The sequence below is a fragment of the Fodinibius roseus genome (assembly GCF_900129315.1).
GTDB classification, from domain to species: Bacteria; Bacteroidota; Rhodothermia; order Balneolales; family Balneolaceae; genus Fodinibius; species Fodinibius roseus.
In genome coordinates, this window is the sequence record NZ_FQUS01000005.1 from 1 (window position 1) to 115,343 (window position 115,343).

General features: G+C 49.4%; 82 protein-coding genes (1 of these 82 running past the window's edge). 49 read left to right on the forward strand and 33 right to left on the reverse strand.

What is annotated here, in order from left to right; genetic code table 11:
- Nucleotides 1-215 precede the first annotated feature (215 nt).
- Nucleotides 216-740 (forward strand): phosphoribosyltransferase family protein, encoded by a 525-nt coding sequence (locus BUB16_RS05650; protein WP_084088066.1) that lies wholly within the window; start codon nucleotides 216-218, stop codon nucleotides 738-740.
- A gap of 67 nt (nucleotides 741-807) precedes the next feature.
- Nucleotides 808-1,755, forward strand: coding sequence for a DUF3078 domain-containing protein (locus BUB16_RS05655; protein ID WP_073060605.1), 948 nt, complete (start codon nucleotides 808-810; stop codon nucleotides 1,753-1,755).
- Between the two features lie 220 nt (nucleotides 1,756-1,975).
- Here BUB16_RS05655 and amaB read toward each other — a convergent pair whose 3' ends face one another.
- Entirely contained in the window at nucleotides 1,976-3,505 is a 1,530-nt protein-coding gene (amaB, locus tag BUB16_RS05660; RefSeq protein WP_073060608.1) for an L-piperidine-6-carboxylate dehydrogenase, read from the reverse strand.
- Between the two features lie 113 nt (nucleotides 3,506-3,618).
- Here amaB and BUB16_RS05665 point away from each other — a divergent pair, with 113 nt between their 5' ends.
- The gene (locus tag BUB16_RS05665) at nucleotides 3,619-4,404 is read left to right on the forward strand and encodes a TrmH family RNA methyltransferase (protein ID WP_073060612.1); all 786 of its coding nucleotides are present in this window, start codon (nucleotides 3,619-3,621) and stop codon (nucleotides 4,402-4,404) included.
- Nucleotides 4,405-4,893: 489 nt separating this feature from the next.
- Nucleotides 4,894-6,225, forward strand: coding sequence for a PhoH family protein (locus tag BUB16_RS05670; protein ID WP_073060615.1), 1,332 nt, complete (start codon nucleotides 4,894-4,896; stop codon nucleotides 6,223-6,225).
- An 82-nt stretch (nucleotides 6,226-6,307) separates the two neighbouring features.
- Here the strand turns inward: BUB16_RS05670 and BUB16_RS05675 are convergent, their stop codons facing one another.
- The 3 genes from BUB16_RS05675 to BUB16_RS05685 form a co-directional block, all read right to left on the reverse strand.
- Nucleotides 6,308-7,537 (reverse strand): BaiN/RdsA family NAD(P)/FAD-dependent oxidoreductase, encoded by a 1,230-nt coding sequence (locus tag BUB16_RS05675; protein ID WP_073060618.1) that lies wholly within the window; start codon nucleotides 7,535-7,537, stop codon nucleotides 6,308-6,310.
- A 23-nt stretch (nucleotides 7,538-7,560) separates the two neighbouring features.
- Entirely contained in the window at nucleotides 7,561-8,388 is an 828-nt protein-coding gene (gene murI, locus BUB16_RS05680; RefSeq protein WP_073060621.1) for a glutamate racemase, read from the reverse strand.
- Nucleotides 8,389-8,539: 151 nt separating this feature from the next.
- Nucleotides 8,540-12,676 (reverse strand): lamin tail domain-containing protein, encoded by a 4,137-nt coding sequence (locus BUB16_RS05685; protein WP_073060623.1) that lies wholly within the window; start codon nucleotides 12,674-12,676, stop codon nucleotides 8,540-8,542.
- Nucleotides 12,677-13,090: 414 nt separating this feature from the next.
- On the opposite strand from BUB16_RS05685, the gene BUB16_RS05690 reads away from it, so the two are divergent.
- Nucleotides 13,091-13,492, forward strand: coding sequence for a hypothetical protein (locus tag BUB16_RS05690; protein WP_073060625.1), 402 nt, complete (start codon nucleotides 13,091-13,093; stop codon nucleotides 13,490-13,492).
- Between the two features lie 114 nt (nucleotides 13,493-13,606).
- On the opposite strand, the gene asd is transcribed toward BUB16_RS05690, so the two are convergent.
- Nucleotides 13,607-14,668, reverse strand: coding sequence for an aspartate-semialdehyde dehydrogenase (gene asd / locus BUB16_RS05695; RefSeq protein ID WP_073060626.1), 1,062 nt, complete (start codon nucleotides 14,666-14,668; stop codon nucleotides 13,607-13,609).
- Between the two features lie 173 nt (nucleotides 14,669-14,841).
- Here asd and BUB16_RS05700 point away from each other — a divergent pair, with 173 nt between their 5' ends.
- Together BUB16_RS05700 and BUB16_RS05705 are read left to right on the forward strand one after the other, a co-directional pair.
- Nucleotides 14,842-16,311 (forward strand): glycine--tRNA ligase, encoded by a 1,470-nt coding sequence (locus BUB16_RS05700; protein WP_073060628.1) that lies wholly within the window; start codon nucleotides 14,842-14,844, stop codon nucleotides 16,309-16,311.
- Nucleotides 16,312-16,404: 93 nt separating this feature from the next.
- On the forward strand, nucleotides 16,405-17,304 hold the full coding sequence (locus BUB16_RS05705; RefSeq protein ID WP_139240202.1) for a glutaminyl-peptide cyclotransferase: 900 nt from the start codon (nucleotides 16,405-16,407) through the stop codon (nucleotides 17,302-17,304).
- Nucleotides 17,305-17,358: 54 nt separating this feature from the next.
- Here the strand turns inward: BUB16_RS05705 and BUB16_RS05710 are convergent, their stop codons facing one another.
- The 4 genes from BUB16_RS05710 to BUB16_RS05725 form a co-directional block, all read right to left on the reverse strand.
- Nucleotides 17,359-17,961, reverse strand: a complete 603-nt coding sequence (locus BUB16_RS05710) for a superoxide dismutase family protein (protein ID WP_244545649.1) — start codon at nucleotides 17,959-17,961, stop codon at nucleotides 17,359-17,361.
- Nucleotides 17,962-18,262: 301 nt separating this feature from the next.
- The gene (locus BUB16_RS05715; protein ID WP_073060634.1) at nucleotides 18,263-19,216 is read right to left on the reverse strand and encodes an SPFH domain-containing protein; all 954 of its coding nucleotides are present in this window, start codon (nucleotides 19,214-19,216) and stop codon (nucleotides 18,263-18,265) included.
- Between the two features lie 2 nt (nucleotides 19,217-19,218).
- On the reverse strand, nucleotides 19,219-20,157 hold the full coding sequence (locus tag BUB16_RS05720; protein ID WP_073060636.1) for an SPFH domain-containing protein: 939 nt from the start codon (nucleotides 20,155-20,157) through the stop codon (nucleotides 19,219-19,221).
- Between the two features lie 192 nt (nucleotides 20,158-20,349).
- The gene (locus BUB16_RS05725) at nucleotides 20,350-20,814 is read right to left on the reverse strand and encodes an NfeD family protein (protein ID WP_073060637.1); all 465 of its coding nucleotides are present in this window, start codon (nucleotides 20,812-20,814) and stop codon (nucleotides 20,350-20,352) included.
- Between the two features lie 355 nt (nucleotides 20,815-21,169).
- On the opposite strand from BUB16_RS05725, the gene BUB16_RS05735 reads away from it, so the two are divergent.
- Complete coding sequence (locus tag BUB16_RS05735) at nucleotides 21,170-21,766, forward strand: outer membrane protein (protein WP_073060642.1); 597 nt, start codon at nucleotides 21,170-21,172, stop codon at nucleotides 21,764-21,766.
- Between the two features lie 357 nt (nucleotides 21,767-22,123).
- The gene (locus BUB16_RS05740; protein ID WP_073060644.1) at nucleotides 22,124-23,050 is read left to right on the forward strand and encodes a ferredoxin reductase domain-containing protein; all 927 of its coding nucleotides are present in this window, start codon (nucleotides 22,124-22,126) and stop codon (nucleotides 23,048-23,050) included.
- A 173-nt stretch (nucleotides 23,051-23,223) separates the two neighbouring features.
- Here BUB16_RS05740 and BUB16_RS05745 read toward each other — a convergent pair whose 3' ends face one another.
- On the reverse strand, nucleotides 23,224-23,796 hold the full coding sequence (locus BUB16_RS05745) for a DUF502 domain-containing protein (protein ID WP_073060647.1): 573 nt from the start codon (nucleotides 23,794-23,796) through the stop codon (nucleotides 23,224-23,226).
- Between the two features lie 149 nt (nucleotides 23,797-23,945).
- Between BUB16_RS05745 and alaS the strand changes: the two genes are divergently transcribed.
- The 8 genes from alaS (at nucleotide 23,946) to rfbB (ending at nucleotide 33,386) form a co-directional block, all read left to right on the forward strand.
- Complete coding sequence (gene alaS / locus BUB16_RS05750; protein ID WP_073060650.1) at nucleotides 23,946-26,621, forward strand: alanine--tRNA ligase; 2,676 nt, start codon at nucleotides 23,946-23,948, stop codon at nucleotides 26,619-26,621.
- Between the two features lie 145 nt (nucleotides 26,622-26,766).
- Complete coding sequence (gene pdhA / locus BUB16_RS05755; RefSeq protein WP_084088067.1) at nucleotides 26,767-27,876, forward strand: pyruvate dehydrogenase (acetyl-transferring) E1 component subunit alpha; 1,110 nt, start codon at nucleotides 26,767-26,769, stop codon at nucleotides 27,874-27,876.
- A gap of 205 nt (nucleotides 27,877-28,081) precedes the next feature.
- Complete coding sequence (locus BUB16_RS05760; protein WP_280173644.1) at nucleotides 28,082-29,083, forward strand: pyruvate dehydrogenase complex E1 component subunit beta; 1,002 nt, start codon at nucleotides 28,082-28,084, stop codon at nucleotides 29,081-29,083.
- A 29-nt stretch (nucleotides 29,084-29,112) separates the two neighbouring features.
- Complete coding sequence (locus BUB16_RS05765; protein ID WP_073060656.1) at nucleotides 29,113-30,387, forward strand: pyruvate dehydrogenase complex dihydrolipoamide acetyltransferase; 1,275 nt, start codon at nucleotides 29,113-29,115, stop codon at nucleotides 30,385-30,387.
- Between the two features lie 276 nt (nucleotides 30,388-30,663).
- Nucleotides 30,664-30,801: a hypothetical protein gene (locus tag BUB16_RS21405; RefSeq protein ID WP_170864295.1), complete on the forward strand. Its 138-nt coding sequence runs from the start codon at nucleotides 30,664-30,666 to the stop codon at nucleotides 30,799-30,801.
- Nucleotides 30,798-31,667: a dTDP-4-dehydrorhamnose reductase gene (rfbD, locus tag BUB16_RS05770; protein ID WP_073060659.1), complete on the forward strand. Its 870-nt coding sequence runs from the start codon at nucleotides 30,798-30,800 to the stop codon at nucleotides 31,665-31,667. The genes BUB16_RS21405 and rfbD overlap by 4 nt, the downstream gene beginning before the upstream one ends.
- Before the next feature lie 182 nt (nucleotides 31,668-31,849).
- A complete protein-coding gene (gene rfbC, locus BUB16_RS05775) occupies nucleotides 31,850-32,401 on the forward strand; it encodes a dTDP-4-dehydrorhamnose 3,5-epimerase (RefSeq protein WP_073060662.1) in 552 nt (183 codons plus the stop codon).
- Entirely contained in the window at nucleotides 32,394-33,386 is a 993-nt protein-coding gene (gene rfbB, locus BUB16_RS05780) for a dTDP-glucose 4,6-dehydratase (protein ID WP_073060665.1), read from the forward strand. Before rfbC ends, rfbB begins: the two co-directional genes overlap by 8 nt.
- Before the next feature lie 204 nt (nucleotides 33,387-33,590).
- Here rfbB and BUB16_RS05785 read toward each other — a convergent pair whose 3' ends face one another.
- From BUB16_RS05785 to BUB16_RS05795, 3 genes are all read right to left on the reverse strand, one after another.
- Complete coding sequence (locus BUB16_RS05785; protein WP_073060667.1) at nucleotides 33,591-34,811, reverse strand: acyl-CoA dehydrogenase; 1,221 nt, start codon at nucleotides 34,809-34,811, stop codon at nucleotides 33,591-33,593.
- Nucleotides 34,812-34,885: 74 nt separating this feature from the next.
- Complete coding sequence (locus BUB16_RS05790; RefSeq protein ID WP_073060670.1) at nucleotides 34,886-36,037, reverse strand: acyl-CoA dehydrogenase family protein; 1,152 nt, start codon at nucleotides 36,035-36,037, stop codon at nucleotides 34,886-34,888.
- A 40-nt stretch (nucleotides 36,038-36,077) separates the two neighbouring features.
- On the reverse strand, nucleotides 36,078-38,708 hold the full coding sequence (locus BUB16_RS05795; protein ID WP_073060673.1) for a PQQ-binding-like beta-propeller repeat protein: 2,631 nt from the start codon (nucleotides 38,706-38,708) through the stop codon (nucleotides 36,078-36,080).
- A 587-nt stretch (nucleotides 38,709-39,295) separates the two neighbouring features.
- Here BUB16_RS05795 and BUB16_RS05800 point away from each other — a divergent pair.
- From BUB16_RS05800 to BUB16_RS05835, 8 genes are all read left to right on the forward strand, one after another.
- Nucleotides 39,296-39,883 carry a hypothetical protein gene (locus BUB16_RS05800; RefSeq protein ID WP_073061187.1) on the forward strand — a complete coding sequence of 196 codons (588 nt, stop codon included), beginning with the start codon at nucleotides 39,296-39,298 and terminating at the stop codon, nucleotides 39,881-39,883.
- Between the two features lie 42 nt (nucleotides 39,884-39,925).
- Nucleotides 39,926-41,218: a GTPase HflX gene (gene hflX / locus BUB16_RS05805; RefSeq protein ID WP_073060676.1), complete on the forward strand. Its 1,293-nt coding sequence runs from the start codon at nucleotides 39,926-39,928 to the stop codon at nucleotides 41,216-41,218.
- Between the two features lie 27 nt (nucleotides 41,219-41,245).
- Nucleotides 41,246-41,914, forward strand: coding sequence for a CBS domain-containing protein (locus BUB16_RS05810; RefSeq protein WP_073060679.1), 669 nt, complete (start codon nucleotides 41,246-41,248; stop codon nucleotides 41,912-41,914).
- Nucleotides 41,915-42,193: 279 nt separating this feature from the next.
- A complete protein-coding gene (locus BUB16_RS05815) occupies nucleotides 42,194-42,916 on the forward strand; it encodes a sulfotransferase family 2 domain-containing protein (protein ID WP_084088069.1) in 723 nt (240 codons plus the stop codon).
- 234 nt (nucleotides 42,917-43,150) lie between these two features.
- Nucleotides 43,151-44,221, forward strand: a complete 1,071-nt coding sequence (locus tag BUB16_RS05820) for a Wzz/FepE/Etk N-terminal domain-containing protein (RefSeq protein WP_073060699.1) — start codon at nucleotides 43,151-43,153, stop codon at nucleotides 44,219-44,221.
- Nucleotides 44,222-44,301: 80 nt separating this feature from the next.
- Nucleotides 44,302-45,843 carry a flippase gene (locus tag BUB16_RS05825; protein ID WP_073060702.1) on the forward strand — a complete coding sequence of 514 codons (1,542 nt, stop codon included), beginning with the start codon at nucleotides 44,302-44,304 and terminating at the stop codon, nucleotides 45,841-45,843.
- Between the two features lie 133 nt (nucleotides 45,844-45,976).
- Nucleotides 45,977-46,879, forward strand: a complete 903-nt coding sequence (locus tag BUB16_RS05830) for a glycosyltransferase family 2 protein (protein ID WP_073060706.1) — start codon at nucleotides 45,977-45,979, stop codon at nucleotides 46,877-46,879.
- A gap of 19 nt (nucleotides 46,880-46,898) precedes the next feature.
- Complete coding sequence (locus BUB16_RS05835; protein ID WP_170864296.1) at nucleotides 46,899-48,155, forward strand: O-antigen ligase family protein; 1,257 nt, start codon at nucleotides 46,899-46,901, stop codon at nucleotides 48,153-48,155.
- 151 nt (nucleotides 48,156-48,306) lie between these two features.
- On the opposite strand, the gene BUB16_RS05840 is transcribed toward BUB16_RS05835, so the two are convergent.
- Complete coding sequence (locus BUB16_RS05840; RefSeq protein WP_073060712.1) at nucleotides 48,307-49,944, reverse strand: hypothetical protein; 1,638 nt, start codon at nucleotides 49,942-49,944, stop codon at nucleotides 48,307-48,309.
- A gap of 546 nt (nucleotides 49,945-50,490) precedes the next feature.
- On the opposite strand from BUB16_RS05840, the gene BUB16_RS05845 reads away from it, so the two are divergent.
- Genes BUB16_RS05845 through BUB16_RS05855 form a run of 3 tightly spaced genes read left to right on the forward strand, consistent with a single transcriptional unit; the run spans nucleotide 50,491 to nucleotide 53,755 of the window.
- A complete protein-coding gene (locus BUB16_RS05845; RefSeq protein ID WP_073060715.1) occupies nucleotides 50,491-51,075 on the forward strand; it encodes a D-sedoheptulose-7-phosphate isomerase in 585 nt (194 codons plus the stop codon).
- A gap of 8 nt (nucleotides 51,076-51,083) precedes the next feature.
- Nucleotides 51,084-52,550, forward strand: a complete 1,467-nt coding sequence (gene rfaE1, locus BUB16_RS05850) for a D-glycero-beta-D-manno-heptose-7-phosphate kinase (protein WP_073060718.1) — start codon at nucleotides 51,084-51,086, stop codon at nucleotides 52,548-52,550.
- Nucleotides 52,547-53,755: a glycosyltransferase family 9 protein gene (locus tag BUB16_RS05855; RefSeq protein ID WP_073060722.1), complete on the forward strand. Its 1,209-nt coding sequence runs from the start codon at nucleotides 52,547-52,549 to the stop codon at nucleotides 53,753-53,755. Before rfaE1 ends, BUB16_RS05855 begins: the two co-directional genes overlap by 4 nt.
- Before the next feature lie 185 nt (nucleotides 53,756-53,940).
- On the opposite strand, the gene BUB16_RS05860 is transcribed toward BUB16_RS05855, so the two are convergent.
- From BUB16_RS05860 to BUB16_RS05880, 5 genes are all read right to left on the reverse strand, one after another.
- Nucleotides 53,941-54,684 carry a sulfotransferase gene (locus tag BUB16_RS05860; RefSeq protein WP_073060725.1) on the reverse strand — a complete coding sequence of 248 codons (744 nt, stop codon included), beginning with the start codon at nucleotides 54,682-54,684 and terminating at the stop codon, nucleotides 53,941-53,943.
- 316 nt (nucleotides 54,685-55,000) lie between these two features.
- Nucleotides 55,001-56,281, reverse strand: a complete 1,281-nt coding sequence (locus tag BUB16_RS05865) for a type IX secretion system plug protein (protein WP_073060728.1) — start codon at nucleotides 56,279-56,281, stop codon at nucleotides 55,001-55,003.
- Nucleotides 56,282-56,285: 4 nt separating this feature from the next.
- Nucleotides 56,286-57,122, reverse strand: a complete 837-nt coding sequence (gene dapF / locus BUB16_RS05870; RefSeq protein ID WP_073060730.1) for a diaminopimelate epimerase — start codon at nucleotides 57,120-57,122, stop codon at nucleotides 56,286-56,288.
- 2 nt (nucleotides 57,123-57,124) lie between these two features.
- Nucleotides 57,125-58,342 (reverse strand): DNA polymerase III subunit, encoded by a 1,218-nt coding sequence (locus BUB16_RS05875; RefSeq protein WP_073060733.1) that lies wholly within the window; start codon nucleotides 58,340-58,342, stop codon nucleotides 57,125-57,127.
- Nucleotides 58,343-58,348: 6 nt separating this feature from the next.
- Nucleotides 58,349-59,017, reverse strand: coding sequence for a heme exporter protein CcmB (locus BUB16_RS05880; RefSeq protein WP_073060736.1), 669 nt, complete (start codon nucleotides 59,015-59,017; stop codon nucleotides 58,349-58,351).
- 633 nt (nucleotides 59,018-59,650) lie between these two features.
- Here BUB16_RS05880 and BUB16_RS05885 point away from each other — a divergent pair.
- The 4 genes from BUB16_RS05885 (at nucleotide 59,651) to folD (ending at nucleotide 63,979) form a co-directional block, all read left to right on the forward strand.
- Nucleotides 59,651-60,121 (forward strand): PTS sugar transporter subunit IIA, encoded by a 471-nt coding sequence (locus tag BUB16_RS05885; RefSeq protein WP_073060740.1) that lies wholly within the window; start codon nucleotides 59,651-59,653, stop codon nucleotides 60,119-60,121.
- A 24-nt stretch (nucleotides 60,122-60,145) separates the two neighbouring features.
- Nucleotides 60,146-61,615, forward strand: a complete 1,470-nt coding sequence (gene dacB, locus BUB16_RS05890; RefSeq protein WP_084088073.1) for a D-alanyl-D-alanine carboxypeptidase/D-alanyl-D-alanine endopeptidase — start codon at nucleotides 60,146-60,148, stop codon at nucleotides 61,613-61,615.
- Nucleotides 61,616-61,634: 19 nt separating this feature from the next.
- The gene (locus tag BUB16_RS05895; protein ID WP_073060751.1) at nucleotides 61,635-63,008 is read left to right on the forward strand and encodes a sigma-54-dependent transcriptional regulator; all 1,374 of its coding nucleotides are present in this window, start codon (nucleotides 61,635-61,637) and stop codon (nucleotides 63,006-63,008) included.
- 80 nt (nucleotides 63,009-63,088) lie between these two features.
- A complete protein-coding gene (gene folD / locus BUB16_RS05900; RefSeq protein WP_073060754.1) occupies nucleotides 63,089-63,979 on the forward strand; it encodes a bifunctional methylenetetrahydrofolate dehydrogenase/methenyltetrahydrofolate cyclohydrolase FolD in 891 nt (296 codons plus the stop codon).
- A 42-nt stretch (nucleotides 63,980-64,021) separates the two neighbouring features.
- Here the strand turns inward: folD and BUB16_RS05905 are convergent, their stop codons facing one another.
- Nucleotides 64,022-64,312 carry a hypothetical protein gene (locus tag BUB16_RS05905; protein WP_073060757.1) on the reverse strand — a complete coding sequence of 97 codons (291 nt, stop codon included), beginning with the start codon at nucleotides 64,310-64,312 and terminating at the stop codon, nucleotides 64,022-64,024.
- A 240-nt stretch (nucleotides 64,313-64,552) separates the two neighbouring features.
- Between BUB16_RS05905 and BUB16_RS05910 the strand changes: the two genes are divergently transcribed.
- Both BUB16_RS05910 and guaB read left to right on the forward strand, forming a co-directional pair.
- Nucleotides 64,553-64,882, forward strand: a complete 330-nt coding sequence (locus BUB16_RS05910; RefSeq protein ID WP_073060760.1) for a hypothetical protein — start codon at nucleotides 64,553-64,555, stop codon at nucleotides 64,880-64,882.
- Between the two features lie 405 nt (nucleotides 64,883-65,287).
- A complete protein-coding gene (guaB, locus tag BUB16_RS05915; RefSeq protein WP_073061193.1) occupies nucleotides 65,288-66,766 on the forward strand; it encodes an IMP dehydrogenase in 1,479 nt (492 codons plus the stop codon).
- Nucleotides 66,767-66,918: 152 nt separating this feature from the next.
- Here guaB and BUB16_RS05920 read toward each other — a convergent pair whose 3' ends face one another.
- Both BUB16_RS05920 and BUB16_RS05925 read right to left on the reverse strand, forming a co-directional pair.
- Complete coding sequence (locus BUB16_RS05920; protein ID WP_073060763.1) at nucleotides 66,919-68,001, reverse strand: LptF/LptG family permease; 1,083 nt, start codon at nucleotides 67,999-68,001, stop codon at nucleotides 66,919-66,921.
- On the reverse strand, nucleotides 67,994-69,436 hold the full coding sequence (locus BUB16_RS05925) for an LptF/LptG family permease (RefSeq protein WP_073060766.1): 1,443 nt from the start codon (nucleotides 69,434-69,436) through the stop codon (nucleotides 67,994-67,996). Before BUB16_RS05925 ends, BUB16_RS05920 begins: the two co-directional genes overlap by 8 nt.
- Before the next feature lie 295 nt (nucleotides 69,437-69,731).
- On the opposite strand from BUB16_RS05925, the gene sov reads away from it, so the two are divergent.
- Nucleotides 69,732-76,874 (forward strand): T9SS outer membrane translocon Sov/SprA, encoded by a 7,143-nt coding sequence (gene sov / locus BUB16_RS05930; protein WP_139240203.1) that lies wholly within the window; start codon nucleotides 69,732-69,734, stop codon nucleotides 76,872-76,874.
- A gap of 423 nt (nucleotides 76,875-77,297) precedes the next feature.
- On the opposite strand, the gene lnt is transcribed toward sov, so the two are convergent.
- Both lnt and rsmI read right to left on the reverse strand, forming a co-directional pair.
- Nucleotides 77,298-78,905 (reverse strand): apolipoprotein N-acyltransferase, encoded by a 1,608-nt coding sequence (gene lnt / locus BUB16_RS05935; protein WP_073060769.1) that lies wholly within the window; start codon nucleotides 78,903-78,905, stop codon nucleotides 77,298-77,300.
- Complete coding sequence (rsmI, locus tag BUB16_RS05940; RefSeq protein WP_073060772.1) at nucleotides 78,902-79,585, reverse strand: 16S rRNA (cytidine(1402)-2'-O)-methyltransferase; 684 nt, start codon at nucleotides 79,583-79,585, stop codon at nucleotides 78,902-78,904. Before rsmI ends, lnt begins: the two co-directional genes overlap by 4 nt.
- A gap of 345 nt (nucleotides 79,586-79,930) precedes the next feature.
- On the opposite strand from rsmI, the gene BUB16_RS05945 reads away from it, so the two are divergent.
- From BUB16_RS05945 to dnaJ, 3 genes are all read left to right on the forward strand, one after another.
- Nucleotides 79,931-80,323, forward strand: coding sequence for a VOC family protein (locus BUB16_RS05945; RefSeq protein ID WP_073060775.1), 393 nt, complete (start codon nucleotides 79,931-79,933; stop codon nucleotides 80,321-80,323).
- Nucleotides 80,324-80,508: 185 nt separating this feature from the next.
- Nucleotides 80,509-81,105, forward strand: coding sequence for a nucleotide exchange factor GrpE (locus BUB16_RS05950; protein WP_073060778.1), 597 nt, complete (start codon nucleotides 80,509-80,511; stop codon nucleotides 81,103-81,105).
- A gap of 27 nt (nucleotides 81,106-81,132) precedes the next feature.
- Nucleotides 81,133-82,290, forward strand: coding sequence for a molecular chaperone DnaJ (dnaJ, locus tag BUB16_RS05955; protein ID WP_073060780.1), 1,158 nt, complete (start codon nucleotides 81,133-81,135; stop codon nucleotides 82,288-82,290).
- 4 nt (nucleotides 82,291-82,294) lie between these two features.
- On the opposite strand, the gene BUB16_RS05960 is transcribed toward dnaJ, so the two are convergent.
- The 8 genes from BUB16_RS05960 to BUB16_RS06000 all read right to left on the reverse strand — a co-directional run bounded on the left by BUB16_RS05960 (nucleotide 82,295) and on the right by BUB16_RS06000 (nucleotide 95,352).
- Nucleotides 82,295-83,161: an ATP-grasp domain-containing protein gene (locus BUB16_RS05960; protein WP_073060784.1), complete on the reverse strand. Its 867-nt coding sequence runs from the start codon at nucleotides 83,159-83,161 to the stop codon at nucleotides 82,295-82,297.
- Nucleotides 83,162-83,391: 230 nt separating this feature from the next.
- On the reverse strand, nucleotides 83,392-84,276 hold the full coding sequence (locus BUB16_RS05965; protein WP_073060787.1) for a cation diffusion facilitator family transporter: 885 nt from the start codon (nucleotides 84,274-84,276) through the stop codon (nucleotides 83,392-83,394).
- A 107-nt stretch (nucleotides 84,277-84,383) separates the two neighbouring features.
- A complete protein-coding gene (locus tag BUB16_RS05970; RefSeq protein WP_073060788.1) occupies nucleotides 84,384-85,040 on the reverse strand; it encodes a class I SAM-dependent methyltransferase in 657 nt (218 codons plus the stop codon).
- A gap of 182 nt (nucleotides 85,041-85,222) precedes the next feature.
- Nucleotides 85,223-88,327, reverse strand: a complete 3,105-nt coding sequence (locus tag BUB16_RS05975; protein ID WP_073060790.1) for an efflux RND transporter permease subunit — start codon at nucleotides 88,325-88,327, stop codon at nucleotides 85,223-85,225.
- Nucleotides 88,328-88,585: 258 nt separating this feature from the next.
- Entirely contained in the window at nucleotides 88,586-89,845 is a 1,260-nt protein-coding gene (locus BUB16_RS05980; protein ID WP_073060793.1) for an efflux RND transporter periplasmic adaptor subunit, read from the reverse strand.
- Between the two features lie 28 nt (nucleotides 89,846-89,873).
- Nucleotides 89,874-91,241 carry a TolC family protein gene (locus BUB16_RS05985; protein WP_073060796.1) on the reverse strand — a complete coding sequence of 456 codons (1,368 nt, stop codon included), beginning with the start codon at nucleotides 91,239-91,241 and terminating at the stop codon, nucleotides 89,874-89,876.
- 977 nt (nucleotides 91,242-92,218) lie between these two features.
- On the reverse strand, nucleotides 92,219-94,363 hold the full coding sequence (locus tag BUB16_RS05995) for a carboxypeptidase-like regulatory domain-containing protein (RefSeq protein ID WP_139240204.1): 2,145 nt from the start codon (nucleotides 94,361-94,363) through the stop codon (nucleotides 92,219-92,221).
- Between the two features lie 485 nt (nucleotides 94,364-94,848).
- Nucleotides 94,849-95,352, reverse strand: coding sequence for a Fur family transcriptional regulator (locus BUB16_RS06000; RefSeq protein WP_073060806.1), 504 nt, complete (start codon nucleotides 95,350-95,352; stop codon nucleotides 94,849-94,851).
- Nucleotides 95,353-95,533: 181 nt separating this feature from the next.
- On the opposite strand from BUB16_RS06000, the gene BUB16_RS06005 reads away from it, so the two are divergent.
- Entirely contained in the window at nucleotides 95,534-97,417 is a 1,884-nt protein-coding gene (locus BUB16_RS06005; protein ID WP_073060809.1) for an AMP-dependent synthetase/ligase, read from the forward strand.
- A 36-nt stretch (nucleotides 97,418-97,453) separates the two neighbouring features.
- On the forward strand, nucleotides 97,454-97,948 hold the full coding sequence (locus BUB16_RS06010) for a DUF2214 family protein (RefSeq protein WP_073060812.1): 495 nt from the start codon (nucleotides 97,454-97,456) through the stop codon (nucleotides 97,946-97,948).
- Between the two features lie 87 nt (nucleotides 97,949-98,035).
- Here the strand turns inward: BUB16_RS06010 and BUB16_RS06015 are convergent, their stop codons facing one another.
- Complete coding sequence (locus BUB16_RS06015; RefSeq protein ID WP_244545650.1) at nucleotides 98,036-99,214, reverse strand: cysteine desulfurase family protein; 1,179 nt, start codon at nucleotides 99,212-99,214, stop codon at nucleotides 98,036-98,038.
- A 646-nt stretch (nucleotides 99,215-99,860) separates the two neighbouring features.
- On the opposite strand from BUB16_RS06015, the gene BUB16_RS06020 reads away from it, so the two are divergent.
- From BUB16_RS06020 to BUB16_RS06060, 9 genes are all read left to right on the forward strand, one after another.
- Nucleotides 99,861-101,054, forward strand: a complete 1,194-nt coding sequence (locus BUB16_RS06020; protein WP_139240205.1) for a phosphoglycerate kinase — start codon at nucleotides 99,861-99,863, stop codon at nucleotides 101,052-101,054.
- Between the two features lie 750 nt (nucleotides 101,055-101,804).
- Nucleotides 101,805-105,212, forward strand: coding sequence for a SusC/RagA family TonB-linked outer membrane protein (locus BUB16_RS06025; protein ID WP_211483101.1), 3,408 nt, complete (start codon nucleotides 101,805-101,807; stop codon nucleotides 105,210-105,212).
- A 12-nt stretch (nucleotides 105,213-105,224) separates the two neighbouring features.
- Nucleotides 105,225-106,856, forward strand: coding sequence for a SusD/RagB family nutrient-binding outer membrane lipoprotein (locus BUB16_RS06030; protein WP_073060819.1), 1,632 nt, complete (start codon nucleotides 105,225-105,227; stop codon nucleotides 106,854-106,856).
- A 49-nt stretch (nucleotides 106,857-106,905) separates the two neighbouring features.
- Nucleotides 106,906-108,303 (forward strand): PhoPQ-activated pathogenicity-related family protein, encoded by a 1,398-nt coding sequence (locus tag BUB16_RS06035; RefSeq protein WP_073060822.1) that lies wholly within the window; start codon nucleotides 106,906-106,908, stop codon nucleotides 108,301-108,303.
- 240 nt (nucleotides 108,304-108,543) lie between these two features.
- Nucleotides 108,544-108,780 (forward strand): hypothetical protein, encoded by a 237-nt coding sequence (locus BUB16_RS06040; protein WP_139240206.1) that lies wholly within the window; start codon nucleotides 108,544-108,546, stop codon nucleotides 108,778-108,780.
- A 75-nt stretch (nucleotides 108,781-108,855) separates the two neighbouring features.
- Nucleotides 108,856-111,153 (forward strand): hypothetical protein, encoded by a 2,298-nt coding sequence (locus BUB16_RS06045; RefSeq protein WP_084088074.1) that lies wholly within the window; start codon nucleotides 108,856-108,858, stop codon nucleotides 111,151-111,153.
- 270 nt (nucleotides 111,154-111,423) lie between these two features.
- Entirely contained in the window at nucleotides 111,424-113,607 is a 2,184-nt protein-coding gene (locus tag BUB16_RS06050) for a hypothetical protein (protein WP_073060832.1), read from the forward strand.
- 3 nt (nucleotides 113,608-113,610) lie between these two features.
- Nucleotides 113,611-114,714 (forward strand): acyltransferase family protein, encoded by a 1,104-nt coding sequence (locus tag BUB16_RS06055; RefSeq protein WP_073060836.1) that lies wholly within the window; start codon nucleotides 113,611-113,613, stop codon nucleotides 114,712-114,714.
- A gap of 64 nt (nucleotides 114,715-114,778) precedes the next feature.
- Nucleotides 114,779-115,343: the 5' portion of a polysaccharide deacetylase family protein gene (locus tag BUB16_RS06060; RefSeq protein ID WP_139240207.1), read on the forward strand. 500 nt of this gene lie beyond the right edge of the window; only the first 565 of its 1,065 coding nucleotides appear in the window; the start codon lies at nucleotides 114,779-114,781; its stop codon lies off the right edge, out of view.

Here is a 115,343-nt window from a genome sequence, read left to right on the forward strand (position 1 = left end):
ATCGGTCAAAATGTTGACGATTATAAAAGCATCAGTTCAACATTCAGCCACAAAAAATAAATCAAAGAACAACAAAAGGTTTTTCAAAGCCTCCTTTTAATGAATGTTATCTTGTTGAGAATACAATATATTCCTTTCTTATATTTATAATGTATCAAATGCATTTTTAATTATAAATAGTGATTCCGGATAATTTCAGTTTAAAAAGATATTATATGAGTACCTCAGATAACTTAATACTCATGACGAACGATCGCATCACCCGCTCCCTGAAACGAATGGCCCATGAAATCAATGAGAGGAACAAGTCCGATCACCCTTTCCTGCTCTTTGGGATTAATCAGCGTGGTTTAGCTGTAGCAAAGGAATTGGGCAGGGTTTTGTCAGATATAATGAATGATGAGGTCAAAGTCGTTCCGCTGAATTTAGAGGCAGAAGTATCGGTCGAAGAACAAGGGAGAGAACGGATATACGAAAAGCAGCATTTTATCGTTCTTGTAGATGATGTGATATTTTCTGGACGGACAATGTTCCATGCTCTGACGACCACTGTCAACCGGTTAGAGCCTTCTGAAATACATACAGCCGTACTCATTGATCGCGGCCACCGTAAATATCCGGTAAAAGCAGAATTTTATGGGATGAAACTACCGACCAAGCTCGATGAACATGTAGCGGTGGTGGTAGAGGATGGCAAAGTACAGGAAGTTCAGCTAACTTATGAGCGAGATGTTTCATAGTTATTTTTTTTTATCGTATTTTAAACAGCTAATTGACTCTGACTTAAACAATAACACGTAATTGGAAATGCGCAAATATGTCCCCCTGGTTGTTTTTGCATGGCTGATACTGGCCTTCATAAGCCCCGTATCGGGACAGGAAGCGATCAGGATAAGCGAGCTTCTTAAAGATGACGGTGATATTTCGATTCAGGATATTTCCAGAATAGATGAAACTGTCATTGTTGCCGATACGCTGGATGGCTGGCAGGCCAGCTGGATAGGAGGAGTCAATGGGGCGCAGGCTGCTTATAATAACTGGAGTCAGGGGGGGACAAACACCATTAGTGTCACCGGCTCTACCGTCTTTAATCTCAAATTTCGTAAAGAACGATTTGCCTATGCGCTGGATACCAACCTGCGATACGGCAAAGCGAGAATTGAAGATGAAGGGACCCGAAAGACGGATGACCGGGTAGCTATTAATAACAAGTTCAGTTATCTCTTCAATAATGATAAGTGGAGTGCATTCGCCAACATCAATTTCAGCACGCAGTTTGACAAGGGGTTCGATTACAACGTTCCGGATACGGTTCAGCCCCGGTTGATTTCCAAGATATTTTCGCCGGCTTATTTCACTCAGATTGCAGGTATCGCTTTTACCCCGGCCGACTATTTTTCGTTGCAGGCGGGTATGGCCATGAAAGAGACGATTATAGCCGACACCTCTTTGTCTGAACGTTATGGGTTGGGGCCTGGGGAGCAATTTCGGTTTGAGCCGGGTTATTCAACAGCAATGTTTTTTGAAAGGGAATTGTTCAGCAATGTACGTCTGATCAGTTCGGTAGAAACATTTACCAACCTGCAGCGCAATATATCAAGCACCGATGTCCATTTTTCCAATGAACTTGTCGGCAAGATAAATAATTTTATGAATATGTCTTTCCAGTATGTGACAATATATGACGATGACTACTCCAAAAAGGTACAGGTAAAGCAGGTGTTGTCAGCCGGGATATCCGTAACTATTTTATAGCGGGTTTTGCAAATCCCTTCTTTTAGCCGATGTCTGCGTTACCGTCTGGTAGGAATCCTAACATATGGGATATATATTGGGATTCCACTCGCCATCTCGCCTTGACCTTGAAACGAACTTCCTGGTTTTTCAAAGGACCCTCTTTATAATACAATAGTTCATTATGTGGCCTTCGAATAGATTATTCGTACTATACCGCAAGCATTAAAGCGGGCCTTTTTCAGTCCACATTAAATTCGATACCCTGGGCCAGCGGCAACTCATCACTCCAGTTGATCGTATTGGTTTGTCGGCGCATGTACGCCTTCCATGCATCCGACCCGGATTCACGTCCCCCGCCCGTTTCTTTTTCTCCACCGAAAGCCCCGCCGATTTCGGCCCCGCTCGTGCCAACATTGATATTGGCAATGCCGCAATCGGAGCCCCGTGCACTTAAAAACGTTTCTGCTTCACGCAGGTTCAGGGTAAACATAGAAGAGCTGAGTCCCTGTCTGACATCGTTGTGCAGGGTGATGGCTTCATCAAGGTCCGTGTATTGAATCAAATACAGGATAGGAGCAAACGTTTCTTCCTGTACAATATCCCAGTCATTTTGTGCGGTGACGATAGCCGGACGCACATAATGGCCCTCCGCCAGTTGATTTTTGTCCAATACCTGACCGCCGTAAACAAGCTCTCCGCCTTCTTTTTGCACTTCGTCCAGGGCCTGCTGCATGTTGTCCACGGCCTGTTGATCGATCATGGGACCTACCAGCGTGTCGTTATCCAGCGGGTTTCCGATGGGTATATCCCGGTAGATTTCAACCAGTCGTTCTTTGAGAGTGTCGAAGATTTCTTCATGTATAATCAGTCTTCGCGTCGACGTACAGCGCTGTCCACAGGTCCCCACCGCGCCAAATGCGATCGCGCGGGCGGCCATCTCAAGATCGGTATCCCTCGAGACAATAATGGCATTGTTTCCACCCAGCTCAAGAATTGTCTTACCGAGACGGCCGGCAACGGTCCTGGCCACTTCTCTGCCCATTCGGATGGAACCGGTAGCCGAAATCAGGGGGATCCGTTCATCGCTGCTCATCCATTCACCTACCTCGCGGCCACCGGTAACCAGGTTGAAGATTCCTTCGGGCAGGTTGTTTTGTTTTAACACTTTCGCAATAATATTTTGTACAGCTATGCCGCACAGAGGAGTTTTCTCGGAGCCTTTCCAGATCATAACGTTGCCGGCGACGGCTGCTATCATGGCATTCCAGCTATACACGGCTACCGGAAAATTAAAAGCGGAAATGATGCCGGTGAGCCCCAGCGGATGCCATTGCTCGTACATGCGGTGGCGGGGACGCTCGGACGGCATGGTTTTCCCGTATAGCATCCGTGACTGTCCCACGGCAAAGTCGCAGATATCAATCATTTCCTGGACTTCCCCCAGTCCCTCTTGGTAAATCTTGCCCATTTCGTAGGTAACCAGCCGCCCCAAATATTCTTTATGTTCGCGCAGTTTATCCCCAATTTGGCGTACAATATCCCCGCGTTTGGGCGCTGGTATCATACGCCATTCCTTAAAAGCCTCTTGGGCCGTTCCGATCACCTGTTCATATTCTTCGCGTGTAGTGACCGTGACATCAGCGATTTGAGTATTGTCGATGGGCGTGTAGCTTGCAATCTTTTCTTTTGCACCGGACCCCAGAAACTCCTGTCCCGTGCTCGTTCCCGAGTTCGTACCCTCGATGCCCAGTTTTCTTAAAAAATCCATAAGCTGTCTCTTTTTCTGTTGGCTTTACCTTAAAGATAAGGATACTTTTTGTGTTTTGAAGGCAAAGCTGTTTAATTAATGCCGGAAGCTAACAAAACTGCAAGACAATCTTTATGGACTCTGTGTCGAACCGCCAGCTGACGCTCCTCAGAAAATTAAACCGGAAAAAATATCGCTATGAGAAGCGCCTTTTTTTAATTGAGGGAGCCCGGGCTGTTCGTCAGGTTGCAGCAAATAACAGGATTGGAATCGAAACCTTGTTTTTTGACGAAGCCCGGCAGTACTGGTCAGAGGACGAGTGGAAACAGCTGACCAGGCATATCGACTCCGCCGTGATAGATGAAGAGCATTTTGCAAACGTTTCGGATACGGCTAACCCCCAAGGGGTGCTGGCAATGTGCCGGATGCCCGATGAGCAGCCGGTTACAGAGATGGGAGCCGGGGAAGGGATCATCGTGGCGCTGGATGCCATCCAGGATCCCGGGAATCTGGGCACCATGATTCGTACGGCCTCGTGGTTCGGGGCAGCCGGAATGCTTTGCGGAAAGGGCACGGTCGACCTGTTCCACCCCAAGGTTGTGAGAAGCACCGCTGGTGCGACCGGTACGATTCCGCATATCAATGGAGAACTGTCAAAACTATTGAGCGCTTTTGAAGAGCTGGGTTGGAGCATTATACTGCTTAATAAAAGCAAAAAATCCGTTTCCCTATCAATGATTGATTCCCGCCTGAAGACGATTATTGTGGTCGGGAACGAAGGTCACGGGATCGATAGCCGGTTGATGAGGGATGGACGGCTGCAGGCTGAAATACCTGCGACAGCCCCTCAGCCCGAAGTAGAAAGTTTAAATGCCGCTGTTGCTGCTTCGATTGCGCTGTACCGATTTTCCGGAACGTAAAAGTGCCGAAAACGTATTGCGTGCTATGTATTTAGCGGTTAGAAGTCAGTACCGCCCGCATTACGGAATAGGTGATACTCATGGAATGGAAAACAAAAAGGCAAAAGATATTAATTATATTTAGAAATGGCACATTGAAGGTTTGGGATAGAGAAAAAGTTTCCCATAATCAGTGACAAGTGACCAAATTAATCCTTGACTGGAAAAAAAAACGACACCCTCTGATAGCTGATAGGGCATTTATATTTTAAAATATTTGGTATTGATTCTGACGGAGTGATTGTCTAATGTTGATGTAATGAAAGACTCGGTTTCAGTCATTCTTTTAGAAGTCTTTGCAAAACCGTTCCTTTGGTCAATTTCGGCGTTATCGGTTGGTTGAAATCCTCAGATATGGGCAATATGCTGCGAGGGCAACCTCCCACTGGCCTTGACTTTGAACAGAATACCTGGTTTTCAAAGACTTCATTTAAATAAAATCTACGCTCTATGCCTCCTGCTAAAAAGCATAAGATTTTTGTTCTCGATACGTCCGTTCTCTTATACGATTGTGATGCTGTTAAAAATTTTGAAAAGAATGACGTTGCAATCCCCATCACTGTTTTGGAAGAGATCGATGCGTTTAAGAAGGGGAATGATGTCATAAACCTGCATGCCCGGGAGTTCAGTCGCTATCTCGATAAGATATCGGACAAAAATCTCCTGCAGAAGTGGATTCCGCTTAACGGGGAAACACACGGGAAGCTGCGCGTACTCAACAAGGAGGACAGCAAAGTGGATGCCGCCGAAGTGTTCGGCAGGGAAAAGAATGACCACCGTATTTTGAACGCTGTTCTTAAACTGATGGAGGAGGAGCCCGCCAAGAAAGTGATTTTGGTTTCCAAGGATATCAACCTGCGTATTAAGGCACGGGCATTAAGTATTGATGCCGAGGATTATGAGTCGATCCGGATTAATGATATTGATCACCTTTACCGGGGGAAGAGTACGGTTAATGTTGAAAATCCCGAGGTTATCGACCGGTTCTATGAACAGGGAGAACTGGAGCCGGGGGAGGTGGTCCCGGACGACCCCGCCAGCAATCATTTTTATATTCTAAAAAACCACTCAAATTCGGCCCTGGCTTACTACAATCCTCAAAAGAATATCATCGAACCGGTTCGGAAAAAGAGGGCGTATGGCGTAGCTCCCCGGAATGCCGAGCAAACCTTTGCGCTGCAGGCCATTATGAATCCCGATAACTTACTGGTGACGATCACGGGTGCGGCCGGGACCGGCAAAACGCTGTTGGCTCTGGCGGGTGCGATGGAACAGCGCCGTAATTACCAGCAGATCTACCTCGCGCGGCCGGTTGTACCGCTCAGCAATAATGATATCGGCTATCTGCCCGGTGATATCCAATCGAAAATCGATCCGTACATGCAGCCGCTTTGGGATAATTTATCGTTTATTAAAAATCAGTTTCCAAAGACCAGCCCGGAGCACCAGAAGGTGGAGGAGATGCTTGAAAATGAAAAACTCCGCATTGTGCCCCTGGCCTATATACGGGGACGCAGTCTCTCCAATATTATTTTTATTGTGGATGAGGCCCAGAACCTGACCCCGCACGAGGTGAAAACAATCATCACCCGGGCGGGTGAAAATACCAAGATCATCTTCACGGGCGATATTTACCAGATTGATACGCCCTACCTCGACACCCAGAGTAACGGGCTGTCGTTCCTGGTGGACCGGATGCATGACAATGATCTGTATGCGCATATTAACCTGGAGAAAGGAGAGCGTTCCGAACTGGCCAACCTGGCGAGCAAGTTGCTGTAATAACCATCACCTTTTTAAAATCTCATAGTCAAGGCTAAAAACTTTTACGTTAAGTTAGCTCATATTTTTTGCAAAATGTGAGTTAACCAACATGTAGATGCCGGGCTGCAATCCATGCGGTGGTCCAGGCCGACTGAAAGTTATACCCGCCGGTAATGCCATCAATATTCAGCACTTCGCCGGCAAAATACAGATTGGGACGGATATTACTCTCCATGGTCCCCATATTAATCTCCCTGAGCGGCACGCCGCCGCTGGTTACAAACTCCTCCTTGTAGGTGGTCTTTCCCTGAATCTCGTAGCTTGCTCCGGTAAGTTTTTGCGCCAGATGATGGATCTGGTTGTTGGAAAGTTCAGCCCAGCGCTGCTGTTTGTCAATATCCGAGAGTTCGACAAACCGTTTCCACAGCCGGTTTGGAAGGGCAAAGCGGTCTTGCTTGGTGATCAGTTTTCGGGCGTTATAATCCCGCAGCTCTTTCAGCGTTCCCCGCACTTCTTCTTCGTTTTTGGGAGGCACCCAGTTAACACGAATCGTAAACCGGTACTCCTTGTCGCAGAGGTAGCGGGCCGCCCATGCCGATGTTTTGAGCACGGCCGGACCGCTCAATCCCCAGTGCGTGATGAGGAGAGAGCCTTTATGCTGAAAGGAGGTTCCCTCGATCGCTACGGAAACTTTCTCAAGGGAAATGCCCGCCAGATCTTCGAAGATTTTCCTGCGAAAATTGAAGGTGAACAGCGAGGGAACGGGATCGACAATGGTGTGGCCGAGGTCGCGGATCCAGTCATACATTTGGCTTCGGTTCGAGCCTCCGGTAGCAATAACGGCCGCATCGGCGTTTATGGGTTGTCCACCGCGAAGATTGATGGTATAACGATCCTTTTCAATCGGGATGATTGCATCGACCCGGGCCTTCGTCCGGATTTCCACGCCCCGTCTGCGTGCTTCTTCTTTTAAACAGTTAATAATCGTGGCAGAGTCGTCGGTGACAGGAAACATGCGTCCGTCCTGCTCGGTTTTCAAATCTACGCCGCGGTCGTTAAACCACCGTACCGTATCCCGGGCCTGAAATTGCTCGAAGGCCCAGCGCAGTTCTTTCCCGCCCCTCGGGTACGCCATGGACAGCCTTTCCGGATCGAAACAGTGGTGCGTTACATTGCAGCGGCCACCCCCGGAAATGCGTACTTTTGACAACACCTCACGGCTGCGTTCAAAGAGGATCACGCGGAGATCGGGGAAGAGACGTGCGGCATTTACCGCGGCGAAAAAACCGGCTGCGCCCCCGCCGATTACGGCCAATGTATTATCGCTCATCTGCTACTCCGGTATAACTTAATTTACACTTCAACATATTCGGATTGTACTTTTTGCCCGAAGAAGGTGGCAGCATGATGGTCGAACAATTCGGGAGCATCGGTGGTAAGAAATCTGCGCGTACCGTTTTGTGAGCACTGTTCATCAATTTCAGGGTGACGCTTCAGGTAGTCCTGCAGGCTTGCGGCTACAATGGGACCCTGACTGAGCAGGGAAATGCCCGTATCCAGCATGCTGCGGATTTTAGATATCAACAGAGGGTAATGCGTGCATGCCAGCAGCATCGTATCAATAGTGGCTGATTGCTGCCTTAGCTGGTCCAGGTATTTTTTTACAAAGTAATCGGCTCCCGGATGGTTGTGTTCTCCGTTTTCCACCAGCGGCACCCACATCGGGCAGGCTTGCTGGTAGACGGACAGCCGGGGAAATTGTTGCTTGATTTCGATCTTATAGGAATCCGACTGAATAGTTCCGGTCGTCCCCAGCACCCCTACGTGTCCCGTATCGGAGTGCAGGCCGATGACTTCTGCGGTGGGCCTGATAACCCCCAGGACTCGTTTATGGGGTGCCAGATCGGGTAGGTCCCGCTGCTGAATCGTACGCAGCGCCTTGGCGGAAGCGGTGTTGCAGGCCAGGATGACCAGGTGACATTGCTGTGTAAAAAGGTATTTCACACACTGCAGCGTAAACCGGTAGATGGATTCGAACGACCGGTTTCCATAGGGCGTGCGCGCGCTGTCACCCAGGTAGAGATAATCGTAGGAGGGAAGCCGGCCGGTGATATCTTTCATTACGGTAAGTCCGCCCACCCCGGAATCAAATATACCGATGGGAGCATTTTTTGTTCTCATGCAAGCAAAAGGTCAAATGTAGATAATTATGATATGTATAATAGGCTGAAGGTAGGGAATCGTTCAATAAAAATTAAAAATTACATACGATGAGGTAAGAAGAACCATAGTTCACCATGCAAGGAAAAAACAAAGGATACATCCCCAATCTCTAATTCAGCTTCCGGGCCAGTACCACCGTTTTTTTAAAGGCTTTGTCGCTCCCCGAGGCGCTGTCGTAGGCTTCAAAAACGATAATATAGATCCCGATGCGGTTGCGCCGGCCGTCATCTCTGCGCCCATCCCAGCTGAGGGTCCCTTCGAATCCGGCCGGTTTGCCGTCCGCAAGCTCTTTGATGTGTCGCCCGTAGCGATCAAAAATATTAACCCTCAGCAGGTAGTCGGACTGATCGAGCGTATAGCTGACGACCAGGTTATCTTCGTAGCCATCGCCGTCGGGAGAGAAGGGATTTGGGGAGAAGCTGATACCGGTTTTCTTCGGCTGTTCGGGGTGCTCCTGGTACAGGGAGTTGCCGGCGCCGGGCGTGCCGCCTTTGGGATGTACGCTGGACCCCCAGTTCTCCCCGCTGTTGCTCATTCCCCCGGGTGTGATGCGCTCCAGGGCAATGCCCCGGCTATCCACAAGGTTGGGATTATGCCACGTCTCACTGTAGTGGACATAATCGATCGTGGTCCCGGTGCTGTCGGCGATATAAACGGCATCCTCGGAGGCCAGGCTCAGGCTGCCCCGGTCCACCCGCAGGATGGCTTCCAAACGGGGGGGATCCATATCAAAAAAAGTGGCCACTCTGGATTGGGCGAATGCGGGCGCCGGATCAGCATAAATCAGCACCGTCTCCCGGGGTAACACCCATTGGGCTGTTGTTGTGACCGGCTGCAGTTCCCGGACCCGGCCGTTCTCATCCGGGGCATCGTGCATCAGCAGGCCCTCCAGGGAGAGCGCATAGTCCCGCGTATTATATAACTCCACGTATTCCCCCTGATCCGCCTGCATATCGTTATCGTTAGCGAAGGGGAGGAACATGATCTCATTAATGACGAGATCCCCGGCCTGGAGGGACCGGGCGACCGGAATCTCACTGCTCGGCGTCATATTCCCGCGCACATCCGTGAGGTTTTCAATGGTAATCGTCTGTGCTGCGGAATTTGTTCCCTCAGCGGGAGCCTGCAGGAAAATCTGGTGTCCCCTCGCCGAATCGAAAGAACTGACCGCCAGCGGTGCCCCGTTAAGGATAAACTGCAAATTATCGGTACGGCGAATGAATTCATTGAATTGGATTTTAATCCGGTCATCCCCGGGATTGTTTGCAAAAACGACCCGCGGGGGTACGTCATCTTCTTCAAAGTTCATGTTCCGGATCCCGGCTGAGTGTCCATCGGCAGAAAGGTTCGACTGCCAGTTGGACGGATCACCGGAGGCGGCCAGCGGATCTTTCCGCTCCAGGGAATATCCCTCTGCCTTGCCCATCCAAGACGCCTGGTAGTGCAGTGAATCGATGGTTGAACCCGGCTTATTTTTGAGAACGAGGGCCTCGCCGCTGTTATTCAGGGTGGGGAAAGCGGTCAGCGCTACCGCCATCTCGTACTTTTGGGCAAATGAGGCACTGCCGGTGAGGATGAGATAGCTGTGGGCGCGGAGTCGGGTATCCGGGGGGATGAAACCCGCGTCAATCCCGTCGCTCAGGGACCAGCCGCTCAGGTCAATATTTTTGGCGGATCGGTTGTAAAGTTCGACGAATTCGGCCGTTTCACGGCCTGGGGCCGCCATAATCTCATTTATTACCATATCCCCGGCGCCGGCCTTTTCGAAGCGCAGGTATTCGATTTGGTGGCTTGATGATCCGCCGCTGTTGCCGAATATATCCGGGATGCCGGAGACGGTAAGGGTGTACGTTTCTCCGGAGGTCATGGCGCGGGACAGGAAGAGGGTCACGGTATCGCTTTGCACCGATACCTGCTGCAGGTTTCGATTCGGGGAGATCCTGTAGTTTTGAAAGGCAGAAGCATCGGCCGCCTCCACGTGCTCAGAGAATACCAGCTGCAATTGTGACTCATTCAGCGGTTGGAGTTCCAGCATCTCCGGCGGTGTCTGGTCTTCCGGGATAGTGTTCGGCCGGCCCGGACTTCCACTATCCCGGGGCGCTGGTCCCCAGTTCTCTTTGAAGGTGCCCGCTACCTTGGTCGTTTTACGTTCCAGGGCCCGTTCATTCTCATCGCCGCCCCACTCCGCAGTATATTGCAGGGAGTCCAGCACCATGCCCTCCCGGTTCTTCAATACAATTTCATCGCCACTATTATTGAGAGCGGGGAATGAAGGGCCCAATGCCAGCAGCTGTATATCCGGATCTGTTTTCAGCAGGGTGTTATCCGGTGCGAGAACGGCGTAGCTCTCCGGTGGAAGAAGCCATTCTTCCGAAGCAATGGAGGTCGCTATACCACGATTGTCGCTCAGCGTCCAGTTACTGGGATCGAAGGAGTGGTTTGTGGGATTATAGATCTCGATATACTCCGTCTCGCCGGAGGCAGGATTGTAATTAAACTCGGTGATAAAAATATCGCCCGAGTCCGCCGACGAAATTTCATAATAGGTAAAGGTTGTGTCCCCGGCAGCCATGACATTGCTAAAAATATCCTCGATGTTCGAAATCGCCAGGGTATGGGACTGGGCATTCTGCAGCGGGTCGTCCAGCTCTAATTCCACGCTGTCCGGAGCAGTAACCGTTACGGAGGGAACATTTTTGCCGGAAAGGCCATAGTTTGCCGGATCCGAGGCCGTCGAGAGATCCAGCCGCTCATCAAATCCGAGTTTTATCATCGTACTGGAGAGAATCGTTAATTCTGTGAGCACTGGACCTGTTTCATCGGCCGGCACGTTATTCGGCTCCCCGGGCGTGCCGGACCGCCCGCCCGGCGAGTCGCCCCAGTTCTCCCGGTAGATGCCCGGAGTGGATGCCGAACGCCGCTCCAGGGCCACCCCGCTGCCGCCCCATCCGGGGGTATAGCTAAGCGAATCGGCCACCTCCCCCTCACCGGTAATCAGTTGGATGGTATCACCGCTGTTGTTCAAGGCAGGGTGGTTATGCTCAACATACCGTTGATTTCCAAAAACCGATGCGAGCGTAGCAGTGTCGGAAGAGATCACGAGGAACGCATTTGGCGGTAACACAAGCGTATCGGCCGAAAAGATGGTCCCGTTCGTTTCATCTGTTATTCGCCAGTCCTGCAGGTTTAAGGATTTATTCGATAGATTTTTCACTTCCACAAACTCGGGCAGTTCATCCGGGGGATCGAACATGAATTCATTGATAATGATATCTCCCGGCTCAAAAGGATCAAAAAGAGAAAATGAAATGACAGCATCGGGGTCGATTGTATTCCCGGACTGATCCTCAACGTTGTTTACAGACAGGAGGTATGATCCCCCGGGCAGGGGATCCGGGTAAAAGAGCGTAACGGCATTATCCCGGATAGAAATGCTGTCGGGGGGACCCACCCCGTTGTCGATAGAGAAGTCGGCGACTCCTGCGCCGGCCGGATTGATAGCCCTGGTGAAAAGGACTTCAAACTGCCGGTTTGATTGGATATTGAGTTTTGATACCGTTATGGGAAACTCTGTAATCGTAACATCATCGAAGAAAAACCTGTCCGCACGCGTGGAGGTATACGTCGACCGTATGCCGAAAAAGGAGGTCGAAGCAAAGGTATTGTCCGGAGCCGTACCCCCCTCCGGGTTGAGGGGGCCGTCGTAGCCTTCCCCGACTTCCAGCGACCAAATGCCGCCGGCCTGCCGGGTTGCCCGGACTCTGAAGGAACCGCCGCTGCTGATATCGGTGGTTCCGGACAAGACGGTTTCTGCTTCGACGCCCCCTTCATAGCGGACAATCCGGAATACATCATCCGACCCGTTTTCACCGGCGCGCAGCGCGTAGCCGTTAACGGGACCGGAAAGGTCCGCCCGGTCGCTCAGCAGGAAAATGTCGGCCCGGTTATTGGCGGAAGGAGCAAAATCGAGCCGGAGATACCATTCCCAGCTTCCGTTGACGGCCGTGGAAGGGACGGAAAGACAGGCGGGATCGCTCCCGTCATTTCCCTCCAGCCGGAGCAGGTTGTTTTCTGTCTCTGATGCAATAGTAAACAGAGAATCATCTCCGCTCCAGGCCGGATCGGAGGTGATATTCCCATCCTCAAAATCATCCTTTAAATAGATGGATTGGCTGTGGCTCTCCGTGACAGTTCCGAGAGAAAACAGCAGAACAAGCCACCACAGGGAACGGCTGCTTATGGTCATGTTGTTTTTCTTATCTCTTGATTTTTTGTCTGGTGGTCCCGATAGCCGCGGGATATCGTACTCTCCTGAATTAAAGGGATGAAATAGCTGTCAACCATTCCACCCCGGAAGGATGCCTGGGTACGCTCTTTTTCAATGGTATCAACGTTTGGTTTTCAAATGTTCTGTAAGTAAGACCGTTTCGGAGGTGAATCCTTACAAAATTTTTTCATTTTTTTTATTTATCATGTAGGGAGCTTTGAAACACCGGGAATTTGATCATGATCGATATCAAAGCCTGAGTGCATTCAAAAACCGGAACATATAGGGTATATGTGATGGATGTAAGGATGTTGAATGTGCGAACATGCAGATAGTGGCCAAAAAACGGTTTTGCAAAGCTCTCACGTAATCTGTCTCAAAAACAACCATTGTATGAATACTGGTATTCGCACTGTTCCTTTTGAAATCACAGGTGTATCTCACGGGTTAAAGGAAGTGAAGGGACTTGTTAAGCTGAATGAGGAGGGGTTTGAACTGGAATATACGTTGCAGGACAGTTTTGTAGGGGTCTTCAAATCGGACATGAAGTCGACGATCATCCCGTATGGGAATCTGGAAGAGATTATGTTTGAAAAAGGGTGGTTCAGCGGTAAGATCATCCTGGAGGGGACCTCAATGAATGCCTTCAGCGGGCTGCCGGGCACGGAGCCGGGCAGCCGTACGCTGAAGATAAACCGAAAGCACCGCGATGAGGCCGAAAAGCTGGTTTCACACGCGCGCATGCGACTTTCCGAGTACCGGCTTGACGCGATGGAAGGGGAGGGCGAATTCTGAAATCCCGGTCCGGGGTATGAAATAAGCCATCCAGGATACGAGAAGCCGTGTCCGGAATTCGGGGTCAGGGCCCCGGGATCCAGTATTCGCCACTCACGATTCATTACTCACGACTCATTTACTAAAATACCCCTTTGCCGCTAACAGTTCGCCATTTAGTATGGCTCCGCCTGCCGCACCCCGGATCGTGTTATGGGCCATCGTCACATAGCCCAAATCCATGACGGTTCCCTTGCGAAGGCGTCCCACAGCCGTTTGCATGCCTCCCTCGCGATCGGCATGCAGCCGGGGCTGGGGGTATCGCTCTTCTTCATACAGGCGAACGGGAAGTTCGGGAGAAGAGGGCAAGTCGAGATCTGCAATGGGGTTGTCCCACTCCGTAAAAGCCCTTCTTGCATCTTCAATATCAGACGGCGGATCTAGCAGTTTCACCGAAACCGAGAGCAAGTGTCCCTCTATTGTCGGCACGCGAACGGCCGTCGCCTGGATCGGGAAATTGCTGTATTCGGTCGTGTCTCCATTGATATGACCGAGCAGCTTGTTGGATTCAACTTGAACTTTCGGCTCTTCACCGCTGATATACGGGACAACATTGGCAACGATATCAAGACTGGGAACGCCGGGGTAGCCTGCTCCCGAGACCGACTGCATGGAAGTAACCACCACCGAATCGATGCCAAAAGCATCGGCCAGCGGCTTGAGCGACATGGTCAGGGGCACCGAAACACAGTTGGGATTGGTGACAATCCACCCACTGCCGTTGCTGCTGAAGGTCTGTTTTTTGATCAATTCAGCATGGTCGGGGTTGACCTCGGGAATCAGCAGGGGCACCTGGTCGTGCATGCGGTAGTTTTTGGCGTTGGAGATAACGGGAATGCCGGCCGCGGCAAATTCCTGTTCGATATCGCCGGCCACGGAAGAATCCAGGCCCGAGAACACAAAGTCAATATCCGTGAATTCCGAAGCCCGGCAGTCGGAAACAGTGATGTCTGCTATAGCGGACGGCAACTCGGTTTTTTCGATCCAATGGGCGGCCTGTTTGTATTTCTTGCCGGACGATCGGGTGGAAGCTCCCAGTTTGGTAATGGTAAACCAGGGATGGTTTTCGAGTAAACGAATGAATTTTTGTCCGACAGCGCCGGTGGCGCCGAGTATACCGATTTGATATGAATGCATTTTTTTCGTCAAGTTTGGGTTATTTACTTACTAAGTTTTAGGTACCAGGTATGAGGGCCCGTTACCTGCCAGCGGCCCTGAAAATAAGAATAAAAGGAGAATTAATTAAAGGCGTATTTTTTACTATCTTTGGTCGTCTTTGAATTTTTCAATTACAAACCTACTGAAGCCACATGTCAGTTACTGAACTCGAAAACCTGGATACCATTGTCTCGCTGGCGAAAGCCCGTGGATTTATTTACCAATCATCGGAAATTTACGGCGGACTGGGGGCCGTCTATGACTACGGTCCGCTTGGGACGGAGTTAAAGCGTAATATTCGTGATTTCTGGTGGACAGAGATGACCCGGCGCCATGATAATATCGTGGGACTGGATGCCGCTATCCTGATGCACCCGAAGGTGTGGGAGGCCAGTGGACATGTAGAGGGCTTCAACGACCCGATGATTGATGACAAACAGTCGAACAAGCGGTACCGGGCCGATATGCTGGTAGAGGGACATATTGCCAGGCTGAGAGGCAAAGGCAAAGCAGAGGAAGCCGACGAGCTCCAGCAGCTGCTGGACACGGCCGGTTCCCGGAATGGCTTGTGCGAGGATCTCCACCAGATTATCATGGATCACGAAATCCGGGCTCCTGAGTCGGGCGCCTTCGAGTGGACCGACGTGCGGCAGTTCAATTTGATGTTCAAAACCCAGTTCGGGGCTACCTCGTCCGGGGACGACGGCGATGTGGTGTACCTGCGTCCCGAAACCGCCCAGGGCATCTTCGTGAATTTTAAGAATGTGATGGATACGGCGCGCCAGCAGGTGCCGTTCGGCATCGCCCAGGTGGGGAAGGCGTTTCGCAATGAGGTGGTGGCCCGGCAGTTTATATTCCGCATGCGTGAGTTTGAGCAGATGGAGATGCAGTATTTTGTAGAGCCCGGCACCGATGAGGAGAGCTATGACACCTGGCTAAATAAGCGCCTGGAGTGGCACAAGGCGCTGGGCATTCGCCAGCACAAGCTGCGAATCCACCCGCATCCCGAAGACAAGCTGGCCCACTACGCCGCGGATGCCGCTGATATTCAATATGAATATCCTATCGGGTGGCAAGAAGTGGAGGGCATCCATAACCGGACGGATTTCGACCTTTCCCAGCATCACGAGTATTCCGGCAAGAAGCTGGAATATTATGATCAGAAAAAGCAGAAACGGTATATACCGTATGTGATTGAAACGTCCATCGGGCTGGACCGTACGGTCATGATGGCGCTCTGTGATGCCTATCGCGAGGAAGAAGTGGATGGTGATACCCGAACGGTGCTGAAACTTAATCCGGAGATTGCGCCGACAGAAGTGGGGATTTTCCCGCTCATTAAGAAGGACAAGCTGCAGGACCTGGCCCACAAGATCGAAGAGGATCTGCGCGGGGACTATAAGGTACTATACGACGAATCGGGATCTATCGGTAAGCGCTATCGTCGCCAGGATGAAGCCGGTACGCCCTTTTGCATTACGGTGGATTTCGACGGCGTGGAGTCTGAGGGTGAAGATACGGTAACCATCCGCTATCGCGACGACATGACACAGGACCGCGTGCCGGTGAGCCGCCTCCGCGAGGTGATCAGCGACCAAACAAAAAGCTGGAAACCGGAGTAGGAGTTATGGTGCTATCTTTTCTCAATCAGCTGTTGAGGGCGGCGTCAGAGGAAAAGTCGTTAGTCATCTCCTTAGCAATGCTTTTACCGAGGTATGCAAAAGATAAGAACCATTAAAAAGCGAGTTCGAACCGCTATATCATACAGAGCCAGTACCCTGCGATGGATGGGTGCGGGTATTGCTGGTCCGGTTTCGCTGCTGTTCGTTGCCGCTATTTTTTCAGTTATTCCTCTGTCCTGTGCCGTTTTGATCGGTGAGCGTGGATCTGTTCCCCGGTATGACTGGCGTGTAGTGAACGTGTTTCCCCATGATACGACAGCTTTTACCCAGGGATTAGTTTTTCACGGCGGATGGCTATATGAAAGCACGGGCAGGAGAGGGGAGTCGGAGATCAGGAAAATTCGTCTGGAAACCGGGGAGATCGTTCGCCGGCGAAAGATGGAAGATGAATATTTTGGCGAAGGACTCACCATTTTGAATAATCGTATGATTCAGCTCACCTTGAGTTCGGGCAAGGGGTTCGTTTATGATCAGAAATCATTCGGGCTCCTTAATACGTTTCCGATTGCCGGGGCGGGATGGGGACTGACAGACGACGGCAAACAACTGATTATGAGCGACGGATCCGCCATCCTTCATTTCCTTGATTCCGAAACGTTCCGGAAAGTCCGGCAGATAACCGTTACGGACAGTGGAGAGCCGGTATCAAAATTAAATGAACTGGAGATGATCGGTGGCAAGATATTTGCCAATGTATCAACATCTGATGAGATTTTAATCATTGATCCCGGGAGCGCGGAAGTTACAGGACGCATTGATCTGGAGAGGCTTGTCAGCCGCGTAAAAAAAGAATATGCGGTAAATATCCTTAATGGCATTGCATACGACTCCCTCAACGACCGGGTTTTTATTACCGGGAAGTTGTGGCCGAATATCTATGAGATCAAGTTCCAGGTGCCCCCGGATTCAGCAAAATTAAGGAACCGCAGGTAAGTCTATTACCTGCGGTTCTTATTAAGAAGCAAAAATCGTTATTTACAACGTTTTTTATTCCGTATTGGCAATGCCAATCACGCCGCATCCCAGGCGCGGGCCAGCAGCACCGGTGGGCTGTGACTCGAGGTCATCTTCTCCGGCGTGGATGATGATACCGTGGCCGATGATACTGTTGGGACCATTGAGCGTGATCTTGGAGTCGACATAGTCTTTGGTTGCTACGCCCTCCGCATCGGCCTCGATGTTACCCATATCACCCACGTGCCGGGTATCGGCATCCGGACCGGCGTGCTCCGTTCCTTCCGGGTTATAATGTCCGCCTGCGGACGTCCCGTCAGGTGCGGTACAGTCGCCGTACTGGTGGATATGGAAGCCGTGCTTGCCCTCTTCAATTCCTTCTATTTCGGCCTGAACCTGTACGCCGTCGCCGGTAGCCGTAAAGGTAACGGTACCCGACGCCTCATTTCCTTCGGTAGGATGGATGACGGCTACCGCTTTAGAATAGTCGGTAGCAGCACCTGACATGGTTTGCTCCGCTTCCTGCTGCATTTGCGGTTCAGACTGGGGTTCTTGCTCCGGCGTGTCTTGCTGAGCACAACCAACGGCCAAAAGCATTGCACACAGACTTATGGAAATATTTTTAAATAATGTCATAACTGATAAAAGATTTATTTTTTGATTAAAACTTACTGTTCACAACAAAGGATGAATTTTTGGCATTCCTGCTTAATTGGATAAACAGGATGCTGATGCATAAATACCATCTTTTTTACCCATCAGCAAGTGAGGATGTTCCCTTCGAGCGGCCGCCCATTGATCCGGATATCCGCATACCGATACCAGTGGTAAGAACAAGGTCACTATTCGCCCTTATTCCATATCCCGATAAGGGCATAGCATGATGACTGGACACAGCATGGGTACAAAATGCGCGCCGGGCATATGACAGAATAGATCAGGTTCCTTTTTTGAGATCGCTTTCTACGGGTACAATCGAAATTTTATCCAGGGAAAGGCCACTCATAATGGCATCGTAATTGGTCACGTCTTTGGGTATGATGACATCATTTTTATCACTGGCCAGTTTTGAAAGCTGGCTGATATACTGCTCCGCCAGTCGCATCTGCATGGCTTCTTTGCCTTTATCATGTGAAAGGGCTTCGGCGATCTCTTCAATGGAAACAGCAGTAGCTTCGGCGATGGACTCGATCTCTTCGGCGACTCCTTCGGCTTCGTTAATTTGACGCTGCATCTCACCTTCAGATTTATTAATGATCTCTTCCTTTTCTCCTTCCGCATCATTAATCGTCGACTGCATGATACCCTCAGATTTGGCAATCGTTGCACGCCGGTTGCGTTCCGCCGTCATTTGCCGTTCCATCGCATTTTGAATGGTTTTGGGCGTGTAAATATTTTTGATCTCGTATCGCAGTACCCGGATGCCCCATGCCTTTTCCATCTCACTGAGCACGTTAACCACCTCCTTGTTAATGATGGCCCGGTCCTCAAAGGTATCGTCCAGGTCCATTTTCCCGATAATCGACCGCGTAGTGGTCTGGGCAAGCTGCACGGCGGCAAAACGGTAGTTGGTGATGCCGTAACTGGCATTCACCGGATCAATGACGGCAAGGTAAATGACGCCGTCCACTTCTACCTTCACATTATCCCTGGTGAAGCATTCCTGCGGTTCCACTTCAATGGTTTCCTCCCGCAGGTCCTGCTTGTACTGCACCTTGTCAAAAAACGGTACCAGCGCGTGGAATCCGGGTCCCAGGGTCTTGTGGTAGTTCCCCAGTCGTTCCACAACATAGGCCCGCTGGGTGGGGACCAGCTGAATGGACTGGATAAATTTGAAGAGTACATAGATGCTTAGAAGTCCTAATACGGCCTGGCTTATGAGTTCAATCATGGTTAACCTCTTGTGGGGTTGGTATTGGCAGAAGAGGGCGTATGATCGCTTACCTTGTCAACGCCTTCAAAAAATGTTTTTAAATTAGCGGTTTCAGTGGGCAGCACGGAGACGTTGGAGTGTTCGATAACATGGCCCAGCTGGTTGATAAACTGTTCAATAAGCTGGGTTTTAACGGCGAGGTCTCCGCCCGGTTTGGCGATGGCTTCCGATACGCGTTTGATGCCTTTGGAAGTCGCTCTGGCAATAAGTTCGATCTCCTTGGCCTTCCCCTTGGCTTCGTTAATTCTTTTTTGGCGCCTGGCCTCCGATATCAGGATCGCTTCCTGGCGTTCGCCCTGTGATTCATTGATCTTAAAATCCCGCGTCCCGGTAGAGGTCGTAATTTCGGCCCGTTTGTCCCGCTCAGCTTCCATCTGCTTTTCAAGGGTATTGATGAGATTGTCAGAGGGACGAATGTTGCGGATTTCGTAACGTAATACTTTAATGCCCCAGGGATCGGAAGCTTTATCGATTTCACGGACAATATTTTCATTCATCTGCTCCCGCTCCGAAAAGGTGTCGTCCAGCGTAATCTTACCGATTTCGCTGCGCATGGTGGTCTGGGCCAGGTTGATCGCGGCCAGCTGGTAGTTATGAATGCCATAGCTGGCCTTGTAGGAGTCCATGACCTTGACGTACACCAGGCCGTCCACCTCCACTTCTATGTTATCCTTGGTGATGCAGGTCTGGCTGGGCACATCGATGACCTGCTCGCGCATCTCCTGGCGGTAGGCCGGGCGATCGACAAAAGGGATCAGAAAATGGAGGCCCGGCTTTAAGGTCTCGGTATATTTTCCAAGGCGTTCCTTGATCACTTCTTCGCGCATCTCTACGATAATGAATACTTTGGTGAAGATAAAGACGCCTATGGCGATGATGATGAGTAGGGTCGTCCACATAAGTATTGGGGGTTTAGATGATAATTAACATAAAGAAGGCTTTGGAAAATTGTTCATTTAGCCAACCGCTGCATGTTCGCGCATTCAACATCCTCACATATACCTTGCAGGGGGGATTCACTCAGCCTTTGATATTGACTATAGTTCCCGGTTTTACAAAGCCTTTATAAAATGGGTAACTATTGTATTAGCTTATTCTTCCAGCTCGTCAACGGGCTCCACGATCCAGGTGACATTATCGCGATAGCGTATCTTTGCCTTGGAACCGGCGGGAATTTCCCCTTCAAGGGTTTTGGCCTGCCAGGAGATCCCCTGGAAGCGAATGCGTCCGCTGTTGTCCTGGGCGTTGACCGGTTCAACCACATCCACCACCTCGTCCATGGCTTCAACATCCTCATTCGCTAATTTAAAGCTGCTTTCCCCGCCCCAGTATTTCATAAGCAGGGGACGCATAGCCAATATCAGGGCAACGGAGGTGAAAAGCCAGGCTACCACCGAAGCGGCGGGATCCTCAAGAATCCCAAACCAGCGTAACCCGCCAACCAGCAGTCCGCTGAATCCCAGGAAAAAGGAAACCCCGCCCGGTACGAGCGTTTCGATAATCATGAGCGCGACGCCCCCGATAAAAAATATCATTGTGAGTGTTTCACCATCCATTGGTCGCTTCTTTTATAGTCATTTTGTTCAAATAATAGATAAAATTTTTATCTCTGCAAACATCTAATAATACAAATATCGCCCTGTTGTACGGGTACGCTGATAATAAAAGCAATGGAAATTCAGGTGGTGAAATACACCTAATTAAAACTCTACGTGAAATGCTTTTTATTGTTTCAAAAGAAGGCAGATATCTGCTATTCCATGCTGAATTCAACGTGGGTATGAGCATGTCTTCCGGATACTTGCTTGCCTTTGGAGTGAGAAAAGTTACGGATTATAAAGGGGCATCGGGAACAATTTAAGCTCAAGGGATACTATAAGTGAATGAATCCTAACAAGAATTCAGGCTACTATGAAAAAACTATTACTAATACCATTATTTGCATTTTTATTCACACCATTCGAATCCCATGCTCAAACCAGCTCAGACGACACTATTTCCAATACCCTGGGCATCGGTCCCCGGTTGGGCTATTATAAAGCCGAGGACGCTGAGGAGGGCAGCTTTTACGGCGGAGCCCAGATCCGCGCACGGCTGGGCCGGGTTGTCGGTATTGAGGGCGCAATCGACTATCGCACCGCCCAGGAGTACGATTTGGGCGAATATTCGGTGGACGTCCGCCAGATTCCGGTAACGGCCTCGGCATTGCTCTTTCTGCCGGTCAGCGAGCACTTCCAGCCCTATGGCGTAGCCGGCCTGGGCGCTTATTACGATATGCTTGATTTCAGCGAAGAAGCAGAAAACCTGCCGGGCATTGAAGATGATCATACCGTGGATTTCGGTTACCACCTCGGCTTTGGGTTGGAACTGCCGTTCAACAAGAATACGGCCCTGAATGTTGATTACCGGTATATCTTCCTGGACCCCGGAAGTGATAGTTTCGGAGATGTGGAAGAGGCCGATTTCAGCGGCAATGTATTGACGGTGGGACTCATGTTCTACATGTAGATAGATATCATTTAAATATCATTAACAGGGAAGCTAAAGCGGATGTTGATAATATGGGCCGAAGCAACTGTCGTTTTAACCTACCTGCTTACTTTTTCCATAGCGCGGGAATCCATTCCCGCGCTATCTTTATTTTAATTCATTGTTTAGCGCCTAAAGTTTCAGGGGGGACCCTCGATTGATATTTGGGCGCTCAATTAAAACCTGTCCATCCGGCCTGATAAATTGTGCTGAGGAGAGTCACCGGAGCCAAAGCGGCCAAACAATATGACAATTCGCACTTGTTTCTTTCCGTTAACCTTTACAACTTCATAGGCATTTAAATTAAATCTAAATAACAGTCGCGTGCCTGTAACCATGTCTGAAATAAAGCTTCCAGAAGTAGAGCTTAACATATACACTCCGAGAGAACCCGTTGAAGCGACGATCGTTGAAAATCGGCTCTGTACCAAGGAAAGCAGCCCCAATTTTGTGCGGCATGTCACCTTTGATATTTCGGGGACCGAGCTGGAGGGACATGTACAGGTCGGCCAGTCTATCGGTATCCTGCCGCCGGGGGAAGATGAGAACGGCCGCCCGCACAAACTGCGGCTGTACTCGGTATCTTCCCCCACGGAAGGAGAGGACGGGCAGCCCCACCTTATTTCAACGACGGTGAAGCGAACGATCGAGGAGTTTGATAATAATGAACTCTATCTGGGCGTGTGTTCCAATTACCTGGCCGACCTGCAGCCGGGGGACAAGGTCAGGATGACCGGTCCCAGCGGGCGGCGATTTTTGCTGCCTCAGAATGCGACGGACTTTAACTATGTCATGTTTGCGACCGGGACGGGCATTGCGCCCTACCGGGGCATGATCAAGGAGCTGCTGAAGGCGGGTATTGAAAACGATATTGTGCTTATTTTCGGCTGTCCGTATCGCACGGACCTGCTTTATGCCGATTATTTTGAGCCGCTGGACGAAGAACATCCCAACTTTCATTACCTGCCGCATATCTCCCGTGAGGCACGGCGGGCGGACGGCACAAAAAAATATGTTCAAACCTGCCTGTGGGATGCCGCAGAGCTGCTGGATCCACTGCTCGAACAGGAAAATACGCTGTTATATATTTGCGGGCTCAAGGGGATGGAAGCAGGTATCTACCGGGCGTTGGGAAAGAAGAAGCTGACACAGTACCTGGATATCCGCGAACCTGCAGTGAACAAAAAACCGGAGGACTGGGATGAAAAAGACCTGAAGCGATACGTAAAGCCTTCGGCGCGGACTTTTGTGGAGGTGTATTAGTCATGAGCGAAAAGGGTCGAGCAGAAAAGCAGAAGCCAATAAAAAAATTTCTAAATCAACTCTTGACAGCGTTTTCGAAAATGGACAGCCTCTGATAGCTGATAGCTGATAGCTGATAGCTGATAGCTGATAGCTGATAGCTGATAGCTGATAGCTGATAGCTGATAGCTGGATCATGAAGCTTCTATGTTCGATATTCCGCCGGAAATAACATATTTCATGGCATCGGCAGAGTCGAGTTCTAAAGGACGCACATTCTCGGAAGGGACGAAGTAAAGGTTGCCCGAGAAGTTGTATGAATGCGGGCAATACACCGCAACCCTGCCCGTAATCCCCAGGTCAGACAGGTCTTCCTGCGTGATAAATCCCATCCGTTGTACGGACATACCTCCGAAATCAACCACCACGGGCTTATTAAAGCGTTTTTTATCGCCAACGAATGCTTCCGTCAAGTCCTTGAGGGCGGTGTAAATGATCTTGATAATGGGGACCCGCTTTACCAGGTCCTCAAAATAGGTTACAAGGGGGCGCGTAAACGTGAGCGAAAAAATATAGCCGATCACGGCAATACCCAGGAAGACCGTGATTATTCCCAGTCCCGGTATGTCAACGCTCAGCCACTGAAACAGCAGGTCGTTGAGCACATTGTTTGACCAGACGACGGCTGAATAGATGATATAAGCAGTGGCTCCGAGGGGGAAGACCAACAGCAGGCCACGGAAAAAATTGTTCAAGAGGGGACGCATAAATATGTGGGGTTAATTATGAATGATCTGCGGGATTCTAATGATATATATGGCAACTCCCAAATTTGTAGGTTATTGGGATGAGTTCAATACTATTTTTTACTATTTTCAACGTCTGTAAAATCTGCAATTAAGTAAACATTATTTTCATGTCTCACAAGAGCTCTGCTCAGATACGCCAGGAATTCCTGGATTTCTTCAAGTCCAAACAGCATCTGCCGGTACCCAGTGCTCCGGTGGCCCCGAAAGATGATCCCACGCTGCTGTTTACCAATGCCGGGATGAACCAGTTCAAGCCTATTTTCCTGGGGGAACAACCGGGCTATAAAAAAGAGGGGGAAGTCTGGCGCCGGGTGGTTGACAGCCAGCGCTGTATCCGCGTGAGTGGCAAACACAATGACCTTGAGGAAGTCGGTCGCGATACCTATCACCATACGCTCTTTGAGATGCTGGGCAACTGGTCGTTCGGTGACTATTTTAAGCGTGAGGCCATCCGGTGGGCCTGGGAACTGTTGGTGGATGAGTGGGACCTCGAGCCCGATCGCCTGTATGCCACAGTATTCGGGGGAGATGAGGAAGACGGTCTGCCGGTGGATGAGGAGTCGATAGCACTCTGGAAAGAAGAGACCGGTATAGCGGAAGATCATATTCTGAAGTTTGATAAAACGGATAATTTCTGGGAAATGGGGAGCACCGGGCCCTGCGGACCCTGCTCGGAAGTGCATATCGACTTGCGTCCCGATAAAGAGCGGGACCAAAAACCGGGTGCCGAGCTGGTTAATATGGACGATCCCAAAGTGATGGAGATCTGGAACCTGGTCTTCATCCAGTTCAACCGGCAGTCGGATGGATCGCTGGAGAAGCTGCCGGCCCGGCACGTGGACACCGGCATGGGTTTTGAGCGGATGTGCGCGGTATTACAACAGAAAAGATCGAATTACGATACGGACCTGTTTACCCGGCTGCTGGATAAAATCGGAGCGCTCGCCGAGCTATCCTATGGCAACGATGAGCAGACTGATATTGCGATGCGCGTAATTGCGGATCATATCCGGGCGGTCAGCTTTTCTATTGCCGATGGGGTTTCCCCCGGCAACGACGGCCGGGGCTATGTAGTGCGGCGTATTTTGCGGCGGGCCATTCGTTATGGCTGGGACCGCCTGGAGCTCAAAGAACCTTTTTTCCATAAACTGGTGCCGGTGCTCGCCGAGCAGTTTGCCGATGTATTCCCCGTTCTGATTCAACAGCAGGAGTATGTGATCAATGTCATCCGCTCCGAAGAGCAGAGTTTTCTAAACACGCTGGGACAGGGTATCGAGCTCTTTGAAGAGATGACGAAAGAGAGCGACCGGATTTCCGGAGAGCAGGCATTTAAGCTGCATGATACGTACGGCTTTCCCATCGACTTGACCCAGCTTATGGCGCGGGAACGGGGGGTGGAAGTGGACCGGGAAGGCTTTAAAGAGCGGATGAAACAGCAGAAAGAACGGGCCCGGGCGGCCGGAAAGTTTACGGTGGATCAGTCATCGCAAAAGCAGTGGATTACGGTTCACGATACCGGGGAATTCGAGTTTACCGGTTATGACGAGCTTTTCTCCGACGTCCGGATTAAAGCACTGCGCAAGGGAGAGAATCAGAACGCCATCATCCTGGACCGGTCGCCCTTTTATGCCGAGAGCGGGGGACAGGTGGCCGATACCGGGGTCATAAGCAACGGGGAGGAGCATCTTCGCGTGCTGGATGTTCAACAGTCGCCCGAGGGCTATATCCACAGCGTGGATCAGCTGCCGGATGATCCGGGAGGCAATTGGCAGGCGTTGGTGGACCGGGAGCGCCGTCGCGAAATCCAAAAACATCATACGGCCACTCACCTGGTCCATGCGGCGCTGAAGCTGGTGCTGGGCGATCATATCGCACAGAAAGGCTCGCTGGTGGATGAACGGCACCTGCGGTTTGACTTTTCTCATTTTGAGCAGATTACCACGAAAGAATTGGGACAGATTGAGGAGACGGTCAATGACAAAGTACAGCAAAATATTCCCAAACGGGAGGAACGGCAGGTTCCCATTGATGAAGCCCGGCAGCGGGGAGCTACCATGCTGTTCGGCGAGAAATACGGCGAGAAGGTACGTGTTATAGCCTTCGATCCGGAATACTCCATGGAGCTTTGTGGCGGCACTCACGTAGAAGCTACCGGGGAAATCGGTTATTTCCGGTTGTTAAGTGAATCCTCTGCGGCCGCCGGGGTACGTCGCATTGAGGCGAAAGCCGGAAAGAGCGCGGACCATCATCTGCGTTCGGAGCATGAGCTGGTGAACCGGATACGGGCTGAAATAGGACAAAGCGACCATATCGTCCGTGATATCCGGCAGCTGATAGAAGAACGCAAGTTGCTGGAACGCGAGGTCGAAAAGCTGCAGCATCAGCAGAGTCTGGCCCGCCTGAACGAGCTTTTCGCACACCCGGCGGCACTGGAAAATGGAGTGCAGCTTGTGAGCGGGGAAATTCCCCATGCCGATATGGACCTGCTGAAACAGCTGGGCTATGAAGCACTTGAAAAAGCAAAAGAGGCAACGATTACGGTTTTGGGCGCCCGCGATGAGGATGAAGGCAAAGTCTATATTGCCGCGGCTGTTACGGATGATCTGATCCGCGAAAAGAATCTCAAAGCCGGGGCACTGGTCAGTACCCTGGGACGAATGCTCGGCGGGGGAGGCGGCGGACAACCCAACCTTGCAACAGCGGGGGGACGCAAACCGGAGAAGCTCAACGAACTGTTCGATCAGCTCCCGGCTACTATTTCCAAAGAGTTGGATGAGGCATAATGACCACATCCGACGAATGCCGATAACGTTTTTTAACGTAAACAATCTGTAATATTCAAGAATTTTAAGTATATTTTGAAACTATAAATTTTAAAAATTTTAATGTTAATCGTTGAAGCTACACTTGTTGGCGTAAATAGTTGCTATGGCTGATAAAAAGAAAGAAGAACAAGAAGAAGTACAGTTTACACCCTCTGGGACGGGGATTCGTACCAACGGACAGGTGGTCCGAAGTACGGAATTACCGTCGCCTACGCGGAAAAAACACAAGTCGCTCGGTCTTTCGGAAGAGGACGTCGTGGATATGTTTGAACTGATGTATCTGCAGCGCCGTTTCGAGGAGCGGGCCATGCAGATGTACCAGAAAGGAAAATTCGGGGGATTCCTTCATCTCTATATGGGGCAGGAAGCCATTTCTACGGGTACCGCCTATGCCCTGAATGATGACGATGATATTATTACGGCCTATCGCGATCATGGCTGGGGACTGGTCCGCGGCGTGTCGCCCAAAGCGGGAATGGCCGAACTGTACGGGAAGGTTACCGGCTGCTCGCAAGGCAAGGGGGGATCTATGCACTTCGCCAATGTAAAGGATCATTTTTGGGGAGGGCATGGAATTGTCGGTGGCAGTATTCCGCTGGGTGGAGGTATTGCTTTGGCTAACAAGTATAAGCAGAACGGCCGTGTTACCGCTTCTTTTTTGGGGGATGGGGCCGTGGACCAGGGCGTCTTGCATGAGACCATGAATATGAGTCAGAACTGGAATCTGCCCTGTATCTTTGCAGTGGAGAATAACGGCTATGCGATGGGGACCGCCGTACATCGCCACTCGGTGGGCGAATTGGTGGACCGCGCCAAAGGATTTGATATGAAAAGTGCGGTGATCAACGGGATGGATGTGTTTACCGTCTATGAAAAGATGAAAGAAGTCGCCGAGGATGTCCGGGAGCATTCCAATCCCTGGTTTTTGGAGATCCGTACCTATCGCTACCGGGGACACTCAATGTCGGATCCGATGAAATATCGAACCAAAGATGAGCTCAGGGAATATGAGGAGCTTGACCCGATCGAACGCATTAAAGGCTACCTGCTGGACAACGATATAATTGATGAGGATAAGGTCGAGGATATCCAGGATTCGGTGGAAGATACGGTTATGGAGGCTATCGATTTTGCCGAGGAGAGTGATTTTCCCGACAAGAGTCATTTATATAAAGATGTGTTTGTGGAAGATGACTATCCGTTTCATACGTAATTGAAATTCGGAAGTTCTTTTTTCAGTAACAGCTGATTAGAGGGATTTGAAAAACCGGGAATGTTGATCAATATCAACCCCTGAACGGATTCAAAACTTCCGCATATATTAAGGCACAGGTACGCATGTTGAATGCGCGGAAATACAGGTATTGGCCAAAAGAACGGTTTTACAAAGCTCTTGATTAAATATATCTAAAAAATCTATTACTAAACTTGAAAATATGGCTGAACTACAATTCAGAGAAGCAATACGGGCTGCCATTGATGAAGAGATGCAGCAGGATTCAACTATTTTTGTAATGGGCGAGGAAGTGGCTGAATATGATGGCGCATATAAGGTTACGGAGGGACTCCTTGATAAATACGGTCCCAAACGAATGATTGATACACCTATTTCCGAGCTGGGGTTTGCCGGAATGGGGGTCGGGGCAGCGATGAATGGATTGCGTCCCATCGTGGAGTTCATGACGTTTAATTTTGCGGTGTTAGCGGCAGACCAGATTCTCAATCACGCCTCCAAAATAAGGTATATGACCGGGGGACAGGTTAAAATTCCTATCGTATTTCGGGGTCCGAACGCATCGGCGGGACAGCTGAGTGCGACGCACTCTGTATCCTATGATTCAATGTATGCCCACTTTCCCGGTCTGAAAGTGATTTATACATCTGAGCCGGAGGATGCCAAGGGATTATTGAAATCCGCCATCCGTGATGATAATCCCGTACTGTTTATGGAATCGGAGCAGATGTACGGCTTGAAAGGGGAAGTATCCGATGAGGAGGACTTTACCATTCCGATCGGTAAGGCCAAAGTAAAGCGGGAAGGTAGTGATGTCACCGTGGTTGCCCACGGGAAGATGTATCATGTTGCCAAACAGGCTGCCAGTCAGCTGGAAAAGGAGGACGTGGACATAGAGATTCTCGATCCGCGTACGGTCAAACCCCTGGATATCGAAGCCATTGTGAAGTCAGTCAAAAAGACGAATCGTTGTGTAATCGTGGACGAAGCACATCCGTTTGGCGGACTGGCGGCGGAAGTGGGATATTTGATACAGCGCGAGGCATTTGACTATTTGGATGCCCCTGTGCAACGGGTTACTTTACCGGATACCAGCGCGCCTTTTGCTAAAAATCTTTTTGATGAGTGGCTACCCGGCGCCAATGATGTTATTGAAGCGGTTAATACCGTCACCTATCGCAAGTAATCTAAACGTACAAATTTAATATAGTTACTATGGCAATTAAGGTTGAAATGCCCAAGTTGAGCGATACCATGGAAGAAGGGGTCATCGCCAAGTGGAATGTAGAGGAAGGAGACAATGTGGAATCCGGCGATATCATAGCCGAGGTCGAGACCGACAAGGCTACGATGGAGGTTGAAGTTTTTGACGCCGGGACCATTCTGAAAATACTTGCCAGTGAAGGTGATGCGGTGCCGTTGGGACAGATAATGGCTGTTATTGGCGAAGAAGGGGAAGACATCAGTGATATCCTCAAGGAGGCTGAATCCGGATCTGAAAGTACTTCCGGCGCGGGAAAAGAGGGTACCGACCAGAAGGAGCAGGAAAAGGAAACCCCGGAGAAAGAAAAGGATGACGATTACGATCCTGTTTTTGAGGATTCTGACCAGGGGCAGGGGAAAGCTCCGGCTTCGAAAGATACGGCCGGAAACGGCCGGATCAAGGCATCGCCGCTGGCCCGAAGGATGGCCGAAGAGGAAGGAATTACCCTTGCCAATGTGGAGGGGAGTGGCCCGCAGGGACGGATCATTAAGCGGGATATCGAAAGTTACGAACCTGCCGAAGCGCCGGCTGCGGCAACCGTTTCGCGCGAGGATAAAGAGGTTCGGGTCTCCCAGATGCGCAAAACCATTGCACGCCGGCTTTCAGAAAGCAAGTTCAGCAACCCGCATTATTATGAGACCATATCGGTGGATATGCAAGCGGTGTGGGATGCCCGTAAACAGATTAATGAAGTCAGCGATACAAAGATAAGCTTTAACGATATTGTGGTTAAAGCCTGTGCCGCCGCATTGCGCAAGCATCCGGAAATCAACAGCTCCTGGCACGGAGATAAGATCGTCCAGCACGGCGATGTCAATATTGCAGTGGCGGTAGCCGTTGATGAAGGACTGCTGACACCGGTTATCAATAATACGGATCAAAAAGGGCTGGAACAGCTGCAAATTGAAACCAGAGAGCTGGCTGAAAAAGCGCGGGAACGCAAACTGCAGCCCGAAGAGATGGAGGGCAGTACCTTCACTATCAGTAACCTGGGTATGTTCGGCATCGAAGAATTCACGGCTATTATCAATCCGCCGAATGCCTGTATTCTGGCCGTGGGCGCTATCAAAGAGATACCTGTCGTTGAAGACGGAGAAGTGGTGCCCGGCAAGCGGATGAAGATGACGCTCTCAAGCGATCACCGTATTGTGGACGGAGCCATGGCTGCGCAGTTTCTGAACACCCTCAGGCAGATGCTGGAGAACCCGCTGGGTATCGTGCTGTAGCTTATGATGCATGACAGAATAGCTATAAGAACCCTTTGAAAAACCAGGAACTTCAGTCAATATCAACCTGAACGCATTCAAAACCACCGCCTAAATTCAGGCACAGGTAAGGAATCGGTATGGACGAAAGTGCAGAGATTGGCCAAAAGAACTATTTTCAAAGGTGCTATAAAAGGTTCTGGGTCGTAAGATCCAGTACCTTTTTTTATTTTATATTCCGGAATATTTCATTTGCTTCCGATATTTGACGGGAGCCCGATAAAGGAATGAAGACAAATGAATGTCAACAATCACTATGTTTCGGCGGGACAGTTGTACCGTTCGATGATGGAAGGACGGAAGACCAGCGCCGATACGCAGACATCGTACAAACGAACCCATAAACTTATAGATATCCAGGGAGAGCCTACATGAACATTGTATTGCTGGGAGCAGGGGGACAGCTGGGACGGGAGTGGCAGGTTTTCTTTAAGAAAGGCGAGCACAACCATACCCTGCTTCCCTATACGTCTGCACAACTGGATATTACCCATGAAAGTGAACTTGCTGATGAAATGCGCCAACTGCAGCCCGGGGTGGTCATCAACTGTGCGGCCTATACGGATGTCGACGGAGCCGAGGAGCAGCGGGACCTGGCATGGGAAGTCAATGCGGATGCAGTGGCCCGGCTGGGAGAGCTGAGCGGGGAACTGGGCTTTACACTTGTTCATTACTCTACCGACTATGTATTTCCGGGTGAAGAGGAAGACCGTGAACAGTTTCCCGATGGATATGCGGAAGATCACCCGGCGGACCCGGTAAACTACTATGGACAGACCAAGTGGGAGGGGGAGCAAGCCGTTCGAACATCCTCCGCGCACCACTTGATTCTTCGTATTTCTTGGCTCTGTGGTGTTTTCGGGTCAAATTTTGTAACAACGATGCTTCGGCTGGGCAGCCAGCGCGAGGTGCTGCAGGTAGTGGATGACCAGTGGGGGAGTCCCTCTTTTACAGCCGAGGTGGTACGACATACATGGATGTTGCTCAAAGCAGGGGAAGCAGGCACCTTCCACAGCACCTCGCGTGGACTGATTACCTGGTATGACTTAGCGCAGGCTATTTTTGAAGAAAAGGATATCGATGTTACCGTAAAGCCAGTACCATCCGAAGCTTTTCCCACGGTGGCCGAGCGCCCCCGTTTTTCAAAACTCAATACGCAGAAAATAGAATCGATCCCCGGCTGCACGGTGGAAGAATGGGATGTCGGATTAGCCCGGTTGCTCTATCAATTGCGAACCTAAACTCCTATATTCGCAAACGGAAACAATTTCAGGGGAAACCGATACCATAACCGGGAGACGACTCGTTTCCGGTCCGGTCTGCGGCCCGTGGGTTCAAAGCCGTTTTAACCGTCTTGTAGAAACAGGACGCTATAACTAACCCCGTAGATAATTATGAGGTTCTGCAACAGGAATAAGGAGGAATGGAGATAACAACTACAGACATCCCGGAAGTATTACTGCTGAAACCGGTCGTACATCGCGATAGCCGCGGCTTTTTCCTCGAAACCTATCGCGAAGAACATTTTCGTACTCAGGGGATAGAGGTACATTTTGTGCAGGATAATGTATCAAAATCCCGGCGGGATACGGTGCGGGGACTCCATTACCAGATCGAGCAGCAACAGGATAAACTGCTGACGGTTATGCAGGGTGCTATTTTAGATATAGCCGTTGATCTCCGGCATGCTTCACCGACGTTCGGACAGCATTCGGCTGTGAAACTGACGGAGGATAACAAACACCAGGTTTTTATCCCCAAGGGGTTTGCACACGGTTTTTCCGTACTTTCCGCGGAGGCGCTGGTCTATTATAAATGCAGTGCCTATTATTACCCCGAAGGCGAGCGAGGATTATACTGGAACGATCCGAAGCTGGATATTGATTGGCAGGTAGATGAGCCGGTGGTCTCCGAAAAGGACCAGAATCAGCCGCTGTTACACGAAATTTCTAAAGAAGATCTGTTTTATGAATAAGCGAATTATGGTTACGGGTGGAGCGGGCTTTATAGGTTCCAACCTGCTCTGCTATTTACACGAAAAATATCCCGAGGCTAATTTTCTGAACATCGATAAGCTGAGCTATGCTTCCGACCTGTCGTATTTGAGTTCGATCAAAGATTCCAACCGATATACGTTTAAAAAACTGGATATCGTTGATCGCGACGCCGTGAGGGATATCATCCGTACCTACGAACCGGACGGTGTTTTTCACCTCGCCGCCGAATCGCACGTGGATAACTCTATCAAAGGTCCGGAGCCGTTCATACAGTCGAATATTGTGGGCACCTTTAACCTGATTGAGGAATGCCGACAGTTCTGGCAGCAGTTGGACTCTCACCGGTTTTTACACGTTTCTACCGATGAAGTGTATGGTGAGCTGGGTGATGAGGGTACATTTTCGGAGGAGACGCCGTACGCCCCCAACTCACCGTATTCGGCCTCCAAAGCGGGCAGTGACTTTATTGTCCGGTCTTACTTCCATACGTACGGTATGAATGTGGTGACCACCAACTGCTCGAATAATTTTGGTCCCCACCAGCACGACGAAAAGCTGATCCCCACCGTTATCCGCACCGCTTTGGAAGAGGAGGATATACCGGTATACGGGAAGGGAGAAAATGTGCGTGACTGGCTGTATGTGCAGGATCATTGTGAGGCCCTGGACCTGGCCTACCAGAAGGGCAGGGCAGGAGAGACATATACAATCGGCGGCGATAATGAATGGAAGAATATCGATCTGGTCAAGAAAATATGCGAGATCCTGAATGAGGAGCAGCCTTCCGGTACCTTAAGCGATTACAAGGAGTTGATAACATTTGTGAAGGATCGCCCGGGTCATGATTTCCGCTATGCCATTGACGCCTCGAAGATAAAACGGGAGCTGGGGTGGAGCCGGGAAGATTCCTTTGAGGACCGGCTGCGAGAGACAGTGCAGTGGTATATCCGGCGGTATGGGTAATCTTATCGGCCGATTATATCGATTATATTGATGACAGGTGCCTGTCGGACTTAGCAAAATCTATTGCGAGTCCGTCGGATTTGGCCAGATTCTGAGTTCTTTTTCGTTAAGTAGTCCCCCTATTCGCCTCAAAATGGGAAGCCAATCGTCTGTCTCTCGTTACAATGTTCTATGTTAGACAGGCTTCAAGGGAAAATCTTAATCCTATTCTTCAGGCAGGTCATTCCCGCGGGGCATAAACGCCTGTATACCGGTAATATCCCGGCCCAGTATCAGTCCGTGGATATCATAAGTGCCTTCATAAGTGTTGACCGACTCGAGGTTCATCATGTGGTGGATGACGCGGTAATCGCCGGTAATGCCGTTGGCGCCATGCATATCGCGGGCCGTGCGGGCGATTTCAAGGGCTTTCCCGCAGTTGTTTCGTTTGGCCAGGGATACCATGGAATGGTGCTCGCGCCCTTCATCCCTGAGCTTGCCCAGGCGCCAGGCGAGCAGCTGCATCTGACTGATGTCCGTCAGCATATTTGCCAGCTTGGTTTGGGGCAGCTGGTTGGCCCCGATGGGGTAACCGAACTGGTTGCGGTCCATTACATACTGCCGCGCCTTCCGGTAGCAAAATTCCGCCGCGCCCACCGCTCCCCAGACAATTCCGTAGCGTGCGCTGTTGAGACAAGTAAACGGGCCTTTGAGTCCGGTGATGTCGGGAAAAACATTTTCTTCGGGCACAAACAGATCCTCAAAAACCAGTTCCCCCGTTTCCGATGCCCGAAGCGACATTTTGTATTTTGTTGCCGGTGCGCTGAATCCGTCCATCTCTTTTTCCACGAGAAACCCCCGGATGACACCTTCGTCATCTTCGGTTTCTTTGGCTTTGGCCCAGACCACCGCCACATCGGCGATGGGGGCATTGGTAATCCACATTTTAGCCCCGTTGAGGATCCATCCGTCCCCCGTTTTCACAGCGGTGGTGGTCATGGCTCCCGGATCTGAGCCGTGATCGGGTTCCGTAAGCCCAAAGCATCCAATCAGTCGGCCCGTTGCCAGTTCGGGCAGGAACCTTTTTTTCTGTTCCTCTGTGCCGAACGTTAAAATGGGGAACATCACCAGCGAGGATTGCACGGACATAAAAGAGCGATAGCCGGAATCCACGCGCTCGATCTCCCGGGCAATAAGCCCGTAGGCGGTTTGACTGGCGCCGCTGCCCCCGTACTCGGGATCAATATAGGCCCCTAACAATCCCAGTTCTCCCATCTCCCCGGCAATCTCAGGGTCAAAATATTCTTCCTGGTTGCCTTTTAAAGCCCGGGGTTCCAGCTTGCTCTGGGCGTAGTCGCGGGCGGTCTCCATGATCATGCGATCCTCTTCGTTCAGCTCGGATTCAAACTGAAAGGGATCGTCAATGTTAAAGCTGTTGCGTGACATAAGGAATGGTTTTTGAGCGTAAATTAGTAGGTTGTAAAGTAAGCGGATAGGGGACAAATGTAAATCCCCCGCCTTTATCCCCAGTACTCCTTCTTCAGCTCGCGGGCGATGATCATTCGCTGTACTTCGGAGGTTCCCTCGCCGATAGTCATAAGCTTGGCGTCCCGCAAAAATCGTTCTACATGGTATTCTTTGATGTAGCCGTATCCCCCGTGGATCTGAACGGCCTCGTCGGCTGCCCGTACGGCCAGTTCCGAGGCAAAAAGTTTGCCCATGGAAGCGGCCTGTTTAAAGGGCTTGTCCCGGTCTTTAAGCCAGGCTGCACGATGGACCAAAAAACGGGCCGCGTCAATCTCCGTAGCCATGTCGGCCAGTTTGGTTTCTATGGCCTGGAAATCGCCGATCGGGGAACCGAACTGCTTGCGCTCTCCGGCATAAGTTATGGATTCTTCCAGGGCTCCGCGGGCAATACCTACCGACAGGGCGCCAATGCCGATGCGCCCCCCGTCCAACACTTTCATCGTATCCACAAATCCGTTATTCAATTCGCCCAGCAAGTTTTCTTCCGGCACACGGACATTCTCGAAATAGACTTCCGTCGTATCGCTGGAATTCATACCCAGCTTTTCCATTTTGCCGCCGGATTGAACACCTTCCCATTCACTTTCGACAATAAATGCGCTTATGCCCTTGGTCCCTTTATCCGGATCGGTTTTGGACAGAACGACGAAGATATCTCCCACCGAACCCTGGGTGATAAAAATTTTGGTGCCGTTGAGCATCCAGTGATCCTCCTTTTTTACAGCCGTTGTTTTCAAGCCGGACGCATCACTGCCGGAGCCGGGTTCGGTGAGACACCAGCCGGCGAGTTTTTCACCTCTTGCGAGCGGCGTAAGGTATTTTTCTTTCTGCCGGTCGGTGCCCGCCAGGGCAATATGTCCCGATCCGAGCGAGGTGTGCGAGGCTACAGTCAGGGCCAGGGAGGCATCCCAGCGGGCGATCTCCTCAATGCCGAGACAGTAACTGATGGAATCAATGCCCCCGCCCCCGTATTTTTCAGGATGAACCATTCCCAGAAATCCCTGTTCCGCCAGCATTCGGATGATATCGCGGGGGAATTCTTTTTTTGCGTCGCGTTCTTTAACGCCGGGTGCCACGTGGCGTTCAGTAAAATCTTTGATGCTGTCGCGAATGAGCTGCTGCTCTTCAGAAAGTGTAAAATCCATAGAGAATAGTTGTTAAAGGTTACAGGCTGCGGCATTTTTGTCACTGGCCATAAATGGTCCAGCATTGCATGCCCTCATCGGTTTGAGCAATAAGCTCTGAATAACCATCCTCATCTATATCAGCAACAATGGGATACTGCATACCGGCAGAGGGTACGATATGCAAGCGTTCTCCGTTCGATGATCGCCAGGCATAGAGGCGGGCATAATTAGCCAGCGTCAGGATTTCTTTCTGATCATCACGGTTAAGATCGGTAATCAGGGGGGTAAATGAATCGTCGGCGGGCTGACTCATATTTCGATTTAAAAGAAGTTGTCCGTCCATCGTAAAAACAAAGAATGACCCGTTCGCATCCATCGTTACAATCATCGACTCATCGTAGGTCCGTCCCTCGCTTTGGACACGAAGCGTTTCTATGACCGGACTGCCAACCAGGGAGTTGCTGGAGACATAGATGGCCTCATGATCGGTACTTGAAGAGGGGGATACGTCTAATGAATCCGCAAAAAGCTGATCGGGACCGATAGCATATAGATTCCCATCGGCCGCATTGCCCAGTATTTTTTCTTCATAGAGGATGGGAGACCCCGTTAGCGGGGCATCCACAAAAATAGGAAAGCCCGCCTGGGAAGTCCCGTCAGATCGCCAGGCATGGGTCGCATTCTCGGAAAAAGCCATCACCGTTTTACTTCGCCGAAATTCCCCGACCGTGGGTTTGCCGGAAATCCGGGTATTGGTTGTTACCGGCCAGCCATCGATGTTTTGTCCCCTTTCATTCAGGGCGTGCAGTTCCCGGTTGTCGGTGGCAACGAGTGCGTTCGGGAGGCCGTCTCCGTCAATGTCACTGACCAGGAGGGGGGTAGTGATCGCTTCATCAAGGGTAAAGGGAAACTGAGGCAGGAGTTCTCCCTGTTCATTCCACCCATAGATTTTGTCTCCCGCAGCCAATAAAATAACGTTCTGGTCCGTCCCGTACCAGTCATAGACAACTGGTGATCCGACCGGCTGGTCGCCATCGGTTTCTACTTCAAAAACAGTAGAACCGTCCGCCGCCAGGGCATGGACCACGCCGGCATTTGTGGCAAAGATGATTTCCTGCCGGCTGCTTCCCCCAATATTTGCGAGGGCCGGGGGACCGGAGAGATCGTTTAGCAGGGATAAATGCCAGTTTTCAATATAAGGATCTGTGCGTCCCTCGGTCCGGTGTGTGTTGAGCTGAAACTGAAGATGTTCTTTATTTTCATCCAAAGCGGTATGAGCCGTTAGGAAATCAAATCTTGAAAGCAGGGTATTGGCATAACTTTCAGGATATAGAAACGATTGAATAAAACTTCCAAAATCACTATTGGTAACAAGCAGGCTGCTTACCTGTTCGGGAAGTCCGGCTTTAACATCCCGGAAGGAGCGCTCATAATACATGGTTCTCCTCCGCTCGCTATCGGATTCGATAATTTCGGCAAGTCCCCTCCGTTGGGAGAGGGCTGCAACATCATTGGTGATTTTTAAGTAAAAGCTGGAAAAAGAAGACAGCGGACTCCCGATAAGTTGGGCCAACCCTCTGCTTTGGATAATATAGGTTTCCTCTTGCAGTTCAATAGATTGCCCGTTAACCAGCTGGTCCAGTTCTTTTTTAAAGGCCTGGGGATTCGCCAGTTTTCGAAGAAAAAGATGCTCGCCCGTAGCGAGAAAACCAGATTCGGCATAGGTGACGAGTGCGAATTCCTTGTCCAAATGCTGACTTATGGCCGTATACCGATCCTGCTGATCGATCAACATGGAATCCACGCGGGTGGTATCTGACAGCGACGGGGGTAGCTCCGCCGGAGGTGTTTTTCGAAAAAGTCCGAATGCTGCGGCACTGGACGAGATATAGCGGTCAAGGGTGATCGGCGCGTTTTCACTTGAAACAGCTTCTACAAGCACACTCTTTTCTTCGTTATTAAGAGGAATGGTGCCTGAAAACCGGAATTCCCGATTTTGTCCCTCGCCTTCCCCGGAAAGGGATAATAAGGCCGGTTCGGTCCCCGTGAAAGCATCTTTAATAGCCGGATGGTAGGTAACCTGTGCAAGCTGCCGCAGGGCCTGATCCAGCGAAGGAGTATTCATCATAATATGTCCGGCTTCCAGCTGTAGGTTATCAATATTAGCCCGGGGTCCCTCTCCGGTGTATGCACGGATTGCTTCTTCAACTGCCAGGCTTGATTCCGAGATGATGAGCATATCAGAAAGCTGCGCGGCAAAAAGATTGCGATTCTGAAGTTGTAATTTTTGAATTTCCGTATCCCGGAAGAAATACTCGTTTTGGGCAAATTCCTGGTAATACTGCTTTTCCAGGAGGTCAAGATATTCCGGAGGTGCGTCTGCCATCCAGATGGCCTGCAGCTTATTACCGGTTCCCGGATACAGGATGATCCCATGTAACGCAGCCGATGTCCCGGCCGTTGAATCCACTTCCGACAGCAGTTGTATGGCAGAAGAGGTAATGTCATCAAGAAAAAGAGCCTGCTGCGAGTCAAGAATCGCGCGCAGGGTAGTCTCTTCCCCGGGAATAATAACAAAGGGAGCATCTTGAGGAATGGCCTGGGTCCACGGATCATTACTCACGGAGGAGCAGGAGACAGATGTAATAATGCCAAGCAGAAGAAGTGCTGAATATTTCAGTTTATTCATGAAAAGAAATAAGGTTCTCAGAAGAGTTTATTACTATGGATAAATATAAATTTAGAAGGCTTTGCAAAACCGCTTTTTGACCCATTTTTGTATGTTCGCGCATTCAATATTCTCACATATACCTTATGTGGGGTGGTTTTGAGTGCACTCAGAGGTTGATATTGACTAAAATTCCTGGTTTTTCAAAGTCTTCGTTTAATGACTTATAACAAAGCTGTTCAAAAAAAAGTATATGTCGCCCTCAAAAGTAACAATTATGTAAGATAAATGGACGTCCAAATCCTGGATGCCCAATAATACCATTCATTCTTACAAATTTGAAATACAGAGGTTCCGGACGGTAACAAGAGGGGCTTGTATCGGAGAGCAGCTCCCTGATCTGCTTGGCAAAAAACCCGCTGTACGTTCAGGTTCTCTTCACCCTTAAAAACAGGTTCAGAAATTATATAATGGATTGCGATTTGGCACGTTAAAAAAGAAAAGTAAAAAATAATGATCAGACTGGCTTATTTGTACAACATTGCTTTATTTAAATAAGAACCGTTGATTGATGCGCGGCTATGATCGCTGAATCTATACTTGAAGATATGGCTGGGACAGATTTTAATATTTTCTATTGGTTGATCTTAGGAACCTTTACCCTTGCGGCAGTGTTTTGGGCTACAGCCACCCTGCTCAATGTTGTTCGGCTGCGGAATGTTCGACTGAGCTGGAAGACGGGAAAAGTAAAAGGATATCCGCTTTTTTCAACGCTCTTTTTGCTGGCTACGCTGACGGTGGGTGGCCTGGCCGTTTATCGCGGGGTATCGGCTGAGATTATCGCTTCAGCTCTTTATATATGGCTGGGAGTGAGCTGGTTCGGAACCAGTTATTTTGCAAGTAAACGTTTTATTACCGATTACGGTATCGTTAAAAATGTCAACGAGCCGTCCCAGACGGTAGCCTGGCATCAGATACGCGATTTTGTGGAAAAAGAGAAGGAGGAGCATATTCACTATATTTTTATCTACAGCGCCGATATCTACGACGATTATTCTGATTTAATCCGCCTCGAGCTGGAAGTACCGCACAAGCAGCAGCGGGCGTTTCAGAATTTGATTGCCCATAAACTCGGCCATCGAATTCGTTGTTATGTAAAAGACGACGATACCATAAATGTAGAACAGTTTAATTGATCGCAGCCTTAAATAAATCATAACTTATAGAGTAACAGTCATTTGTTTGAAGAGATACAAAATTCTGATATTGTTCAGGAGCGGGCGCTGCTGGTAGGGATCTACGGTCCCGAGACGCCCCGTATCCAGGCAGAAGAGTATTTGGATGAACTTGAAATGCTTACCCGCACTGCCGGCGGGATAACAATAGACAAGGTGTTGCAGAACCGCATGCATCCTGATCCCTCAACGTATATAGGATCCGGGAAGCTTCGTGAACTGAAACAGATGGTGAGCGAGCACAAGATTGACACCCTCATTTTTGATGATGATCTTTCTCCTACGCAGATTCGCAATATTGAAGATGCGACGAAAGCGAAGTTGTTGGATCGCAGCGGACTTATCCTTGATATTTTTGCATCCCGCGCCCAGACAGCTGCAGCGAAGACACAGGTAGAGCTGGCACAGCTGCAGTACCTGCTACCGCGATTAACACGCTTCTGGACTCACCTCTCACGCCAGCAGGGGGGCATCGGCACGCGGGGGCCCGGGGAAACCCAAATTGAGACCGACCGCCGGCTGATTGACAAACGGATTGCCAATCTCAAGGATAAGCTTGAGAAACTTGACCGGCAGCGGACAACCCAGCGCAAGGGCCGTTCCGAGAATGTGAGGATTTCCCTGGTTGGCTATACCAATGCCGGTAAATCAACACTGATGAATGCGTTGACGGATACCGAGGTACTGGCCGAGGATCGCCTGTTTGCCACCCTGGATTCGACTGTCCGCCGGTGTGAAATTGCGAACTACGATGTTCTTTTGTCCGACACTGTCGGATTTATCCGAAAGTTGCCGCATGACCTGATAGAAAGTTTTAAATCCACGCTGGATGAGGTGCGTGAGGCCGATATCCTGCTTCACGTGGTAGATGCCTCTGCACTGATGCTCGATGATTATATCCAGGTGGTCAACGACACGCTCGAGGATATGAATGCTACCGGGAATAAGAAGATACAGCTGGTGTTTAACAAGATAGATATCCTTGAACCCCGGCAGATCGTTGAGCTGAAGAAGCAGTTTCCCGAGGCCGTATTTGTTTCCGCTGAACGAAATATCGGACTCTTGAAGCTGGAGAAGCAGATTAGAAGTCTTATTGAAGAAGATTTTGTGACGGAAACCATGCGTATCCCTGCGGCAAAATATGAAGGAGTCGCTTTTTTACACCGCGAAGCTAACATTTTGGAAAAAAAATACGTAGGATCTGATGTGAAGCTGACCTTCAGTATCGCCGAACCCGATTTAATGCGGTTGAAAGCGTTACTGGATGATATTGATACGGCTGAATCAGTTGTGTGAGTAAACAATCATGTAAATTGCAGACCGATGCTTGTAAAGAAAAATATCATAAGGTCGAACTTCAATCCGCTGAAGGGGACAGACACCGTTGATGCGGTTAAGAAACGGATGGAAGAGGAAAACATCTCTACGCTGCCCGTCACTGACAGCACGACCCATGCGCTGATCGGACAGGTTACCCGGGATGCATTGGAGGAAGCAGATCCGACAGACTCTGTTGCGGAGATCGATCTTGACGAACCGGTGAAAGTCTACCGGGAACAACACATCTTTGAAGCCGCCCGGCTCATGCTGCAGTATGAGCAGGAAATGTTACCGGTGGTTGATGAAGAGTGGACGCTGTTGGGCATTATTGAAAAGAAACAAGTGCTGGAAAAGATCCCTCAGATGCTTAACGTGACGGAACCGGGATCTGTTATTTCGGTCATGCTCGACCGACGGGATTTATCGATTACCGAAGTTGTGAATATTATGGAAACCGAGGGGGCCAAGATCCTGGGTATGACAGTTGAAAAATCACAGCAACCGGGAGAATCTTTTGAAATATCATTCAAGCTTGACCTTGAAGATGTGAGTCGCGTGGCCGCAGCACTTCGCCGGTATGATTATGTAGTCTCTACCAGCTCTGAAAACGAGGTTTTCAACCAGGATCTCGAAACCCGGGCCGATGAGCTGCTCAAGTTCATCGATATGTGAACATATGGTCATGAGATAGTTTTATTTCCCATCGGATCGTTTGTCTTCCGAAGCAGACTGCCCCCGGGCATAAGGTCGAAACAGAAGGGTTATTAACCCATCCAACGCTGAATTTGTTATCCTGACAGGCAAACCCACCGTGCGATTCCCTCCATCTCTGCCATAAGTGTAAAGATAAAATCCTTTTATACGGTTTTATTCTCTTGAATTAAAGGCTTATTATCCTCCAAATTACGAAAAGTTAACTTTCTAAACTTTAGATCGGGAGTAAATGTTATAATGCTCATATCATTGCATATGCCCAAGTGCGGGGGGACAAGTTTCAAAGAATTGCTTAAGAGACATTTTAAATGGCGGTTTTCTAAAGATTATGATTATCCTATTCACTGGTCGCCCGACAAGCGAAGAAAAGAAGCTATTGAGTCACGAGAAAGGATAAAAAGGAGATACCGGTATTTCTATAGATATCGTTTTACCGAATGCATACACGGTCATTTTCTGCCCTATAAGTACGATTATTTTTACGGCAGGGATGGAATTACGTTCATAACCTGGCTCCGGGACCCGGTAGAGCGACTGGTTTCACATTATTATTTTTGGTTGCGCACCTACGAGACAGCTAAACCAAAGCCGTTGCACAGAAGAGTTGTTGAAGAAGATTGGACCCTTCAGGAGTTCGCTTTTTCTGAGGAACTAAAGAATGTATACTCCGAATTTTTATGGAATTTTCCTGCCCGGCAATTCGACTTTATCGGAATAACGGAACACTATGAAGAAGATGTACGTTATTTTGCCAATCATTATTTGGGATTAAAGGATGTTTCTGTCCCCCAAAAAAACATCAGTCCCCGGAAATCAAAGCCTCTCATTACAGATGAGGGTCTCATAAAAGAACTCAAATCTTTTCATGCACGTGACTATGAGCTCTATGACTATGCCCTTGAAGCCAGGCGGGAAAGGATAAGGTCAAATGAGAGCCAGCAAACGACCGATCATAAATAACCGGCACCCGCGGAATAAGAATAATCTTTTCAGGCACCTTAAAAATCCGTATAATTTGTGGCTGTAAACATGATATTTGTATAAATAAAAAAAGAGGAAAGACTGAGCAAGGAGAACAGACATAGCGATTCGGAATCTTCCGGAGACTCGCCGACACAAGAGCAGCTTTCCGCTAAAGAGTATCGACTTATTCCGGTAGACGAGGAGGGACAAAAGGGAGATAATGCGGTTAATTTGATTGAGCTGTTTCGTTTATTGCGCAATCAGCGCCGGCTCATAGCTAAGATAACGGGCGGGTTTCTTATTCTCGGACTTGCCATAGCACTTTTCAGCCCGGTTGAATATACCTCTGAAGCTTTATTAATGCCTGAGATGAAAAGCAGTGAAAGTTCGGCCGGCGACATGCTGGAAAATTATGGCGGCCTACTGGGGCTGGGCAGTATGGGATCAATGGATTTATCGAAAGAGGGAACTATTGCCCCGGAGGTATATCCTAAAATCGTACAGAGCCTCGGCTTTCAGCATAAACTGCTTAACCAGGATATTTATTTTTCAAAGCTGGATACCACTGTCAACGGTTATAACTATTTCGAGGATATCCGCAACTTGTCGCTCTTTGAAATACTGCTCGAATATACGCTCGGGCTCCCAAGCAAAATCCGCTCTCCCGAACCGCCTGCCCCTCTGCCCGACTGGCTTCGCAAAGAGTTTGACGAGGCCGCCGTTGTTGAGTTAGCAGATGATGAACTTGAAATCATTGGGGCCATGCAGGAACGGATATCCATTGAACTGGAGGGTGAAACCGGGGTACTGACCGTCAAGGCAACGATGCCCGATGCTATTGCTGCCGCCCAGGTAAATGGCACGGTCATCAACATGCTGAAAGAATTTGTTAAATCCTACAGTACACAGAAAGCTAAAGAAGATCTGGTTTTTGCCGAAACACAGCACAAGCAGGCGCGCGATCGTCTTGAGGAAGTCCAGGGAGAACTGGCATCCTTTCTGGATCAAAACGTGAATCTGGCTACGGCTAAATCCCAGGCGCGTGAACAACGCCTGCAGGCAGAATTCGATTTAGCCTACAATATGTATAATAATGTGTCGCAGCAGCTGATGGAAGCCAAAATGAAAGTACAGGAACAAACGCCCGTATTCAAAGCGCTGCAAGCGGCGAATGTACCGACCCAAAAAAGTAAACCGCAGCGCATTCTGATCCTCATCCTGTCGTTTTTTGCAGGACTTATCGCCTCTTTCTTTTATATCACCGGCCGGAATATCTATGATAACGTCAGCCGGCAACTTTAACTACTTTTTGTCCTAAAATCCGTTTGTCGTATCCCCATCGGTTGCCTATTCAAAAATCATGCTTTAATTGTTGAATATAGATGAAGCCATCGTCCAGTTCTTCTACAGAGGAAAAGGGTATATTAGCACAAAATACGCTGGTCAATGTGATGGGGCGGGGTATCCCGCTGCTCTTTGCTGTTATTGCCATACCGTTTGTTATCGATGGGCTGGGAACCGAACGTTTCGGCGTACTTACGATCGTCTGGATCGTAATCGGTTATTTCGGTCTTTTCGACATGGGACTGGGACGGGCCACCACAAAATTTGTGGCGGACGAAGAAGCCCGGGGCGGGGAACAGCTATCGCCCATTATTTTTACTTCTGTTTTTCTATTGATCGGCTTTGGGATCGTAGCCGGACTCCTGATTGTCGCTGCCACCCCGTACCTGGTCAACGGCCTTCTGAATATCCCCGCTGAGCTGACCGGAGAAACCCGGAAAGCATTTTATATCCTCAGTGCGTCCATTCCCCTGGTACTGGGGTCGGTAGGGGGACGGGGTGTCCTGGAGGCCCAGCAGCGCTTCACCCTGGTCAACACGGTAAAAATACCGGCGAGCACGCTCAATTATGTCGGTCCGTTACTCATACTTCCCTTCAGCAATCAGCTACATCACGTGGTGCTGTTGCTGGTAGTCGGTCGCGGGGCCTCATTTGTCATTTACCTCTATTACAGCTGCCGGGATCAGCAGTTTTTGAAGCCATCCGAATACCCCTTTTTCCGGTGGACCAAAAAACTGTTGGGTTTTGGAGCGTGGCTGACCATCAGCAATTTCATCAGTCCTATAATGATTTATATGGATCGCTTCATACTGGGGGCCATCCTAACCATGAGTGCAGTGGCATACTACACCACCCCCTATGAGATGGTAAGTCGTCTCGGCCTCATTTCCGGCGGATTTATGGGAGTGATGTTTCCGGCTTTCAGCGTCTATTCCCTGAAGGATGAGGAGAAGCTTATCGCCCTGCAACAAAAATCAATCCGCTATTTGTTTTTGGTCCTGCTGCCACTGGTTACTTTCTTGATTTTTTCTGCTGAACCGCTGCTCTACTACTGGCTGGGCAACGAATTTGCCGAAAACAGTACCCTCGTTCTGCAAATACTGGCGGCGGGCATGCTGATCAACTGTATGTCGATGGTACCGTCCACGCTTATACAGGCTGTAGGCCGGCCTGATATCCGGGCGAAGCTCCACATGGCCGAGCTGCCGGTATACTTGGTTATGATTTGGGTCTTTGCGCAATACATGGGCGTTGTCGGCGTAGCGCTGGCCTGGCTGCTGCGTGTTGTCATTGACGGCGGATTTCTGCTGTTTTTCTGTAATCGACTGGTGCCGTTTATGAACCGGAATAGAGCCACGCTTTATCGTCAGTTTCTTCTGTATACTGCTGTTTTTACATTCCTTGCCGCACTATTTTACTTCATCGAAGGACGGATTACGGTACTGGCACTCGGCGGCTTCTCTGCTTTGCTCAGTTTGTATCTTATTTGGTCGCGAACGCTTAAACAAGACGAGCGGGAGCAGGTTATCGGGCTGTACCGGGGGATGAAGAAAAAGATTGCATCTAAAGCCGGCAGATAGGTTAATGTTCATATGAATACATCGCTTCATCACGATAACATATTGGTCATTACATGAAAAAAGTTCTTTGTGTATCTTGGTAGCTTCATATAATGGATATCTTTGCCAACGACTTCAGCTAAAAAGTGTGAGTATGACTACAGCAGCAGTACCAAAAGTTTTTATTATCTTAGTCAACTGGAATGGTTGGAAAGATACGACCGAATGCCTCCGATCGCTGGAGGAGCTTGATTATGCCAACTATTCCGTTATCGTTGTGGACAACGGGTCCACCGACCGATCGGTAGAGGAGATCGAGCGACGATACCCCGATATTACACTTCTGAAAAACGATGAAAACCGTGGGTTCGCAGGAGGAAATAACACGGGGATTGAATATGCACTTGACCGGGATACCGATTATGCTTGGCTGCTTAATAACGATACGGTGGTCGACCGGCAGGCCCTTTCGCACCTGGTTGACCGGATGGAAGAAAATCCGGGGATAGGTATCTGTGGATCCAGACTTATTTACTATCACCAGCGTGATACGACTCAAGCGTGGGGCGGGGGAAGATTTAATAAATGGATAGGAACGATCCGGAGTTTTGGCCAGAACAAACCGGTGGATTTAAAACCCAACCGGCAGGCAGTAGAGAAGAAACTGGATTACGTGGTAGGCGCCTCAATGCTGGTCTCAAGGAGGTTTATCGACAGGGTAGGGTTGTTGAGCGAAGAGTATTTTCTGTACTACGAAGAAATAGACTGGGCGATGCGCGGGGAGGGGCAGTTCAGCCTGGGTTTTGCCCCCGGCAGCATGGTCTATCACAAGGAGGGTGCTTCGACCGGGGGACAGCAGATGCAGCAGGCAGTGAGGAGCAAGCAATCCGATTATTATCAGCTGAAGAATCGGCTCAAGTTTACCTATAAGTTTTTTCCGGCCTATTTGCCCGGCGTTTATTTATCCGTTATTTATGCCATGATAAACAGGATGAGGCGTGGCCAGTGGAACAGGATACCGATGATCGCAAAACTGATGTTCACCTTTAATACATAGCCCGGAAGGACCTGTTACTGTGGACCTGCAAAAGAAATTTGTGTTGGGACTCTCACTCGTATCGTTGTACGGTACGGTAACGAACTTCGTTTATCTGAGTCCGTTGCTAACCCTTTTGGTGCCCCTGGGCCTTTATGCCGTGAACAAGGATGAGCTGGCACGACCTGTTGCCTGGCTGTACGGCTTCCTGCTTCTCTTTTTGGTCAGCGTCGTCTTATATCACCCGCTTTCGCTCGTCGAGTTCGGTTTTTACCGGCGCGACGGCAACTTTATCATCTCCTATGCGCCCCTGCTTATTCTGCCGCTGTTTAGCTATGAATTTGAGCTGCGACAATATTTCCGGAAGTTCTACCGGTTCAGTGTTATACTGTATGGATTGTTATTCGTGTATCACCTTTTGACAACTAACTTCTTGGGAAGCATCCATGAAATAGTTTTCAGCGGATTGTTTTATGCGCAAAACGCTGTAGGGGGATTTTTATCCATTTTGGGAGCACTGGGCTTTGCCTACTGGTATCACCGGCGGAGTAAAAAGGAGCTGTTTTGTTTTTTACTTGTTGCGATCATTCTTGTTGCGACCTATTCCCGCGGATCCATCCTGGGCTTGGCATTGGGTATCGCCGGTTGGTACTGTACCGTCACGGGTCGGACCAAGACACTTATTGGTCTTCTGATTATTCCGGTTCTCTTTACGGCTGGTAGCCTGATGATCGGTTACCCGTATTACACCGACCGGTTGGTCACGCAGGATGAAGTCACCAAGGAGATTGACAGTGATGTAGGGCAAAAGAATGCGAATGTTATGATCAGGGTGTTTTATACCTTTCCCAGGGCTTGGTATATGTTTTTGGAGTCGCCCATCCTGGGCAGTGGCGTGGGATCTTATGACGACAGGCCGTACGATCTACAAGAGATTGTTCCATATCTGACCTATAATGCCCAGCCCCAAAAAGCGCATACTGATGCGCATGCTCATCACTCGTATCTCCATATCCTTGCGGAACAGGGGGTAGTGGGACTGACCCTGTTTTTGACGTTTTGGGTATCGCTTTTTTTATACCTCAAGCGGATTAAAACCCAGCCGGTGATCCGCGATTACCTGCTGATTGTTTTTTTTACCGTCACCTTTTCCTCATTTACCGCGCATCGCATTACTACACCTTCACAGATGCTGCCGTTTACCATTTCGCTTGGCCTGTTTATTATGCATAGGGAAGCTTACAAACGGGTTAAAATCAGGGTGCTAAGTGGAGAAGAATCCGACGAGACTCTGTAGGAGGGACGGCCAGCTATAGTGTAGATGGTTTGTCTCTTGTACAAATTATTGGACGTAAGCGGGAAAGAGATCTCCCTAAAATAATTGCTGTTGCTACTACTAACAAAGTCAAGTACTTATAAAAGGCCCGCTTTAACTGGCTTCGAAAGATTCATTGCATTGACGGGTTCATATCACTAAATGGTTGGCCATTTTGCCAATCATTCCAATCAATTACGAAGCTTACACTGCTACCAGAAGCTCCATCTTTTTGTGTGAGAGTAATAGTAGCATCTACAATATTAATTTCCGCTGTAATTTGGGCACTTGAATCATTGTTAATCGCACTTCTCATTTCATAAAGCATCGAATTATAAGGCTCCCCATTGCTATATTGTACGTTTGTAGTATGCGAATCATAGTATACACCAACAGTGGTATTTGAAGTTGGACTATTTATAACCGCCGTTATGGCTGATTTCAAGTCTCCATTTGTTTGATGTATCCATTCCCAATCGGTACCATTACCTTCCATATATTGGGCACCGTTTGTGAGTGTATTCCAGTTTTCATAAACAGTCCCATTTACTACACCAGCATCATGGGTTCTTAAATTAGCATCAAATGTATTATTTTGTATTGTATATTCGGTAGCTGGTTGTTCATTTTCCCCCGTACCATACCAGGTTATATTATAACCGCTTACAGTGTCTTCAAAGGTACAATTTTTAACAAGGCTATAACCGTTTCCACCAAATTGTATTCCTCCACCATGAAATATAGTTGTGTTGTTGTGAACTCCATTTTTTTGAAAAGTACAATTATGAAGTTCAAACCTATTATTTAATCCTTGACTCCATGCAGCCCAAGGCCTAACATTAGATCCTTTTTGATTGCAACGATCTATAGTACAATTATAAGCTTTTATATCTAATACACCGCCATTTTCGGGTGTTTCTGTTTGCCCTATTCCTCCTGCTGTTTTACGAAAAGTACAACTATGTAGTTCAGAACTTGCTTCATCAGAACCTTCTTGCCAAAAACCAGCACCAACCCTATTATTTTCTGAATTATTAGGGGTAAAAGTACCCACAGCAAGACAATCAATATATTTTATATTTGTTGCATTATCTGTACCAAAAAGGGTTATTGGGGAGCTTTTATTAGTAGTTGCACTTTCTGCATAAGATTTACAATTTCTAAAGGTTACGTTATAAGAATGTCCTCCGGCTAAGAATTGAGCCTTACCTGTTACTCTAACTCTTTGCCCATATACTTTACAGTTTTTAAATTCTATGTCATGGGGTGGGTTGTTACTTTCATTTGGTCCTGCTATAAGACTAACTGTAGCTGCATCATCTACCCTTATATTTTCTATCAGTCCGTTTTTTGCTCTATTAACTACCCAAATTCCACCACCGATATCAGCTTCTTTTCCATCAACTTTTAAATCATGTATGTGGAAGTTATCAGCATTTGAAACCTTCATCCAAGCTGCGCCTCCTCCCCAATCCCAATCAACGCAAGGGGGGGATGGTCTTCCAGAAACAGATTTAAATCTAATAGTTGCTGTTCCAGTTTTATTAGGATTAGTACGTAATTCAATATTATCTTTAGTTTGAAAGTACATCATATTGAATTCATAAATACCGGGGTCAAGCTGGATAATATCTCCATTATTTAGAGAATTTCTAAACTCACATATAAATTTATATGAATTGTTTATTGCTCTACTTTCTCCACCGGTTGTCCCTTCAACAATTCCCCAACCGCCATTGGATACGGAATCTGATATTGTTATTGTAGCCATAGCATTTCCTCTTTTAACTTGATGTCGACGAGTAACTACTCAATTAGCTCTCTTCGTAAGCAATAGCAGTTCAGGATGTATTACTACTGCTAAATCCCTAGATTCTATATGTTTTTGTAACCACTCGCCTGTTATTGGTTTAGTATGCTCTTAAACAAATAAACGTAAAGATTCTTGTTATCACTATCAAGAACGCTATATATTTCTTTATCATATGAATATTATATTTCTGTGATTAGGCCTTTATGTCCAAACACCCGTTTTACCAACATTCTATGGAGGGTTGTTTGTAGTAATTCAAGTCTCCCTTAACAAAGGAGTCCGGCTTTATCAACGCGGAGAATTGTGTTTGCCCGGGATTAAGTTTTGCCATTCGGACGGAATAACCCATCTTGATGTTGAGATAACAGGTTGATTAGGGTTTTTAGAATTTTCTATATTCATATGTAGCGATTTCCTTTGATGGTAATAAAAGTTTTACTTTACTATGGAAATCGGAAATTATATACTGTTTAAGATTTTACAATCTATAGCAAGACGAAAATCATGGAGAAAAAGAGTTTGAGTTTTGAAATAACGTCATTGATTCACAACCATGAAGCTACAGTAAAGCAATTATACAGCTTAGTTGATGGTCTTGCAGAAGCTTCAGAGCGCATCTCATCCTGCATAAAGGATGGCGGCAAAATTTTCTGGATGGGAAATGGTGGAAGCGCCTCGGCGTGTCAACATCTGGCAGCAGAGTTTGTGGGACGATTTCAACAGGACCGGGCAGCTCTGCCCTCTATCGCATTGACCACCGATACGTCAATTTTAACAGCTATTTCCAATGACTATGGATTTGAGTCGGTCTTTTCCAGACAAATTGAAGCTTTATGCACGGACCGGGATATTGTAATCGGTCTATCGACCTCCGGGAAGAGTCGGAATATTATCGAAGGAATTAAAAAAGCTAATGAGATGGGAGCACTCACGATAGGGCTAACCGGTCAGGAGTCCAGTCCTTTGGCTCAAATCGCAACCCGTTGTTTAAATATGCCCTCTCAAAATACAGCACGCATCCAGGAAATGCATTTGTTATGCTGCCATATTATTTGTGAGATAGTGGAAAATACCATATTTGATGATTAATTTAGTTTATGTGCAAAGAACTTAAAAATATCGTTTTGCAAGAGTTTACTGACCAGCACATAGTTGTAATCGGAGACCTGATGCTTGACAAGTATTTGATGGGAAGTGTACGCAGGATTTCTCCCGAAGCACCGGTTCCTGTGATGCGACTAAGAGAGGAAAAACTTCTGCTCGGGGGATCGGGAAATGTCGCTTTAAACCTTAAGCGCCTGGGTGTTTCCGTTTCACTAATTGGTTTGGTAGGAACCGATCACAATAGTTCGATTATTAAGGATCTGTTAGAGGAACAACAGATATCCTCTGATCATCTGATTTCTTCCTCAGCAAAACCAACGATTACCAAGACCCGAATCGTAGGCGAAAAACAACAGATTGCACGGATTGACCAGGAAGAACCAAGCCCCGTTAGCAGTGATGTGCAATCACTTCTTATAGAGAAGGTAGCCTCTCTTATTGCTTCCAGATCTGTTGATGCTATTATCATATCAGATTACGCAAAAGGATTAATTACGGATGAGGTTTGTCGATCTATCATCCGAACTGCAAAAGAAAAAAACATTCCCGTCATCGTTGATCCCAAAGGAAAGAATTTTACAAAGTATGAGAATGCTACTGTGCTGATGCCCAATGAAACTGAGTTATCAATCGCGAGCCGTGATAACTGGCAAACGGAAGAAGATTTTACGAAGATAGCAACACAGATGTATAAAGCATTACACGTCGGTTATCTTGCAGTTACGCGCGGACCTAAGGGAATAAGCCTGATTTCTGAAAATAAAAATCGTGACATTCCGACAACAGTCCGGGAGGTTTATGATGTTTCCGGAGCCGGTGATACTGCGGCTGCAGTATTGACTATAGGATTTGTTGCAGGCCTGCCCATTGACAAGGCGATTGAATTAGCAAATATAGCTGCCGGATATGTCGTAAGCAGGTGGGGGACCTATGCGGTATCGTATGCTGAATTGAGCGATGCCATTCAACGTTACGGACAGGAAAATACAAAAAGGTTCACTCTTCCTGAACTTGAGAGTCGTGTCGCAGAGTGGAAGAATCACAACCAAACCATCGTGTTTACAAACGGCTGTTTTGATATCCTGCACCGGGGACACATCCATCTTCTTAGAGAAGCCAAAAAGGAAGGTGACAAGCTTATCGTGGCACTCAATACGGATAAATCTGTTCAACAACTGAAAGGGAAAAACAGACCTTTGAACAACTTAAAAGACCGGGTATCAGTATTGGAGGCTCTCTCCGTCGTTGATGCGATTATTGCCTTTGAAGAACAGACTCCCTTGCGGTTGATCAAACAAATAAGGCCCGATGTGTTGGTCAAGGGTGCTGATTACAGAGAAGAGGAGATCGTCGGTGCCCGGGTCGTCACAACAGGAGGCGGCAAAGTCGTGAGGGTACCACTGGTAGAGGGAAAGAGCACGACCGGATTAATAGAACAGATAGAAAGATCACAGCAATGATTAATTTATTTCAAGAACGAGGGAATGCTTTTCTACGTCTGCTCGATCGGTATATGGGCATTCCTCTTGTGCTGCTCCTGAGCCTCTTCCGAAAGAAAAAGGATTTTGGCAGGAGGCCACAACGCCCCCAAAGCATTGTGTTTTTTAAGATGAGTGGCATCGGAGATTCGATTCTTACCCTTCCTTTTATTCAAAAATTGCGTAACACTTATCAGGATATTGAAATTACGGTGGTCTGCGGCAAAAACAATCAGGTCGTTTATCAAAAATTGTTGGATAAAAAGTATGTATCAAAGGTTATCAGTCTGGATCTCAGCCGGTTTATCTATGATTGGAACTATTTGAGAAAAAAGATTAAAGAGCTCAGAGGATTACGTTACGATTATTGTGTTGATTTTGAACCATGGTCCAGAATAAGTGCGTTTTTGTCGTTTCTTATGAAGGGAAATTATAAGATTGGATTTCGAACAGAGCGACAGTACAAGCATATGCTTTTCGATCATTATGAAGTCCATCAGGACACAAAGCATGAATTCGAGAATTATAAAATGCTTACCTCAGCCATTATCGATCAGGTGCAGGGAGTTCCGACCTATCCGGTGGCGGCACAAGATTCCTTTTATTTTAAAGATTTTATGGACAAGCATGATATTCAGGAGTATATAATCTTCCATCCGTGGGCTTCCGGATATAAAAATACGCTAAAAGAACTCGATAAAGGAGCGATAACCTATATCTGTAATAATTTGGCTGCTAAAGGGTATACGATTATTTTTACAGGTGGTCCTGCAGATAAGGATAAATCTGAAGCTCTTACCTCATATATCGATCGTTCTTATTCTATCGCTGGAAAAACGCATTTAAACGAAACAGCTGTTTTTCTGAAGAATGCGGATTGTGTCATAACGGTAAATACGGGAGTATTACATTTAGCGGCTGCTGTAGGTGCAAACCTGGTATCTATTAATGGCCCCACAGATATCAACCGCTGGGGTCCCCTGTGTGAACAGGCAATTAATATTAAAAGCAGTTTGCACTGTTCTCCTTGTCTCGATCTCGGGTTTGAATATAAATGTAAAGAGCATAACGTCCCTGAAGGATATTGCATGAAAAAAATAGATCTGGATGAAGTCGTAAACACAGCAGTACGTATAATTCGGGGCAGTGAGCCTGCAGACACTCAAAAAGGCTTGGAAAAACCATAACATTGGTCATTCTGAGCTTGTCGATCTGCGCAAGTAGCTCTTCGAGGACCTCCCCGACTTGCGCGTGGGCCAGCCCTTGCCCGTACAGGGCACTGACCATCCGGTCCGTCTCCTCTTGCTGGGCATGTAGCAGCGCTAAGACCTTGGGATAAAATCCCTCCATTGCGATCTCGCGAGTTGGGTATCTAAGTCTCAGTACTATATTTTTTTATAAAACCAAGCATATCATCTATATAGTTATTTGAATTCTCTACCAGTTTTTCTAACTCTATATAATATATATCATCGAATAGTTCTGTATATGTTTTTTTATATTTTTTAATCAGATCAATACATTTGGTATGGTAATATTCAGGCCCTCTCTCTCGCATTATTTTATCATAACCGCATAATTTAGGCCCAAAAGGGTAATGCCCCTTGCGCCAGTGATTAAATTTAAGAAAAGAGTATTTGGTAAAATTAAAAACTTGAGTGGGATGAATTTGCTCGTGTAGCAGCAGCGTATTTCGGGGATATTGTTTTTGTTCTAAATTATATTTATCCGGTTGTGATTTGTATAAAAACTTACTTGGTATAAATCCATTATTTTTTCGAGTTGCCTTTAAATTGGATTGCAAGCAAGCTTGTTCATTTCTCTCGATAAATAATATTTTAGCCTCTGGTAATACATATTTTACTAACTCTGGCCTAAAAAGGTTTGGAGGGGATTTTTCGATGATAATTTTGTTGTGATGGCCTAGTTTTCGTGTGACAAAATTTTTTAATTTGTCATTTCTAACAGGCTTAACTTGATCATATATATTAAACCTGTCGATATTTTTCCACAAGAGATGAGGTTCATTAAATTGTCTACATTCAATGTTATTATAGATTAAATTGGATAAATAAGTGGTTCCGGATCTCGAATAACCAATAACACAGAATATCATTTTTTACTATGGGTAATTTAAAAACAACCTTACTGTAGGTTTTGCAAAACCGTTCTTTTGGTCAATTGCCGTATGTTTATATGTATTCAACATCCTCACAAATGCTTTCTATGCTGTGGTGTTGAATTCGCCCCGTGGTTGATCTTGATTAAAGTTCCTGGTTCAAAAAAACTCTCTTGCTAATGTGAACATATTTATTCGGTGAACATTAATCAAAACAATCTTTTATCTGAGATAATAGAATACCTTTTATACTCAGAACCCAAACGGGAACTCAGATTTCTTTTCCCAGCATATAAATTTCCTACAATGTTAACTACCGGTAGGACACCTGTTCCGTATTAAGCAGGCGATCGAATTGCTGATCTGGGTCTTTAAAATAGACAAAGCTCAAATACTGCTGCCGGACAGGCCGAAAACTTTGTTCGAGAGAAAGGTTGTCAATGGTGTTTTGGGTCACCCGAACGTACTTATAGGCGTATGTTCCCTGTTTAATAAGTGCTTCTGCCTTCCACAGACCTTCAGAGGCATCAAAACGCATCTTATTGGCGTTCGAGATCATCCAGTTATTGAAATCGCCCACAATATGGAGCTCGTCAGAAGGGGACACCGATCGGCCGGCCTCCAATGAAAAACGGACGCGGGCATACCGGCCGCTTCGGTCATCGACCAGTGCACCAATATGTTGTGTGGGCGAAAAGGGCGGATTGAGATCCATATCCAGGTTTTGGACGTCCCTGCGCAGGATAAGGGTAGGGGGACGGGTACCCGGCTGGTATTCTGTGATCCGGCGTCCGTCGGCGTCAAAGGCCCGGATATCCAGCAGTCGAAACGCCTCATCCGCGAGAAAAGCGGCCTCCCGGTCCAGGCGGCCGGTTATGTGCCCCGGTTCGGCCGTGCTCAGGAAATCCGCCGCCCGCATACGTCCCCAAAACTGGTTCTGCACGTACGAGAGGGACAAATCAAATTGGGGAAATTCCACAAACCCGGGATAGCGAAAGGAACTGAGTAGCTGGTGCAAGGGACGGCTGTCCTGTCGTTGGGCAAACAGCGTTTCAATGCGCGTTTCCAGGTATCCCTCATCTTCGGTCACAAAGAAAGGCATGGAAAAAAGAAGCCGGTCACCCTGATATTCATACACTTCAAGCAGATAATTGCCGCTTACTTTCGGTTTCAGCTTGTCATTAGGGAAGGGGTACTCCACGTGCCGGTAGGATGGATCCCGGGTAAGGCTCTGCTCTGATTGTTGAATATGGGTATACGAAAAGCCCTCGAGATACGCAGAGGCGGGAATAGTACTCTGCATCCAGTTCCGGTTGCGATGGGTGACTTGCACCCGGTACTGCCGGCTTTGCGGACTCAGGTCATCGAAGGAAAGGATCAGTTGTTCATCGGTGCCGAGCGTTACGACAGGCGGTCTCCCGGGTCTTTCCCGGGGATGAAGTTGCAGGCTCCGAATATTCTGCGGCGGACTTTGCTGTACCGCTAAGGCAAAAGGTTCCTGATAACCTTCTTCCTGCTGCTGGTCAGCAGTAGCGGTATCGGTTGATTCCGGTACCTTGCAGCCGGCAAATGTGGCAAGTAAAAGGAATGGCAATATGCTACATAAAATAGGTGCCTTCAAAGACAAAATGAGCAGGTCCTTCCAGTTTAAGATTAGCGTAGGTTTGTGTGCGCCGGTCAAAGGAGAAGTAAACCAGCAGGGTTCCTCCCTCTGTTTTGACCTGAAAAGGCTGTTCGGCATCCGGCCGGTTTTCCAGTTCATGCCACACCAGGGCAGCGGCGATGGCGCCGGTCCCGCAGGCCAGCGTGAGGTCTTCGACCCCGCGTTCATAGGTCTGAAGGCGGACTTCGTTATCGCCGGTTCCGCAAATAAAGTTGACGTTGGTACCTTCCGGCTGAAAAGCCGGGTGATAGCGTAGTTTTTCTCCTTCCTGGCGCAGCAGATCTTCCTGCTGAAGCCGCTCCGCATCTACGGGGGTGACGATATGTTCGGTTCCGGTATGGAGTTGCCAGATTTTTTTGCCGTCAAGATTCACGTGCCTGACCTCCGTTTCAACCGGGAATGAAATCCGTACGGTATTCGAGTCCATCACGCTGGCTTTGTACAGCTTGTCGTGGACCGTAAACGTATGATTCTTGTCAAAACCGAGGTTCCGGGCGAAAAGCGCCAGGCACCGGGCGCCGTTCCCGCACATGCCCGCATCGCTGCCGTCCGGGTTGCGGTAAAACATGGTGTAGTTGGCCTCCCCGTGTTCGGCGGGAAACAGGGCAAGCAGTCCGTCGGAACCAATGCCGAATTTTCGGTCACACAGCTTGGGAGCGAGCCGCACCAATTCCTCTTTGGAGAACAGCCGTTCGAGGTTGTTGATAACCACGAAGTCGTTCCCGGTCCCCTGCATCTTGGTAAAAGTGATCGTTGTTCTGTGGGTATCCATAGTTAATCCGAAAAAGCGGGTAAATGTTTATAGGATTCGTCAGATGCTATTTCAAGATCGAGGTCGCGCATCAGGTTTGCAAAGCGCAAAGCCAGGACCGTAAAAACAATTTTGCCCTGCACGTATTGATAAATCATCGGCTTACACTTGTTCACTTCTTCAATCATCGACTGCAGACGGGCCTCATGAAGCGTGTCGCAAAATTTCCGGATAACATCCAGCTGGTCGGCATTGGTAATGAGCGCTTTGTTTTCCGTCGCGCGATACACCAGCAGGTCCCGCAGAAAGACCTCCAGCACGTTTAGTATCGCAATCTGTCCCTCTATATTTTCGCGGCTCTGCCAATCCTGGGCCATCCGGGTGATTTCAACGGCATCCTGGATATAGGAAGCACGCAGGTAATCCACGATTTCCCTGCGGAGGCTTTTGAGCTGGTCGACCTCATAGAAGCGCGTCAGCGCATAATTGCCCCCGGATACGCGTGCCAGGTAGCTCGCATCCTCCCGGGAGAGTCCGTCGTAGTCGATCAGGGCCTGTTCGATCTCTTTTGTTTTTAAAGCAGACAGCGGAATATGCTGGCAACGTGACAGGATCGTGGGCAGCAGGGCTTCGGTATGGCTGGTGGTCAGCAGGAACATAAGATTTTTCGAAGGCTCTTCGAGGAGCTTCAAAAAGGCGTTGGCCGCCTCTTTGCGCATATGTTCAATATCAGTCAGTACAATAATGTTTTTCCGACCCTCATTGGGCTTTAACCGGGCGGCCCGCCGGATATGCTCCCGGAAATAATCAATGGGATAGAATGCCTGCAGGTTCTTGGAACTTGCGTCGTCCGTGAGAGAGGGACGCAGACTGAAGTCCACGATTTCGTAGGGATCCTCGCGCAGCATCTCCAGACGGGGACGCAGTTCCATCTCTACATCGTTCTTGCGAACGGCGCTGGTGGGTACGGGTAAAAAGACATGAATATCCGGGTGGGTAAACCAGGACGATTTTTTGGAGAAGGCCTGGTCCCCCAGCCCGGTGAGGTTGTCAATGCCGTTGATAAGCTCAGCAAAAGCCAGGGCGAAAGCTTTTTTACCGGTGCCGGGAGAGCCTGAGAACAGGTAGGCGTGGCTGATGCGCTCCGATTTCAGGATACGCTTGATCTGCTCGCGCGCAAACTGCTGCCCGACCAGCCGCCGGTCTCCGAAATCAAATGTCAGATGGTTGAGTTCGCTCATAATAGGTTATTCTTCCCAAATGTAATCAAAAAGTAAGATGCCGGCTGTGATGGTCGTGCCCGTATAGCCTACAAGCGCCCAAAAATCGTTGAGATAGTGCTGAGAGAAATCCTCAATGAGCGCCACCTTGGTAAGCTGAACCAAAATAAGGATAAGCGGGAACAAGAGGGGAATGCTCAGGACCGAGAAAATAGCTCCTTTCCGGTCCGCCTGCGAGACGATGGCGCCCAGCATGGTAGCGACGCCGGAAAGACCTGCCGTGCCCACGGTCAAAACCAACAAAAAGGCGCTGTTGTCGGCAATAGATATTCCCAATAAAAAAATATAGGTGATAAAGGTCACACAGTTTACCGACAAAGTAAAGAGATAGTTGAAGCACAGTTTACCCAGGAAAACATCAATGGCGCGACTGTGAAGGCGCAAAAGATCGAACGTTCGCTTGTCTGTTTCCATTACAAATGAACGGGAAAGACTTGAAAGGGCCGCAAAGAGAATGATGATCCATACCAGGGCGCTTTGGGCGCTTTTCGGAAGCCGCTCAGCGTTCAGTGCAAACAGAACAAGCAATAAAGAGGCGCCTACGAATGCCAGGACGGTATTGATAGCGTAGCGCGACCGGAGTTCGATCTGCAGGTCCTTGCTCAGTATGGCGGTTATTCCCTGTAATAAATTCATCAGCAAAGTTTACAAAAAAGTAGTGAAGCATTAACCCGAATTATGTAGACGAGCCCGTTGCAAAACCGTTAATTCGCCCAATCTCTGCATGTTCGCGATTTCAACATCCCCATATCGTTAACATATAGACTGCGGTTTTGAAATCGCTCAGGGTTGGTATTGAACAAGAACCGTGTTTTCAAAGCCCTCTGCAAATAACTGTTTAGCATGACTGCAAGTTTCTAAATATCAATGTTTTCAGTGTATGTTACAATAGGAGCAAAAGATTGCGTGCTGCAGCGGCTGCAACCCCTTCCGTGGGTTCCGGAACCCCCTTTCGGTCTGCGTCATCCGGAGCAGTTCTCATCCGGTTCATACCCTTTGGATCAACCTGCAAAATGACGCCTCACCCATGGCAAAGCCAAAGCATTCGGGAGTGAGAAATGTGGGTTAACAATAATTAGTTAAAGGTAAAAAAGAGCCGGCTGAAAAACGATCATTTTTCTCCATGCTTTCTATACCGGGCTGATAAGTTCTTAAAACATCCATTCAAAAAATATTATAAGATTAGCGGGGTAATGGACTTGTATCGGAAGTAAAACGATGAGTATATTTGAGCAACAGATGAAATGAATAAATTTTAGTCTTTTTCGCATGAATATTTTCAGCTTATTAGAAACCCAAACCGTTTTGCCAAACCTGGAAGCTAACAATAAAGCTGAAATACTGGAGAAATTGGTATTGTCTCTTCAAGGGCAGGTTTCGGAAGAGGAGGCCCAAAAAATCCTGGAAGCGGTCAAGGAGCGAGAAAATATCATGTCCACCGGGGTGGGAAAAGGATTAGCCATACCACATGCCAAAACAGCTGTTATTGAACAGACCTATGCTGCTTTTGCCGTGCTTAAAGAACCTGTGGAATACAATGCGGTTGACAATCAACCTGTTTCGATGGTTTTTTTGCTGGTAGGTCCGCAGTCGAGCAACAGTATGCATATCAAGATGTTGAGCCGTATTTCGCGACTAATGAATGACAGCAGTTTTCGGAATCGACTGAAGGAATGCACAACCGCAGAAGAAATTATCGAACAATTTAAGAAAGAAGAGCATGTGTCTTTCAGTGGATGACTAATTCCAATAAATCACAGTTGTATGGTTGGAAAAAATACGATTTGTACAGGATGGGCTGTTTTGGTTTTGTTCGCGGCCACTGGGGGTGAGGTAAAGGCTCAAAACGCTGTCTTTTCACCTGAAGTTATTCAGACGATCGAAAACAGTCGTGTCTACGATGCTTTTTGGTCGGTCATTGTCCGCGATAGCACGGGCAAAATTCTTGAAGGCTATAATTTTGATAAGATTGTACGTCCCGCTTCCAACCTGAAGCTGTTGACGTCCGCCATGGTGTTGAAGGAGCTGGGGCCCGATTTTCGGTATTCCACGAAAATGTACGGCCTGGGTTCACAGTCCGGTAACTCATGGCAAGGTGATATCATTATTCGGGGAAGCGGCGATCCGTCCATTAGCGGCACATTTTATAACAAGGACCGTTTCCATGTATTTGAAAAGTTTTACCGGGCGCTTGATTCCCTGGGCATCCGGAAGGTACAGGGATCGCTTATCGGCAACGATTCGTATTTCGATCAGCGGGTTTACCCGGAAGGTTGGAGCTGGGATGACCTCACATTTTATTACGGGGTGGAAATTAATGCCTTGTCGTTCAATGAAAATGCAGTCGATCTGCGTGTATATGCCAATAACAGTATAGGAGAAAAACCCCATATTGAATGGTTTCCTTTCGATACCGATTACGTGGAATTTGTTAATAAGCAGGTCATCACCCCGGCCTATTCAGAATATGACGAGTCGTATCGGCGAATTATGGGTACGAACACCATTTTATTGCGCAGCACGCTGCCGCAGAATTATGTTGAGAAAGAGTCGCTGTCCATTATGGACGCACCCCGTTTTTTTGTGGATACCTTTGAAAAGTACCTGTCCCAGGGAAACATAACGTTTAGCAGGCCATTTTCCATTGAAAGTCATACACGGAATTGGGAAAGTAGCCGTTACACGATCCTGGAAGAGCATCAGTCGGTTCCACTTAGGCAGCTGTTACAGGAGGTTAATAAAGAGAGCAATAATTTCTATGCTGAGATGTTGCTTAAAACGGCTGCGGCCGAGCACTATAAAACGGAGGGAAGTACCGAACTCGGTATAAGTCTGATTGAAACTTTTGCTATGGATATGGGTATGGACATAGAGGACTTGGAGATAAGCGACGGATCGGGTTTGGCATCTTCAACTCTTATGACGAGTGAAGACCTGAGCAGGATGCTGGTAAAAATGCGTTCTGCCCCTCACTTTGAGGTGTATAAAAACAGTTTGTCGATTGCCGGGAGAGACGGTACGCTCGAACACCGGTTTCGAAACTCACCAGTCGCAGGGAAACTACACGGTAAAACAGGGTATATTTCGGGCGTTCGAGCTTTGAGCGGATATTTGGAGTCGGCATCGGGACAGCCGCTTGTTGTCAGTATAATAACGAATAATTATACCGAGTCAACCTCTTACGTTGATTCAGTGCAGGAAGAAATTATTCAACAAATTTATTATAAATATTAACATTTATTAACGAAAACGCATGCCGAACAAGCCCCCTACAATACTGGTAACGGATGACGAGGAAAGCATTCGCAATTCGCTCCGGGATATCCTTGAGTTTGAGGGGTATCGTGTACTTGAAGCTGAAGATGGTGAACAGGTGTTTCGAATTTTGTCGGATGATACCGTTGATCTTATGCTCCTGGATATTAAAATGAAAGGGATGGATGGGATGGAGGTACTTTCTAAACTGAAAGAGAATAATTTCCATTTTCCGGTCATAATGATTTCAGGGCACGGGAACATTGAAATTGCGGTGGAAGCCACCAAAAAGGGGGCTTTTGATTTTATCCAGAAGCCACCTGACTTGAACCGGTTGCTGGTAAGTGTACGAAATGCCCTGGATCAACATCGACTGTCGGAAGAAAATGAAACCATACGATCGCGGCTGCCCGGGGTACCCGAAATTATAGGGGAAAGCCGGGCTATTGAAAAGATCAAGGAAACCATCGATAAAGTTGCCCAGACGAACTCAAGAGTTATGGTGACCGGCGAAAATGGAACGGGAAAGGAACTGGTAGCCCGCTGGATCCATGAAAAAAGTCAGCGCAGCAATGAAGAATTCGTAGAAGTCAACTGTGCTGCCATTCCTGCAGACCTGCTTGAAAGTGAGCTTTTTGGTCATGAGAAGGGCGCTTTTACCGGTGCCAGCAGTCAGCGTATCGGTAAATTCGAACAAGCTGACGGGGGTACGCTTTTCCTGGATGAGGTGGGAGATATGAGTCCCAATGCGCAAGCAAAAGTTCTGCGGGCCCTGCAGGAAAATGCCATCATTCGCGTTGGCGGGACCGAGAAAATAACGGTGGATGTCCGTGTGATCGCGGCAACGAACAAAGATCTGCTGGAAGAGATCGATACAGGCGGTTTCAGAGAAGATCTCTATCACCGTCTGAATGTGATTCCCATTCATGTTCCGCCGCTTCGGCAACGACGTGAAGACATCCCTGCGCTGGCCCGGCGCTGGCTCGAACATCTGGCAGAAAAGGACATTACATTTGCCGGTATTTCGTTTAGTGATGACGCACTGGAGGCGTTAAAAGAACAACAGTGGTCGGGTAATGTGCGGGAGCTTCAAAATGCGGTAGAACGACTGGGACTGCTTGCCGGGGGTACGACGATCTCAGGGAAGGAAGTCGATAGTCTAACGCTCACGGGTTCCCGGAAACCAGAGGGAACCGACAGCCTGCTCGAAAGTATTGATACCTTTCAGGGTTTTAAAGAAGCGTCAGAACGATTATTTTTGCTGCGAAAACTGAATGAAAATGATTGGAATATCTCCCAGACGGCCGAGGCGATCGATATCCAGCGAAGCCACATGTACAATAAAATGAAAAAGTACGATATTGAACGGTAAATACGGGATGTCAATAACCGGTGCCCGGGGTTCATTCAGTTTGACTACTCATTTCATTACTCATAACACAAGACCATAAGATGTCCGCTAAAATTATTGACGGTAAGAAAGTAGCAGCAATAACAAGAGATGAAGTTCGTGAAGATGTGGAAGATTGGCTCGAAGCGGGACACCGTCCCCCTTTTCTGCAGGTAATACTGGTGGGCAATGATCCCGCTTCAAATGTATATGTGGGAGCTAAGACCCGTGCCTGCAAAGAAGTAGGTATTGAAACCGATACCCGGCAACTGCCTGATACGGTTTCTGCCAAAGAGCTGAAAAAGACCATACAGTATTATAATGAGAACAGCGAGGTGGATGGAATCCTGGTACAGCTTCCCCTGCCGTCCCACCTTTCTTCGCACGACGTAATAGAGGCTATTGACCACCGCAAGGACATCGATGGTTTTCATCCCATGAATGTAGGCCGGCTTACCGTGGGGCAACCCAGCTTTCGTTCCTGCACGCCCGCGGGTATCTTTGAACTGTTTAAATATTACAGCATTCCCACCAAGGGGAAACACGCCGTTGTGGTGGGAGCGAGCGATATTGTCGGGAGACCGATCTCCGTTATGCTTTCCAAAGAGGATGCAGGAGGAAAGGCAACTACGACTGTTTGCCACAAGTACACCAAAGACCTGACGGCTCATACCATCTCCGCCGATATACTGGTGGTAGCCGCAGGTCAACCTAATTTAATCAGGGGGGAGATGGTGAAAGAAGGGGTTGTGGTGATTGATGTAGGCATTAACCGCGTAGCCGACGAGACCCGGAAAAAGGGGTACAGCCTCGTTGGCGACTGTCATTTCGAAAGCGTAAAAGAAAAGGCAAGCTGGATCACGCCGGTCCCCGGCGGCGTGGGTCCCATGACCGTAGCTATGCTGATGAAGAATACGCTGCTGGCCGCCAAAAAATCGATTTACCCGGAGTAATCCTCCCCGCGGGAGGCGCTAAGATTCCGCTGGATATCCTTTTTACAGGCACTGTTCCGGATCGTCGGGATCCAGGTGGCAGCTGTCGGACTGCAGGCTGCGTCCCAGTCGAACCTCATGGTGTAGCTCTTCCAGAAAGTCTTCAATTTCTGCCGGCGACGACCACGTCTGGTGGCCATCGTCGAGTAGGGGCAACTTATTTTCGTTCACTTCTTCAGGCAGGGAGTCGTTTAGGGCGATCCGGATGACCTTATGCGCAATAACCATATCCCTGAGTTTTTGCTCTACGCGATCCGTAAATTGATCAGACGTACCTTTATAAAATGTCAGCATGATTAGCAGTCGGCTGTTCTTTAATGTACACCCTGGCAACACTGCTGGGGCTTCGGAGGTTCCATGATTATCGAATCCACTCTTGAATAAGGTCGCTGCATGCCGTGGAAGGTACGATTCTTTTCCTTCCCTCCCCCTGATGCGGGAAGGCAGGATTTTTTTTTAAAGAGGGGTGACATACTGCTGTCAGTCTGCTTGGTTACATTTATAATGAAGATTAATTAAACAAAGAGACCAGTTATGAATGCAGCAGTTAATATTTCCGACCAGCAGGTTACCGCAAACATGGAGCCGGTGCTTCGCAAAGTGCTCAAAGAAGCAGAGCAGGAGCATCAGGAATTGCAACAGATGTTTAAGCTGATGGGCTGGGGAGACCTGCCGGATGCGCTTAAAATTGAAATTAAAGATGATGTGTCGGCGCTGGTCGATGAGCTGCAGGGACAGTATTCCAGCTGTGATCCCGCGGTCGCCCGTCGCCGGCAGCGGGTCGTCCACTGGGTCGACAGTTATAAAGATGACTTGTGTTCTCTGCAGACGGCTGTGGAGGCGCTGAGGGTTCGCAGTTTGTAAGATTTACTTCAGGTTATATACAGAGGCTGCCCCACGCGAGCTGGCTGATGCCGCTCTTTAGTGTAAAACCACTAATTTTAAATTTAATAATTATTGTTTTTCACGTAGAATCTTTGAAGACCAGGAATTTTGGTCAATATCAAGGCCGGAGGGAGGTTGGGATCGCAGCATGTAGCCATACGTGTGGATTTGAACCACCCGGTAACGCCGCCATGGGGTAAAAGAGCGGTTTTGCAAAGACCTCTATTCGTAAGCTATTAATAAGGGAGAGGCTCTTGGGCAGCCTAAGCATGTGGGTGACCTTGACTATTAACAAATTTTTTAGGAAATCTGTTAAGCAGGTCGCCCACATTTTTTTTATCTTTGCCCAAACCTGAATCCAAATACTGGCAGACCTACTCTATCATGCAATCTTCCTCTCCTTTTGATCGGATTACGCGGCAGGGCCTGACTTATGATGACGTGCTTCTGGTACCGGGCTACTCGAAAACACTGCCCCGTGACGCCAATACGAGCATAGACCTTACCGACGACCTGACCCTCAATGTGCCTATTATCAGCGCAGCGATGGATACTGTTTCTGAGTATCGACTGGCTATTGCGTTGGCCCGGGAGGGGGGGATTGCGATGCTGCACAAGAATATGTCGATTCAGGACCAGGCGGATCAGGTACGCATGGTAAAGCGCAGCGAGAGCGGTATGATTGTAGACCCTGTTACACTGGGCCAGAATTCGACGGTAAGGAAAGCGCGGTCACTGATGAAAAAGCATAAAATCGGCGGTATTCCTATTGTTGAGGACGATAATACGCTTATCGGCATCGTCACCAACCGGGACCTGCGCTTCGAGCACTACGTTGATAAAAAGCTGAGTACGATCATGACCAGCGACAACCTGATTACGGCACGGGAGGGGACCACCCTGGAGGAAGCTGAAAAGCTTTTACAGGAGCATAAAGTTGAAAAACTGCCCATTGTGGATGATAATACCAAACTGGTGGGACTGATTACCTTTAAGGATATTGAAAAGAAAATGAATTTCCCTCATGCCTGTAAGGATGACATGGGACGGCTGCGTGTGGGGGCTGCTGTAGGAGTAACGGAGGATACGATGGAGCGTGTCGATGCGCTGGTGGAATCGGGCGTGGATGTTATTACGGTGGATACCGCCCATGGCCATTCGACGGGTGTATTGGAAATGGTAGAGAAAATTAAGGCGGCCTATCCCGATCTGAGCCTCATCGGGGGCAATATTGCTACCAGGGACGCGGCCAAGGCGCTGGTCGATGCCGGTGCGGATGTCCTGAAAGTGGGGGTCGGCCCGGGGTCGATCTGTACAACCCGGGTGGTTACCGGGGTAGGCGTACCGCAGTTAAGTGCTGTTATGGAGGTGGCCGAGCTGGCCCACAAAGCGGGCGTCGGGCTCATTGCCGACGGCGGAATCAAGCAGACGGGCGATATCCCAAAAGCAATAGCCGGAGGCGCCGACGCGGTGATGATGGGATCGATGTTCGCCGGCGTGGATGAAAGTCCCGGTGAAACGATTATCTACGAATCCCGAAAGTATAAATCCTACCGCGGAATGGGCAGTATCGGAGCCATGGAGAAAGGATCAAAGGATCGCTATTTCCAGGATGTGGAGGATAATATCAATAAGTTGGTGCCTGAAGGGATTGAGGGACGCGTACCCTATAAGGGATATCTCAGTGAAGTGGTCCACCAGATGGTCGGGGGATTGCGGGCAGCGATGGGCTATGTCGGAGCGGCGGATATTTCTGAGCTGAAGAAAGCGGAGTTTGTACAGATTTCAGCAGCCGCCTATAAAGAAAGCCACCCGCATTCCGTCCAGATTACCAAAGAGTCGCCCAACTATTCGGTCAGCTAAACCGAGTCATTTACGCATGAATGAATGTGAAATAATTTATTCTCCAGCTTCGCCTTGTCCTGAATTTCTTGATGAATAATCCGGGCCAGGCTGAGGGGCGTGCATTATGAGGTATGAGAGTAAAAATAAGATGTAAAGCGCAGCAGGAATCCTCATTTCCGGGCCCTGAACAGTGCTCCGAGGCCAACAAGCAGGAAAATAAGGTGCGGAAGAACAGCGGCCAGCAGCGGAGGTATTTCTCCGGTCCCCCCAAAGGGTTCAATAACTTTCATCAGGGCCAGATAGATAAAACTCACCCCCAGTCCCGACGCAATATAAAATCCTTTCCCCCCCTCACGGCGTACGGAGGCCAGCGAAAAGCCCACGATAATAACTACAATGATTGAAAAAGGATAGGCGTAGCGTCCGTATAGCTGAACTTTGGGCGACTCTACATTGCCGGCCCCGCTGCGCTCGATAGCCTGGATATATTCACGGGCTTTGGGATAGGTCAGCTGGTAGATGTCCGAAGTGGTTCGGGCCAGATCGCGGGGATAAATATTCAGGGTGGTGTCCATGGAATCGACGTACACATGTTCATAACCCAGGGGCGTCATAATGCGTTTATCGACACTTTCGAGCTTCCACAACTGTTCTTGTTCCTTCCAGATCATGCGCTGGATGTACATGGTTTCTTTAATACTGTCGCCGGCAAAGGTCGTAGCGTCAACACGATGACCGGTATTCTCATCGGCATTGAAAAAGCCGATTTTGAAGATTGTCTGGTCCGATTCCTGCCGGAAGATCTGGTTATTATCAACTTTTTCGGATTTTCCCTGAAGGTATTTCGACTCGAAGGCGATCCGTTTTTTATTGGCGTCGGGAATGAGATATCCATCCATGTAACTGACAATACCCGTAATGATAAAACCAAAGATAAGATACGGAAGCAGCAGCCGGTAAAGACTGACGCCCGCTGCCTTGAGTGCTACAATTTCGAGTCGCTCGGTCATCTGTCCCGTCAGGTACAAACAGGCAATAAAGACTGCAACGGGAATAATAAGTCGTATAATCTCCGGAATGTAATTTAAATAATAGACCCCGAATATTTCGGCAAAAGCTGCCCCCTTGTCGGTAAAGTCCTCGCTGTTTTCAGAGAAATCAAAGATAATGAATATAAAAATAAGCATCAGCAGCATAAAAATGGTGATAACAAAAAGCCGGCTGATGATATATCGGTCAATCTTTTTAATCACGATCGCTCCAGAGATTTGTAATTTTAAAGGGAGTGGAGATGCGAATAACCAGATAAAGACCGACCAGGCCTAATAAGACATTGGAGTACCACATGCCGGTGGCCGGTGCGATAAACATGCGGTCGGCCAGTTTCTCTCCCTGGATGATGGAGATCCAGTAAAAAGTCAAAAACAGGGCGCCGATAAGGGCCGCATACCCCAGATTTCCCCTCTTGGTAAACATTCCGATGGGAGCGCCCAGCAGGACAAAGATAATACAGGCAAACGGAATGGCGAATTTTTTATGGATTTCCACCATATATCGCGCAATTTTATTGATGCGCCATTCGGTGTCAACGGATACATCCTCGACAAGGGATTGGTAGCCCCGCAGTTTGGAGAGCGTTAAGTCATGCAGTGTCCGCTGTTCAGACTTGGAATCCAGTATGTTGAGGGCAACATACCGGCTTGAATAGGGCGCTTTTTTCAGGGAGTCGGGCTGCGTGAGAAAACGCCGGGAAACACTTTGCTGCTCACCATCCTCTGTTTGGGTTCTCGGCACAAAATAATTGTCGTTATCGAGGATCAGCTGTTTCTGGGAAGAAACTTCTTCGTGTAATGAATCCACCAGGGCTTTCATGGCCTGGACGTTCATCGTCCGGTCATTGCGTGAACGTTCCTGCGGGTTGGACCGGGAGAACGAAAGATCAGAGAGATCAAAGCTGATGCGGTACCGGTCGAAATCGGTCTCCTCGAGAACCGTTATTTTTTTTCCTTCTTTCCTTCGATCCAAAAAACGAAGTATGGATCCGTCGTGAAGATACAGGTTCATCGTCTGTCCCTGATGCTCACTTTCCAACCGCCCCTTTTGGGCTTTGATAAAGGCCTCTTTCCGGTTACGGTTGGGCTGCTGGTAAACGGTAACATCGCGCAGGGTATCAGACTCATTGGTCATATCCTGGACCAAAAAGGTATAGCCGTCAATGCCATCATAAAATTCACCGGGCTTGAGGTCGAAGCCGGGCTTTTTGAGCCGGATATCGATAAACAGCGATCGTGCCCGCTGATTGGCATCGGGGAGCACATCGTTTGAAAACCAAACTAAAAAAACAGACAGCAGAATCCCCGCCACGAGAACCGGTTTGACCAGGTGGATGGGATTGATGCCCGCTGCCTTAAGGGCCGCCAGTTCATTTAGTTCGGTAATTTTTCCGAATGCCATCAGGCAGGAGACTAACACGGCCATCGGCATGGCCAATACCACCATGGAAGCCAAATTGGTGATAATAAGTTCTATGATAATACCCAACGGCAGTCCCTTACCGACCAGCATGTCGATATACAGAATCAAAAACTGCATGAGCAGCAGAAACATCAGGGTGAGAAAGCAGAATACAAAGGGTCCCGCGTGCCTCTTCAGAACATCAAGCTGTAGTTTGTTGGGTATCAATCGCATATCATCTATTCTATTGAACAAGCCTTAAATTACGCCTATACTCCCTCTTTACAAAATAGTATGATTTTACAGTTCTGAGGCAAGGGTTTCTACTTTCAAGAAAAAAGTTTAACATTTATCATCCTTATTAACGGATTTCACAATTTGAAAATTGTTCAAAGGAGGCTGCGTATAGCTTAGCGATACTATTTCTTTGGTTGACAGATCAACAAAAATATATTCAACACTATACGTGCAGCTTAAAGCAAAAATATTTTGTGTTTCTCTTTTTCTGCTTTGCTTTATCAGCATAACCGTGTCCTTTAGCCAGGAGAGGCCGCCCGGCTTTTCTGGCAGGCTTGCCTCGCCCGCTGCCGGTGATACCCTTCCGCGGCTGTTGCCTCCGGAGCCCATTTCTTATCCTTTTGTGTTTCCCCTGCCTCGTCTTTTTTATATTCGTCTGCCGGATGAGAGGATTTCTGTGCAGCGCGATTCGCTGGGTCATTATCGAAGCCAGCGTATGCTGTTTCACCGGCCGGTGGCCCTTCCGTATGTGATGAATTTTAATGAATATGCAAGACAATACAGGCAACATGCGATCCGGGAAAACTGGAATCAAATCATGGAGGAACAGAGCCCGGAACAGGCGCGTGAGGGACTGCTGGATTTCAAGGTGGATGTCCCCGGAGGTGAGCAGTCCACCTTTACAACTATTTTCGGCAAGCCGGAGGTTAATTTAAGCATTAACGGGACAGCCAATATGAATATCGGGGCGTCTATTCAAAAAACGGAAAATCCCGGTATTCCGCCTGACCGGCAAACCCAGGTTGATCCTACCTTCGAGCAAAATCTGCAGCTCAATATTCAGGGGACGATCGGAGATAAGCTCTCAATACAGACGGACTGGGATACCGAGCGGGCATTTGACTTTATGAACCGGGTCAATATCCTGTATGAGGGCTATGAAGATGAAATAATACAGCACCTGGAGATGGGAAACGTGTCGATGCAGACCGGTAATTCGCTCATCCGCGGGGGCAGTGCTCTTTTTGGAGTGAAGTCCATCGTGAAGCTTGGATCGCTCAGATTAACTTCGGTGCTCTCTCAGCAGGAAGGCGAGGAAAGAACCGAAACCATTACCGGCGGCGCCCAGGAAAAAGAGCTTGCCATTCGTCCTGTGGATTACGAGGATGATCGGCACTTTTTTATGGACTTTTTTACGCGCCAGCAGTATGAGGAGAATGTTTCGAATCCGCAGCAATTGGGACAAGCGCTGGAACTCACGGAAGTGAATGTGTGGGCGCTGCGGGAAACTTCGCAGCCGGCGGAAGGCGAACGGCAGGCTATAGCGCTTGCCGACCTGGGGGTTGTGCAACATGCTGACAGCAGCTACGGGGCCCCGGATCAGGATGAAGATATTTTTCCGGAAAGCCTGCTCGACCAGTTTCGGGACCCGTCACTGGGGGTTTCCGCCGGGGATTTTGGCGTGGATCCCGCCGCCTTTGTGGAAGGATATTTTATTCCTCTCGAGGAGGGCGTGGACTACGAACTGGATCGTTACCTGGGATATATTTCTCTGAAGCGAAACCTGAGTTCACGACAGGCCCTGGCTATCTCATTTAAGTATGCAGATCCCCAAACAGGACAGACGGTCAGCATCGGTGATGTAAGTCCGGGCGGCGGTAATCGCATCTACCTGAAGCTCATCCGTCCCCAGACCGTGACCACCAGCAATCCGCTGTGGGACCTGATGATGAAAAACGTCTATTCCCTCGGGGCCACTAACCTGACGCCTGACGGGCTGGATCTGGATGTAAAGTATACCGAACAGAATGTGCCGAGCAGTTCTCTGCCGGCGCGCAATTCGATTTTGTTGCAGGACCTGGGACTCGACCGGGTAGACCAGCAGGGGGCCCTTAATCCGGATAATAAAATTGATTTCAGTACCAGCGTTCTTAATCCCGCTACCGGTAAAATTGTCTTCCCGTATTTACAACCGTTTGGTGACCGGGTGGAAGAGTTGTTGGTAGAAAGCGGACTGGGACAGGAGGAGGTAAGGGCTATTGCATACGATGAACTGTATACCCAGCGAAAAGAAAACGCCAGTCAAAACTCAAAAAATAACTTTTATCTGATTGAGGGAGAAGCCAGAGGAGCGACCTCCGCCAGCTATAGTCTCGGATATTCGCTGGTAGAGGGATCCGTCAGGGTGTTTGCGGGGGGACAAGAGCTGCAGGAGGGGACCGATTACGCGGTGGATTATTCCATTGGCAGCATCACCATACTGAACGAGCAGTACCTGCAGAGGGGACAGCAAATACGGATTGAGTATGAAAATAACCGGCTGGCGCAAATAGGACAGAAAAATTTTACCGGCCTGCGCGCTGAATACAGTATTACGGATAATTTCAACATCGGGAGCACCTATTTTAAATTAAAAGAGAAGCCGCTGCAGGATAAAATTCGCATCGGGGACGAGCCGGTCAGCAATGCCGTGCTGGGCCTGGATGCCAACGCTTATTTTGACGCTCCATGGCTGACGCGATTGATCGATCGCGTTCCCCTGCTGCATACCAAAGAACCTTCAGCCATAAGCCTGAGTGGTGAATTCGCACAACTTCGTCCCGATGTCTCAAGAACCGCCGCCGTCAATGATGCGATCAGCGATAACCGTCTTTTTGAAGATGAAGAAAACGGGCTCTCCTTTATTGATGATTTCGAAGGCTCTGAAGTGGGACTTAGTTTTGTGAACCCGTCGCAGTGGAATCTTGCGGCTGCTCCGGCGGCGCTGCCGGGTTACCAGCCTGATGCGATCTTTTTTGAGGATAATCCCCCGACCAATCCTTCCAACACGATTACGGATAAGATTGGCCGGTCTGATCTGCGCAGCTCTTTTTCATGGTATACCATACCCCAAAATATTGATGATATCCTCAATGGCGCCCAGCGTACACCGGAATCACAGCTTGTCAAAGTGACGGATGTATTTCCAAACAGGGATGTCTTGACCGAGGAAAATTTTATCCGGACTCTCGATCTCTATTATGATCCCACCGAACGGGGACCGTATAACTACAACAGGAATCTTCGTGACCTGCTGGAGAATGAGCCGGAGCGCAGCTGGGGAGGGATGACGACGACACTTCCAGCCGGGCAGGAGGACCTTACGCAGAATAACATTGAATTCCTGGAATTTTGGGTGCAGTCGGTCCTGCCCGGGGGACGTGCACCGACGGTGCAGGATCTGGAGGATTACGAGGGGAAAATGTATATCGATATCGGGGTTGTTTCCGAGGATGTCGTGCCCAATTTCAAGACCAATACAGAGGATGGATTAGCCCGCCGTCCCGATGATCTGCAGCAAGACAATATAAGCAATGATCCCCGTTCGTACCTTCCTGTTCCGCCTCCCGCACCGGAGGGACAGTTTTCCAATGAGACCCGGGAACTGGAAGATGTAGGGCTGGATGGAGCCCCCAACACCGAGGGCTTTGATGATAAAAACGAACAGACGCTTTTTTTTGATTTCGTCAATGCGATGAACGCAGCGTATGGGGCCGGCAGCAGTGAGTACAACGCCATAAAGTCTGATCCCTCCAATGACGATTATGTGTACTATGGCGAGGAAAAGGTTAATGGGTTGCCCCTCCATGAACGTTTTCACCGGATGCACGGGTACCACGACGGCAATAGTCCGTCCAACACCGGCGACAAGCGTGCGGTCACGAATAGGCCGGACACAGAGGGACTTATTACACCTTCGATCGTGGAGCAAAACAATGCCTATTTTCAGTACGAAGTGGACTGGAATCCCGCTGAGATAGATGAGGTGCCGGTCGGGACAGAGGATGGTTTTATTGTCGATAAAGTTGACGGCCCCAATCAGCACGATCGCTGGTACCAGGTGCGCATTCCGTTGGAAGATTGGATCCGCAAGGTTGGAAATATCGAAAATTTCCAAAATGTTTCGTACATCAGGCTGTGGCTGTCGGGTTACGAAAAGCCGTTTACCCTGCGCTTTGCCACGTTCGAACTGGTCGGCAGCCAGTGGCGTAATGCCGACAATGTGGACCAGGAGCAGGGTCCGTTGCAGGGGGAGATGAATGTCTCCTCCGTCAATATCGAAGAAAATAGCCAGCGCCGACCCATACCGTACCGGCAGCCGGAGGGCGCCATTCGTGCTACCAACCGGGGACGTCAACGGCAGACCATCGCCAATGAGCAGTCGATTGCGATGGGAATCCGGGATTTGGGTCCCGGTGAGCTGAAAATGATGAAGCGGGTGTATCCCGGGGGACTGAATATGATTCACTACTCCAACGTGCGGATGTATGTCCATGGAGAGGGATATGACTATCGAGGAGATGCGGAGCTTGTCGTGCGCTACGGAACCGACCTGACCAACAACTACTATGAATATCGTCAGCCCATATCGCCATCGGATCCGGATTACCCGTATAGCCGGAAACCGTCGAGTGAGTTAAGCAGCGGGGAGTTGTACGAGGAGGCCGAACAGGTATGGCTGTACGACGAAAACAGCATGAATATTTTGTTGCGGGCATTCAACGAACTCAAACAGCTGCGCAATCAGCAGGGAGAGAATCCCTCCGAGCTTTATGAGCGTTCGGATCTTCTTGAAGAAGCTCCCCCCGGAGCGGTGATCGCAGTACAAGGCAATCCCTCGCTGGACCGGATCGGTGAAATCGGGATCGGCATTCAAAACCCGTTTGATCCGCAAAATCCAGGTAACGGGGGCGTGTCTTCCCTGGACGGACAGTTCTGGGTTAACGAGCTGCGCGTCTCGGGCTTTGATAACCGGTCGGGCTGGGCGGCCAATGCCAAAGCGGATATACAATTGGCCGATTTTGCCTCCTTCAACGCGAACCTGAATCGGGAAACGGACGGCTTCGGCGCCCTGAATTCGAGACTGGGTCAGCGAAGATTATCCGACGTGATAGCGTATGATCTCAATTCGACCGTCAACATGCACAAATTCATACCCAGCCGGTATGGATGGAATATTCCCGTGACACTATCCACCCGGCAATCCAATTCGACACCGCGTTACCTGCCCAATCAGGGAGATATACGATTGGAAGATTATAAAAATGCCGTACATGCCCGCTCTGATCTCAGCGAGGTACAAAAAGAGCGGTTGATTGAAGAGCAAGTGTTAGAGAGTCAGACGGATGTCGAAAGCTATTCGTTGAATATATCCAATGCCACAAAAACCCGTTCTCAATCTACACTCGCACGATATACGCTGGACAAAACGACGCTCAACTATGTGTACAATACAACCGAACGAAGAAACCCGCAATATTCCCGGCAGGATAACTGGAATTTCAGCGGCTCGCTCCGGTATAACCTGAATTTCCGAAGTACCAGGCTTTTTCGTCCCTTCGATTTCCTGGGAGATCTGCCCCTGCTGCATCCGCTGGCGGGACTAAAACTGGGGTATACGCCCGCTTCTATTACCGCTTCGGTGGGCATTGACCGGGAATACAATGAACAGTTGCGGAGGATGTCAGCCGGACAAACGGACAACCTGTTACAGCAGTCCCACAGCTTTACCTATGACACGGAATTTGGCCTCGGCTATAACCTTACGCCTTCGCTCAAGACCTCCTTCCAGACGCATTCCGTTTTCGACCTCTCCCGGTCGGGCATAGACCGCGATGCAACAGGTTTTTCCGGTGATTTCAACCGCTACGGGGTGCGACCGAGTTTCCAGGTACTGGAGGAGCTGGTTTTCGATACGCTGTCTTCGCGAAGAAGCAACTACCAGGAAGCCTATACGGCCGGCTGGCAGCCTGATCTTAATGCCATCGAGGCCCTGAGCTGGGCCAACTACTCAGCCAACTACGGCGGCGGCTACCAGTGGAGAAATAGTCCCCTCGGATCGGAGCTGGGCGCCAATTTATCCAACAATATATCGCTGAATCAATCCCTTGACCTGGACCTTCAGGCGCTGCTGGAGCGGATACCGGGGTATCGCAGCCTGAGGGAAGATAACGACGGCTATCGTGTGCAAAGGGACGCAACAGCGGATACCTCTGACTCTGAAAGTAACAGGGAACTACAGCGTTTTGCCCGAAAGGGACTTCGGGCTCTGCTAAGCATCCAATCGCTTGATGTATCCTTTAATATTTCCAAAAGTTCAATGCAGAGCGGTTATGCCGGGGGATCGCAGTTCTTCCACATGTTTAACAGCGGGGGAAGCCGGTTTTCGCCGCCTTTCTCATACCGGACCGGCTTTGCCGATGACATCGGTTTTTCCAAGCTTATCGACAATCCCGGCCAGAACAGCGTACAGCTGCCTTCGAACCGGAATTTGTCGGATGATCTAACGGTGGGAGCTCAATTCCGTCCCTTCGAAAATTTGACGATCGATTTCACCTGGAACACGCAATGGAATAAAACCAACACCGAATCCATAACAATTAATCCGGATGAGACCCTCAACGCGGTGCGTACGGAAAGCGGGCGAATAAGTTCCAGTATCTGGGCTTTTGGCGGGGGGTACGGTTCCCTTTTTCGCAGACAACTGCAGACGGCTTTTGCCGATATCGATGCCCAGAGTAACGTAATTTCCGATTCTACCGGTAACAGGGACGGACGTTCGGTATTGGGCAAGGGGGCCCTTCAGGAGGACTTTCGCAGGGCCTATCTGGGAGTGGGTACCGGTACGGTCGGCAGTCGAAACTTTACGCCCTTTCCCTTACCCGGATGGCGTGTTACATGGACCGGCCTGGAATCCTTCATTCCTTTTGTGGGCGAGCGGATGACAAGAGCTTCGGTTACCCATAGCTACAGGGGCTTGTACAGGTTGGGCTGGATTTTTAATGCAAGCCGGGATTTGTTGCCCGATATCTCACTGGGAAATTATGCGGTCCGGAACCGGCGCCCTGCCTATGAAGCAAACACCATCAATATCGAGAAGAGATTCAGTCCCCTGCTGGGATTAAATGTTACCTGGGAATCGAACCTGCGTTCCAACCTGCAATACGAATACAGCAAGGTAGCCAGCCTGGCGTTGTCGAACTCAACCGTCATAGAACGCCTCTCGCGGGGACTTAGGTTTACCTTTGCCTATACGGTCCGCGACTTTAAGGTCCCTTTCTTCCCGCGCATAGAAAATGCGGTCGATTTTACAATCAACGGCAGTTTTATCGAAGATGAGGAAAAGAAATATTCCCTTGATTCGGATATAGGAAGTGTTCTTGAAGGGGGAGGCGGTACCGGAGGGGATGTTGATCAGTATGATTACTCCAGGAGCTTTACCGGGGGACAGTCACGGATCAATGGATCGGCAGTGGTCGGTTATCAATTTTCCCAGACCATCCAGGCCAATTTTGAATATACCTATAACCGGTTGATCCCGAAGTCCTCCAATATCTATGCCCGCACCGATCACGATATTCGCTTTAACATCGTGGTGTCCATTCGCTCGGATTAATAGAAAGGAGGCTTTGTTTAAAACAGGACTCAGAGGGGTTTTAAGTTCTGGAGTGCTTATCGTCAGCTAATTAAAGGCTCCATTCCCTTCCGGACTTATACGTGGTGCTGAATCAAGTAACCGGATCGCAACGGCTATAATTATTTCTATAAGAGGACCAGCGGACGATCTATTCAGTATAAATTATACCGTTTCCCGGCCTTGAAAAGTCAGTGCTCCGGGTGGCGGACGCAAGGCGGAGAAATAAGAAAAATATTTGTCTGAGCCCGACTTTGTCGGGTGAGTTTATATTTTTCTCTGGAGCCGACGCGACCGCCGGACGCTGAGTTTTCTCAGCCTTGACCTTTTATGGCCCTTTTGGGTCAAGCCAAAAGGGGCGTAAGGATTTTTTAGCGTATGTGCAGGGAAGGCCAGCACCATGTATTAGGCCGGGTTTGCATTGGAGTTTTTTTGTCGATTATCTGTGAGAAATACATAACCGAGGCCGGCAAAGGCAAGCAGAAGCAACCCGACAGGCAGCCAGTCTCCGAAACGGGCATAAAGCGTCCGGGAGGTAAGCACCGGCACGTCATGGCGAAAAGCGGTGGTTTCCCCGTACGATGTTTGCACTTTTACAAACCCGTCGGCATCAATAATACCGGAAATGCCGTTATTGGCGCTGCGCACGATCCAGCGATCGAACTCAATGGCGCGCAACCGGGCATAGGCAAAATGCTGGGCGTGTCCGCTGGTGTCGCCCCACCAGCCGTCGTTGGTGATGATGGTCAGGTACCCGGCCCCCTGTTGCACAAATGTGCGTATCCAGCTGGGATAGACCGAGTCGTAACAGATGAGGGCCGGGGTTTTTGTATCTTCCACTGCAAACTGTTTGGCTTGCATTCCTTTGCCATAGCCTTGGATTTGGCTCCAGTTCACCCATCCGAAGACGTCAACCGCATGTAGGAAATGGACAAAGGGGATGCGTTCAACAATGGGAACGAGATTATGCTTGCGGTAAACTTGCATGGATTGATCGGGCTGAAAATGCAAGGCGGCATTAAATGGCAGGTAAGGGCGATTTTGAGAATCGTAGTTGGGCAGGGGAGGTGCATTACCGGAATTATAAAATTCGATGTACGTTGAGCCTGCAAGGAGCGTAACGTCCCAATCCCGGGCTTTTTGGGAAAGCAACCGTTTGGTACTGCGGGGCTCTCCGCCGGAACGATTGCGGTTGAAGATATTCGCTTGAACAGCATTTTCCGGCCAGACGACCAGATCGGTACCCGGGGTACGGAGGGAGTCGCTGAGCCGGAGCAGGTGGTCGGTTGCCCGGGCAGTGGTGGCAAAGCCGCCAAAGCGTTCATACGAGTCAAAATTGGGCTGTACGACCACGACCTCGTGAGTGGCCTCTGTCTCCCGGTCGGCTGAGGGGCCCGTCCAGAGCATGGCAAGGGAAAGCAGGGGAAAGGAAAAAAACAGCGTGCCGAGCGGAATTACGGTACGGCAGCTTGTATGGATAATCGCCTGGTAGGCCAAACCGGCCGTGAACAATATCCAGAAAGAAACGCCCCAGAAGCCGGTCAGGGAAATGTATTGGATGAGCTGGGGGACATTAGCCCAGGCATTGGCTGCCGTCAGCCACGGCCAGGCGAGGTCCCAGTGATGATGAAGGTATTCGAAGCCGACCCAACAGGAGGCCTGAAGCAGAGCGGTGAGCCAGGGAGAAAGGCCAGAGCGCTGACAGTGATACTGTGCCATCACCGGGATGGTCATCACGGCAGCGTTAGCCAGGATGGCAGCCATCCCGCCGGCTAAGGTAGCCAGCATCAGCCAGTAAGTGGCAATGAGGTTCCAGAGAAGAAATCCGGGATAGGCCCAATAGGCCGCCTCGCGAGCCGACGAGGAGAGGTCGATAATCCGGAAGATGCACAGAAAGGCCGGAAAGATCAGGAAAGGCAGGGGAAAAGGGGGATAGCTCAGCCCGAGCAGCAGTCCCGCTGCAAGGGTTAACGTCCACTGTGTGTTCCAAAAGCGATCTAAGATGCGTTTCATTCGCTGTAGTCTTTTGGGGCAATGACGACGACTATTTCCCCTTTAATTTCATCTCTTACTTCAAATCGGTCGACAACAGATTTCAACGGACCGCGTACGACTTCCTCAAACTTTTTGGTGAGTTCGCGGCACACGGCCGCCATCCGTTGATCCCCCATATAGGACCGCAGCTCGCTGAGGAGCTTTTGGAGGCGGTAGGGACTTTCGAAGAGTACGACGGATCGATCCTCTTCCGCCAGTTGTCGGAGCCGTTTTTGGCGGCCCTTCTTTTGCGGTAAAAAACCTTCAAACACATATTTGTCGCAGGGAAGTCCGCTGGCTACCAGGGCCGTGGTGGCGGCATCGGGACCCGGAATGACTATGACCGTATGTCCCCCGAGGTGGGCCGCCCGGACGGCTAAAAAGCCGGGGTCTGAAATGCCCGGCATCCCGGCGTCGGAAATGATAGCGACATTCTGGCGGGCATCCAGGATGTTCATGATATGATTCACCTTCTGATGTTCATTGTGCTGGTGAAAGGCGAAGGTTGAGGCATGGATTCCCAGGTGATTGAGCAGTACGCCGGAGGTCCGCGTGTCTTCGCAGGCGATATAGGCTACGGACTCGAGCACGTCAGCCGCACGCGTTGAGATGTCTTTTAAGTTCCCGATAGGGGTTGCAACAATGTAAAGCGTACTCAAAGTCGAATATGGAAATTATGATTAAACATAAGGGCCGGCCAATAAATAAATCGCACCGGAGATTTACGCGGTATATATTAATAAATTATGAGGGAGGTTGTTATTCCAAAATGAAAAAAGATCGATAAAATCGCATCTCCTGTATCTTACGGTTCAGCTTGTAGTCTTTCGAGGGACAAAACCGGGCCTGGGGGCAGCTCAAAAACAGAAGTAAGCATATAACGCCACCGGGCGACAGATAAGAATCGGTCTGTGGATGAACTTTAATGGTAAAAAGGCTATACTAAGCTGCCCTGATAACAGGGTAAAACACAGCCGTTAACACTATTTAATGGAGAAAGTATTATGACAGATTTTAATCCTTCGGGTATTAATCACATAACGATTCGCGTGAATGATATTGAGCGTGCAGAAGAATTCTATGGCGATATTTTGGGCTTTGAACTCGTACGAAAAATGGGCAAAAGCATGGCCGTCTACCGTGTAGGCGGGGAAGATACGCTGGTGCTGGTAGAGGCGGAAACAAGTTATGATCCTTCTTCGCGGGATTACCGGGTCGATCATTTCGGATTCTTTTTGGATTCGGAAGATGAAGTTGACGAGATGGCGGCATACCTGCGCCAGAAGGAAGTGACGGTGCTCAGCGGACCTGCAAACCGGAAGCGGGGACGATTTGTATTTGCTTCCGACCCCGACGGCAATATGATTGAGTTTTTCTACGAGGAGGATGAAAAGTAGACGATCATCGAACTAAATCCGTATTTTATAACCATCCTGACAGTCTGAACCATTTTATAAGACGGACAGAGCAACCTACGTAACTTTGTCAGCAGAGAAAGCGGGCTGTCTTTATGGCATGTTATTTGCATATTTCCATCCCAAGGAAAGAAACAGTGTTTAACAGAAGAATTATTGACAAACAAATGAGTGATAAAAACGAAAAAGAAGTAAAAGAACCATCGGTCGGGGAACAAAAACAGCAGTCGGCCGAAGCTGAGAAGGAACGGGACAGCCGCTACGAGGACTTGGGAGAAGAGGAGCTCCGGGAGTTGCTGGCAGAAAAAGAGCAAAAAATAGACGTGCTTGAAGAAGACCTTTCCGAAGCTAAAAATATGCATCTTCGAAAGGCAGCGGAATTAGAAAATTATCGCAAACGGGTGCAGCGAGAGCGTTCACAGCTGTATGAAACAGCAAAAGCCAATGCGCTGGAAGACTTTCTGGATGTGAACGACGACCTGCAGCGGACCCTCAAGGCAGCAGAGGACCTGGATGTCAATGAGACGTTTTTGGATGGCGTACTGCTGGTAGCCAATAAGTTTGAAGAAATTCTAAGGAAAAATGACGTTGAACGTATTGATGAAGTGGGTGTTCCTTTTAATGTGGATTACCATGACGCGATGATGCGCCATAAGCCCGGGGATGATGATATTGACAGCGATATTGTTCTCGAGGTAGTCGAAAACGGATATCGCATGGGGGATCGTACGATCCGTCACGCTAAAGTGATTGTAAGCGAATAATTTTTATAAGGTTAAGTAAGTTTTTTCATGTCCAAGAAAGACTATTACGATATACTCGGTGTCAGTAAAGATGCATCGGAGTCTGAGATTAAAAAGGCCTACCGCAAGCGGGCCATGAAATTTCATCCTGACCGGAATTCTGATGACCCGGAAGCGGAACGGAAGTTCAAGGAGGCCTCTGAGGCCTATGAAATACTTAGCGACTCCGAAAAGCGCCAGCGATACGACCAGTTCGGCCATCAGGGCCTGAACGGCGGATTCGGAGGCCGCGGTGGCGCCGGATTTGAGGATATCGGGTTTGAAGATATTTTCAGCCGGTTCAGTGACATCTTCGGCGGGGGTGATCCTTTCGGAGGCGGGGGACAGTCGCGAGGCCGCCGTTCCCCGGGACAGCCCGGATCGGATATGAAGCTCCGCATCGAGTTAAGTCTGGAGGAGATCGCTTTCGGAACCGAGAAGAAATTGAAAGTGAAAAAGCAGATCGAATGCGATGCCTGTAACGGAACCGGCGCTGAAACGGAAAGTGATTTTGAGACCTGCAGTACCTGTGACGGGATGGGGCAAGTACGGCAGGTGCGAAAAACGATGCTGGGACAGATGGTAAACGTTCAACCCTGTCCGGAGTGCCGGGGCGAGGGACGCATTATCACGAAGAAATGTTCCAAATGCAGTGGAGAAGGCCGGTACAGAGGTGAGGAGAAGGTTCAGGTACGGGTGCCGTCCGGCGTTTCTGAAGGAAATTACATCACGATGCGCGGCCAGGGTAACGCCGGTAAACGCGGTGGAGAAGCCGGCGATCTTGTGGTTCTCATTGAGGAGAAAGAGCACGAACATTTTGAACGCGACGGTAATGATATTTACTATGATCTGGTACTGAGCGTCCCCGATGCCATTTTAGGGACCGAAGTGAAGGTGCCTACCCTGAAAGGTCAGGCCAAGATCAGGATTGAAGAGGGTATACAGCCCGGTAAGCTTCTGCGTATGAAAGAGAAAGGAATTCACGGTCTCAAGCGTTCGGGCATCGGCGACCAGTATGTGCGCGTAAATGTCTATATCCCCGGGGACCTCACCGGGGAGGAGCGCGAGCATATCGAAGCCCTGCAGGGAAGCGATCACTTTGAGGCATCCAATAAAGAGGATGACGGGAAAGGATTCTTTTCCAAGATTAAGGATGTGTTTACGTAGCTTCTTACCGCATCCAGCGGTCAAACACAGCGGCAAATCGCCGCGGTGATGCCGAATCCATGTTAAAGTAGAGTGAGGGTTCGATGAGTTCCAGCTCCATGAGGGCAAAGGCATGGTTGCTCGTGCGAACCAAGTCGATGCGTGTATACAGGGGATCCGGTTCTATGAGTTCAAGAATCTGCCGTCCGGTGGCAAGAAGCTGTTCGCCGGCCTCTATTTTTTGAAGCTGCCCGCCAAACTCTTCCTGTACCCGGAAATCATTTTTCTTTGGGGTTTTCAGGATGGTGTGGCTGTAGGTATTCCCGAAATAGAAGAGGGAAAATTCTCCTTCGCTGACAACAGACGGCATAAAAGGCTGCACAATAAACGGCCGCCGGGAAAAAATACCGGACAATTGTTCCGCATACTTCTCCCCCTCGGATTTCCTCAGCCGGAAGGTATCTTCTGCGCCGGCACTGATGGTGGGCTTTATGATGATCTCCTCCGCCGATAGCCCGGAAAAAAAGGAGTCCCAGTCTCTGCTGTCAAAACGATCCTTCCACAGGCTTGGTACAATTTCTATGCCTTCCTGCTGAAGGTCGCGCAGATAGGTTTTGTCAATATTCCATTCCACCAGCTCGAGGGTGTTTTCCAGAATGGCGGACGACCGGTCTATTTCCTGGAGAACCCGGAAGAATTTCTGTGGGTCCTGCTGGTAATCCCACGGGCTCCGGATAAGAACCACATCGAACCGGTTCCAGTCCACCTGCCCGTTGCGCCAGGAGACTTCTTCGGCCGACCATCCCCGCTCGGCCAGCGGGTCGAAGAGCAGGTGATCGTAACATTCATAGCCGTCAAGGCTGTCCATGGAGAGGAAGGCACACTTTTTCATGAGGCAGAGTTTTTCCAAGTAAAATAGTTATAGAGCTTTGCAAAACCGTTCTTTTGGCCAATTTCTGTATTATTGCGCATACAACATCCTTACATATGCTTTTGTGTATATGCTACTGCGGGTTTGAATTCCGCGAGGCTTTGATAGTGATCAAAATTCCTGGTTTTTTAAAATTCTCTTATATTAACAGCAGGAAGAAGATAGGATTTCTGCTTCTATAAATAAATAGACTATTGTGTTGTATTTAGTGCGTCATCCAGATCAGTATTTTCGAGTTGAACAGTCGTATGTTCAATGCCAAATTTTTCATGGAGCTCACGTTTAAGTCTTTTTAAAAGATCGTCCGAGACCGGATTGACCACCAAATGCACGGATAGCGCATTTTCGGTAGTACTCATGGCCCGGATATGAAGATCATGCACAGCTTTTACATGCTCATGACCTTGTAGAAATTTCCTGACGTCATCATAGTCAATATCTTTGGGTACGGCATCCAGGGCAAGGTTAATAGAATCGATGAAGAGTTTCCACGTTCCATAAACAATGATAATGAGGATAAAAAAGCTGGTTAGCGGATCAATCCAGTTTTTACCGGTTAGATTGATAAGCAAGCCTGAAATGACTACTCCCACCGATACGCCGGCATCTGCAGCCATATGTAAAAAAGCTCCTTTAATATTTAAGTCCTTTTCCTGTCCCTTGATAAAAAGCAGGGCCGTAACTGTATTTACAACAATTCCAATGCCTGCTACGATCATCACCTGAGTGCCGGCTATTTGCACAGGTTCAAATAATTTTTGCCAGGCTTTCCATCCGATAACAGCCGCAGCTCCAAATAATAATAAGGCATTGAGAATAGAAACCAAGATGGTGCTTCGTCGCAGGCCATAGGTATATTTAATGGAAGGCTTTTTCTGAGCAACCGCCATTGCAAACCATGCAAAAACGAGACTCAACACATCGCTTGCATTATGCCCGGCATCGGCTAACAGAGCAGAGGAATCAATAATTAAACCATAAATAACTTCAACAGCTACATAGGCTATGTTTAAGCCAATGCCGATACCAAAAGCTTTGCCATAGACCTGAGTATATGATGAATGGTCGTGTCCCATTATAGTGCAGTAAAGTATGTTTAGGAGTTATAATATTTTAAAAAGTATAGAGCTTTAGATTCATTAAAATTTGCAGTCTGCTTATTTTATATAGTATAATAACCTGTTTAAACTACACCTGTAGCCACGTAAACAGCACCAAAATAGAATTCTTGCATGTACAATTTTCGAAAATATTTCTCCATGGATAGCCAGGGAGTTCTCTTGGAGTGTTCGTAGCGGGTTCCATAAGAATGTAAAAGCTTAATCATAGCCTTAACCAACCATTTCGGCCATTTTTCAGGCCGTTTTAATTCAAAGATCGCCATCTTTTTTCTTGTTTCCAATGTATGAGCGACTCTTTCTATTATGCGATCATAGTCCGGAGACATCGATATTGCCAACGTAGATAAAATGGCATCTGCATTAGAAGGAATATGGTATTCAGACATATCTGCCTGAATCAACTTAATATTATTCAATCCCGAGTCTTGTATACGGTCTTGCGCCTGCTGAAGCATGTTTTTCGATAGGTCTACCCCAATAATAGTTCCCTGTTTTCCAACATGATTGTTGAGTAACGGGAAGTTGAGTCCCGTTCCACATCCCAGATCGACTACTGTATCTCCCGGATTGAGATTAAGGCTTTGAACTGCTTTTTTTCGATAGGTTTTTATCCTGAAGCCTAACAAACGATACAGTAACAGTGAATGGTCATAATGTGTAGCTAAACTATCGCTGTAGATCTCTTTGATTTCGTCAAGGCTTAAAATTTGCTGCTCCATGTTACTTTACTTTAATTAACTCTTGTAGCGTAATGCCGGGGGCATCCTCAAGGTTTTCAAGGGCATCAATGACATAATCGATCATGTTGGTTCGAATAAAAGCTTTGATCTCTTTCATAATATTTGATGGTTATATTGGACCTGCCAGGTCTTGAAAACCTAACAGGTCTGTTGTTTAAAATTTAGACTTCGGCGTGGGTGACCGGTTCGGCAAACCACTTGTAGATGGTCGGCAGTACCACCAGCGTAAGCAGAGTGCTGGTAAACAACCCCCCTACAACCACCGCTGCCAGCGGACGCTGCACGTTGGAACCGATATCATTGGCCAGCAGTAGCGGCAACAGCCCAAGACCGGTGGTCAAGGCCGTCATTAATACAGGACGCAATCGCAAGAGCGAAGCCTGTACGACCGATCTCTCGGTGGACATGCCTTCCTCACGCAGCTGATTGATGTAGGATACAATGACCAGTCCGTTGAGCACCGCAATACCAAAGATGGCGATAAAGCCTACTGCTGCCGGTACCGACAGGTACAGCCCGGATATCCATAGGGCAAAGATCCCCCCGATGGTCGCAAAGGGGATGTTCAGGAAGATGAGCACTGCATAACGCCAGCTTCCGAAGGTGGAAAACAGCATGAAGAAGATCAGTCCCAGGGTAATGGGCACCACCACCATCAGTCGGTTCATAGCCCGCTGCTGGTTTTCAAACTGTCCGCCGTATTCGATGAAATAGCCAGCGGGCAGAGCCACTTGCGCCTCTACTTTCCGGCGGATGTCACTGACCACACTTCCCATGTCCCGACCGCGTACATTCAGTTGCACATAAGTACGGCGGCTCGCTTTATTGCGGGATATTTGTTTGGGTCCGGTAAAAACCTCCACATCTGCAATCTGGGAGAGCGGTACCAGCGAACCTTTAGCGGTACGAACGGGCAACTCCCGAACCTGTTCAATGCGTTTGCGCTGGTTCTCCTGCAGGCGCACAAAGATATCGAAGCGGCGAATGCCCTCGAATACCTGTCCGGCTACCGAGCCCCCGATACCGGTTTCTACGGTATTCAGAAAATTATCGATGCTGATGCCCAGTCGTGCCAGCTGATCTCGGTCCGGCCGCACCAGGATTTGCGGTTTGCCGCCCTGTTGCTGGGCGCGGACATCCACGGCTCCATCCACGCTTTTGGCAACCTCGGCAATCTCCTGGGCCTTTTGAGCTAAGGTATCCAGGTCATCCCCGTAAAGACTGGCAACTACCTGGGCGCGAACGCCACTGAGCAGCTCATCGGTACGAAGCTGGATGGGCTGGGAAAAGTTAGAAGCTACGCCCGGCAGATCTTCATTCAATTTTACAGCCATGGCCGACTGCAGTTCTTCATAGCTGTGTCCGGCGTCCCACTCATCAAGCGGCTTTAGGTTCACCACGTTAAAGACCACGTTTACGGGTTCGGGATCACCACCCACCTCGGCACGCCCCACGCGGGAATAGATACCCTGCACTTCAGGAAAGGTTTGCATCGACTCCTGAATACGCTTCGTGTATTCTTTGGTGGTCGGGAGGTTTGCACCCGGAGGCAGCACAGACCGTACCGCAAAGGTCCCTTCCCGCAAGGTCGGCTGAAACTCGGTTCCCAGGAATGGGAACACGGCCATGCTTGCGGCAAATAACACCAAGGCTCCGCCAAAGACCATCTTTGGAAATTTGGTGGCTTTTTCAATCAGCGGGCGGCTGTATCCTTTCACCTTGCGGACCAACCACGGCTCTTTGTCCATCCCCTTATCCGGCAGGATGAAACTGGAAATGACCGGGATGTAGGTCAAAGCCAGAAAAATGGCTCCGGCTAAGGCAAAGGTAATTGTGTAGGCCAGCGGCTTAAACATTTTACCCTCGACGCCTTCCAGCGAAAAGAGTGGGATGAATACAATAATAATAATGCTGGTCGCAAAGATCACCGGGCGTATCACTTCGCGGGCTGCTTCGCCTACCATACGTACCAGGGATACGTTCTCGGTATCCCGTTCTTCCAGCAGGCGGTAGGTATTTTCCACGATCACGGTGGCACTGTCCCCGATCATACCAATGCTGATCGCCAGCCCCCCCAAACTCATTAGGTTGGCCGATATGCCCATGAGGTTCATCCCAATGAAGGCCATGAGAAACGCAATGGGAACGGTGGATATAATAATGAGCGTGGAGCGAAGATCCCCCATAAAAAAATAGAGGATGACCAGCACGAGAATGGCCCCGATGTACAGGGCATTGCTTACCGTACCTACAGCTTTGTTGACGAGCTGTCCCTGCGAGTAGAAAGGTATCATTACCATGCCATCAGGCAGCGCCTGGTTAATGGCGTCAATCTTTTGATCAACCTGGGCCAGCAGGTCCTGCGTATTTGTACCAATCAGTTTTAGCACAAAACCACCCACCGATTCCTCCTGGTCTTTAATAAGGGTACCCCGCTTAATCTCGGAGCCGAATTCCACCTTGGCGACATCCTTGACATAAATGGGCGTACCGGCAGAGTTTTTGACAATGATGTTTCTGATGTCTTCTAAGCCCTGCTTGTCCGGTTGAATCCAACCGTAGCCGCGGACGAGGTATTCTTCACCGCCTCGCTCCAAAAAAGAAGCGCCTACATTACGATTGTTGCTGTTGATGGCTTTTTCCAGATCCTCCAGGGTAAGTCCGCGTGAAATAAGGGCGTTCATATCCGCATTGACCTGGAACTGGCGGACATCCCCGCCCAGGGAAAGTACCCCTGTTACACCGGGCACTGTTCGCAGTTGGGGTTTTACGATCCAGTCCTGGGCCGTGCGAAGCTCCATCAGGGAGTGGTTGGCGGTATCGGCATTGGTCACTTCATACATCATGATCGTCCCAAGTCCCGTGGTAATGGGCCCCAGTTGTGGATTTCCCAGTCCGGGCGGGATTTCTTCCCGTGCTTTGGAAAGTCGTTCCATGACCAGCCGACGCGCAAAATAAATATCGGTGCCGTCTTCGAAGTATATGTTTACCCGTGAAAGCCCGAAGATAGAGGTGCTCTGCACGCGATCCAGCTTGGGCAGCCCATACATCGAGATTTCAATGGGGTAGCTGATCTGTGTCTCCACATCCACCGGAGAAAGCCCGGGACTGGAGGTAAACACCTGCACCATGGTGGGCGATACGTCCGGGAAGGAGTCGATAGGGACCTCCTCAAAGGAGAAGTATCCATAGACGCCAACGGCCGCCACCAGAATGAGGATCGTCAAACGATTCTTTAATACTTTGTCTATTATTTGTTGAAGCATAAGTCAAAATTCTTTAGTCGTTAAATTCAATCTCCCTAAATCCCTCTTCTCCAAGAGGGACTTAAAGTATCATGTTAGGCTAAATTTATTTCAGCCTAAGAGTTCCTCTTGGAGAAGGAGGACAGGCCCTGTGAAATGCCACTAAAGTGGCCTCCCGATGCAATGGGAGATTCCACGAGGGCAGGAGGATTGATAGAATCCAGTTATAGCACTTTGAATGATCATACTAACAGTGCTCAGGAGTGTTTTACCGGGTCCTTAATGTCCGTGGGATGCGTTTCTTCCTTGAGCGGTAAGGGCCGATTTCAGGTCAAAGGCTCCGGCGATGACGGCTTGCTGGCCGGGCTTCAGTCCCGATGCAATTTCCACGTAGCCCTCATTTTCACTGCCCAGCATTACCTCAACCGGCTTATAGCTGTCATCCTTTTTGCCGGGGACAAAGACCACCTGTTCACCCTCAATCGTTTGTACCGCGTCAATGGGAATCATAGCTATGTTACGTTCTTTCCCTGTTGATATGCGAGCGGTACCGAACATCCCGGCCCTCAGCTTTCGATTTGGGTTTTCAACAACCGCGCGAACCGGCATGGTGCGCGTCTGTTTTTCCAGGCTATAAGAGACCCAGTCTGTCTTCCCCTCAAAGGTCTGTCCGGGGATGCTTCTAACCGAGAGGCTTACTTGTTGGCCTTTGTCCAGATACCGGATATCCTGCTCGTAGGCATCGATCATGACCCACATTTTGGAGAGGTTCGCTACGTGGATGGGCGTCTCACTGGGACTAATGGTTTGTCCCGGTGAAATATCCCGCTCCTGTATAACCCCGTTGAGTGGACTTGTCAGGTAGAAATGGGATAAGGGCTGATCACTGCCCGCTTCAATGTTTTGAACATCTACTTTACTTAGTCCATAAAGGCGAAGCGATTCGGCTGCCGCATTATAAGCAGCCTTTGCTTCCTGGTAATGGGCTTCCGCTTGCAACATTTCGGCACGACTCGATATCTCCTGTTCATAAAGAGATTTTTCTCGTTCATAGTGTGCCTTTTCAGCTTTTAACTCGGTTCGCAGTCGAATATATTCGGCTTTGGCTTTCCCCAGACCTACACTGCTCATGAGCGCAATCGGTTCATCCTGCTTGACTCGATCTCCCAGGTCTTTTATGACTTTCACTACCTTTGCTTCGATCCGGGGACCCACTTTAGCAATTTGATCCAGATCGTATCCGACGCTGGCGGGACGTGAAATGGTTGAAGAAGCACTTCCTTCGGACAGCGTTTCCACTTTGATGCCGAGGTTACCTTCTTGCTGCTCAGTCAGATGCACTTCGCGAGCATGCTGTCCGGATTCTTCATTGTGCTGTCCAGCTTCCTCGGTATGCTGCTCGGTCTCTTCACTGTGTTGCGATTCGGGTTGATGCTGTTCGGTTTGCGTGTTGGCTTGGGAATCGGAATCAGATCCACAGCCTGCTAAAAGACATCCTAATAGAAGTCCGGTAAGTGTTAATATTGTTAGATTCTTCATGATTGGTGATTCCATATTCATTCAAAAATTAGTTTGCTGAAATTTCAGAGAGAGGCGTGCCGATGAGGCGTTCCACTTCGGCTACGGCCCGGTTGTATTCGGCCAGGGCCCGGATGTAGCGAGTGCGCGTCGAAAACAGCGTGCGCTGGGCATCCAGTACTTCCAGGTAATCGAACTTACCCTGCCGGTAACCGGTCTGGGCCGCCTCAAAAGCCGTTTGAGCGCCGGGTAGTACCTGTTCTTGCAGCTGGTTGACTTCGTTGGCAGCTGCTTCCAGCCGGTTATAAGCTGTTTGCAGGGCCTTGTAGGTTTGTGAGACAGCCGCTTCCCGTTGGGCTTCCTCTCGACTGAGTTCATACTTAGCCGCCTTGATATTTCCCTGATTGCGATCAAAAAAAGGCAGTGGGATGGAAACACCCACGATAGCGGCGCTGGCTCCCAAATCTTCAGCGCGTTTGTATCCGCCGCTCACGGTGATGTCGGGAATGCCTCTGGCTTGTGCGAGGTCAAGGGCTGATTCGCGCTGCTGCAGTTCGGTAGCCCAGCGCGCTATATCGGGATTGCGCTGGATATAAGCTTGCACTTTGGCGTAAGCAGGAACCGCCGAGGGCATGCTCAGCTGCCCTTTTAACTGCTTAAACTCCGGTTGCTCACTTCCCCAGTAAGAGGCCAGCGAGCTACGAGCGGATTCCCACTGGTTGCGGGCATTCTCCAGATCTATTTTAGCACGGGAAAGCTCTACTTGTGCTTTGATCTGTGCCAGTTTGGAGACTTTTCCGGCCTCTACTTGGGCAGTTATGGAATCGTACAGGTTTTGGGCTACATCGACGAGCTCTTTTTGTTGCTGCCACTGTCGCTGAGCTTCCAGTGCTGAGATATAAGCTTTGGTAACGCCGGTGAGCACGTCAAGCCGTTGGGCTTCATAATCCCAGCCGGCCAGTTTTTTGGTGGCATCGGCCAATCGTTTGCGCTTGAGTCGATCAGCACCCAGCAGGATCTTTTGTCCCAATTTGACAGTCACTTCTCGTCCGTCGTACCCTTCGAAGGGACCCGTGCCGCCAAAGTTTTCCATTTCGGCATTCAGCCGCGGATTCGGAAGCAGGGAAGCCTGAATACGTTCGGCTTCCTTCACGCGTACTTGCCAGCCGTAGCTTTGCAGCCGCGGATTTTCCAGCAGGGCTTTGGACAGCGCATCTGAGAAGGTCAGCGTATCTGAAATAGTAACCCTGGATGCGGTATCCAGCGGATTAACATTCTGATTTAGAGCGAGAGACGCCTCATAGGTTTGGTCTCCCAGTGTGCTTTCCGATGGTGGTTCGATAAGTGTTTCTTCTGTGGCGCAACCGGCAGCAAGCACGAGCATGCCGAGGGCCAGTAGTGGGGCAAATAATTTCATATAATCCAGCCACTTTTTTAAACGTTATAGAGAGGCAAGAAAAGGCCGGCTATCAATTATCTCTGTCACCACTATGGATGGCAGTAATAAAGCTGCATAAGGAATACAGCTTTATAACAGAAAATCGATGAAGAATACAGTTGTGATAATCCGGCCGACTTGCTGGTAAAGGGTATAGCCCGTATTGCTCATTCCGAAAATAAAGCCAGTCATAGCGCCAAAATTGGCTTGTGGACTGCCCAGATCTTATCAAATATTCGCGTCCGGGAGTGAGAAATACGGGATAGGTAAGGCTGGATTGGCCTAATTCAGCAGAACGACTGTCTTGAGAGAAGTAACAATTACACTTTCAATAGCAGGAGGGACAAAAGATATGAATTGAAAAACTCGCGACCGAGACAGTTCCTCAACTTTTGTATTCAGTATTCCATTCAGAGCACGTAGCGTTCGGTCCTGGTCAAATCGTGTTATTTGTTGTTTTTTGGAACAAATAAATGAGAGGGGAACATCGTTATGGCTATCCCGGGGGGAACCGATAGTAGGTGTTTCATGATGATGCGAAGCATCGGCATGAATAGTATCTTCTGAGGGAATAGAGAGAAAAGATCCTGCTTCGGACTCTATATTTACCTTTCCATCATCTTCAATACATAGCACCAAAGCATCTGTGAAGCCATGGATGCTAAAAAAATGCAGACTGAACAGTACCAGATAGAACAGGGTAATCCTTTTGATTCCTTTTCGGTATGTGGATCTGAACTGGTGCATTCACATCATTGGTGCGTCAATTAACAATTCTGAATATAGAAAATTTCAGTACCGATTAAAATCTACCTATGCAAAGCTTCGATAGTCTATAATTATTTTCTCCCTATCCCATGTCGTGGGCGTGGAAGGATAACGCGTTTTCTTATCCAATTTTTCGACCTTTTCCCCAAAGGATAATGGCAATGGTCAGGGAAGGAGTGACCCGCAGGTTACTGTGCCAAAGGATCGGGGCGAAGCTGGAATTTATAGACTTTGCTCGTCGTGCCTTTGCCGCCTTCCATGTGAAAGGGCGCACGGGTGCTGACGGTTGCCCAGATACCGCGTCCCTTCCAGCCGGCATCCGGGTCGTCAATCCGTCCGTCCATCCATTTGGTATAGAATCCCATCGGGTAGGGGACGCGGAGTACGATCCATTCCCCGTCTTTCAGGACTAACAGACCTTCTGATTCATTACCGGTATTGATCGGAGTGTTCTCGCCGAGGCCCAGTGTGTTAAATTGATCCACCCATGTGTAGTAGCTGGATTCCGCGCTGCCGGAACCATCCACCCCGTTAACCTGGGGGAGAGGCTCGGTGTAAAATGTCCACCCTTCGCGGCAGTGCTGTCCCGTTGCTCCCGGACCGTTAAGCGGTCCCTCGCACTTCTCCCGGTCAAAGCTGGCCATGTGCCCGCTTGCAAGCGCCACCCAGGCCACCCCGTTGCGGTCGATATCCATGCCGCGGGGAGAAAAGCCTTCTATGGGCTCGCCTTCGTTATTCAGGGGCAGCTCGTAGAGTTCAGCCAACGCTGTCTCAGAGGGATTATTGCCGGGCTCCAGCCTGACGACCGCTCCGGGATAGCCCAGCGAAGATCCCCAGACCGAACCGTCCGGGGCCGGGGCAACAGCGTAAAAGCCGTTTGTAATGCGCTTGTCCATCGTCGAATCGACAGGTTCGCCGGGTTCCACATAGTCATCCCGCCGGCCGTTGCCGTTGGTATCGAGAATAAGGGGGGTCCACCCCTGCGAGGCCTCCTCGTCCCCGGTTTCATCGAATTTTTTGGTATCGAGCCAGCCGACCACTTCGCCGCCGCCGCTCGTCCACAGCGTATTATTCTTATCCTCGGCAAACATCAGGTGATGCGTGCTGAAGCAGGTGCTGATATGCGTATAGTCCTTTGTCTCCGGGTCATAGACTCCGAGGTGCCGGTATGCCCGGTCCAGGGGAAACTGTTGAGCTGAGGGGTGATCCGATCCTTCTTTACAGAAATCAGGGTTGTCAGGGGGACGAACGGTGGCGGTCACCCAAACGCGTCCCTCTCCGTCAAACATGGGATTGTGGACATTGGCCTTGCTGTCCCACAGCAGTTCGTCGCCCCAGTACGGCGAAGGCTGCGGCATCGACTGCGCTGCCGCCGGCTTAGTCTCCGGGTCGCGTACGGTCAGCGGCACCCGGCTCGTATCGTGTATTACCGGGTCCAGCACCGGCAGGTAATCTGCACTCAGCTCCAGGGCGCCATAGAGCCGGCCGTTGGCGTTGACGGTGGGGTCCCTCCGGTCGGTGGAGACCAGGTCGTGCAGGTAGGCCTCCGGGTCGGCCCAATCCCACTGTGTAATGACGACATTCCGCTCCACCCCCTCGGGCCGTGGCGGCTGCGGGGGTACTTCTCCCGCGGAAATACGGTCGGTCCAGTCTGCAAACATTTCGAGGGTTGCCTCGCTGCCCAGCCGCTGGACGCTCGAGATCATACTGCCTCCGGCCTGTCCCGACTGCAGGCGCCGCCTCCAGGCATCTTCCGAAGAATTGAAGTTATCAAGATCAAAGGAATCATGAAACTCCCGCGTCCCTTTGCTGCCAAGCTGGTGACAGGCCATGCAATTGCCCGACTTGATGTTTCGAAGGTAATCGGCCTGGGTTTCGATGTTGGGGGAGAGGCCATTGCCGTCGGGGCCACTGCCCGGGAATTCCTCTTCGCCGGGGACGTCAATCAGGGAAAACCAGTAGCCGGCCGGGTAGTATTCCGCCGCGGCCTGTTCATCGGGAGCTTGCACCGCTTCGAGGTCAAGGTTTTTGCCGGGCGTGGCATCTTGCTTCGGCGAGTCCACCAGCCCGTAGCCACGTACCCATACGCTATAGTTGGCGTCCGGGAGATCGGGGATAAGGTAACGTCCTTCTGCATCGGTGACTACAATCCTGGCGAACCGGGTGGAGAGGTCATAGGTCTCCGCAATCACCCAGACCCCTGCTTCCGGTCCGTCGGGACCGGTGACCACGCCTCCGAGGTCATTATCATCCACCTGTAGCGGTGCCTGCTGGGTGCCGGAATTACAGGCGATTAATCCTGAAAGGAGGATGACCATTGTGACGTAGTGCAAGGTCTTTGATATGATATTGCGTAGCTCCCTATGAAAATTATGAAATACTGAATTGTATGGTAGTGATGGAGAGGGGTTGTCTGGATTCATGGCCATTGTTTCTTTTGAGTAAAAAGGTTAGAGCGTACCGGCAGAAGATCAACGTGAAAGTTGGTATCCAGCAGCTACCAAAGCAGCCATCAGATCATTATTTAAATGTTTATGCCCTCACGTTCCCGGATCCATAAACAGATTACAGATATTAAGATTATGCTATTTTCCCTGTGTTGTCAATTTCTCAAACCGCATAACGTATCCCGTGCTTATAAAGGACGTGATGCTTATGAACTATTTATGGTATATAGCAACACTGAAAGAATACTATTTGTAAAGGCCATAGGCAAGTAAAGGGAGAAAAGAGATTTCTCTCAGCTGGTTGTATCGCACCACTTTGGCGAACCAAAAATAGTCGTGGAATAGGAGATTAAATTAACTGAACCGACCGCTTAGCCGACTTTGGATTTCTTGCCGGATTTGACTTCCCGGCGGCGGGAACACGCTTCTTCATCCTCGCAGGTGCCGAAGAAATGCAGCGAATGGCCGGAGATATTGAAATCATGGATCTTCTCCATCATCGTCTGGATCTCCTGGATGCGGGGATCACAGAATTCTATCACCGCCCCGCATTCCTGGCAGATAATATGATCGTGCTGCTGGTAGGCATACGCGCGCTCGTAGTAATACTGGTTTTCGCCGAACTGCTGGCGCTGTACCAGTCCGCATTCCACCAGCAGGTCCAGCGTATTATAGACCGTGGCCCGTGAAACCCGGGTGCCGCCATCCTTCATGTTAAAAAAAATGTCATCGGCATCGAAGTGACCGTCGGCCCGGTAAATTTCACCGAGCACCATAAAGCGCTCAGGCGTCTGTCGCTGGTTGTGTTCTTTCAAATAGGAGCTGAAAATCTCCTTTACCAAATCAATTGTTTCTTCGTTTGCTGGATGAGCCATGAGAGTATATTTTCTTTTACTATTGAAAGTAATATAAGGAATTGGCACACCTTATAAAACACTATTGCGGCCGGGCTTTGGTATATATTGCTGAACTTTCCATTCAGAATGTTATATTCGGTTTGTAAGCGCCGTTTTGTGATCAGGTCACACAGGTAACGATAATTAACCGAAGAGATTTATGCCAACTGTTGTAGCGTTTGAAACTCTGACGGAGTTGTTTCTTAATCTAAAGAAAAAGTATGAAGAGGATACGAAGAAAACGGCTTTTGCCCGAAAACCTTCGTCGGATGAACCGTATGAGACGATTTCGTGGGATGAGGTTGCCGGCGATGTTCAGACGCTGTCCGCATACCTGGTAAGACATGGTATTGAGGCCGGCGACCGTGTGGCCATCCTCAGTGAAAACCGCTACGAGTGGGCGGTTTTTGATCTGGCGCTTCAGCTGATTGGCGCCGTTAATGTGTCGCTGTATACGTCGCTGCCTGCGGGACAGGTTAAATATATTCTTCAGAACTCGGAGGCGAAGATGTTTTTCGTCTCTACGGGTATTCAGCTGAAAAAAGCCCGGGAAATTTTTGAGGATTGCGAACATCTCAATCGCATTATAGCATTTGATAAGCCCAATATTGAGAGCTACCTGGATGGTCCGTACGTCATGCTGTTTGATGAGGTAATGGCAGAGGGACTAAAGTTATATCCACAGCTCGAGCAGGAGATCGATAACCGGAGCAAAGCGGTGGAGCCGGAAGACCTGGCAACCCTTATTTACACGTCCGGCACGACGGGTCAGCCGAAAGGCGCTATGCTGACCCATCGCAATATCGTGAGCAATATCAAGGCGGCTCACCAGATGATTCATATCACCGAAAAGGACCGCTGCCTCTCTTTTTTGCCGCTCTGCCACTCGTTCGAACGCACGGCGGGACATTATGCCATGATGGCTGCCGGGGCGGAGATCTATTATGCCGAGAGCGTCGATACGGTTGCTAAAAACATGACCGAAGCACAGCCCACCATCATCATAAGCGTACCACGGCTGTTTGAAAAAATTTACAACCTGGTGAAAAAAAGTGTGGAAGAGGGGACGGCTATCAAGCAGAAGATATTTGAATGGGCCCAGAGGGTGGGACAAGAGTATGCAGGCGGGGAGCGGGGATGGGTCTCAGTCCAGAAAAAAGTGGCGGACAAACTGGTATTTGACAAGCTGAAAGAGCGTACCGGCGGAAGAATCCGCTTTTTTGTCTCGGGAGGGGCCGCCCTGCCTCCAAAGATCGGTGATTTCTTTATGGGCGCGGGACTGCATATTATAGAAGGATATGGCCTCACGGAAACGTCCCCCATCATGTGTTGCAATACGCTCGGAGATGAACGGATGGGTACGGTGGGCAAGGTGCTGCCAGGCGTCACGGTAGCCATACAGCGCCTTGAAGACAGTAAGATTGTGGCCGAAATGAGTGGGGAAGACTATCCGACCGACCTTAATTCGGAGCAGGGGGAGATCCTCTGCAGGGGACCCAATGTGATGGAAGGCTATTGGAAAAATGATCAGGCCACCCGTGAGATGATTGATGAAGACGATTTCCTGCATACCGGCGATGTGGGACGTTTTACAGAGGGGAATCTGCAAATCACGGATCGCATTAAGCACATGATCGTAAACGCCGGCGGTAAAAATATCTACCCGGGTCCCATCGAAGACCTGTTTAAAACGAGCAAATGGATTGATCAGCTTATGATGGTCGGGGAGCGGCGGACCTATATGGCGGCGTTGATCGTCCCCGATTTTGAGGCGCTTCAAGATTTTGCCAGGGAGGGGGAATTACGCTATGATTCAACAGAGGAGCTAATTGCCAAGGAAGAGGTCCAAAATATCTACCGCAGGGAGATTCGGAATCAATCGCGTGAGCTGGCTTCCCACGAGAAAATTCGGGATTTCCGGCTGGTGCCAAACGAGTTTACGGTGGAGACCGGTGAGCTAACGCCGACGTTAAAGATTAAACGACGGATTGTCGAAGATAAGTACGACTATTTAATCGATGATATCTTTGATAATGATGATTGATTGTAGGTAGGCAGATATTCAACCGGTATTATGTTCATGTCCTATTCGATTTTCTATTGGGTCCATATTGTTTCTTATATAGCTTGGCTGTTTGCGTTGGCGGCAAGTCTTTTTTTAGCCTCCAAAGTCCGCGCGGAGAAGAATGACCGCCGGAAACAACTATATATGAAGTGGGAACGGCTGGCCACCGATACCGGGGCCCATCTGGGAGCGATTGGTATTTTAATTTCGGGCGCCGCTATGGCCTCTCTTCCCGTTGGCCCCCGATGGGGGTGGTTTAATGTTCAGCTTTATCCCTGGCTGGCACTGAAGCAGGGGTTCTTTATACTTATTTTGGTGCTGGTAGTGCTATCGATGCGCCGCAGCAGCGCTTTTAGAAAGGCACTGAAGCGGGAACGGGAGGAAAAAGAGCGAACAAATGATACCATTCGCAAGCGATGGTCGTCCGCCTACCGGATGTCGCTGCTGGTGTACCTGCTGGTAGTGATCAATACCTTTTTGGGACTGGTGAAACCGTATCTGTTGGGTTAAGGAATCCGGTCTTCTGTAACCCCGCAGGGCGAAGTATAAAATGGAAGGTTGAACGTGACAGGTTCAGCGGCTTGGCAGTACATATGGTCATGCGGGCGTTGCTTTCGCCATGCGGTTTACCACGACTTCGAGCTTCTCAACAAGAAAGTCGATATCTTCCGTTGTATTATCTTTACCCATGCTGATGCGAATGCTGGAGTTGGCCACCTCGGGCTTAAGCCCGATACCGTCGAGTACATGCGAGGGTTCCACCGTCCCGGAGGTACAGGCCGATCCGTTGGATACGCAGATGCCCTCCACATCCAGATTCAGGAGCAGCATTTCACCATCAAGTCCCCCCTGGGTATTGGGGAACGCAAGGTTGACGATGTGAGGCACGGCGGCTTCGGTGGCACCGTTAACCTGGTAGCGCCCGCCGAACGTGTCATCAAGTGCTGTTACCAGGTGTTGCCGCAACTGCTTAAAGTGCGCACGGTGTTGCTGCATCTCTTCCACGCACAGCTCAAATGCTTTAGCCAGTCCCACAATGCCCGGCACATTCAGCGTACCGCCCCGGCGGCGTCGCTCCTGGGAACCACCGTGCATCCAGGGAAGCCATGGGGTAGCGTGGCGCATATAAAGCACACCGATACCCTTGGGGCCATAGATCTTATGGCCGCTTATGCTGAGGAAATCAAGTCCCAGGTCATTCACATCCACCGGCAGTTTTCCGATGCTTTGGACCGTATCCGAATGAAAGGGGACCTGGCGTGCTTCGCAGACTTCCGAAATCTCTTTCAACGGGTTAATGGTACCGATTTCGTTGTTTACATGCATCAGTGAAACGAGGGCCGTGTCGTCGGTGATGGCTTCGGCCACTTTTTCCGGCTGAATGATGCCGTCGGCATCCGGCTCAACATAGACCGGCCGGACTCCCTTTCGTTTGAGCGCTTCGGCCGTATGAAGAACCGCATGGTGCTCCAGGGGCGAGGTAATAATTTCTGTTTTGCCCGTTGCGTTGACAGCGCCCTTGATTGCAGCGTTGTCGCTTTCCGTGCCACCGCTGGTAAAAATAATTTCCGCGGGCTCTGCCCCGATGAGTTCTGCAATGGTTTCCCGCGCCTCTTCGACGGCTACCTTGGCTTTATTACCCCGCTGGTGGGCGGAATTGGCATTGCCATAGTGTTCGGTGAAATAAGGCTTCATTGCTTTCAATACGCGCTCGTCAAGCGGCGTTGTGGCAGCATGGTCAAAATAAACGGTTTTCATGACTCCGGTTTTACTCATTAAAATTACCCGGTTAAGATATCCAAAATTGAACAGAAAAGCAGGCTATCCCGGATTTCTCACAGAAATATTACAACCGTTTGTAAAGTAATAAGTTGCATTCATATTTAATTCGTTTAAAAATAACAAGGTGTTTTTCCTGCGAAATTTATCTTTCAGCTGTGTTAAAGATACCATGGTGTGCTTAATGTGCCCAAGTACATTTCCGCGAACCTGTTATTTTTGCCTTGCTGACGGAAAAATTTCCTGGTGAGAAAAGCGGACTATATGATTTTTCCAGGTTCGGGGGGGGCAAAAGGGAGTAAATTTAATTTTGATTCATCGTTGATCAATGTACCTTGCTACCGTATTTTGAAACAAATTTAAATTTAAATATTCAAAGTCCGCAAAAGGGATTTCTGTTTATGATGAATCGTCTCTTTTTATTTTCCATAGGAATTTGTCTGGCTTAGAGGACGCGGGGAAGCCGGGTGGGTTGAGTCAGATTTTGGGTCTTTTGAGGCAAATAGTGGGTCTATTTAGCGAAAAAGAGCTCGGAATCCGGCCAAATCCTGCGAACTCGCAGTAGATTTTGCTAAGTCTGACAGACTTTTTGGAGGAGATATTCTTTTGTGGAGCCTGAGATCAAAACGGACAAATAGTTATTATGGATAAGATGACGCTTAAGGATGTGGATATAGAAGGTAAAACGGTACTGATGCGTGTAGATTTTAACGTGCCGATTAAAGATGGAAAAATTGGTGATGACAACCGGATCGTCCAGGCGCTGCCTTCCATTGAATATGTGATCGCAAACGGCGGCAGGCTGGTCCTCATGAGTCATCTGGGTCGCCCGGGCGGATCGGTTGACCCGTCACTGAGCCTTCGTCCCGTATTCGAACACCTGCAGACGCTGGTTGATACGGATGTCTATTTTGCGGAAGACTGCATCGGTGAGCAGGCAACCTCCGTTATTGAACAGGCCGAAGAAGGAGAGATCGTATTATTGGAAAATGTGCGGTTCCACGAGGGAGAAAAAGCCAATGACAAAGCGTTTTGCAAGCAGCTGGCTGCGCACGGAGATCTTTTTTGTAATGATGCATTCGGGAGCAGCCATCGCGCTCACTCCTCCGTTGCCGGGGTTACCCGTTTTTTGCAGCCGGCGGTTTCGGGCTTTCTGCTGGAAAAGGAGATAAAATACCTGAACGATTCGGTCAATAATCCCCGGCGCCCGTTTGTCGCCATACTGGGAGGAGCCAAAGTGTCCGACAAAATAGGCGTCATTGAGAATCTGCTGGGTAAAGTGGACACTATTATTGTCGGCGGGGGCATGACCTACACCTTTTACAAAGCCAAAGGATGGTCGATCGGTGATTCGCTGGTCGAGGACGAGAAAGTGGAGCTGGCCTCGGAGTTGATGGAGAAGGCCGGGGAGCAGGGCATTAAATTTATGCTGCCGGTCGACTCGGTGGTAGCCAAAGAATTTAAGAATGATACGGAACACAAGGTCGTGGACGAAGAGGGCATCGAAGACGGCTGGATGGGACTGGATATCGGTCCCCAGTCCTCCATCGCGTTTGGCAATATCATAAAAAATGCCCAGACGGTGGTATGGAACGGCCCTATGGGGGTGTTCGAAATGGAAAGTTTTGCCGACGGCACCAATGCGGTGGCCCGGGCGCTGGCCGAAGCGACCGAACGGGGAGCGACTACGATTATCGGCGGTGGTGATTCAGCGTCGGCTATCAAGCAGGCGGGACTGGAAGAAAAAGTTTCGCACGTCTCTACCGGTGGCGGGGCCAGCCTGATGTTTTTGGAAGGCAAAGAGCTTCCCGGTGTGGCGGCGCTGACAGATAAGTAGTTTTGTATAGAGGGTTTCTGAATCTGCGTCCTCGGTATTTCCAAAGTACCGGGGACTTTTTTCTATAGATCATCGGTTGAAAAGCAACGGTACTCTTCCAGTTGAAGCGATGGAATGGTAGCATTCCTATAGAAAGATAAGTCATTGGCCTGCAATTGATAATAAAAAACCTGAACAGTGAACATCCTGCTACAAATGTCACAGAGAGCAGGATTATACAGATCCATTTGTTCATAGCTATTATTTCAGATAGAAAGTTGACAGGAGACCGGAAAACAAAGATCGATCCCTGCGCACGCTTCGGTCCGGATGACCATCCAGAGTGCACTAAGGAACATCAAATAACGACCAAATTTCCTGGTGAATAATCCGGGTTATTATGCTGCGGTTTTGAATACGGTCAGGGGTTGATAGGGATCAATCTCCTGTTTTTTTAAAAAATCCTCTGATAGGACGAGCCTTTCTTCTTGTGATAAATATTATGATGTGAAGCCGCTATGCTATCCAAATTGATTGTACACAGGGAACCTGCCGGGAGAAAACAGAGCGGAACGCTTAGTGAAGGGGATTTTCGCTACATGTGAAAATAGTTTAGAAAACTGGGAATTTTCAAGTAGCTATTGCTTGCAGGCTTAACTTATATATAAACGTAAAGTCAAATGTACTTAACATGCGGTGCTCATCTTGTATATCTAAATATAATTTGAGTTAACTATAAAGGTAATGGTGAGTAATAAATCGGTCGGGATTATGGAAAAAAGATATAAATATGATAAAGGTGTTTTTTCGGAAAAAACAGGTATCAGGAATAGCGTGAGGCTTTTAATGGTCGTATGCATTTCTTTATTTTTTTCAGCTAATGTATGGGCTCAACAGAATGAGAGGGTAAGTGGGATTGTTACCGATGCTTCAAACGGGGAGCCCTTACCGGGAGTGAATATTATGGTGAAGGGGACCACAATGGGTACTTCTACGGATGCAGAGGGGGAATACTCGCTAAGGGTCCCTTCCTTAACCGAGACCCTGGTCGTCTCCTATATCGGCTATGCTACCCGGGAGCTGAATATTGACGGCAGGTCAACTATTGATATTGAATTAGAGCCGAGTGCCCAGGCACTGGACCAGGTTGTGGTGACAGCCCTTGGAATTTCAAGAGCACAGCAATCACTCGGATATGCTGTGGAGGAAGTGAGTGGAGATGAGTTGAACCAGGTAGTACAGGAAAATGTATTAAACTCTCTGTCAGGAAAAATGTCCGGTGTCAGTATTAATTCCACCGGCGGGGCTGCAAGCTCTTCGGTGAGTATGGTCATCCGCGGGGCCACTTCGCTGACAGGAGATGATCAGCCTCTATTTGTCATTGACGGGGTGCCGGTAAGCAATTCCCTTTCAGGAAATTCAAACCAGTTCGGAGATCGTAACGTCGTAGACTACGGAAATGCCATTTCCGACTTAAATGCCTCCGATATTGAAAGCGTCTCCGTTTTGAAGGGAGCCAGTGCGGCCGCCCTATACGGTTCGCGGGCAGGGAATGGCGTGGTACTGATTACAACGAAAGAAGGAGATCGAAATCAGGATATGCAGGTTTCAGTCAGCACCAGTACCGTTTTTGACCGACCGTATAAGTATTTGAAGATGCACAGTACCTTTGCTACCGGGGTTACCCCGTTCACTGAAGAACAATGGGAGGAGCTCACGGGGGGACCCCTGGTAATTGATGAAGGAAGTGCAGCACGGCTGGGTCCGCAACTCGATATCGGGCAGGAAGCGGTCCAGTGGAACAGTCCGGTCGATGAAAACGGGAATCCCATACCCACTCCCCTGGTTTCGCACCCGGACAATATTAAGAATTTTGTCCAGACCGGCATCACCAATACCAATAATATGGCGATCAGCGGCGGTACAGAAAACACGGCTTTCAGGGTTTCTTATACGAATATGAACAACCGGGGCATCGTACCCAATTCGGATCTGTTCCGTAACTCGTTAAATGTGAACGGTACCTATCATGTCAGTCCGAAGTTGAGTTTCAATACCAAAGTTAACGTTGGTCGCACGAACTCTAACAACATTCCGGCGAACAACCGGGGGACCAACCCGCTGCAGGCGGCCTACGAGGTATCCCCTCATATTAATATCCTGGATTATGAGGATTACTGGGTAGCGGGACAGGAGGGGATCCAGCAGCTTGCGGTACCGGATCATAACAACCCTTATTTCATGGCGTATGAAGTCAATAACTCGTTCTTCCGGGACCGGGTATTCGGTAGTGCAAACATGGATTGGAAAATTGCCCCTGCTGTTTCGGCAACGGCAAGCTACTCACTGGATCGCTTTAATGAACAGCGCGAAACGGAAATTCCCTACAGCTATACCCGTAACCCGAGAGGTACCTACGGCATCCAAAAGATAAACAGGGCCGAACATAACACCTCTGTTTCTTTGGACTATGACGAGGATTTCACGGACTTTTCATTACGGGCGTCCCTGGGCGGTAATTATTTGTACCGGTACAACTCCAGCAATTCAAACTCGTCGGGCGGGGGCGGATTGACTATCCCGGAGCTGTACACGCTTTCGAATATTGCTCCTGAAGATCTGAATTATGGAAGCAGCTGGAGTCAGAAAGCAATCTACAGCGTATATGGACTGGCAAGCCTGGGATACAATGATATGCTGTACCTCGATGTAACGGCGCGTAACGACTGGTCCAGTACCCTGCCCTCTGACAACCGTTCATATTTTTATCCTTCTGTTTCAATGAGTGCCATCGTGAGCAATATGGTGGATATGGGCGACGCGGTGGATATGATCAAGCTGCGCGCCGGCTGGGCACAGGTTGGAAATGATACGGACCCGTACAGGCTGGAGCAGACCTTGTACAACGCCGGGGCCTGGGGGGACGTGACCCGGCTGGGGACCCCGGGCACCTTGTTGACCCCTGATTTGAAACCGGAGATTATTACGTCCATAGAAGTAGGGACCGAATGGATTTTCTTCCAGGATCGATTCCGTTTCGAGGGGACCTATTATGAGACAGAAAACGAGAATCAGATCCTGCCGCTGAGTCTCCCGCAGTCATCAGGGTACGGCAGCAAGCTGATCAATGCGGGATTGGTTTCCAGCCGTGGGGTCGAACTTTCGGTCGGATCCACGCTGTTATCGACCTCTGATTACCAGTTTGATGTCGACCTGAACTACACCTATACCCGGGCGCGGATCGAAGAGCTGGCCGAGGGCATCGACTATTACGAATTCTGGACGGATGCCAAAGGAGGCGCTTATTCCTGGATCGGCGAGGATATCGGGAATATCTACGACCGGAAACTGGTAACCGTAGAAGATGAGAGCTCTCCCTATTATGGCTGGCCGGTGTTGGATGAGTCGGGAAGCTGGCAGAGCCGGAGCGGGATCAATGACTTGGTGAAGATCGGGAACTTCAACCCGGATTTTACCATCGGCATGCAGACCTCTTTTTCCTACAAGAACTTTTCCTTTTCGGCCAACCTGGACTGGCGGCAGGGCGGTGAGTTTGTATCCCAGACGTATCGATACCAGGAATCGGACTGGTCGACCCAGCGGCAGCTGGATGAAATTATCAACCCGGATGAAATCAACGGGGATATTGCGGAATATCTTAGAAACAATGCGGACGGTATTATCAGGGGAGAAACCCCGCGGGTGGGGGGACCCACTCCCGAGATGGGGGGCTATGAATTTAACTATGAGGGAATTCCGGTTGGCAGCGGGACGTTCAATCCCGGCGTTATCGCCGAGTACGATGATCAGGGTAACCTGATCGGCTACACCGAGAATCTCGGGGGTCCCGGCACGAGATATATTCCCATGGCGGACAATTATCCCTGGGATTTCACGAAGACGGCGCTCTTTGACGCCTCTTTCGTCAAGCTCAGAGAGGTGTCCATGACCTACCGGCTTCCTCGGGGCTGGATGGAAAGGCTGAATATAGGAATGAGAAATATGGCGGTGACGCTCTATAGCCGTAACATTGTTCTGTGGACGAAGGCAAAAATCGGCATAGATCCTGAACGTGCCTTCCAGCCGGAAGGAAATGGATTCTTCAAGCAAGGGATTGAACGCTACAACGTAACGCCCTTCGTTCTGCCGGTCGGAATTAAATTATCTGCAAATTTCTAAGCCCCTTTAATCATGAATTACTTCTATAATAATATATCGACGATTATTCTGGTCCTGTCTCTTAGTTTATGCGTGCAATCCTGCAAGGATTTGACAGAGCTCAATGAAAATCCCAACGGTGTTCCCGAAGAGAAGGCAAATGCAGATCTTATCCTGTCCACGGTGCTGACGGAGACTGCTTCCACCTATACGGATCTGGGGTACCAGGATGCTGCCGGCGTTATGCAGCATACCCAAAAGGATGCCTGGTTCAGCGGACACAATAGCTATGACTGGGGCCCGAGGGACTGGGGCAATTATTACAGCATGTTGCGGAATAACCAAACGGTCTATAAAAAAGCCGTGGAAAACGACATGGAATTTCACCAGGGGGTCTCGCTGGTTATGAAATCCTTTATCTATGCCCAGATTACGGATCTGTGGGGCGACGCCCCGTACGGTAATGCATTGAAAGGCGACTTGGGGGGCGATGAAAATATCAGCCCCGATTACGATACCCAGGAAGCTATTTACCAGGGTATTATCGCCGATTTGAAGGAAGCATCCCAGCTGTTGTCGGGAAGCAAGAATTCCTATCCTGAAATTTTTGCTGAAACAGAGAAAGCGGATGTCATCTATAACGGGGATCCGGCCAAATGGCAAAAATTTGCCAACTCCCTTTTGCTGAGATACCTGATGCGGATATCTGAAAAAACGGATGTAAGCAGTGATTTTGCAGATATCGTTCAAAACCAGCCGCTATTTGAAAGCAACGCCGATAATGCCCTTATGAATTTCCCCGGATCCAATGAACGATCTTCGTGGCCAAAAAATACGGTATTTGATGGGACCGACGGCAGCGATTTCCGGAGAATACGTCCCGCTGAAACGCTGGTGGAAGCGCTGAGGGAGCGTGAAGACCCGAGAATAGGCGTGTGGTTTGCGGAGGTTGAAATTCCTACAAGAATAAGTGATGAATATCCCCACAATGAAATAGTGAATGGTGTTCGTTACCTGCACGCTGACCAGGTGGATGAAAGCCAGGTAAATACGAATCCGGATTATGTGGGCATCCCGACTCAGATGACCACGCCTTCGGGCTATAATTTGAATCCGACGCCGGGACAGACGTCCAATAACCCGTTTGTCTCTTACCTGAATGACCGGTACCGGGCGGCGAGCGGACCGCTGCTGAATGCAAGACTGATGACGTACGCCGAATTAAACTTTTTGCTGGCAGAAGCAGCCCATAAAGGATGGCTGGCTGCTGATGCCGAGGGATATTATAACGCCGGCGTGCGGGCTTCCCTGGAGGAATGGGAGGTGGGGGATCAGGCGGATACGTACCTGAACCAGCAGACAGTGGCTTATGATGGCAGCCTGGAGCGTATCATGAAACAGAAATGGATTGCCAGCTGGACCGCCACCCAGGAAGCCTGGTTTGATTACCGGCGAACCGGGTTGCCGGACCTTGAAACGGGAGTTGCCGCCCCAAGGGATGCATTACCCCTGAGGTTTCAGTACGGAAGTAATGAGCTGAATTTTAATCCCGAAAATGTAAACGCAGCTATAGAAAGATTGGAGTCTACCCAATTTTCACAGGGAGAAGAAAACAGCCAGTGGGATAAAATGTGGATCCTGGCCGGCACGGGCAAACCCTACTAATGGATATTAGCTGCAGGATATAAGATTGAATTCCCGGAAAAATCGTTACATGATGAATAACACTCGTTGGATAATTGCAGTACTCTTTGTAGCCGCAACTATCATTCAGTGCCAGCAAAGTAAAACAGAGGACCATTCAACCGTACAAACCGAAGAGGTGACAACGCCGGATAATGCGCTGGAACAGTATTTGCAGCAGCCGGATGATTCCTACGGATGGGAGCTGGAAAATACGGTAGAGCAGGAGGAGAGCACGCTATACCAGCTTGCATTAACCTCACAGACCTGGCGGGATCTGGTCTGGGAGCACTCCCTGAGTATTGTTATACCCCGGGAACGCAATGAGGAAGCTGAGGATGCCCTGCTTTTTATTTCCGGGGGCCATAACAAAGGCACGCATCTTCATCCCGATGCGGATGACGGGCCCTTACAGGCCATAACCAGGATAGCACGGGAGAACCGGGCGGTTACTGCGTTGATAAAGCAAGTACCCAATCAGCCTTTGTTCGGAGGCAAGACCGAAGACGAAATTATTTCTTACACCCTGCATAATTATAAAGAGGACGGCGACTTCACCTGGCCGCTGCTTTTTCCCATGGTCAAGAGCGTGGTAAAAGGGATGGATGCGGTTCAGGCGTTTGCAGAGCAGCAGGAATATTCTGTCAGGCACTTCCTGTTAACCGGCTATTCCAAACGCGGGTGGACGAGCTGGCTGGCCGGAGCCAGCGACGAACGGGTAAAGGCCATCGCTCCCAGCGTTATCGATGTGCTGAATATGCCGCTGAATGTGGACTACCAGGTCAAGACATGGGGGGATTACAGCGTTGAAATTCAGGATTACGTCCGACTCGGCATTGCGCAGGATATTAGTTCCCCTTCCGGCAAAGAGCTGGTAACAATGATCGATCCCTTTTCCTACCGGGAGAAACTGGACATGCCCAAATTGATTTTAATCGGCACAAACGATCCTTACTGGCCGGCTGACGCGGTAAAACACTATTTTAATCAGCTGCCGGGTGAAAATTATATTTTTTATACACCCGATGCCGGTCACGATTTGAGGGGAGGAGAGGAGGCGACCCCCATCCTCAGTGAGTTTTTTAACGATATGCTCAGCGATGCGGCCTATCCGGAATTTCAGTATGATTATACCGAAGAGGAGCAGGGGTTTTCCATATCCATAACCTCGGATCAGCCGGTTGCATCCATTGAACGATGGACGGCACATTCAACCGACCGGGATTTCAGGGATGAAAAATGGTCTGTGCAGCAAACCTCAGCCGGCGGGACCGGGACGTTCTCCGCAACCGTTCATCGTCCACAGAAAGGGTATCTCGCCACGTACTGGAATGTGGTCTACGAGGGAGACCTCATCCCCCGCTACCCGCTGAGCACCCGTATGTTCGTGGCAGGCAAAGATTCCGTTTACCTTGATGCCATGGAGTAGCGCGACGAATCCATGCCCACCGACTGTTACGATGGTATTCGTAACCTGTCTGGCCTCTATTGCAGTAGAAAAGAATAGTTGTGAGGCGAGGCTGTCTGGTGACGTCTTTCTGCTGCATACGGGGTAGATACTCGCGAAAACATGGTATGGGTTCGTAAACGATCGTCCAATTGGCTTTGAACCTGCAGTTTTTGGGTTTAAGAATGTCCTTTAAAAACAACTGGGATAAAAACCAAAAAGATGAGAAGAGTATATTATAAGAGTATTGGCTTGATCCCCATTGCTCTTTTTGAATACCCCGGCATTGATATGGAGTACATATTCGTTTATGCCGAAAGATTAGCTCTTGTTGGTACGCTGGATACCTGCAAAGTTGATGTCATATTGAAGCACAAGCAGGAGATTTATCAAAATGGTATCACAACTAAACGGATCGGCCGGTACCTGACGTCCGGCTGTGAAATCATAAATATGTGAAAGAGTAACGGTACAAAGTCCACATTGATGTTAAAGAGAATAGGCATCCTATTTATTCTGGTTCTCTGTGCACATATGTTGTCATGGGGAAACAGTGCTGTAATTATCAAGAGCGTATATCTTGATCCCGGCCTGGGGGATGCGGATATCTTCGTGCCGCTGGAATTTCTGTTGGAAGAAGTTGACAAGCGAACGTCCGACCCTTTGGAACAATCGGATCAGGTGGAGGGGGAAGGGGGACAAATACTGCTGGTGGCCCCTTCGTTTTCCGACTGGCCCGCCGGGTCGCAGGACCTGCGGCAGGCTTACCCGCTGCCGGGTGAAAAAGAAGGATACCGGATTTTGTCGATCGGTCGGCAAATTTACGTGCAGGGAACCGACTTCAGGGGTCTGCTGTACGGGATTGGTTATTTCCTGCGAAAGGCTGTCTACGCCGGTACCCTGCAATGGGAGGGAGCAAGCATCAGCACTGCCCCCGACAAGCCTGTTCGCGGCCACCAGATAGGCTTTCGCAATACGGCCAACTCCTATGATGCGTGGACGCCCGGGCAGTATGAGCAATACTTGCGAGATATGATCGTTTTCGGGACCAACAGCATTGAAAATACGCCCAGTTACGGAGAACAATCCCCTCACTTTACGCTGTCAAGGCGGCGAATGAATGTAGAACTGAGCCGTCTCAGCAAGAAGTACCGGCTGGATTACTGGATATGGACACCCATTGAATTTGATCTCAGGAACAGGGAAAAAGCCGGGGCCTATCTGCGTCGGCAGGAGGAGCTGTACCGGGCGCTGCCCCGGCTGGATGCCGTTTTTATACCGGGGGGCGACCCCGGGGACAATCCCCCGGAGCGGGTGCTGCCGATGATGGAGCAGATGGCGAGAACCCTCAAAAAGCATCACCCGGAGGCCCGTCTGTGGCTTTCGCTGCAGGGATTTAGCCCGCAAGAAAGCCAGTTCGTCTACGACTACCTGGCGAGACAATCTCCCCGGTGGATGGGCGGGCTGGTCGCCGGTCCCGGCAGTCCCCCGATGGCTGAAACCCGCGCGGCGTTGCCGGAACAGTATGCCCTTCGTCACTACCCGGATATTACCCATACCGTTCGGTGTCAATATCCCAACTGGTGGTGGGACCCGGCCTATAACTTTACCCTCGGCCGGGAGCCGATCAATCCACAGCCGCGGCGATACCGGAATATTGTTCGCCATACAGAGGAATATACCGATGGGTTCATCACCTATTCCGATGGCATGCATGACGACCTGAATAAGATGATATGGTCCCAGCTGGGGTGGGATAAGGCAACAGATCCCGGTGATTTGGTAAAAGACTACGCCAACTACTTCCTGGATTCCCACATGGCCGATCGCATCGCAGACGCACTTTTCGCTCTTGAGCAAAATTGGGATGGTGCGGTAAAATATAACGGCTCCGTTACCGGAACGCTCCGGTTGTGGCAAACTGTGAGTCGCGACCGGGAGCTTGATAATACGGGCAATGAGTGGCGCTGGAACATGTATCTGCTGCGGGCCTATTACGATGCGCTGGTTAGAAAGCGCTTTATCTATGAGGAGAAACTGGAGCAACAGGCGAATGCCGTGATGCAAAAAAGCAAAGAACTGGGGTCGGCAGCCGTAATAGATTCTGTGAAGGGGATATTGAACCGTGCGGAATCCTATGTTGAACATGATCCCTGGAAAGACCGGATTTACAGCCTTGCCGATGAGCTGTTCAGGGAGATCGGTTACCAGTCGAGCGTACCGCTGTACCGGGCAAAAAACCCGGAGCGGAGCGCTATCCTGGATTTTGTCGATCGTCCCCTGAACAACCGGTGGTGGATCGAATCCGAATTTGAGCGGATATCCGGCTGGACGGAATCCAGGAAGGTAGAGCGCCTGGTTCAAGTGGGAAGCTGGGAAACACCTGGAAAGGGAAGCTTCTACGACGATGTCGGAAACGTGTACAAAAGTCCCCACGTCGTAAAACTGCAGGCTCCTGATAACGACCCGTTGTTTGAGCTGAGTGATAACCCTGGTTTCGATTGGTGGGAGGAGGGGTACAGCAAGGCACGGCTTTCCTGGATGAGCAGCATGCGCTGGCCGGTTATGCAGTACCGGGGGCTGGATCCCGGTGCTCGCTACATTATACGTCTGACGGGAGTGGGGGAGTTTTACACCTATGCTGACGGCCAGCCACTGGAGGCGGTCACAGAACGAAAAGAAACCGGCGAGATCATAGAGCTGGATGTCCCCCGTACCCTTACCAGGGACGGGACTCTGAGGCTCACATGGCAGAACAAAGATGAGCGTCACCTGAACTGGCGGCAGCACTCGCGGTTGAACGAAATTTGGTTAATCAAAGAAGCGCTTTGAAAACTGCGCCGCGGTTGTTTTTGGTGTCCGAAGGCAGCATAATTTAAAAGGATATATATATATATGACCGTTCAATTGCGACATGAAGCGGTAAAGCAGAGTGGTAGAATTTTTTTAAATAAAGGCTTTGAATGCACAAAAATACAGATTTTGCCATAAGATCGGTTTTGCAAAAAGTTCTAAGTAGTTGTGGGTCTTTTGTGGTTAAAATATTAAACGATTCAGTGGAAAAATATACGGTAACAAACAAAAATTTTAGACATAAAAGAGATGATTAAGACAACTTGGTTTTTGGTTCTGTTATTACTGCTGCAATGGACGGGGATAAACGCGCAATCCTTTGAGGATAGCGCCTATCCCCAGCCGGTGTCGAAGAAATACGCGGTTCGGGAGACAGATGGAGATCTCCGGATGAAAAAAATGGTCATTGACCGGGATGACAATGTGTTTGCGCTCACCAACCAGGGATTGTTTGTTATAATTGAAGATCAGCTGGTCCCCGACCGGCGATACCGTCCCCTTGCCGACAAAAATCCGGTGGATATAACCATCCAGTCCGGGACCGGAATACTGTATTATTTATATGACGACCATTACCTGTCGAATGCCCATGCCGGCAAACCCTACGGGTCATTTGCGTCACAGGAGTATACGGATATCGCCGTCAATGAAAGCGGGGATGTGCTGCTTGCGGGAGATAAGCATATCGCACTTGATACGAACCGGGGCCGGGAGACCGGGACCCTGGAGGAACCTATACGGGCTATCAAAAGTCATGGAGACGATTTCTTTTTGCAAACCGGTACGGGGATCCACCGGTATGAGAACGGGCAGGCCCGGCAAGTGGTCGAGGATGCGCATATTATGGACTGGACATTCGGCGGGGAGGCGTTGTTTGTTTCCAACGAAAAAGGATACTATGCTGTATCTGCCGAAAGCTGGGAGGAAAAAGAATCACTGAGGACGAAGATACCGGTGATCCCGGCTACCTCCCTGGCATACCGGGAGGGACGCCTGTGGGCCGGCTCCGACATCGGGATGTACGCCACACAAAACCTGGAGGATTACCGGTACTACGCCTCCCGGAGATGGCTGCAGGACGACCGGGTGCTGGATGTGGCCGTAGATTCGGAGGGGAACGCTTATGCGCTGACGGAGCAGGGAATATCGGAGGTGCATTTTAAAGAGATGACCCTGAAGGACAAAGCCGACTATTTTTATGACCGGATCCGGAAACGGCACCTGCGGTACGGTTTGATAGGCGAGGTGAGAATGAGTGAGCCCGGCGACCTGACAACGATGGAGATGCACGATACGGATAATGACGGGCTGTGGACCTCCTTCTACCTGGGCAGTGAGGTATTCAGGTATGCTGCGACGGGGGCCGAAGAAGCCAAAGAGCACGCCCTTGAGTCGTTCGAAGCATTTGAACGGCTGATTTCCATAAATCCGCTGGAGGGCTTTCCGGCACGGACTTTCGAGCGGAAAGGATACCGGGTGTCCGGGGGACCTGAGGACTGGCGTCCCGGCGTGGATGAAAAGTGGGAGTGGAAAGGTACAACCAGCAGTGATGAATTCGTGGCCTACATATGGGTCGCCGGTATCATCAATCAATACCTTGATTTGACTGCCAGGGAGGAAGACCGGGTCGCCCGGTTTATCGATCAGATTATGAGTCATATCATTGACAATGACTACTATTTCGTCGATATCGATGGGGAGCCAACGCTCTGGGGACGCTGGAACCCGGAATATGTCAACTGGTATCCCGAAACGGTGGTGGACCGCAAGCTGGGCAGTACAACGATTACGGCGGGACTCCAACTGGCCTATAAGCTGACGGGAAAAGAGATCTATAAAGAGGAGATGCAGCGCTTGTTCGAGGAGCATGGCTACCTGGATAATATTAAGATACCATTGGAAAAAATCGGTCCCACGCCGGGATATATCTATAAAGGACACGATATGGGTGACGGGGGCTGGAACCACTCCGATGATGAAATGGCCTTTCTTACCTATTGGGTGTTATATCATTACGCCCTGAACGATGAGCTTCAGCAAACGTATGCGGAGGTCATCACCGACCACTGGGATATCGAAAAGCCGGAGCGCAATGCCCTGTGGAACCTGATCACCTACGGCACGTCCGGGGATATCGACCTTTCTTCGGTGCAATGGCACCTCAGAGAATTTCAGCTCGATATGATTCGGTGGGATGTCAAAAACTCGCACCGCAAGGATCTGGAATTCCTGGAGCCTAATTTCAGGGGACAAACAACCAGGGAATTGCTTCCGCCCGGGGAACGGGAAACGCACCGGCATAATGCCAATCCCTTTGACCTTGATGAGGGGAACGGGGGACTCAGATCCCTGGCCGGCGATGAGTATTTGCTGCCGTACTGGATGGGCAGATACCTGGATGTCATTGTTCCTGTAACCAACGCAAAGCATTAAACTATGACTGACAAACCGCTTTCAAAACGATTGATCTCCCTGGATTTTTTCCGCGGCATAACCATAGGGGCCATGATTATTGTCAACACCCCGGGGGCGCATGAGTATGTTTTTGGTCCCCTCGCCCATGCCGAGTGGAACGGCATAACGCCTACGGACTATATTTTCCCCTTTTTTATTTTCATCGTAGGCGTTTCCATAGTCCTTGCGTACACCAAGTATCTTTCCAGGGGAAGAAAGCGGGGCGAGATGGTACCGAAAATCGTAAAGCGGAGCCTCATTATTTTCGGGCTTGGATTGTTTCTGAATTTATTTCCGGGCTTTGACTTTGCGAATATCCGCATTCCGGGGGTACTGCAGCGGATTGCTCTTGTATTCTTTGCCTGTGCGCTGATGTTCCTGTATACGTCACGGCGAACGCAGTGGTGGATTGGCGGGGGCCTACTGGTCGCATACTGGCTGATCATTGCCTTGATTCCCCACCCGGAACAGGGGCTGTCGCTGGCTGAGCCCGGAAAGAATATTGCTGCGTGGATCGATCATACCTTCATTCCGGGCAGTTTATACCAGGGGACGTGGGACCCCGAGGGTATTCTCAGTACGCTGCCGGCTATTGTTACAGGTATAACGGGCATGATTGCCGGATATGTCATTGTGAGTGACCGGCCGAGTGAGCGAAAAGTTATCGCGTTGATGGTGGGAGGACTCCTTGCCTTTGTGCTGGGCAATATGTGGGGCTGGGCCTTCCCGCTGAACAAGCACCTGTGGACGAGCTCATTTGTGCTGTATACCTCCGGACTTGCTTCCATGGTGCTTGGGGCCTGTTATTACTGGATTGATATTCTGGACAAATCCGAAGGTACGTTTGCGGGCGTGGTTTTCGGAACCAATGCGATTACCGCTTACGTCATTTCGGGTATCCTTCCCGTGGTGACGCACTCGGCCTGGCTGGGAGACGCAAGCTTGCGGTCGCTGTTTATGTCGGGGGGGACGGGAGTCGGACTGAATCCCTACCTCGTCTCTTTCCTGTGGGCGCTATTCTTCTGTTTCCTCTGCTATATCCCGGTATATTACCTGTACAAGAACAGAATATTCATAAAAGTTTGACTTATTTTTTCGTTGGATTCAAGGACCTTATTTAAATAAAATACAGAACATCAAAAAAACGATTATGAGATATTTGCTATGTTTGTATATGTTGACCTTTCTGCTGTTTGCAGTGGCTTCCACTCCTCTTCAGGCCCAGCAGGATACCTACGCTGAAAAACTGGGATATCCCCGGGACGCAAAAGTGTTGATTATGCATGTAGACGATGCCGGGATGTCCTGGGATTCGAATAAGGGTACCCGGGAGGCCATCGAAAACGGCGCAGCCAACTCGTTCAGTATTATGATGCCCTGTCCCTGGGTGCCGGGCATCGTAAAATATGTTAAAGAAAATCCCCGATCCGATGCCGGATTGCACCTGACACTTACATCGGAATGGGATGACTATCGCTGGGGACCGCTAATGGGCAAGCCGGCGGTGCCGGGACTGGTGGATAAAGAAGGCTGCTTCTGGGGGTCGGTCGACCAGGTCGTTGAGCACGCTTCGCCGGATGAGGTTGAAGCAGAGATCAGAGCCCAGGTCGAGCGGGCGCTCACCATGGGATTTCGTCCCACGCACCTGGATTCCCATATGGGGACCCTCTTCGCGGACCGTGCGTTCCTGGAGCGTTATATCAGAGTCGGTGCGG

Coding starts and splice junctions, on each gene's coding strand:
- BUB16_RS05650 (WP_084088066.1), top strand. CDS start 216: ATGAGTACCTCAGATAACTTAATACTCATGACGAACGATCGCATCACC.
- BUB16_RS05655 (WP_073060605.1), top strand. CDS start 808: ATGCGCAAATATGTCCCCCTGGTTGTTTTTGCATGGCTGATACTGGCC.
- amaB (WP_073060608.1), bottom strand. CDS start 3,505: ATGGATTTTTTAAGAAAACTGGGCATCGAGGGTACGAACTCGGGAACG.
- BUB16_RS05665 (WP_073060612.1), top strand. CDS start 3,619: ATGGACTCTGTGTCGAACCGCCAGCTGACGCTCCTCAGAAAATTAAAC.
- BUB16_RS05670 (WP_073060615.1), top strand. CDS start 4,894: ATGCCTCCTGCTAAAAAGCATAAGATTTTTGTTCTCGATACGTCCGTT.
- BUB16_RS05675 (WP_073060618.1), bottom strand. CDS start 7,537: ATGAGCGATAATACATTGGCCGTAATCGGCGGGGGCGCAGCCGGTTTT.
- murI (WP_073060621.1), bottom strand. CDS start 8,388: ATGAGAACAAAAAATGCTCCCATCGGTATATTTGATTCCGGGGTGGGC.
- BUB16_RS05685 (WP_073060623.1), bottom strand. CDS start 12,676: ATGACCATAAGCAGCCGTTCCCTGTGGTGGCTTGTTCTGCTGTTTTCT.
- BUB16_RS05690 (WP_073060625.1), top strand. CDS start 13,091: ATGAATACTGGTATTCGCACTGTTCCTTTTGAAATCACAGGTGTATCT.
- asd (WP_073060626.1), bottom strand. CDS start 14,668: ATGCATTCATATCAAATCGGTATACTCGGCGCCACCGGCGCTGTCGGA.
- BUB16_RS05700 (WP_073060628.1), top strand. CDS start 14,842: ATGTCAGTTACTGAACTCGAAAACCTGGATACCATTGTCTCGCTGGCG.
- BUB16_RS05705 (WP_139240202.1), top strand. CDS start 16,405: ATGCAAAAGATAAGAACCATTAAAAAGCGAGTTCGAACCGCTATATCA.
- BUB16_RS05710 (WP_244545649.1), bottom strand. CDS start 17,961: ATGACATTATTTAAAAATATTTCCATAAGTCTGTGTGCAATGCTTTTG.
- BUB16_RS05715 (WP_073060634.1), bottom strand. CDS start 19,216: ATGATTGAACTCATAAGCCAGGCCGTATTAGGACTTCTAAGCATCTAT.
- BUB16_RS05720 (WP_073060636.1), bottom strand. CDS start 20,157: ATGTGGACGACCCTACTCATCATCATCGCCATAGGCGTCTTTATCTTC.
- BUB16_RS05725 (WP_073060637.1), bottom strand. CDS start 20,814: ATGGATGGTGAAACACTCACAATGATATTTTTTATCGGGGGCGTCGCG.
- BUB16_RS05735 (WP_073060642.1), top strand. CDS start 21,170: ATGAAAAAACTATTACTAATACCATTATTTGCATTTTTATTCACACCA.
- BUB16_RS05740 (WP_073060644.1), top strand. CDS start 22,124: ATGTCTGAAATAAAGCTTCCAGAAGTAGAGCTTAACATATACACTCCG.
- BUB16_RS05745 (WP_073060647.1), bottom strand. CDS start 23,796: ATGCGTCCCCTCTTGAACAATTTTTTCCGTGGCCTGCTGTTGGTCTTC.
- alaS (WP_073060650.1), top strand. CDS start 23,946: ATGTCTCACAAGAGCTCTGCTCAGATACGCCAGGAATTCCTGGATTTC.
- pdhA (WP_084088067.1), top strand. CDS start 26,767: ATGGCTGATAAAAAGAAAGAAGAACAAGAAGAAGTACAGTTTACACCC.
- BUB16_RS05765 (WP_073060656.1), top strand. CDS start 29,113: ATGGCAATTAAGGTTGAAATGCCCAAGTTGAGCGATACCATGGAAGAA.
- BUB16_RS21405 (WP_170864295.1), top strand. CDS start 30,664: ATGAATGTCAACAATCACTATGTTTCGGCGGGACAGTTGTACCGTTCG.
- rfbD (WP_073060659.1), top strand. CDS start 30,798: ATGAACATTGTATTGCTGGGAGCAGGGGGACAGCTGGGACGGGAGTGG.
- rfbC (WP_073060662.1), top strand. CDS start 31,850: ATGGAGATAACAACTACAGACATCCCGGAAGTATTACTGCTGAAACCG.
- rfbB (WP_073060665.1), top strand. CDS start 32,394: ATGAATAAGCGAATTATGGTTACGGGTGGAGCGGGCTTTATAGGTTCC.
- BUB16_RS05785 (WP_073060667.1), bottom strand. CDS start 34,811: ATGTCACGCAACAGCTTTAACATTGACGATCCCTTTCAGTTTGAATCC.
- BUB16_RS05790 (WP_073060670.1), bottom strand. CDS start 36,037: ATGGATTTTACACTTTCTGAAGAGCAGCAGCTCATTCGCGACAGCATC.
- BUB16_RS05795 (WP_073060673.1), bottom strand. CDS start 38,708: ATGAATAAACTGAAATATTCAGCACTTCTTCTGCTTGGCATTATTACA.
- BUB16_RS05800 (WP_073061187.1), top strand. CDS start 39,296: ATGGCTGGGACAGATTTTAATATTTTCTATTGGTTGATCTTAGGAACC.
- BUB16_RS05810 (WP_073060679.1), top strand. CDS start 41,246: ATGCTTGTAAAGAAAAATATCATAAGGTCGAACTTCAATCCGCTGAAG.
- BUB16_RS05815 (WP_084088069.1), top strand. CDS start 42,194: ATGCTCATATCATTGCATATGCCCAAGTGCGGGGGGACAAGTTTCAAA.
- BUB16_RS05825 (WP_073060702.1), top strand. CDS start 44,302: ATGAAGCCATCGTCCAGTTCTTCTACAGAGGAAAAGGGTATATTAGCA.
- BUB16_RS05830 (WP_073060706.1), top strand. CDS start 45,977: ATGACTACAGCAGCAGTACCAAAAGTTTTTATTATCTTAGTCAACTGG.
- BUB16_RS05840 (WP_073060712.1), bottom strand. CDS start 49,944: ATGGCTACAATAACAATATCAGATTCCGTATCCAATGGCGGTTGGGGA.
- BUB16_RS05845 (WP_073060715.1), top strand. CDS start 50,491: ATGGAGAAAAAGAGTTTGAGTTTTGAAATAACGTCATTGATTCACAAC.
- rfaE1 (WP_073060718.1), top strand. CDS start 51,084: ATGTGCAAAGAACTTAAAAATATCGTTTTGCAAGAGTTTACTGACCAG.
- BUB16_RS05855 (WP_073060722.1), top strand. CDS start 52,547: ATGATTAATTTATTTCAAGAACGAGGGAATGCTTTTCTACGTCTGCTC.
- BUB16_RS05860 (WP_073060725.1), bottom strand. CDS start 54,684: ATGATATTCTGTGTTATTGGTTATTCGAGATCCGGAACCACTTATTTA.
- dapF (WP_073060730.1), bottom strand. CDS start 57,122: ATGGATACCCACAGAACAACGATCACTTTTACCAAGATGCAGGGGACC.
- BUB16_RS05875 (WP_073060733.1), bottom strand. CDS start 58,342: ATGAGCGAACTCAACCATCTGACATTTGATTTCGGAGACCGGCGGCTG.
- BUB16_RS05880 (WP_073060736.1), bottom strand. CDS start 59,017: ATGAATTTATTACAGGGAATAACCGCCATACTGAGCAAGGACCTGCAG.
- BUB16_RS05885 (WP_073060740.1), top strand. CDS start 59,651: ATGAATATTTTCAGCTTATTAGAAACCCAAACCGTTTTGCCAAACCTG.
- dacB (WP_084088073.1), top strand. CDS start 60,146: ATGGTTGGAAAAAATACGATTTGTACAGGATGGGCTGTTTTGGTTTTG.
- BUB16_RS05895 (WP_073060751.1), top strand. CDS start 61,635: ATGCCGAACAAGCCCCCTACAATACTGGTAACGGATGACGAGGAAAGC.
- folD (WP_073060754.1), top strand. CDS start 63,089: ATGTCCGCTAAAATTATTGACGGTAAGAAAGTAGCAGCAATAACAAGA.
- BUB16_RS05905 (WP_073060757.1), bottom strand. CDS start 64,312: ATGCTGACATTTTATAAAGGTACGTCTGATCAATTTACGGATCGCGTA.
- BUB16_RS05910 (WP_073060760.1), top strand. CDS start 64,553: ATGAATGCAGCAGTTAATATTTCCGACCAGCAGGTTACCGCAAACATG.
- guaB (WP_073061193.1), top strand. CDS start 65,288: ATGCAATCTTCCTCTCCTTTTGATCGGATTACGCGGCAGGGCCTGACT.
- BUB16_RS05925 (WP_073060766.1), bottom strand. CDS start 69,436: ATGCGATTGATACCCAACAAACTACAGCTTGATGTTCTGAAGAGGCAC.
- lnt (WP_073060769.1), bottom strand. CDS start 78,905: ATGAAACGCATCTTAGATCGCTTTTGGAACACACAGTGGACGTTAACC.
- BUB16_RS05945 (WP_073060775.1), top strand. CDS start 79,931: ATGACAGATTTTAATCCTTCGGGTATTAATCACATAACGATTCGCGTG.
- BUB16_RS05950 (WP_073060778.1), top strand. CDS start 80,509: ATGAGTGATAAAAACGAAAAAGAAGTAAAAGAACCATCGGTCGGGGAA.
- dnaJ (WP_073060780.1), top strand. CDS start 81,133: ATGTCCAAGAAAGACTATTACGATATACTCGGTGTCAGTAAAGATGCA.
- BUB16_RS05960 (WP_073060784.1), bottom strand. CDS start 83,161: ATGAAAAAGTGTGCCTTCCTCTCCATGGACAGCCTTGACGGCTATGAA.
- BUB16_RS05965 (WP_073060787.1), bottom strand. CDS start 84,276: ATGGGACACGACCATTCATCATATACTCAGGTCTATGGCAAAGCTTTT.
- BUB16_RS05970 (WP_073060788.1), bottom strand. CDS start 85,040: ATGGAGCAGCAAATTTTAAGCCTTGACGAAATCAAAGAGATCTACAGC.
- BUB16_RS05975 (WP_073060790.1), bottom strand. CDS start 88,327: ATGCTTCAACAAATAATAGACAAAGTATTAAAGAATCGTTTGACGATC.
- BUB16_RS05980 (WP_073060793.1), bottom strand. CDS start 89,845: ATGAAGAATCTAACAATATTAACACTTACCGGACTTCTATTAGGATGT.
- BUB16_RS05985 (WP_073060796.1), bottom strand. CDS start 91,241: ATGAAATTATTTGCCCCACTACTGGCCCTCGGCATGCTCGTGCTTGCT.
- BUB16_RS06000 (WP_073060806.1), bottom strand. CDS start 95,352: ATGGCTCATCCAGCAAACGAAGAAACAATTGATTTGGTAAAGGAGATT.
- BUB16_RS06005 (WP_073060809.1), top strand. CDS start 95,534: ATGCCAACTGTTGTAGCGTTTGAAACTCTGACGGAGTTGTTTCTTAAT.
- BUB16_RS06010 (WP_073060812.1), top strand. CDS start 97,454: ATGTCCTATTCGATTTTCTATTGGGTCCATATTGTTTCTTATATAGCT.
- BUB16_RS06015 (WP_244545650.1), bottom strand. CDS start 99,214: ATGAGTAAAACCGGAGTCATGAAAACCGTTTATTTTGACCATGCTGCC.
- BUB16_RS06020 (WP_139240205.1), top strand. CDS start 99,861: ATGGATAAGATGACGCTTAAGGATGTGGATATAGAAGGTAAAACGGTA.
- BUB16_RS06025 (WP_211483101.1), top strand. CDS start 101,805: ATGGAAAAAAGATATAAATATGATAAAGGTGTTTTTTCGGAAAAAACA.
- BUB16_RS06030 (WP_073060819.1), top strand. CDS start 105,225: ATGAATTACTTCTATAATAATATATCGACGATTATTCTGGTCCTGTCT.
- BUB16_RS06035 (WP_073060822.1), top strand. CDS start 106,906: ATGATGAATAACACTCGTTGGATAATTGCAGTACTCTTTGTAGCCGCA.
- BUB16_RS06040 (WP_139240206.1), top strand. CDS start 108,544: ATGAGAAGAGTATATTATAAGAGTATTGGCTTGATCCCCATTGCTCTT.
- BUB16_RS06045 (WP_084088074.1), top strand. CDS start 108,856: ATGTTGTCATGGGGAAACAGTGCTGTAATTATCAAGAGCGTATATCTT.
- BUB16_RS06050 (WP_073060832.1), top strand. CDS start 111,424: ATGATTAAGACAACTTGGTTTTTGGTTCTGTTATTACTGCTGCAATGG.
- BUB16_RS06055 (WP_073060836.1), top strand. CDS start 113,611: ATGACTGACAAACCGCTTTCAAAACGATTGATCTCCCTGGATTTTTTC.